Consider the following 114,621-nt stretch of genomic DNA (forward strand, 5'->3'; position numbering starts at 1 on the left):
GCGGGTGGCGTTGGCCACCCGCCCCTCGCGTCGGGGCGGAGCGTTGCGGAGCGGACCGCGTCAGCGCAGGAAGGGGTCGACGGCGACGGCGACGAAGAGCACCGAGACATAGGTGATCGACCAGTGGAACAGCCGCATCTCCTTGAGCTTCCCGCCGGTGACCTCCGCCTTGGCGCGGCCCTGGAGCGCGTGGGCCTCCCACAGCCACCAGCCGCCCGCGGCCAGCGCGACCGCGGTGTAGAACCAGCCGGTGTAGCCCAGCGGCGTCAGCAGCAGCGACACCGCGACCATGACCCAGCTGTAGACCACGATCTGCCGGGCGACGACCTTGTTGGAGGCCAGCACCGGCAGCATCGGCACGCCCGCCCGCGCGTAGTCGTCCTTGACCTTCATCGACAGCGGCCAGTAGTGCGGCGGCGTCCAGAAGAAGATGACGAGGAAGAGGACGACCGGCGCCCAGGAGAGGGAGTCGGTGACCGCGGACCAGCCGATCAGCACCGGCATGCAGCCGGCGATGCCGCCCCAGACGATGTTCTGTGCGGTGCGGCGCTTGAGGATCATCGTGTAGACGACGACGTAGAAGAAGAGCGCGCCCAGCGAGAGCCAGGCGGACAGCCAGTTGACCGTGAGCCCGAACAGCAGGGTGGAGACCGCGGCCAGGGTGAGGCCGAAGGCGAGGCACTCGCGCGGGCTCACCATGCCGGTGACCAGCGGACGCTGCGAGGTGCGGTCCATGAGCGCGTCGATGTCGCGGTCGTACCACATGTTCAGCGCGTTGGCGCCGCCGGCGGAGAGGTACCCGCCGAGGCAGGTCAGCAGCACGAGCGAGAGGTCGGGAACACCCTGCTCGGCCAGGAACATCACCGGAACGGTGGTGATGAGCAGCAGCTCGATGATCCGCGGCTTGGTGAGCGCCACGAAGGCCATGACCCGGGCCCGGACCGGCCGGCGGTTGGGCCTCGGGCTGCTCGTGCTCGCCCCGGACACCGCCGCTGGACGGGATTCAACGGCCGTCACGCACACCCCTGACAGAGACATCCCAGCGAGCCCTCGCCGAATCGGACCTGTCGGAAAGGTCCGGCGAAGGCTCGCGCGTACCACGCCACTCTAGACGTTGCCCAGACCCCACGATTCGCGGGGGTGCTGTCGTGTTGGGCGCACCGGCCGGGGAACCCGGCGGGGGAGGCTTCCGCGCCCCGCGGCAGGCCTCGTGTCCGGACCGGCGGCGGGCCGCCGCGACGGACCGCTCGACCGGCACGGCGAGGGACCCGGCGACGGGCACGACGAGGGACCCGGCGAAGGCCTCGCCGAGGACCCGCGAAGGCCCTCGCGAGGGCCCCGTCGTTCGCCCATGTGAGCGGCTTCGTTCGCAGAAGAAATGCCCATGTGAGCGGGTGTGAACGCAGAAGAATCGGGGCTGTGGCCACACTCTGGTCACAGGGGAGAAGGCCGTGTTTGCACGGGATAGGCTCGACCCGCCGGCGGCTCGGAACCCGTCGGTGGGACCGGTGGGCGCACACCTCACCGGCATTAGACATGTGGAGAGGAGCCCTGACCCAGGGTGAGCAACAAGCCGACCACCACAGCCCTCGAGTGGACAGAGCTGGACCGGCGCGCGGTGGACACCGCGCGCATCCTGGCCGCCGACGCCGTACAGAAGGTCGGCAACGGCCATCCCGGTACGGCCATGAGCCTCGCGCCGGCGGCGTACACGCTGTTCCAGAAGGTCATGCGCCACGACCCCACCGACGCCGACTGGGTGGGCCGTGACCGCTTCGTCCTCTCGGCGGGGCACTCGTCCCTGACCCTCTACACCCAGCTCTACCTGGCCGGCTTCGGCCTGGAGCTGGACGACCTGAAGGCCTTCCGCACCTGGGGCTCCAAGACCCCCGGTCACCCGGAGTACGGCCACACCACCGGCGTGGAGACCACCACCGGCCCGCTGGGCCAGGGCGTGGCGAACGCGGTCGGCATGGCGATGGCCTCCCGCTACGAGCGCGGCCTGTTCGACCCCGAGGCGGCGCCGGGCGAGTCGCCCTTCGACCACTTCGTCTTCTGCGTCGCCGGCGACGGCTGCCTCCAGGAGGGCATCGCCGCCGAGGCCTCCTCCATGGCGGGCCACCAGAAGCTGGGCAACCTGGTCCTGCTGTGGGACGACAACCACATCTCGATCGAGGGCGACACGGAGACCGCGGTCTCCGAGGACGTCTGCAAGCGGTACGAGGCCTACGGCTGGCACGTCCAGCGGGTCGAGCCGCAGGAGAACGGCGACCTGGACCCGGCCGCGATCTACGAGGCCGTCCAGGCCGCGAAGGCCGTGACCGACCGGCCGTCCTTCATCGCGATGCGCTCCATCATCGCCTGGCCCGCCCCGAACGCGCAGAACACCGAGGCCGCGCACGGCTCGGCGCTCGGCGACGACGAGGTCGCGGCGACCAAGCGCGTGCTGGGCTTCGACCCGGAGCAGTCCTTCGAGGTCTCCGACGAGGTCATCGGCCACACCCGCAAGGCCGTGGACCGCGGCCGGGACGCCCGCGCGGAGTGGGACAAGCAGTTCCAGGCGTGGCGCGCGGCCAACCCGGAGCGGGCCGCCGAGTTCGACCGCATCGCCGCGGGCGAGCTGCCGGCCGGCTGGGAGGAGAAGCTCCCGGTCTTCGAGGCGGGCACCTCGGTGGCCACCCGTGCCGCCTCGGGCAAGGTGCTGCAGGCGCTCGGCTCGGTCGTGCCGGAGCTGTGGGGCGGCTCGGCCGACCTCGCCGGCTCCAACAACACCACGATCGACAAGACGAGCTCCTTCCTCCCGAAGGGCAACCCGCTGCCGGAGGCCGACCCGTACGGCCGCACCATCCACTTCGGCATCCGCGAGCACTCCATGGGCGCCGAGATGAACGGCATCGCCCTGCACGGCAACACGCGCGTCTACGGCGGCACCTTCCTGGTGTTCTCCGACTACATGCGCAACGCCGTCCGCCTGTCCGCGCTGATGCACCTGCCGGTGACCTTCGTGTGGACGCACGACTCGATCGGTCTCGGCGAGGACGGCCCGACCCACCAGCCGGTGGAGCACCTGGCCTCGCTGCGCGCCATCCCGGGCCTGAACATCGTCCGTCCGGCCGACGCCAACGAGACGGCGCTCGCCTGGCGCGAGATCCAGCGCCGCTGGACCAAGGAGTTCGGCAAGGGCGCCCCGCACGGTCTGGCGCTCACCCGCCAGGGCGTGCCGGTCTACGAGGCGAACGAGGACACCGCCCGCGGCGGCTACGTGCTGAAGGACGCCGAGGGTGGCGAGCCCCAGGTCGTCCTGATCGCCACCGGCTCCGAGGTGCACCTGGCCGTCGAGGCCCGCGAGCAGCTGCAGGCGGAGGGCGTCCCGACCCGGGTCGTCTCCATGCCGTCCGTGGAGTGGTTCGACGAGCAGGACCAGGCGTACCGGGACAGCGTGCTGCCCCCGTCCGTGAAGGCGCGGGTCGCGGTCGAGGCCGGTGTCGGTCTGACCTGGCACCGCTTCGTGGGCGACGCCGGCCGGATCGTCTCGCTGGAGCACTTCGGCGCCTCCGCCGACGCGAAGGTGCTGTTCCGCGAGTACGGCTTCACGGCCGAGAACATCGCCGCCCAGGCCCGGGAATCCCTCGCCGCCGCCCAGCGCTGACGCTGGTACCGATCAAGTAGGAGATGCAAAACTCATGACAGACGCACTCAAGCGCCTCTCCGACGAGGGTGTGGCGATCTGGCTGGACGACCTGTCCCGCAAGCTGATCTCCTCCGGGGCCCTGCAGGAGCTGATCGACGACCAGCACGTGGTCGGTGTCACCACCAACCCGTCGATCTTCCAGAAGGCGATCTCCGAGGGTGACGGCTACGACACCCAGCTCACCGACCTCGCCGCCCGCAAGGTGACGGTCGAGGAGGCGATCCGGATGATCACGACGGCGGACGTCCGCGACGCCGCCGACGTGCTGCGCCCGGTCTTCGACGCCACCGACGGCCGTGACGGCCGGGTGTCGATCGAGGTCGACCCCCGTCTGGCGCACGACGAGCGGGCCACGGTCGCCGAGGCCAAGCAGCTGGCCTGGCTGGTGGACCGCCCGAACACGCTGATCAAGATCCCGGCGACCCTGGCGGGCCTGCCCGCGATCACCGACGTCATCGGTCTGGGCATCAGCGTCAACGTCACGCTGATCTTCTCCCTCGAGCGCTACCGCCAGGTGATGGACGCCTACCTGGCCGGTCTGGAGAAGGCCAAGGAGCGCGGCCTGGACCTGTCGAAGATCCACTCCGTGGCCTCCTTCTTCGTCTCCCGGGTCGACACCGAGATCGACAAGCGGATCGACGCCCTGGGCACCGACGACGCCAAGGCGGCGCGCGGCAAGGCCGCCCTCGCCAACGCCCGTCTCGCCTACCAGGCGTACGAGGAGGTCTTCTCCTCCGAGCGCTGGAACGCCCTGGAGCGCGCCGGCGCCAACCGCCAGCGCCCGCTGTGGGCCTCCACCGGCGTCAAGGACAAGGCGTACAAGGACACCCTGTACGTCGACGACCTGGTCGCGCCGAACACGGTGAACACCATGCCGGGCGGCACCCTCGAGGCCGTGGGCGACCACGGTCAGATCACCGGCGACACGGTCACCGGCACCTACGAGCAGGCTCGTGCCGACCTGGACGCCGTCGAGGCCCTGGGCATCTCGTACGACGAGGTCGTCGAGCTGCTGGAGAAGGAAGGCGTCGAGAAGTTCGAGGCCGCCTGGAACGACCTGCTGGACTCGACCAAGGCCGAGCTCGAGCGGCTCGCCCCCTCGGAGGCCTAGACCTTGTCACCCTCTCCTGTCACCGGAGCGAACCCGCTCCGTGACGCCCTGGACCGACGGCTCCCGCGTATCGCGGGGCCGTCGGGCCTGGTGATCTTCGGCGTCACGGGCGACCTGTCCCGCAAGAAGCTGATGCCGGCGGTGTACGACCTCGCGAACCGTGGTCTGCTGCCGCCGGGTTTCTCCCTGGTGGGCTTCGCCCGCCGTGAGTGGGCGGACGAGGACTTCGCCCAGGTGGTCCACGACGCCGTCAAGGAGCACTCCCGCACGCCGTTCCGCGAGGAGGTCTGGCAGCAGCTGGCCCAGGGCATGCGGTTCGTCCAGGGCTCCTTCGACGACGACGCGTCCTTCGAGTCGCTGCGCGACACCATCGACGAGCTGAACCGCGCCCAGGGCACCGGCGGAAACTTCGCCTTCTACCTGTCCGTCCCGCCCGGCTCCTTCCCGGTGGTCATCCAGCAGCTGAAGAAGCACGGCCTGGCCGACCAGACGGACGGCGCCTGGCGCCGCGCGGTGATCGAGAAGCCGTTCGGCCACGACCTGAAGTCGGCCGAGGAGCTCAACTCCCTGGTCCACGAGGTGTTCCAGCCGGAGCAGGTCTTCCGGATCGACCACTACCTCGGCAAGGAGACCGTCCAGAACATCCTGGCGCTCCGCTTCGCCAACCAGATGTTCGAGCCGCTGTGGAACCGGTCCTACGTGGACCACGTGCAGATCACCATGGCCGAGGACATCGGCATCGGCGGCAGGGCCGGTTACTACGACGGCATCGGCGCGGCCCGTGACGTCATCCAGAACCACCTGCTGCAGCTGCTCGCCCTGACCGCGATGGAGGAGCCCGCCTCCTTCGACGCGGACGCCCTGGCCGCCGAGAAGACCAAGGTCCTCGGCGCGGTGCGGCTCCCCTCCGACCTGGGCGCCTCCACGGTGCGCGCCCAGTACACGGCGGGCTGGCAGGGCGGCGCGAAGGCCGTCGGCTACCTGGAGGAGGAGGGCATCGACCAGTCCTCCCGGACCGACACCTACGCGGCGATCAAGCTGGAGATCGACAACCGCCGCTGGGCGGGCGTCCCCTTCTACCTGCGTGCCGGCAAGCGGCTGGGCCGCCGGGTCACCGAGATCGCGGTGGTCTTCCAGCGCGCCCCGCACTCCCCGTTCGGCCACACGGCCACCGAGGAGCTCGGGCAGAACGCCATGGTGATCCGGGTGCAGCCCGACGAGGGCATGACGGTCCGGTTCGGCTCCAAGGTACCGGGCACCTCGATGGAGATCCGGGACGTCTCGATGGACTTCGCCTACGGCGAGTCGTTCACCGAGTCCAGCCCCGAGGCCTACGAGCGGCTCATCCTCGACGTCCTGCTGGGCGACGCCAACCTCTTCCCCCGCACGGAGGAGGTGGAGCTCTCCTGGAAGATCCTCGACCCGATCGAGCAGTTCTGGGACGCCGAGGGATCCCCCGCCCAATATCCGGCCGGAACCTGGGGACCCGCAGAAGCGGACGAGATGCTCGCACGAGACGGACGGAGCTGGCGCCGGCCATGAAGATCGACCTCACCGACACCACGGCCAGCAAGATCAACAAGGCGCTGGTCCAGGGCCGCCGCGCACTGGGCGCCCCTGCCGTCGGCATGGTGCTCACCCTGGTCGTCGTCACCGACGAGGAGAACGCCTACGACGCCATGAAGGCGGCGTCGGAGGCCTCGCACGAGCACCCCGCGCGGCTGATCGTGGTCATCAAGCGGCACGCCCGCTCCCCGCGCGACCGCACCCAGTCCCGCCTCGACGCCGAGGTGCGGGTGGGCGCGGACGCCGGGGCCGGCGAGACGGTGGTGCTGCGGCTCTACGGCGAGGTGGTCAACCACGCCCAGTCCGTGGTGCTGCCGCTGCTGCTGCCGGACGCCCCCGTGGTGGTCTGGTGGCCGGTGAACGCGCCGCTGGACCCGGCGAAGGACCCGCTGGGCGCACTGGCCCAGCGCCGGGTGACGGACACCTACGCGGCGGAGGACCCGGTCGGCGAGCTGCGCGCGCTGTCCGACGCCTACACCCCCGGCGACACCGACCTGTCGTGGACCCGGATCACCCCGTGGCGGTCGATGCTGGCCGCCGCGCTCGACCAGGTCTCCTGCCAGGTCAAGGCCGTCGAGGTCGAGGGCGAGGAGTTCAACCCGAGCTGCGAGCTGCTGGCGATGTGGCTGGCCGAACGTCTCGACGTGCCGGTGCGCCGCCTGCGTTCCGCCGGGCCCGGGCTGACCGGCGTCCGGATGGACACCAGCTGCGGCCGGATCACCCTGGACCGCGCCGACGGCACCCTGGCCACCCTCGGCATCGAGGGCCAGCCGGACCGCCAGGTGGCGCTCAAGCGGCGCGAGACCTCGGAGCTGATCGCCGAGGAACTGCGGCGGCTGGACCCCGACGAGACGTACGCCGCCACTCTGCAGTACGGGGTGGACCGGCTCTACGCCGGGGCGGACGCCGCCGAGGTCTTCGGCGGGAAGGGCGCGGAGGGCGTCCCGGCGGAGGGCGTCCCGGCGCAGAACGCCTCCGGGGACGGCGACGCCGAGGCGGTGTCGGTGCCCGAGGAGGACGTCGTGAAGGGTCCCGCCAAGCGGACCGCCAAGCGCGGTCCCGCCGTGAAGCGGGCGGCGGCCAAGTGAGCGGGGGCGAGGCGCGGCTGCTGGTCCACCGCGACAAGGACCTGATGGCGCGGGCCGCCGCGGCGCGGTTCATCACCGCCGTGGTCGACGCCCAGGCCGAACGGGGGCACGCCTCGGTGGTGCTGACCGGCGGCCGCAACGGCAACGGGCTGCTGGCCGCGCTGGCCGCGTCGCCGGCGCGGGACGCCGTGGACTGGGCCCGCCTGGACCTGTGGTGGGGCGACGAGCGGTACCTGCCGGCCGGGGACCCGGAGCGCAACGTCACGCAGGCCCGTGAGGCGCTGCTGGACGCGGTTCCGGTGGACCCGGCGCGGGTGCACGCGATGCCGGCCTCCGACGGTCCGCACGGCGACGACGTCGAGGCCGCGGCCGCCGCCTACGCGCAGGAACTGGCGCTGGCCGCCGGGGACGGCGCGGCGGTGCCGGAGTTCGACGTGCTGATGCTGGGCGTCGGGCCCGACACCCATGTCGCCTCCCTCTTCCCGGGGCTGCCCGGGGTGCGGGAGGCCGAGCGCACGGTGGTCGCCGTGCGGGAGGCGCCGAAGCCGCCGCCGGTGCGGGTGTCGCTCACGCTGCCGGCGATCCGGGCGGCGCGTCAGGTGTGGCTGCTCGCGGCCGGCGAGGACAAGGCGGAGGCCGCGTCCACGGTTCTGCGCGGCGGGGTCGACCCTGCCGAAGCGCCCGCGGCGGGCGTGCACGGGAGTGAGGCCACGGTGTGGCTCCTCGACGCGGCGGCCGCGTCCAAGCTGTAGCCCTGGCCGAAGCCCCCGGTACCGTTTCTCGGCACCGGGGGCTTCGCTGTGCCCGCGCCCCGCTGCGGACCGGGTCACGTGCGTCCGCACCGCCTGCGCCCGCCCTCCCCCAAGCTCTCGGCTTCGCTCGAGCAGGGGGTACCCCCATCGCCCCCTGGGCGGCCCAGCCGCCCGCAGGGGGGCGAGGCTCCTGCGGCGAGGCCGGTTCACCCTGCGGGAATCGTGCCGCTGGGCGATGGGCGAGGGTGGGCGCAGGCCCCCGCGTACGCGCGGGACGGTTCACTGCGTGGAGTCAGGCAGGTCCCGCGCAGCGGAACCGGCGGTGTGAGGCGCGGGTCAGCGGCCGCGCAGCTCGCGGTACGTGGCGACCAGCGCCTTGGTGGAGCCGTCCAGCCCCGGCACGTCCGCCCCCTCCGTGAGCGCCGGCTCCACCCGCTTGGCGAGGACCTTGCCCAGCTCGACGCCCCACTGGTCGAAGGAGTCGATGTCCCACACCGCGCCCTGGACGAACACCTTGTGCTCGTAGAGCGCGACCAACTGCCCCAGCACGGACGGCGTGAGCGACTCCGCCAGGATCGTGGTCGTCGGGTGGTCGCCCAGGAACACGCGGTGCGGCACCAGTTCCTCGGCGACGCCCTCCGCCCGGACCTCCTCCGGCGTCTTGCCGAAGGCCAGCGCCTGCGTCTGCGCGAAGAAGTTCGCCATCAACAGGTCGTGCTGCGCCTCGAGTTCGGGGCTGAGCCCTTCCACCGGGCGGGCGAAGCCGATGAAGTCGGCGGGGATCAGCTTGGTGCCCTGGTGGATCAACTGGTAGTACGCATGCTGCCCGTTGGTGCCGGGCGTGCCCCAGACCACCGGCCCGGTCTGCCACTCCACCGGACGCCCGTCGCGGGCCACGTACTTGCCGTTGGACTCCATGTCCAGCTGCTGCAGGTAGGCCGTGAACTTCGACAGGTAGTGGCTGTAGGGCAGGACCGCGTGCGACTGGGCGTCGTGGAAGTTGTTGTACCAGATGCCCAGCAGGCCGAGCAGCAGCGGCGCGTTCTCCTCCGGCGGGGCGGTGCGGAAGTGCTCGTCGACCAGGTGGAAGCCCTCGAGCATCTCGCGGAAGCGGTCCGGGCCGATGGCGATCATCAGCGAGAGGCCGATCGCCGAGTCGTAGGAGTAGCGGCCGCCGACCCAGTCCCAGAACGCGAACATGTTCTCGGTGTCGATGCCGAACTCGGACACCTTGCCGGCGTTGGTGGACAGCGCCACGAAGTGCTTGGCCACCGCCTCCTGGCCGGCGCCGAGCCGCTCAAGCAGCCAGGTCCGCGCGGAGGTGGCGTTGGTGACCGTCTCGATGGTGGTGAAGGTCTTGGAGGCGACGATGAACAGCGTCTCCTCGGCGTCCAGGTCCTGCAGCGCCTCGTGCAGGTCGGCGCCGTCGACGTTGGAGACGAACCGGAAGGTGAGGGAGCGGTCGGTGTACGAGCGCAGCGCCTCGTAGGCCATCGCCGGGCCCAGGTCGGAGCCGCCGATGCCGATGTTCACCACGTTGCGGATGCGCCGGCCGGTGTGGCCGGTCCAGCCGCCGGAGCGGACCCGGTCGGCGAAGCCGGCCATCTTCTCCAGGACGGTGTGCACCTCCGGGACGACGTCGGCGCCGTCCACCTCGACGGAGGCGTCGCGGGGGGCGCGCAGCGCGGTGTGCAGGACCGCCCGCTCCTCGGTGATGTTGATCTTCTCGCCGCGGAACATGGCGTCCCGCAGCCCGAAGACGTCACGGGCGGCGGCGAGGTCGCGCAGCAGGCGCAGCGTCTCGTCGGTGATCAGGTGCTTGGAGTAGTCGATGTGCAGGTCGCCCACCCGCAGGGTGTACGCCGGCCCGCGGCCGGGCTCCGCGTCGAACAGTTCGCGCAGCCGCACCTCGCCGAGCGCCTCGCGGTGCTTGGCCAGAGCGTTCCACTCCGGCAGCCGGTTGAGCCTCGGACGGCTCTCTGCGTTCATCGACTCTGCCCTCTTTCGTGCCTGCAATGCCTGCAAGGTGTGCGGGCCGCGTACCCGTGCAGCGGCCTCTGCCAACCTAGTTGATCAGTCCCGACATGGCGCGTTTGTCCACAGGCCGAAATCACCGACGGCCGTGCCGGCGGACCGCCACTCCCGGGCCCGCGCGGGCACGACGCAACGGCCGGACGCCCGTTCGGCGTCCGGCCGTTGACGGCGGATCAGATCTCGCCGCGCAGCTTGGCCAGCGCCTCGGCGAGGATCGCCTCGCCGTCGGCGTCGCTGCGCCGCTCCCGCACGTAGGCGAGATGGGTCTTGTACGGCTCGGTGCGGGGCGGGTCCGGCGGGTTGTCCCGGTCCTGGCCCGCCGGGAAGCCGCAGCGCGGGCAGTCCCAGTTGTCGGGGACCTGCGCGTCACTCGCGAAACTCGGCTGGGTCTCGTGCCCGTTGGAGCACCAGAAGGAGACGCGCAGCCGCGGCGCGGACTCGCCGCGCTCGGCCTCGCCCATCGGCCCCGCCCCGACCCGACTTCCTCGGATCGCGTTGCCACTTGCCACGGTCGTAACTCCCTGCGTGATGGTGCCGCGAAGCTTCTCGGCGCAGCGCTTCGCCGCGAGCGCCCTCAGTAGGCCCGGTCAGTCTACGTAAGGCCCAACGCGCGTCCAGTGGCGGGAGTTGCGGGCCCCCGAACGGACGCAGGCCCCATGATAGGCGGCCTCCGGGGAGGCGCACCCGTCATAGGGCCTTGCGCGGGGAGTGGATCGGGATCGCGGGCCGCCGCCCTTCGCCTTTCGGCCGACGACGGTCGATCGGCGTCGGTTTCCGGTCAGCCGCCGACCGAGGGCGACTTCGTGATGATGGCGAGGACCACGATGCAGACGAACCACAGCAGGCCGACGACCACGGTGATGCGGTCCAGGTTGCGCTCGGCGACGGACGAACCGCCGACCGAGGACTGCATACCGCCACCGAACATGTCGGACAGGCCGCCGCCCTTGCCCTTGTGCATCAGCACCAGCAGCATCATCAGCAAGCTGAAGACGATCAGGGCGATCTGGAACCCCATAACCACGGCTGGACCAACTTCCTCGGAATCGGATGGACGACGCGCGGCCCGGCGCCCCTGACGACCTCGCCCGCCGCACGCGGCACGCTGGTCAGGACACCGGACCCCGCAAGGGTACGACGGATCCTCCCCGCCGCCTACTCGCTACCGGCGGGCATCACCCACCGGTCACGGTCGGTCACTGGTCGCGGAACCGGACGATCTTCACGAACTCGTCCACGTCCAGCGAGGCGCCGCCGATGAGCGCGCCGTCGATGTCCGGCTTGGACATGATCTCGGCGACGTTGCCGGACTTCACCGAGCCGCCGTACTGGATGCGGATCTTGTCGGCGACGTCCTGGGAGTACAGCTCGGCGAGCTTGACGCGGATCGCACCGCAGACCTCCTGGGCGTCGTCGGCGCCGCAGACCTGGCCGGTGCCGATGGCCCAGACCGGCTCGTAGGCGACCACGACGGTCTCGGCCTGCTCGGCCGGGACGTCCTTGAGGCCGCCCTCGACCTGCGCCAGCGTGTGCTCGACGTGGCGGCCGGCCTGGCGGACCTCGAGCTCCTCGCCCACGCACAGGATCGGCGTGAGCTCGTGCTTGAAGGCGGCCTTGACCTTGGCGTTGACGAGTCCGTCGGTCTCGGCGTGGTACTGGCGGCGCTCGGAGTGGCCGACGGCCACGAAGGAGCACTTCAGCTTGGCCAGCATCGCGCCGGAGATCTCGCCGGTGTAGGCGCCGGAGTCGTGCGCGGAGATGTCCTGGGCGCCGTACTTGACCTTGAGCTTGTCGCCGTCGACCAGCGTCTGCACGGACCGCAGGTCCGTGAACGGCGGCAGCACGGCGACCTCGACGGCCTCGTAGTCCTTCTCCGCCAGGGCGAAGGCGAGCTTCTGGACGTGGGCGATGGCCTCGAGGTGGTTGAGGTTCATCTTCCAGTTGCCCGCCATCAGCGGCGTACGGGTGGTCATCGGGTCAGTCCTCCAGTGCGGCGAGGCCGGGGAGCGTCTTGCCCTCGAGGTATTCGAGGGAGGCGCCGCCGCCGGTCGAGATGTGGCCGAAAGCGTTCTCGTCGAAGCCAAGCGTACGGACCGCGGCGGCGGAGTCTCCGCCGCCCACCACGGTGAAGCCCTTGGACTCGGTGAGGGCCTGCGCGACGGCGCGGGTGCCCTGGGCGAAGTCGGGGTGTTCGAAGACGCCCATGGGGCCGTTCCAGAACACGGTGGCGGCGTCGGCGAGCTTCTCGGCGTAGAGCTCGCCGCTGCGCGGGCCGATGTCCATGCCCGCCTGGTCGGCCGGCATGGCGTCGGCGTCGACGGTGTCGGGGTTCGCCGGGGCCTTGGTCTTGAGGTCCGGGAACTGCGGGGTGACGAGGGCGTCGACCGGCAGGACGATCTCCACGCCGCTCTTCTCGGCGCGCTCCATGTACTCGGTGACGGTGCCGAGCTGGTCCTCCTGCAGGAGGGAGGTGCCGACCTCGTAGCCCTTGGCCTTGAGGAAGGTGAAGGCCATGCCGCCGCCGATCAGGATGCGGTCGGCCTTGCCCAGCAGCCGGTCGATCACGGCGAGCTTGTCGGAGACCTTGGCGCCGCCGAGGACGACCGCGTAGGGGCGGGCGACGTCGTCGGTGAGCCGCTTGAGGACCTTGACCTCGGCGGCGATCAGGTAGCCGGCGTAGTGCGGCAGGCGGGCCGGCAGGTCGTACACCGACGCGTGCTTGCGGTGCACCGCGCCGAAGCCGTCGCCGACGTAGACGTCCGCGAGGGCGGCGAGGCTGTCGGCGAACGCGCCGCGCTCGGCGTCGTCCTTGGAGGTCTCGCCCGCGTTGAAGCGCAGGTTCTCGATCACGGCGACCTGCCCCGCCTCGAGCCCGTTCACGGTCTCCTGGGCGGAGGGGCCGACGGTGTCCTCGGCGAAGGCCACCGGGGCGCCGAGCAGTTCGCCCAGGCGGTCGGCGGCGGGGCGCAGGGTGAAGGCGGGGTCCGGGGCGCCCTTGGGGCGGCCCAGGTGCGAGGCGACGACCACCTTGGCGCCGGCCTCGGCGAGCGCCTTCACGGTCGGCAGGACGGCCCGGATGCGCCCGTCGTCGGTGATCCGGCCCTCCGCCAGCGGCACGTTGAGGTCGGCGCGGACGAACACGCGCCTGCCGTCCACTCCTTCGGCGAGCAGTTCGTCGATCGTCTTCATACAGGGACTCCTCGGTGACTGAGCTGAATCGACTGAGCTGATTCAGACATGGAGCAGGGCCCGGACGGCGCCTCGCTGCGCCGTCCAAGCCCTGTCTTCACATCGGTGGAACTGTACGTTGTGGCTCGAGGCTCAGAGCTGGTTGCCCACGAAGACCGTCAGGTCGACGAGGCGGTGGGAGTAGCCCCACTCGTTGTCGTACCAGCCGATGACCTTCACGGACTTGCCTTCCTGGACCATCGTCAGGGAGGAGTCGAAGGTGCAGGACGCCGGCTGGGACACGATGTCGGAGGAGACGATCGGGTCCTCGGTGTAGACCAGGATGCCCTTCAGGGGGCCCTCGGCGGCCTTCTGGAAGACCGCGTTGACCTCTTCCTTGGTGGTCTCGCGGGAGAGCTCCACGACCAGGTCGGTGACCGAGCCGGTGGGAACCGGGACGCGCATGGCCATGCCGTCCAGCTTGCCCTTGAGCTGCGGGAGGACCAGGGCGGTCGCCTTCGCCGCGCCCGTGGTCGTCGGAATGATGTTGACCGCCGCGGCCCGGGCCCGGCGCAGGTCCGAGTGCGGGAAGTCCAGGATGCGCTGGTCGTTGGTGTACGCGTGCACCGTCGTCATCAGGCCCTTGACGATGCCGAAGTTCTCGTCCAGGACCTTCGCCATCGGCGCCACACAGTTGGTGGTGCAGGAGGCGTTGGAGATGACGTGGTGGTTCTCCGGGTCGTACTGGTTCTCGTTGACGCCCATCACCACGGTGAGGTCCTCGCCCTTGGCGGGCGCGGAGATCAGCACCTTCTTGGCGCCGCCGGCGAGGTGCTGGGCCGCGGCCTCGCGCTTGGTGAAGATGCCGGTCGACTCGATGACGATGTCGACGCCGAGCTCGCCCCAGGGGATGTCCGCCGGGTTGCGCTCGGAGAGCACCTTGACGGTCTTGCCGCCGACGGTGATCGAGTCCTCGGTGTGGGTGACCTCCTCGGCCAGGCGGCCCAGGACGGTGTCGTACTTCAGCAGGTGTGCGGTGGTCGCGGTGTCACCAAGGTCGTTGACAGCCACGACTTCGACATCCGCACCCTGGTCGAGCAGAGCCCGGAAGTAGTTGCGACCGATGCGGCCGAAGCCGTTGATGCCTACGCGGATCGTCACGAACCCATCTCCTTGTTGTTGCCGGTACGGCAAAGCCGCCGCCCGGCGAGCTGCATGAGTTGTCCCCGACCGCCTCCGACCCTACCGCTCGTGGGGCCCGGAAGTGACATTGAGATGACCCATACCCGGCAGGCCCCTCCTTACCCGCCGGTAGCCGGACGGAACACGCTCTTCCGTGCACCCACGCGCACACATGACGACGGGGGCGCGGTCCGATTCCGCGCCCCCGTACAGCCCTTTGAATATGCGTCAACCGGCGAGGTTGTCCGCCAGTTCCTCGGACAGACCGGCCTCCGTGCCAGGGATTCCGAGGTCCGAGGCGCGCTTGTCCGCCATGGCGAGCAGGCGCCGGATCCGGCCGGCCACCGCGTCCTTGGTGAGCGGCGGGTCGGCGAGCGCGCCCAGCTCCTCCAGGGAGGCCTGCTTGTGGTCCATCCGCAGCCGCCCGGCCGCCGCGAGATGCTCGGGAACCTCGTCGCCCAGGATCTCCAGCGCGCGCTGCACGCGGGCGCCGGCGGCCACCGCGGCGCGGGCCGAGCGGCGCAGGTTGGCGTCGTCGAAGTTGGCCAGCCGGTTGGCCGTGGCCCGGACCTCGCGGCGCATCCGCCGCTCCTCCCAGGCGAGCACCGACTCGTGCGCCCCGAGCCGCGTCAACAGCGCGCCGATGGCGTCACCGTCACGGACGACGACGCGGTCCACGCCGCGCACCTCGCGCGCCTTGGCGGCGATGGACAGCCGCCGGGCCGCGCCGACCAGGGCGAGGGCCGCCTCGGGGCCGGGGCAGGTCACCTCCAGCGAGGAGGAGCGGCCGGGCTCGGTCAGCGAACCGTGGGCCAGGAAGGCCCCGCGCCAGGCGGCCTCGGCGTCGCAGGTGGCGCCGGAGACGACCTGCGGCGGCAGGCCGCGGATCGGGCGGCCGCGGCCGTCGACCAGGCCGGTCTGCCGCGCCAGCTGGTCACCGCCCGCGACCACCCGCACCACGAACCGGGAACCGCGGCGCAGGCCGCCGGGCGCCATGACGATCAGCTCGGAGCTGTGGCCGAAGATCTCCAGGATGTCGCGCTTGAGGCGCCGGGCCGCCATGGCGGTGTCCAGCTCGGCCTCGATCACGATCCGCCCGCTGACCAGGTGGAGGCCGCCGGCGAAGCGCAGCAGGGCGGAGACCTCCGCCTTTCTGCAGCACGTCCTGGTGACGGGAAGCCGTGAGATCTCGTCCTTCACAGCCGGCGTCATCGCCATGGGCCGATCCTTCCATGCATCCGAAAAATACGGTCGTACGCGGCTGCCAGCAGCTCCGGATCATGCCGGGGGGTTCCGTCGGTCCGGGCCACGGGGGCCAGCTCGACCGCCGCGCCGACCCGCTTGGCGGCCGCGGCGAGCGCTTCGCGGTCCGGTACGGCGGCCTCGTCGGCCAGCACCACGTCCAGGGCGAGTTTAGGGGCGTGTCGTGCCAAAACCTCCACATGACGCTGCGGGGAGAAGCCCTCGGTTTCTCCGGGCTGCGGCGCGAGGTTCAGCGAGAGCACCCTGCGCGCGCGGGTCCGGGTGAGCGCGTCGAGCAGTTCGGGCACCAGCAGGTGCGGCATCACGGAGGAGAACCAGGACCCTGGTCCGAGGACCACCCAGTCGGCGTCCAGCACCGCCTCGACGGCCTCCGGGACGGCCGGCGGGTCGTGCGGCACCAGGTGGACGGACTGCACCTCACCGGGGGTGAGGGCCACCGTGGCCTGGCCGCGGACGGTGTCCACGTCCTCCGGGCGGGCCGGGTCGTGGCCCTTCACCAGGGCCTGCAGCTCCAGCGGAACCGCGGACATCGGCAGCACCCGGCCGTCCGCGCCGAGCAGCCGGCCCACCAGGTCCAGCGCCTGCACGTGGTCGCCCAGCTGTTCCCACAGGGCCACGATCAGCAGGTTGCCGACGGCGTGGCCGTGCAGGTCGCCCTCGGTCTGGAAGCGGTGCTGGATGACGCGGGCCCAGGTCTGGCCCCAGTCGTCGTCGCCGCAGAGCGCGGCCAGCGCCTTGCGCAGGTCGCCGGGCGGCAGCACGCCCAGTTCCTGGCGCAGGCGGCCGCTGGAGCCGCCGTCGTCGGCGACGGTGACCACGGCGGTGAGGTCGCCGGTGATCCGGCGCAGTGCCGCCAGCGAGGCGGACAGGCCCATGCCGCCGCCCAGGGCGACGACCTTGGGCGGGGCGCCCCTGCGTCGGGGGCGGGCCCCCCGGGCCTCCGTGGCGGCGCGGCCGGCCGTCCTGCCCTCCTTGCGGAAGGCGGGGACGGCACTGCGCCGCAGGCTGGTCAGCCGCGGGGTGTGGCGTCTCATTCGCGTCCCATGTCCCGGTGGACGACCACCGTCTCGACACCGTCGGCGACCAGGCGCTTGGCGAGCTTCTCGGACATGGCGACCGAGCGGTGCTTGCCGCCGGTGCAGCCGACCGCGACGGTCACGTAGCGCTTGCCCTCGCGGCGGTAACCGGCCGCGATCATGTGCAGCAGCTCGGTGTACCGGTCGAGGAACTCCTTGGCGCCGGGCTGGGAGAAGACATAGCCGGCCACCTCCTCGTTGAGACCGGTGAACGGACGCAGCTCGGGCACCCAGTGCGGGTTCGGCAGGAAGCGCATGTCGACCACGAGGTCGGCGTCGACGGGCAGACCGTACTTGAAGCCGAACGACATGACGGTGGCCCGCAGCTCCGGCTCCTCCTCGCCGGCGAACTGGGCGTCCATCTTGGCGCGCAGCTGGTGCACGTTGAGGCCGGAGGTGTCGATCACCAGGTCGGCGTCGCCGCGCAGCTCGCGCAGGAGTTCGCGCTCGGCGGCGATGCCGTCGACGATGCGGCCGTCGCCCTGCAGCGGGTGCGGGCGGCGCACCGACTCGAAGCGGCGCACCAGCGCGTCGTCGGAGGACTCCAGGAACACGAAACGCCGCTTGACCTGGCGGGCGTCGAGCTCGGCGAGGGACTCGCGGAGGTTGTCGAAGAAGCGGCGGCCGCGGACGTCGACGACCACGGCGATGCGGGCGACGTTGCCCTGGCTGCGGGCGCCGAGCTCCACCATGGTGGGGATCAGGGCGGGCGGCAGGTTGTCGACGACGAACCAGCCGAGGTCCTCCAGGCACTTGGCCGCGGTGGAGCGGCCGGCCCCGGACATGCCGGAGATGATCACCAGTTCGGGGGTGGCCGTGTCGGCCGCCGCCGGGGTGCTCTCGGGTCCCGTCGTCACCTGTGCCGCTCCGTCGTCCGTACCGGCCGGTCGCCCCGGCTGTTGCTGCGTCATGCGTGCTGCCCCCGTCTCTCGTCCTTGCCGTCCGGCGACCCCTCGGGGCCACCGTCGCGCGCCTTCCCGGCCGCGTCCTCGCTCACGCCTTGATCACCGCCGACCGGGTGGTCACCACGGTCGTCGTCGTGCTTGTCGACGGGGTGGCCCGCCGGCGGTTCGTGCCGCGGGTCCGCACCGGCGGGCGCCGCCGGTTCGAGCCGCGGGGTTCCGCCGCCGGGCGCCGTCGGTTCGTGCTCCTGGGGTCCGCCGCCGGGCGCAGTCGGCTTGTGCTCCGGGGCCCTGCCGGCGGGCGCCGTCGGTTCGTGCTCCGGGAGTTGCGTCACCTCGGGCGCGGAGCGCGGCGCCGGGGTGGGGCGGGGCGCGGGCGGCGGCGGGGCGTCGTCCAGGATCTCACCGGTGGCCGTGTTGACGGCGGGACCGCCCGGCACCGCGGCGGCCAGCGCCGCGGCCACCGTCTCCGCCGTCTTGCGGCCTATCCCCGGCACCTCCTGGATCTGCTCGATCGTCGCGGCGCGCAGCCGCTTGACCGACCCGAAGTGCTTGAGCAGCGCCTGCTTGCGCGTCTCGCCGAGGCCCGTCACCGTGTCCAGCGGCCCGGACCGCAGGCGCTTGGCCCGCTTGCCGCGCTGATAGGTGATGGCGAACCGGTGCGCCTCGTCCCGCACCCGCTGCAGCAGGTACAGGCCCTCGCTGGAGCGCGGGAGGACCAGCGGGTCCTCCTCGTCGGGGAGCCACACCTCCTCCAGCCGCTTGGCGAGCCCGCAGACGGCCACGTCGTCGATGCCCAGCTCGTCCAGCGCCCGCCGCGCCGCCGCGACCTGCGGACGCCCGCCGTCGACCACCACCAGCTGCGGCGGGTACGCGAAGCGCCGCGGTCGGCCGTCCTCCTCGGCCACCGAGGCGGTGACCTCGCCGCCGACCGAGCCCTCGGCCCACTCGCCGGTGCGCTCCTTCTCGGCCAGGTAGCGCCGGAACCGGCGGAAGATCACCTCGTGCATGGAGCGGACGTCGTCCTGCCCCTCGAAGCCCTTGATCTCGAAGCGCCGGTACTCGCTCTTGCGCTGCAGGCCGTCCTCGAAGACGACCATGGACGCGACCACGTCCTCGCCCTGCAGGTGGGAGATGTCGTAGCACTCGATGCGCAGCGGCGCGCTCTCCAGTCCGAGCGCCTCGGCGATCTCCTCCAGGGCCCGGGAGCGGGTGGTCAGGTCGGAGGCGCGCTTGGTCTTGTGCAGCGCGAGCGCCTGCTGGGCGTTGCGCGTCACCGTCTCCATCAGCGCCTTCTTGTCGCCCCGCTGCGGAACCCGCAGCGAGGTGTGGGAGCCGCGGCGCTCGGCCAGCCAGTCCTGCACCGGCTCCAGCGGCTCGGGCAGGGCGGTGACCAGCACCTCCCGGGGGACGGCGTCACCGGCCTCCTCGCCGTACAGCTGCTGGAGGGCGTGCTCGACGAGGTCGCCGGTGGTGACGGCCTCCACCTTGTCGGTGACCCAGCCGCGCTGGCCGCGGATCCGGCCGCCACGGACGTGGAAGATCTGGACGGCGGCCTCCAGCTCGTCCTCGGCGACGGCCACCAGGTCGGCGTCGGTGGCGTCGGCGAGCACCACCGCGCTCTTCTCCATGGCCTTGCGCAGCGCGCCGATGTCGTCGCGCAGCCGGGCGGCGCGCTCGTACTCCATGTCCTCGGCGGCGATCGTCATCTGCTGTTCGAGGCGGCGGACGTAGGTGCCGGTGCGGCCGCCCATGAAGTCGCAGAACTCCTCGGCGAGGTCCCGGTGGTCCTCGGGGGAGATCCGGCCGACGCAGGGCGCCGAGCACTTGTCGATGTAGCCGAGCAGGCAGGGCCGCCCTGTGCGGGCGGCGTTCTTGTAGACGCCGGCGGAGCAGGTGCGGACCGGGAAGACGCGCAGCAGCAGGTCCACGGTGTCGCGGATCGCCCAGGCGTGGCCGTACGGGCCGAAGTAGCGCACGCCCTTCTTCTTGGCGCCGCGCATGACCTGGACGCGCGGGATCTCCTCGTTCATCGTCACCGCGAGGTAGGGGTAGCTCTTGTCGTCGCGGTACTTGACGTTGAAGCGGGGGTCGAACTCCTTGATCCAGGTGTACTCCAGCTGGAGCGCCTCGACCTCGGTGGAGACCACCGTCCATTCCACGGACGCGGCCGTGGTGACCATGGACCGGGTCCGGGGGTGCAGGTTGGCGAGGTCCTGGAAGTAGCTGGACAGCCGCTGGCGCAGACTCTTCGCCTTGCCGACGTAGATCACCCGGCGGTGCTCGTCGCGGAAGCGGTACACCCCGGGGGTGTCCGGAATCTCCCCCGGCCGGGGGCGGTAGCTGGAGGGGTCGGCCATGCCCCCAACCCTACTGGGGGGCAGTGTCAGGACGCCTGGGCCGTGACGATCTTGCCGTTCTCGACCTTCACGGGCACTTCGGTGAGCGGAACCGTCGCCGGCGGGTTGACCACCTGACCGTTTTCGGCGTCGAACTGGCTGCCGTGGCAGCCGCAGGTGATCGTGGTGCCGTCCAGCTTGGTCATCACGCAGCCGGCGTGGGTGCAGACGGTGCTCCATGCCTTGAGCGCGCCGTCGTCGCCGCGGCTGACCACGACCTTCTGCTTCGCGAAGAGCTTGGTGCCTCCCTTGGGGACGTCGCTGTCCGCGCCGAGCTCGACGCCGGGCTCCACGGTGCCGCCGGAGGAGTCGTTGCCGTTGCCCGCGCCGCCGCAGGCCACCAGGCCCAGGCCGGCGACGGGGGTGAGCGCGGCGCCGCGCAGGACGGTACGTCGGCGGATGTCGTCGCTGCCGGACATGCGGGGGCTCCCCTGGTCTGCGTGGAGTTCGAACAGGCCAGACGATACCGGGGGCCCCGTGGTGTGCGAGCGTGGGGCCGTGCCCCGTCGGCCCCCGCCGACGGGTGGCGTGTCGTGCCCCGTCCCGTCCCCTCCGAAGAAGGAGCCGCCCGTGTTCGTCGTCGCCGGTGAGGCCCTGATCGACCTGGTGCCCCAGGAGCGGGGCCCGCTCTCCTTGCTGCGCCCGGCGCCCGGCGGCGGCCCGTACAACACCGCGGTGGCCCTGGGGCGGCTGGGCGCCGAGGTGGCGTTCTGCTCGCGCGTCTCCACGGACGGCTACGGGGAGGCGCTGCTGGACGGGCTGCGGGCGTCGGGAGTGGACACCGGGCCGGTGCAGCGGGGGCCGGAGCCGACCACGCTGGCGGCGGCCCTGCTGGACGACTCCGGGTCCGCCTCGTACTCCTTCTACGTCGAGGGCACCGCGGACCGGTTGTTCCAGGCGCCCGGGCGGCTGCCGGAGGGAACCCGGGCGGTGTCCTTCGGGACCTGTTCGCTGGTGCTGGAGCCGGGGGCGACCGCCTACGAGCGGCTGCTGCGGACCTCGGCGGCCGAGGGCCTGTTCACCGTGCTCGACCCGAACATCCGGGCCGGGCTGATCCCCTCCCCCGCCGCGTACCGGGAACGGTTCCGTTCCTGGCTCCCGGCGGTCACGCTGCTGAAGCTGTCCGAGGAGGACGCCGGCTGGCTGGGCGGCACGCCGCGCGAGTGGGCGGCGGCGGGCCCGCGGGCCGTGGTCCTCACCCGTGGCGCGGCGGGGCTGACGGTGGTCACGGCGGCCGGGCAGGAGGTGTCGGCCCCCGCGCCGCGGGTCGCGGTGGCCGACACCATCGGCGCGGGCGACACCGTCACGGCGGCCCTGCTGCACGGACTGGCGCTGCGGGACGCGCTCTCCCCCGCCGCCCTCGCCGCCCTCACCCCTGACGACTGGCACGGCCTCCTGGCCCTCGCCGCCCGGGCCGCCGCCCTGACCTGCACCCGCCCGGGGGCCCAGCCGCCGACGGCCGCCGAGCTGGGCCTGTGAGGACGGCTCGCTCAGGGCTGCCCGCTCAGGCCAGGCTCTCGGCCGGCTTGGTCATCGGCCCGCCCGCGTCACCGGTGTTGAGCGTTCCGGCGGGCTCGACCAGCAGGATCGCGGTCTCCTCGTGGGCCACGGGGCAGTGCTCCACACCGCGTGGGACGACGAACAGCTCCCCGGGTCCCAGCACCACGTCGCCGTCGCGGAGCTGGATCGTGAGCCGTCCCGCGACGACCAGGAACAGCTCGTCGGTGTCCTCATGGGTGTGCCGGACGAACTCCCCTTTCAGCTTGGCGACCTTGACCTCGTAGTCGTTGAGCACGGCGATGCGCTTCTGCGACCACAGCTCGCCGAACTGCGACAGTTTCTCGGCGATGTTCACGGCGACGGGTGCGGGTGCGGTTGCCGTGGGCGCAGGTGCGGCGAGCTCGGTGGTGGTGGGCGCGGGACTCGTGGGCGCGGGGCTGATGGGCGCGGGGCTGGTGGGCTCGGGCATCCGGAAACCTCTCGGGCTGTGCGGACTCTGCGGGCCGGTGGAGCCGGAGCGGCCCTCGTCGGCCGCTCCGTCCGGTGTTCCGAGCCTGCCGCTTCCGCACGGCTCGGGTCTTGTACGTTCCTGGCACGACCGCGGCCCCCGCTCCGGGTGGGAGCGGGGGCCGCGGTCGTACGAGGGACGCGGGGACCGTCAGCGCTTGCGCGCGGCGGCCTTCTTGCGCGGCTTGGCCGCCGGGCTCGCGTCGCTGACGCGGTCGCCGAGGATCTCGCGCAGGAACTTGCCGGTGTGGCTGGCCGGGATCGCGGCCACCTCCTCCGGCGTGCCCTCGGCGACCACCATGCCGCCTCCTGCGCCGCCCTCGGGACCCATGTCGACGACCCAGTCGGCCGTCTTGATGACGTCGAGGTTGTGCTCGATGACGATGACCGTGTTGCCCTTCTCCACCAGGCCGGAGAGCACCTTCAGCAGCTTGCTGATGTCCTCGAAGTGCAGACCGGTGGTCGGCTCGTCGAGCACGTAGACGGTGCGCCCGTTGGAGCGGCGCTGCAGCTCGGTGGCGAGCTTGACGCGCTGCGCCTCGCCGCCGGAGAGCGTGGTCGCCGACTGGCCGAGGCGGACGTAGCCGAGCCCGACCTCGTTGAGGGTGCGCAGGTGGCGGGAGATGCCGGGGATGGCCTCGAAGAAGTCCAGCGCCTCGTCGATCGGCATGTTCAGGACCTCGGCGATGTTCTTCCCCTTGTAGTGCACCTCGAGGGTCTCCCGGTTGTACCGGGCCCCGTGGCACACCTCGCACGGGACGTACACGTCCGGGAGGAAGTTCATCTCGATCTTGATCGTGCCGTCGCCGGAGCAGTTCTCGCAGCGGCCGCCCTTGACGTTGAAGGAGAAGCGGCCGGGCAGGTAGCCGCGGACCTTCGCCTCGGTGGTCTCGGCGAACAGCTTGCGGACGTGGTCGAAGACGCCGGTGTAGGTGGCCGGGTTGGACCGCGGGGTGCGGCCGATCGGCGACTGGTCGACGTGCACGACCTTGTCGAGCAGGTCGTCGCCCTCGACCCGGGTGTGGCGGCCCGGCACCCGGCGGGCGCCGTTGAGCTCGCGCGCCAGGTGGGTGTAGAGGATGTCGTTGACCAGCGTCGACTTGCCGGAGCCGGAGACGCCGGTGACGGCGGTGAGGACGCCCAGCGGGAAGGAGACGTCGACGTCCTTCAGGTTGTTCTCGCGCGCCCCGCGCACGGTCAGCCGCCGCGAGGGGTCGAGCGGGCGCCGCACGTCCGGCACCGGGATCGCCTTCTTGCCCGACAGGTACAGGCCCGTCTCCGACTTGGCGTTGGCCAGCAGCTCCTCCAGCGAGCCGCTGTGCACCACCGAGCCGCCGTGCTCGCCTGCGCCGGGGCCGACGTCGACGATCCAGTCGGCCGCCTTCATGGTGTCCTCGTCGTGCTCCACGACGATCAGCGTGTTGCCCATGTCGCGCAGCCGCACCAGGGTCTCGATCAGCCGGTGGTTGTCCCGCTGGTGGAGACCGATGGACGGCTCGTCGAGCACGTACAGCACGCCGACCAGGCCGGAGCCGATCTGGGTGGCCAGGCGGATGCGCTGGGCCTCGCCTCCGGAGAGCGTGCCGGCGGCGCGGTTGAGCGAGAGGTAGTCCAGGCCGACGTCGACCAGGAAGCGCAGCCGCTCGTTGACCTCCTTGAGGACCCGCTCGGCGATCTTCTTCTCGCGGGCGGTCAGCTTGAGCTGCGCCAGGAAGTCGGCGCACTCGCTGATCGACAAGGAGGAAATGTCCGCGATCGACTTCCCGTGCACGGTGACCGCCAGGACGATCGGCTTGAGCCGGGCGCCCTCACAGGTCGAGCAGGGCACCTCGCGCATGTAGCCCTCGAAGCGCTCACGGCTGTTGTCCGTCTCGGCGTCCTCGTGACGGCGCTTGACGAACGGGACGGCGCCCTCGAACGGCGTGGTGTACCGGCGCTCGCGGCCGTACCGGTTGCGGTAGCGGACGTCGATCTGCGTCTTGTGACCGTGCAGCAGCGCCTTCTTGGCGCGGGCCGGCAGCCCGGCGAAGGGGATGTCGGTGCGGAAGCCCAGGGCGTCGGCGAGCGCGTCGACCAGGCGGCCGAAGTACTCCTTGGCGTGGCCCGCGGACCACGGGTGGATGGCGCCCTCCTCGAGCGTCTTCTCCGGGTCCGGGACGATCAGCTCGGGGTCGACCTCCATGCGCGTGCCGATGCCGGAGCAGTCGGGGCAGGCGCCGAAGGGCGAGTTGAAGGAGAAGGAGCGCGGCTCCAGCTCCTCGAAGGAGAGGTCGTCGTACGGGCAGTACAGGTGCTCCGAGAACATCCGCTCGCGCTCGGGGTCGTCGGCGTCGAGGTCGACGAAGTCGAGCACGACCATGCCGCCGGAGAGGCCGAGCGCGGTCTCCACCGAGTCGGTGAGGCGGCGCTTGGCCGAGCCCTTCACCGTCAGGCGGTCCACGACCACCTCGATGGTGTGCTTCTCCTGCTTCTTCAGCTTCGGCGGCTCGGAGAGCTGGATCGTCTCGCCGTCCACCCGGGCCCGGCTGTAGCCCTTGGTCTGCAGGTCCGCGAAGAGGTCGACGAACTCGCCCTTGCGCTCGCGCACCAGCGGGGAGAGCACCTGGAACCGGCTGCCCTCGGGCAGCTCCAGGACCTTGTCCACGATGGCCTGCGGCGACTGGCGGGAGATGGGGCGGGAGCACTCCGGGCAGTGCGGCTTGCCGATCCGCGCGAAGAGCAGTCGGAGGTAGTCGTAGACCTCCGTGATGGTGCCGACCGTCGAGCGCGGGTTGCGCGAGGTCGACTTCTGGTCGATGGACACCGCCGGGGAGAGACCCTCGATGAAGTCCACGTCCGGCTTGTCCATCTGGCCGAGGAACTGCCGGGCGTACGAGGACAGCGACTCCACGTAACGCCGCTGGCCCTCGGCGAAGATCGTGTCGAACGCGAGGGACGACTTGCCCGAACCCGACAGACCCGAGAAGACGATGAGCGAGTCGCGCGGCAGGTCGAGCGAGACGTTCTTCAGGTTGTGCTCGCGCGCGCCACGGACGATGAGACGGTCGGCCACGCCGGTTCCGCACCTTTCTTGGGGGGAGGTGACAGGGGCACACCCCCGTCCTTCTTCAGCGTAGGGGGGCCCACTGACAACACCGGTGGCTTCACCGGTTTCCGCCCTCTTCAACACATCGGACGCTTCCGGCCTTCCCGGTGTGGGCCACCGAGCTTATAGCACGCACATTCGAATCCAGGGCGTCCCCGTCACGCGTCACCCGATCGTGTTCCCCGGTCCCGCTATAGGCTGCGAAGCATGACGTACACGGGAGCGGTGAAGGTCGGCGGCCCGGCCGATGTGCACGAGCTGCGGGACCTGATGATCACCAAGATCGCGGTCGGCCCGATGGACAACAACGCGTATGTGCTGCGCTGCCGCGCCACTGACGAGCAGCTGCTCGTCGACGCGGCGAACGACGCGCACACCCTGCTCGGCAGCATCGGCGACGACTCGATCACCTCGGTCGTCACCACCCACCGGCATCCCGACCACTGGCAGGCGCTCGCCGAGGTGGTGGCCGCCACCGGCGCCCGCACCTACGCCGGGCGGGAGGACGCCGAGGGCATCCCGGTCCCCACCGACGTCCTGCTCGACGACGGCGACCACATCAGCGTCGGTCACGTCCGGCTCACCGCCCGCCACCTGGTCGGCCACACCCCGGGCTCCGTCGCGCTGGTCTACGACGACCCGCACGGGCACCCGCACGTCTTCACCGGCGACTGCCTCTTCCCGGGCGGCCTGGGCAACACCCGCAAGGACCCGGAGGCCTTCGCGGCCCTCTACCGGGACGTGACGACCAAGCTGTTCGACGTCCTGCCGGACGAGACCTGGGTCTACCCGGGCCACGGCGACGACACCAGCCTGGGCGCCGAGCGCCCGCACCTGGAGGAGTGGCGCGCCCGGGGCTGGTGACGGCGGGGGCGTGACGCGTCAGGCGGCGGCGAGGCCCTCGCCGGCCAGCGCGGCGATCCGTTCCACGGCGAACACGTACCCCTGGAGCCCGCAGCCCGCGATCACGCCGTCCGCGCGCTGCGAGACGTAGGAGTGGTGCCGGAACTCCTCACGGCGGTGGATGTTGGAGATGTGGACCTCCACCACCGGAAGCCCGTCGCAGGTGTTGAGCGCGTCCAGCAGGGCGACGGAGGTGTGCGAGTAGGCGGCGGGGTTGATCACGATGCCGCAGTGGCTGAGCCGGGCCTCGTGGATCCAGTCGATCAGTTCGCCCTCGTGGTTGGACTGCCGCAGGTCGACGCTCCCGCCGTGGGCGGCCGCCGCCTTCGCGCACATCGCCTCCACGTCGGCGAGGGTGCCGGCGCCGTAGATGTCGACCTGGCGCTGCCCGAGCAGGTTCAGGTTGGGCCCGTTGAGGATCATGATCGGGGCGTCGGCGAGGGTGCGGGCCATGGAGAACCTCCGGTGCGGTGACTCGTGCGGTCGGCTCCGAAGGGTCTATCACGGCCGGTTCAGGGGATGACGGACAGTTCCAGGTAGGCGGCGAGGATGGCCAGGTGCAGGCCCGCCTGGAGCGGGGTGGCCCGTCCGGGGACGATCGTCAGGGTGCCCACCACCACGGTCAGCACGAGCAGCACCATGTGGGTGGCGCCCAGCCCGAGCAGCAGCGGGCCGTCCAGCCAGATCGAGGCGACGGCGACGGCCGGGATGGTCAGGCCGATGCTGGCCATGGCGGAGCCGATGGCGAGGTTGAGGCTGGTCTGCACGCGGTCCTTGCGGGCGGCGTGCACCGCGGCGATCGTCTCGGGCAGCAGCACCAGCAGGGCGATGACGACACCGACGACCGCGTGCGGCATCCCGGCGGCCGCGATGCCGCTCTCGATGGCGGGCGACACGCCCTTGGCGAGGCCGACCACGCCGCCCAGGGCCAGGAGCAGCAGGGCGAGGCTGACCAGCGCCCTGCGGTTCGACGGCACCTGGGCGTGGTCCTCCTCGGAGATGACACCGCCCTCCCGGGTGACCGGCAGGAAGTAGTCCCGGTGCCGGCGCGTCTGGGTGGCGACGTACAGGCCGTAGAGGACGAGCGCCGCCACCGCGGCGAAGACCAGCTGGGCTCCGCTGAACTCGGGGCCGGGAGCGCTCGCGGTGAAGTTGGGCAGCACCAGGCTGAGCGTGGCCAGCGTGGCGACGGTGGCGAGGGCGGCGCCCGTCCCCTCGGAGTTGAAGATGGCGGTGCGGTGTCTCAGCGAGGCGACCAGCAGGCAGAGGCCGGTGATGCCGTTGAGGGTGATCATCACGGCGGCGAAGACGGTGTCCCGGGCGAGGGTGGTGCTCTGCTCGCCCCCTCCCGCCATCAGCATGACGATCAGCCCGACCTCGATGACGGTGACCGCCACCGCGAGGATCAGTGAGCCGAACGGCTCGCCCACCCGGTGGGCGATCACCTCGGCGTGGTGCACCGCGGCGAGGACGGCGGCGGCCAGGGCCGCCGTCATCAGCACGATCACCCCTGGTGGCACGCTGCGGCCCCAGGTGAAGGCCAGGACGACCACTGCGAGAGCTGGTGCCGCCACCGCCCAGAGCGACATGGGGGGTCGCTTCCGGGCAGACAGGGCCTTCATACGCCGATCCTCTCAGTCGATGACTTCGGTCGCACGGCGGCGGAGCCCCGGGGGCGCCCCGCGTGGGCTCCGCCGCCGTGTCGTCGCGCCTCCGGTCAGGCGTCGGTCCTGTCGCTCTCCGCGGCCTTGGCCCTCGCCTCGGCCTCCCGGGTCTTCCGGTTGGCCATCAGGCTGGTGATCGTGGTGACCACCAGGACGGTGCAGATGACGCCCAGGGAGACCGGGATGGAGATCTCGGGGACGTGCACCCCGGACTCGTGCAGGGCGTGCAGCACCAGCTTCACGCCGATGAAGCCGAGGATCACGGAGAGGCCGTACGACAGGTGGACCAGCTTCTCGAGCAGGCCGCCGATCAGGAAGTACAGCTGCCGCAGACCCATCAGGGCGAAGGCGTTGGCGGTGAAGACGATGTACGGGTCCTGGGTCAGGCCGAAGATCGCGGGGATGGAGTCCAGGGCGAACAGCACGTCGGTGGTGCCGATGGCGAGGACGACGACCATCATCGGCGTCATCACGCGCTTGCCGTTCTCCCGGATCCACAGCTTGGTGCCGTGGTAGCGGTCGGCGACGCCGAAGCGGCGCTCGGCCGCCTTGAGCAGGCGGTTCTCCTCGTACTCCTCCTCGCTGTTCCCGGACCTGGCCTCCTGGATGAGCTTCCAGGCGGTGTAGATCAGGAACGCGCCGAAGATGTAGAAGACCCACGAGAAGCTGGCGATGATCGCCGCGCCCGCCGCGATGAACACGGCCCGCAGCACCAGGGCGATCAGCACGCCGATCAGCAGCACCCGCTGCTGCAGGTGCGACGGCACCGCGAACTTCGCCATGATCAGGACGAACACGAACAGGTTGTCGACGCTCAGCGACTTCTCGGTCACGAAGCCCGCGAAGAACTCTCCGGCGGGCGCGCCGCCGGCGAAGACGAGCAGGCCGAGGCCGAAGAGACAGGCGAGGCCGATCCATACCGCCGTCCAGATGCCGGCCTCCTTGACCGACACGTCGTGCGGCTTGCGGCCGATGAAGAAGTCGGCGCCGATCAGCAGGGCCAGGACGGCCACCGTGGCGACCCACAGGGTCAAGGAAACTTCCACCGATACCTCCGGTCACAGAGAGAAACCGGAGGTCTCTTCCACCCGCGGTCAAGACCGCGGGCCGACGCCCCGGGCCCGGGGCTTCTGGCCCGGGCCGTATTGACGGGAACGCCGCATCAGACAGGGAGTACTCCCCTCCGTCTGTTCGAAGGTACACCAATCACCAAGGGAGGGTAAAGAGCTCCTTTACCTTTCCTTGGCGCGATGTCGACCACGGAGAGTCACTCGCGGCGGGCGGCGGCGACCCGGGCCAGCACCCCTTCCAGGGTGGCACCGTTCCGGGGAGGCAGCGACGGCTCGTACGTCCAGGCGTGGCAGACCCAGGGGTCGGCCAGGTGATCCTCGGGCACCGGGGTCAGGCGCAGGAGCGACCGCCACAGCGGGTCGAGGAGGGCGCCGAAATCGGCGGCGTCCTCGCGGTCCGCCACCATCAGCAGGTGGACCCCGGCCCGCGGTCCCTCGTCGGCCAGATAGCGCAGGCCGGTGACGGCCCGGTCGTCGAAGGCGTGCGGGAAGTCGTGCACGATCAGCAGCCGCTGGGACAGGTCGGTGCCGGGCGGCAGCGACTCGGCGGCGCCGGCCCGCACGGCCATCTGCACCAGGTCGACGTGACCGGCCAGACGGGCGAGCAGGCCCGAGACGGCGGCGGGGCCGGCGGACGGGGGCTCGGCGAGCACGCCGGCTCGCGCCAGCGGGGTCAGCGCCCGGGCGCCCGTCCCGGCGGCGTCGATCACGTGGACGGTGAACCCGCCGGGCGGGTGGGCGGCCAGCAGCCGGGTGGCGAGCGCGACGGCCATGTCGAGGGCGAGCCGGCGCAGCTCCTCGGGCGTGACCAGGAGACCGTTCGCCCCGCCGCCGGCGCCGCTGTCGATCCACAGGCCGCGTTCCAGCGGCAGCCGGAGCAGCAGGGGGATGCGCAGGGCGCCGCTCTCCGGGAGGCTCACGTCGCCCAGGCGCAGGGCAAGCGGCTGCTCCTGCGGCGCCCGGTAGGACTGCCACGCCGAGCTCTCCCAGCGGGCGTACGCCGGGGGCAGGGCGGGCTCGACCACCGCGGACTCGGCCCTCAGCTGGGCGAGCTGCTGGTCGAGGACCTGCTGGGCCCGGCCCACCAGGTCCTCGCGGCGGGCCTTGGCCTCCCGGCGGGCGCGGTCGACCGTCCCGTCGGCGCGGGCGCGGTAGTCGCCCAGCACGCCGTCGATCTCCTGGTCCCGCCGGTTGTCGGCGAACTCGACCGCGCTGCGGAAGGCGGCGACGGCCCGGGCCAGGTCCTCGAACATGCCCCAGACCTGGTTGTAGAGCCGCTCCTCCATCGACCATCCGGCGGCGTCCCCCGCCACGGGGGCGGGGTGCTGCTCGGCCCCGGGTTCGGCGCGGCCGTGGGTCCCGGCCTGGCCCTGGGCGGACGGGGTCTGCCCTCGTCGCGGGTGGCGGTAGTCGACCCGCGACGCGCCCTCGGGGGCGGGAACGGAGGTTCCGGCGTCGCCGGGGCGGGCGGACGCCGTGCCGGCGGGCGGTGTTCCCGTGCCCGCGGGCGGTGTCCTGAAGGTCTCGGCGGGATCGCCGAGGGACGGCAGGCCCGTGACCCCGGAGGCGGCCGCCGAGACGGCTCCCCCGGCGGTGTGCGCGCCGCCCGGCGCGGCCTGGACACCTTCGGCGGCGGGCGTGCCCGGAGCGGCCGTGCCGCCGGGAAGACCCTGTGCGGTCGCGCCGGCGGAGGCGGGTGTGCCCGCGGCGGGTGTCCCGGCGGCGGACGGCACCCCGGAAGCGGGCGTCCCCACGGTGGGCGGACCCGCGGCGGCGGAGGAACCCGCGGTGGCGGAGGAACCCGTGCCCGTGGTGGAAGGCGACGGCAGCACCCGGCCGCCGTCCTGCGCCAGGGGGGTGACGGCGGCGGCGAGCCGCTGGGCCTCGGCGGAGGGCAGGCCGTGGTCGGCGAGCAGGGCCGCGAGCCCGGCCGCGTATCCCTGCCCGACGGCGCGGACCTTCCACACCCCCTGCCTGCGGTACAGCTCCAGTGCGACGACCGCGCACTCGCTGTCAAGCCCGGTGATGGTGTAGCCGACCAGCGGCGGCCCCGAGGAGCCGCCCGCGACGACGGCGGTGAAGGGCGCGGGCCCGCCCCCGAAGCGCTCCCCGGGTGGCAGGGCCAGGACGATCCCCACCCGGTGCACGGTCTCCGGCAGCGCGCCCGGTTCGAGAGTCACCCGGTGCTCCTCCCCGGCGGCCCGCTCGGGGAGCGCGACGCCGGGCGGCCCGGCGGGCCCTCCCGGCAGGAGCACGCCCTCGACGCCCGCGAGGCGGCCCTGCTCGTCCGTGAGGACCGCCCCGACCGTCACCGGGCGGCCGGCCGAGACCCGGACCTCCGGTCGGGCTTCGGTGAGCGGATGGTTCTGGCCCCGCACCAGCTCGGCCGTCATCGCCGTCTTTCCCCTCCGTGCGCCCGCCGGTTGTACGGCGGGCCCGCCTCCTACGTCAGAGCTGCCGGGAGATGTCCGGCAGCAGGTCCTGGAACGTGCGGCCGTTGGACGGCGCGCCGATGGCCGTCATCGTCCAGCCCGGCCCGCTGCGGTGGACCTTCGCCATGATCTGCGCGGTGTACGCCCCGCCGCCGGCCAGCGTGTAGCGGGCCAGCTCGCGGCCGTTGGTCTCGTCGACCAGGCGGCAGAAGGCGTTGGCGACCTCCTCGAAGGTCTGCCCGGTGAAGGAGTTCACCGTGAACACGATCTTGTCCACGTGCACCGGCACCCGCTGGAGGTCGACCAGGATCGCCTCGTCGTCCCCTCCGGTGCCGGCGCCGCCGACCAGGTTGTCGCCGGTGTGCCGCACCGAGCCGTCGTCGCTGACGAGGTGACGGAAGAAGACCACGTCCACCAGCTGTCCTCCGGCGAACAGCAGCGCGGAGGCGTCCAGGTCGATCTCCCGGACGCGGCGGCCGAACAGACCGCGGCGCGGGGCGGACTGCCAGCCCAGCCCCATGCGGACCGCGGTGAGACTACCGCCGTCGTCCTTCTGCAGACTGATCGCCTGGCCCTTGGTCATGTTGACGGTCACGCGCGGTCCCCTCTCGGACATGAAGTCCCCGTGAATCCCCTCGCCCGCGGCCCCCCGCGAGCCCTTCGACCCTATGGGTGCGCGCCGCCACAGCGCCCGTCCCTTGCGGGATTTGTGTCGGTCCTGCAACACAGCGCCGCGGCACCGTGCTGCGGGACGGCGCAGCGGCGCCGGCCCTGCCCCGGGGGCGGGGCCGGCCCCGGCGCCACGGCGGACCGCTCGGGCCCAACCGCTGGGGCCCGAGCGCTCAGGCCACCCCCGCTTCCTTCATCTGCCGCAGCTCCCTCTTCATCTCGGAGACCTCGTCCCGCAGCCGGGCGGCGACCTCGAACTGGAGGTCGGCGGCGGCGGCGCGCATCCGCTGGGTCATCTCCTCGATCTGCTGGGCGAGTTCGGCGGCCGGGCGGTCCGTCACCGCGCCGTCGGCCTTGGCCCCCTTGCCCTTGCCCTTGCGGGCCGCCTTGGACGAGGCGGCGGGGACGGGGGCCGTGCCGGCGGCCTTGCCGCCGCCCTGCCGGTAGCCGGAGCCGAGCAGCTGCTCGGTGTCGACCTCCTCGCGGGCGATCTGCGACACGATGTCGTTGATCTTCTTGCGCAGCGGCTGCGGGTCGACGCCGTTCGCCTTGTTGTAGGCGACCTGCTTCTCCCGGCGCCGGTTCGTCTCGTCGATCGCCTTGGCCATGGCCGGGGTGATCCTGTCGGCGTACATGTGCACCTGGCCGGAGACGTTGCGCGCCGCGCGGCCGATGGTCTGGATCAGCGAGGTGCCGGAGCGCAGGAAGCCCTCCTTGTCGGCGTCCAGGATGGCCACCAGGGACACCTCGGGCAGGTCGAGGCCCTCACGGAGCAGGTTGATGCCGACGAGGACGTCGTACTCGCCGGCGCGCAGCTCGCGCAGCAGCTCGATGCGGCGCAGGGTGTCCACGTCGCTGTGCAGGTAGCGGACCTGGATGCCCAGCTCCAGGAAGTAGTCGGTGAGGTCCTCGGCCATCTTCTTGGTGAGGGTGGTGACCAGGACCCGTTCGTCGCGCTCGACGCGCTCGCGGATCTCGTGCACCAGGTCGTCGATCTGGCCCTCGGTGGGCTTGACCACGACCTCCGGGTCGACCAGGCCGGTCGGGCGGATGATCTGCTCGACCTGGCCGTCCGAGCGGGAGAGCTCGTAGGCGCCGGGGGTCGCCGACAGGTAGACCGCCTGCCCGACGCGCTCCTGGAACTCCTCCCACTTCAGCGGCCGGTTGTCCATCGCGGACGGCAGCCGGAAGCCGTGGTCGACCAGGGTCCGCTTACGGGAGGCGTCACCCTCGAACATGGCGCCGATCTGCGGGACCGTCACGTGGGACTCGTCGATGACCAGGAGGAAGTCCTCCGGGAAGTAGTCCAGCAGGGTGTTCGGCGGCGTGCCGGGGCTGCGGCCGTCGAAGTGCATCGAGTAGTTCTCCACGCCGGAGCAGGTGCCGATCTGGCGGAGCATCTCGAGGTCGTAGGTGGTGCGCATGCGCAGCCGCTGGGCCTCCAGCAGCTTGCCCTGCTTCTCCAGCTCGGCGAGGCGCTGCTCCAGCTCCGCCTCGATGTCGCGCACCGAACGCTCCAGCCGCTCGGGGCCGGCCACGTAGTGCGAGGCGGGGAAGACGTAGAGCTGGCGCTCGTCGCTGATGATCTCGCCGGTGAGCGGGTGGAGGGTGGTCAGCGACTCGATCTCGTCGCCGAACATCTCGATGCGGACGGCGAGCTCCTCGTACACCGGGAAGATCTCGATGGTGTCGCCGCGCACCCGGAAGGTGCCGCGGGTGAACGCCACGTCGTTGCGGGTGTACTGGATGTCCACGAACCGGCGCAGCAGGTCGTCCCGGTCGATCTCCTCGCCGACCTTGAGGGACACCATCCGGTCCACGTACTCCTGGGGCGTGCCCAGGCCGTAGATGCAGGAGACGGAGGCGACCACGACGACGTCCCGGCGGGTGAGCAGGGAGTTGGTCGCGGAGTGGCGCAGCCGCTCGACCTCCTCGTTGATCGAGGAGTCCTTTTCGATGTAGGTGTCCGACTGCGGGACGTACGCCTCGGGCTGGTAGTAGTCGTAGTACGACACGAAGTACTCGACGGCGTTGTTCGGCAGCAGTTCGCGGAACTCGTTCGCCAGCTGGGCGGCGAGGGTCTTGTTGGGCGCCATCACCAGCGTCGGCCGCTGGAGCTGCTCGATCATCCAGGCGGTGGTGGCGGACTTGCCGGTGCCGGTCGCGCCGAGCAGGACGACGTCCTTCTCGCCGCCCTTGATGCGCCGGGACAGGTCGGCGATCGCGGTGGGCTGGTCACCGCTCGGCTGGTAGGGGCTGACGACCTCGAAAGGCGCCACCGTGCGTTCGATGTGGGAAACGGGCCGCATGCCTCCACGTTACGACCCGGCGCCGACAACGTCCCCGGGCCGCGGTCGCGCGGGGCCGTGCGGCACCCTCGGACGGCTCGTGCGGGGGCCCGTGCCGGACGGCTCGCGTCAGCCGTACCAGGCGGCGCTGCGGTCCTCCTCGCGGCTGCCCGCCAGGGACCCGCGGCGGTCGCCGCGCGGCTCCGGCCGGAGGCCGGGACGGGAGGCCTGGCCGGACGGGCGGGAGGCGGGCACCGAGCCGGGGACGGGGCCGTACAGGTCCCCGTCGGCGCGCTGCGGGGCGGGGCGGCTCATCACCATCTGCGGGTCGAACATCACCACGATCCCGGCCAGCAGCAGGAAGGCCAGCGGGCCCGCCAGCACGGGGCCGAGCAGCACCTCGGCCGAGGTGCCGGCGACCGCGCCCGTGGGGCCGTCGTGCAGGTGGACGCTGGCGGCGGCCATCCCGGTGTAGTGCATGCCGGTGACCGCGAGCCCCATGACCAGGCTGGCTCCCACGCTCCACAGCAGGCCGCGCACCTGGCTCGCCGCCCACAGGGCGGTGGTGGCGGCGACCACCCCGATGAGGGCGGAGAGGGCGACGGTGGCGGTGTCGTAGCGCAGTTCGCCGCCGAAGCGCATTCCGGCCATGCCGAGGTAGTGCATGGAGGCGATGCCCAGGCCGGTGAGGGTGCCGCCGGTGAACAGAGCCGTTCCGGTGGCGTTCCAGTAGCCCACCAGGAAGGTGCCGATGCCGACCATGACGATGGCCACCGCGAGGCTGGCGAAGGTGGTCGGCAGGTCGTAGTTGACCACCGTCCCGTCGATCGCGAACCCGGTCATCGCGATGAAGTGCATCGTCCAGATGCCCGAGCCTATGGCGGCGGACCCGAGGGCCAGCCAGGCCGTCCTGCGGCGGCCGACCAGCAGCGCCCGGGTGGTGCAGCGCAATCCGAGGGCGCCACCGAGGCAGGCCATCACGAAGGCCGCCACCGGCGTGATGAGCCCGTGACTGAAACCGTCGACCGTGCCGTGCATGCGCGGTTTCCCTTCCGCCCCGTGTCGTCCGTGTGGATGCTTCGCGTCCGTCCTGTCCGGTACCCGCCCAAGCGGCCGGGTACCGGTGGGGAGAGTATGACTCTCACCTGATGGGACCAACGATTCTGCGTCAAAGAATCACATCGTCGACCCACTTGTGAGGGTGCCCACGGGCCGAATTGGGCATCAGGGGCCGCTCCACGCCCGATCCGGCATCCCGGCCTCGCGCACTGTCTGCTGTCACTCTGGAACCGTCCGTGACAGTCGACGCGAGGAGAACGCATGCACGCGCGCGCAGTCGCCGCGACCGCCTCGGCGCTTCTGGGCCTGGTCGCCCTTCTGCTCCCTATCTCCGGCGCCCGCGCCGACCACGAGAGCGGACACCCCGCGGTCATCGCCCATCGGGGCGCGTCCGCCATGGCGCCCGAGAATACGCTGCTCGCCGTGGACCGGGCGCGCCGGCTGGGTTTCACCTGGGTGGAGAACGACGTCCAGCGCACCAAGGACGGCGTTCTGGTGGTGCTCCACGACGTGGGGCTGGCCCGCACGACCGACGTGGAGCGGGTCTTCCCCGGCCGCGCCCCGTGGCGGGTGCGCGACTTCACGTCGGCGGAGATCGCCCGGCTGGACGCGGGCAGCTGGTTCGGGCGCCGGTTCAAGGGAGCGCGCGTGCCGACGCTGCGGCAGTACCTGGCCCGCGTGGACCGCAACCGGCAGAGCCTGCTGCTGGAGCTCAAGAACCCGACGCTCTACCCGGGCATCGCCCGGCAGGTGCTGGCCGAGCTGCGCCGCTCCGGGTGGCTGGACCGCGCCCACCTGAAGCGGCTGGTGGTCCAGAGCTTCGACGCGCCGGCCATCCGCACGGTGCACCGGCTGCGTCCGGCCGTGCGCACGGCCGTGCTGGGCGCGCCGTCGGTGGACCGGCTGCGGGAGTACGCGCGGTTCGCGGACCAGATCAACCCGCAGCACCTGAAGCTCACGGTGGGCTACGTGGCCGCGGTGCAGCGGCTGCGCGGGCCGCACGGACGGCCGGTGGAGGTCTGCGCGTGGACCGTGGACCGGCCGGTGGACACGCTGATCGCGGCGACCTACGGGGTCGACTGCCTGATCACCAACCGGCCCGACGTGGTGCGGCGGGCGCTGTCGGTGTTCTGACGGGTTCGGCGGGCGGCGCCCCGTTGTCGGTGGCGGGTCGTACGGTGGGCGCATGAACAGCTCGGAGCAGGGCGGGGCCGGCGACGGCCGGTGGGCCGCCCACGAGGTCGTGGAGGGGCCGCTGGGGCCGGTGCTCCTCCTCGTCACGCCGCGGGGGCTGGCCGGCGTGGTGTTCCACGCCCGGCCCGAGGTGTGCGAGCGGTTCCTCGCCAGGGCCGCCGCCCTGCTGGGCGTGCGGCCCGCGCGGGATCCCGGTGCGCCGTTGCTCGCGGAGGCGATACGCCAGCTCGAGGAGTACCTGTCCGGCGCCCGGCGGGAGTTCTCCCTCCCGCTGGACTGGTCGCTGCTGCCCGGCGAGGCGGGGTTCAACGGCCGGGTGCTGCGGGAGCTGGCGGCGTCGGTGCCGTTCGGGTCGGTGGTCGGGTACGGGGAGCTGGCCCGCCGGGTCGGGCGGCCCGGCGGGGCGCAGGCGGTGGGGGCGGCGATGGGTTCCAACCCGCTGCCGGTCGTGGTGCCGTGCCACCGGGTCGTGGAGAGCGACGGCGGGGTCGGCGGGTTCTCCGGCGGCCTGGAGACCAAGCGCCGCCTCCTCGCCCTGGAGGGCGTGCTCCCCGAACCGCTCTTCTGACCCGCCCGCACACCGCCGGACCCGCCTGCCGCACACCGCCCGCCGGGCCCGCCGCCCGCGACCGGCCGGGCCGCCCGACCCACCGGTCCGCGCGGCCGGCGTCAGGGACGGCGGCCCCGGACGGAGACGAGGGGGGTGGCGGCGAGGTCCATGCCGCCGGCGGCGACGTTCGCGAGGTGACGGTCGATCTCCTCGTCCGTGGTGACGCCCGCCGCGGTGAGCGTCGCCCGGTGCTGCGCGACGGTGGCCGTCTCCAGCCGTCCGCACGCCTCGGAGGCGAGCGGGACGTACACGTCGGCCTCCACCCGCCGCAGCCCCGCCTCGCGCAGCAGTCGCGGCAGGCGGCGGCCGTGCGCGAGGTCCACCCCCTGCCGGGCGAGCAGGTGCCGCAGCCCGAGGCGCAGCCGGTTGCCCAGCTGCTGCTCGGCGCCGGACTCCTCGGGGCACAGCAGCGGCTGCAACTCCAGGTCGGCCTCCTCCACCAACAGCCGTCCGCCCGGCCGCAGGGCCCGGATCATCGTCCGCAGCGCGCGGTCCGGGTCCGGCGTCCCGGCCAGCGTCAGCCGCGCGTGCACCAGGTCGAAGCCCTCGCCGGGCGGCTCGTCACGGCCCAGGCGGTGCACGCGGCTCTCCACCGGCCGGGCGGCGGCCTCGGCCCGGGAGGCGTCGGTGTCGGTGAGGACGACCTTTCCGGTCGGACCGGCCCTCTTGGCCAGCCAGGCCGCCACGGTCGCCCCGCCGGCGCCGACCTCCCAGCAGCGCCAGCCGGGACCCACGCCCAGCTCCTCCAGGTGGCGGCAGGTCACGGGGTCGAAGAGGGCGGCGACCGCCTCCTGGCGGGCGGCGGTCACCTCCCGCAGGCGGCTGTCGTGCGGTTCGGGGGTCCGGTCCGTCCGGTCGTCGGTCTGGAAACCGTCGAGTGTCGTCATGCCGGAATCATCCCAGTTCGCCCGGTTCGGTCAGCCGTTCCACGCCGGGTGGCGCGGGTCGTCGGCCCGTACCAGGACGTCGGCCGCCTGCGCGGGCCCCGTCTCGCGGTCGTAGCGCTCGTACGCCGGGAGGGTCCAGAGCTCCTCCTCGCCGGTCCGGCGGCGCAGCGCGCCGGCGGAGAGCGCCAGGTGGACGGTGAGGTCGAAGGGGAACCCCTCCTTGAGCAGGAAGGGGCCGTGCAGCAGGAGCGGCGAGCCGGGCGGCAGGGCGACGGCGGGGCTGCGGGTGGCCCGGTCGGTGACGGGGTCCCACAGGTCGGGCAGCACGCGCCCCTCGCCGCCGGGGTACAGGGGCCCGAGGACCTCGCGCCAGAGGGCGCCGGTGTCGAACCAGCCGTCGTAGTAGGAGTCCACGTCCCGGTGGCCGTACTCGTAGCGCAGCGAGGCGGGCCGCAGGAACCCTTCGGCGCCGACCACCACGGCGGCGCGGCCGCGGGGGCGCAGCGCCTGGGCGACGCGGGCGGCGAGTTGGCCGGGGCGGGCGGCCGGCGCCCCGTCGAACGCCACCCGGGGCCAGGGCGAGCCGTCGGCGGGCCGCAGGTCGAGGAGGCGGTCCGCGAGGCGGTCGGCGAGGCGTTCCCAGGTGATCGCTTCGAGTCGCACTCCCCCACCGTAACGGGGCGGGCGGACGCCCCCCGTGCCCGGTGCGGTCAGGCCACGCGGGCGACGGCCGCGTAGCCGGGGACGACGATGTCCTCCTGCCCGGGGACCGGCTCGCCGAGCTCGGGGTGCCAGACCTCGGGGGTCACCACGCCCGGCTCGACGAGTTCCAGGCCGTCGAAGAAGCGGGTGAACTCCTCGCGGCTGCGCAGCGCCAGCTTCATGGCGCTGCTGCGGTACATCTCGTCCGCCTGGGCGGCCGCCTCCGGGTCGGCGTCGGCGGTGGCGTGCGAGATCACCAGGTAGCTGCCCGGAGCGAGGGCCGCGACCAGCCTCTCGACCAGTTCGTAGGCGCCGTCCTCGTCCTTGACGAAGTGCAGGAGGGCGATCAGCGAGACGGCGACCGGCCGACCGAGGTCCAGGACCTTGCCGGCCCGCTCCAGGATGAGGTCGGTCCGCAGGGCGTCGGCCTGCACGTAGTCGATGGCGCCCTCGGGGGTGCCGCGCAGCAGGGCCTCGGCGTGGGCGAGCACGATCGGGTCGTTGTCGCAGTAGACGACCCGGCACTCGGGGGCGACGCCCTGCACGATCTGGTGCAGGTTGGGCTCGGTGGGGATGCCGGTGCCGACGTCGAGGAACTGGCGGACGCCCTGCTGCGCCAGCCAGCGGGCGGAGCGCTGCATGAAGGCCCGGTTGACCTTGGCCATCACCGGGACGTTGGGCTCGACGGCCAGCAGCCGACGGCCCATGGCCTCGTCCACGGGGTAGTTGTCCTTGCCTCCGAGGAACCAGTCGTACATCCGCGCGGGATGCGGCCGGGTGGTGTCGATCCCCGCGGCGTCGCCGCCGGTCCCCTGTCCGGACATCGTCGACTCCTGTTCGGTACTGCAATGTTGAGCAACAGCAGAAGCAAGTAAACGCAAATATAAGCAAGTTGAGCGCAGGCACCTACACCGGCTCGTCGATCGCCGCCCGGCAGCGGCGTCTTGACGGCGCGCCGGTCGTCAGGAGAGGAGGAAGTCGGCCTCACCCGCCTTGGCGCCCTCGATGAAGGCGGTCATCTCGGCGCTGGTGTATATCAGCGCGGGGCCCTCCGGGTCGGTCGACTGCCGCAGCGCGACCCGGCCGTCGGCGAGCTTCATCGCCTCCAGACAGTTGCCGCCGTTGGGGCCGCTCCAGGGCTTGCGCCAGCCCTCGCTCCCCAGCAGGCCGGCCGGCATCCCGTTGTAGATGGGTGTCATTCAAACTCCTCGCGGAGATCGCGGAGGATCTCCTTGGTGCGTTGTGCGGTGGCGGCTGCCGCCGCCATGCGGTCCATGACCTGCAGATGGGCCGACACCTCGGCACGTGCGTCCAGGTAGACGGCCCCGGTCAGGTACTCGCTGTAGACCATGTCCGGGAGCTCCGGCACGGCGAACCGGAACAGCACGAACGGGCCGTACGTCCCGGCGTGCGGGCCGGCCGAGAACTCGGCGACCTGCAACGTCACATGGGGGAGATCGGCGGCCTCCAGCAGCGCGCCGATCTGGGCGCGCATCACCTCGGGCCCGCCGACCGGGCGGCGCAGCGCCGTCTCGTCCATCACCACCCAGAACCGGGGGGCGTCGGGGCGGGTGAGCAGCCGCTGGCGGCGCATCCGCAGCGCCACCAGCCGCTCGGTCTGCTCCGGGTCCTCCCGGCCGGTGGCCCCGGCCCGGATCACGCCCCGCGCGTAGTCCTCGGTCTGCAGCAGGCCCGGCACGAAGTGCGGTTCGTAGCCGCGTATCAGCGAGGCCGCGCCCTCGAGGCTGACGTAGAGGGAGAACCAGCCCGGCAGGATGTCGTGGTAACGCTGCCACCAGCCGGGCTTGTTGGCGTCCTCGGCGAGCCGGACGAAGGCCTGCGCCTCCTCGTCGTCCACCCCGTACGCCTTGAGCAGCAGGTGGACGTAGGGGATCTTGAGCGCGACCTCGGCGGTCTCCATGCGCCGGACCGTCGCCGGGGCGACGTGCAGGAGGCGGGCCGCCTCCTCGCGCTTCATCCCGGCGCTCTCCCGCAGATCGAGCAGGCGACGGCCGAGCACCACCTGCCCGACGGTGGGCGCGGATCTCGGCTCGCTCATTTCTGGCCTCCTGGCGGCGGGGTCACCGGACCGGCTGCCACGCGATACCCCCGTTTGTCTCGCACGTCTGTCCGACACGTTCTGGTGAAACCGCTGTTGGGGACGGTGGGGAGGTTCGCCCGCGGCATCGGAGAGCAGTGTGCCATGGCCGACTCAGAGAGTCTCCAGGCACTCTGCAACTTTCAGAGTGGCTCTTGCCAAGTGTTCTTGACGCCGCGATAGTGGCATGCGTGATTCCGCCCGCGCCCTTAAGTGCCGCCTCCGCCGAGGGGAAGCCGTCTCCGGCGGCCGGACCCACCGCCGAGCGGAGGTTCCGGTTCCATCTCCCCGCGCATCCCTCCACGCCGGCCCGGGCTCGCCGCCTGGCCCGCGTCGGGCTGGCCGACTGGCGGATCTCGGGGGACGCCTACGACACCGCGCTGCTGGTGATCTCCGAGCTGGTGACCAACGCGGTGGTGCACACCGGGGGTCAGGGCGTGGTCTGCGAGGTGCGGCCGGTCCCCGGCGCGCTGCGGATCACGGTGCGCGACCAGGGGTGCGCCGCCGAGGAGATCCAGGTGCGGCCCCCGGACCCGGAGCGGGAACACGGGCGGGGCCTGCTGCTGGTGGACGCGCTGTGCCGCGCCTGGGGCGCCCAGCGGCACGACGCGGGAATGCTGGTGTGGGCGGAGGTGGCCCACCTGGACCTCGGCTGGGGCGCGCCGCCCGAACCGGAGGACGACGCCGACGGCGAGTGCGAGAACGAGAGCCGGGCCGCTGTCCTGCCCGGGACGGACGGGACGGGGACGGGGGCCGAATGGGTGTGAGCGCGGGATTCGCCGGAGGCCGGAGCATGACCATGGACACACTGGTACGCATGACTCGCCGAACGGGCGGTCCGGCGGCGGCCCGGCGTCTGGCCGTGCCGGAACGCATGAGCCTGCCGCTGGGCTGCGACGCCGTCGTGGTCCCGGCGGACCTGGCGGCCCGCGCCCTGCCCCACCTGCCCCGGGTGGGCTGTGTGTTCGCCGACGGCACACAGTGGTGGTGGATCGTGCCCGCCGACTCCGACTACGCCATGACCTGGCCGGAGCCGGTCCGGTACGTGCCCGGGGCGGTGCTGCCGGAGGTGCCCCGCACCCTGCCCGAACTGCTCCACGCCCCCGACGGGACCGTGCCGTACACCCCGCCCATCCCGCTGTACCTGGCGCTGTGCCAGGTGACGGGCGCGGCCCCGGCCTGGTCGACGCCGGTCACCGCCTGACCGCGCCGACGGCCGGGACCGCCGGGGCGCGCCCCGGCGTCTCCTCCCCCTCCTCCTGCCGCCCCAGGGCGGTCAGGTCGAGGAGGCCGGTCAGCGACCCGACGCCTGCCAGGGCGTCCTCGAAGGCCGAGTAGGTGTGGAAGACGCGGTCCCGGTCCCGCAGGAAGCAGCTGATCCCCGGCCGGTCGACCGGTCGTCCCGCGCGCACCACGGTGGCGTCGAAGTCCGCGTCGAAGGGGCTGCCCGCGGAGGAGTACCAGGGCACCGCCCAGCCCATCCGTGCCTTGAACGGCAGGATCCGCCGGAACGGCGCGCGCGACACCACGGCGAAGGTGGTGTGCCGCGTCCACAGGTGGGTCAGCGGCCCGATCTGGTCGAGGAGGGCGGCGCTCCCGGGACGGTCGGCCCCGTCGTCCTCCCCCTCCGGCGGGAGCGCGAAGTGGTGCACGATCAGCTGGTGACGGCCCTCGAAGAGGTCGCGCAGGGTGGCCCTGCCGTCCCCGCCGCCGAAGACGTACTCGTCGCCGGCCTCCACCATCGGCAGCTGCCGCCGCCGGGCGTTCAGGGCGCGCCGGGCCCTGTCCAGTTCCTCCTCCTGGGCACGCAGCGCCTCGCGCGCGGCACGCCACTCCTCCCGCGTGACGATCTGCGGAAGACTCACGTCCCCTCCTCGGAGCCGGTGGATGCGTCGACAGCAGTGCTGACCGGGCGTCACCGGAGAACTCATCGCTCCGTGCGGAGTTTTTTCCGCGCCCCGCTCAGGGTGCCCGGAGCAGGGCCGTGCGGGGACGGGGGCGGGGCGCTGCCGCGAGCTCCTCGAGCAGCTGGGCCAGCCGGCGGGTGTGGCGTGCGGTGAGGCGCCCGGTGTCGTCGAGCTGGACCGCACAGGCGGTGACCGTGTCCACCAGTTCCTCCAGCAGCACCGCGGTGCGGCCGGCTCCGGCGGCGCCGCGGATGTGGGCGGGCAGCGGGAGTTCGGCGGCCGCCAGCGCCGCGGCGGCGCGGGCCCGTGCCAGCGTGCGGTAGGCCTCCCGGCGCAGCGTCCGGCCCTGTGCCCGGTGGTCGCCGGTGCGCGGCGCGTCGCTCTCGCCGAGGACGTGGGCGAGGTAGGCGTCCGCCGCCCGCGCGGCGTCCGCGAGCTGCGCGCCGACCCGGCCGCCGGCCCGGCCGGGCACCGGAAGGTGTCCCACCAGCAGCACGATGCCGCAGGCCAGCAGCGTCTCCCCGATGCGCGCCGCCGCGGCCTGCGGTTCCCCTCCGGCGACCATCAGGGCGAGCACCAGGACGGTCACCACCGCGGTCTGCGCCGCGAAGTGGCGGGTGGCGAGGGGGATGAGGGAGCCGGCGGCCACCACCAGGGCCACCTCTCCGGCGGGACGGGGCAGCAGTGCCACCGCCCCGGCGAACAGCGCGGCGCCCAGCACGGTGCCGGCCGCCCGGCACAGCACCCGGGAGACCAGCGGCCCCAGGTCGGGCTTGACCAGGAACACGGCGGTGGCGGGCAGCCAGTACCAGTGGGTGTGGTGCAGGGCCTGGGCGACGGCGGCGCCCGCGCCGAAGCAGAGGGCGACCCGCAGCCCGTACTCCCGGCCGCCCGGGCCCAGCGCGGTGCGCACGGCGGCGCCGGGACCGCGCCGCAGGGTGTGCGGGCGGCCCGTGTCGTCGCCCCGGTCGAAGGTGAGCGCGGCCTGCAGCAGCGCCTCGTCGAGCCGGCGCAGCGCCGCGCTGGCGCGTTCGGGCGCGGGCAGCGGGCCCGGGCGGTCCGCCTCGCCGACGGCGGCGGCCAGCCTGCGCAGCGACTCCACCGCGCGGTGGGGCACCGTCTCACCGGCCCAGGCGAGCGCGGTGGCGGCCTCGGCGAGCGGCAGCACGGCGGCGAACCGGGCGTGCAGCCGCCTCTCGGCGGCGGTGCTCGCGTGGCCGCGCCACCAGGGGCCGGCGAGGGCGTCCTGCGCCTGGTCGAGGGCGGCCGTCAGCGCGGCGCGCCGGGCGGTGGCATGCGGGGTCCCGGCGGCCTCCAGCAGCGCGGCCACCGCCCGGTACGCCTGCGCGACGGCGGCGCGTTCGACGGCGGCGGCCCGCCGCTCGCGGGTGACGGCGCGCAGTCCGGCCGGGCGGGCCGCCGCCTGCCGGAGCGCGATCAGCCAGAGCGCGCCGAGCAGGAAGCACACGGCCCGCTGCCAGGCCGGGGCGGGCAGCGGCGCGCCCGCCCCGACCGCGCACATCACGAGGAACTGGGTGCCGGCCGCGGAGGCCACCGGCCCGACCGCGCTGACCGCCCCGGCCACGAGTGCGGCCGCCGCGAGGACCAGGGTGAGCGCGAGGGCGGCGAAGGAGTCCCCCGCCACCGTGCCGAACGCCAGCCCCGCCGCACCGCACACCGCGGGCGTGCCCAGCCGGTGGACCGCGGCGCGGCGGCCGCCGGGGCGGTCGTTGATGCCGGCGAACATGGCGCCCAGCGCCGCCGTCACGCCCGCGGACGGCCACCCGGCGAGCAGCGCCGCCGCCAGCAGCGGGCCGGCCGCGCAGGCCCCCCGGACCACGGCGCCCCACGGCACCGGTTCGCTCCGCGCGCTCAGCGCGTGCGCCAGCCACGGCGGCAGAGGGGTGCGGGTGCGAGCGGTCACGGAGACTCCCGTCGGTGCGGTGGGCGTCTTCGGGCGTCGTCGGCCGAGCGGGACCCGTCCACCGTACCGAGGCTCCGCGAACAGGCGCGAACAGCGGTGTTGCGGACGCGTGACACCTTGATCGGCACCCGGAGGCGGCCGAAACCCGGATGCGGGCGCGGCACCGCTTCCCGCATGATCGGGCGGGCTCCGCGACGGGGTCCGCCCGACCGAGACCACCGGAGACCGCATGATCGAGCGCGTCGTGACCGCCCGGGGCCTGTTCGCCCCTCCCGCCTACTCGCACGTCTCGGTCGTGGAGGCCGGCGCCCGGCTCGCCCTGCTCGCCGGGACGGTGCCGCTGGACGCGGACGGCGAGCTCGTCGGGGAGGGCGACCCGCCGGCCCAGGCCCGGCAGGTGATCGCCAACCTGCGGCGGCAGTTGGCGGCGGTGGGCAGCACCCTGGCGGACGTGGTGCGGACCGAGGTCCACGTGGTGAGCGACGAGCCGTCCGTCCTCGCCCGGGTCTGGGAGGTGGTCACCGCCTCGGGGCTGGCCGCCGGCCCGCACTCCTCCACCCTGATCGGCGTGGCCTGCCTGGGCTACCCCGGGCAGCTGGTGGAGATCACCGCGACCGCCGTGGCGCCCGAGGTGGTGCTCCGGCGGGCCGAGGAGGCCGACGCGGGTCCGGCGGCCGAGGTGTACCTGCGGTCCTACGACGCCGCGCTGCCGACGGTGCGGCGGGCGCACACCGACGACGAGGTGCGTGGGTGGTTCGCGCACGTGGTGGTGCCGTCGCTGGAGACGTACGTGGCGGTCGTCGACGGGGAGACCGCCGGGGTGATGGTCCTGGAGGGCGCCGGCGCGGACGCCGAACTGGCCCAGCTGTACCTGGCTCCCGAGTGGCGGGGCAGGGGGCTCGGCGACCGCTTCGTGGCGCTCGCCAAGGAACTGCGGCCCGAGGGCCTGCGGCTGTGGACGTTCCAGGTGAACGAGCGGGCCGCCCGGTTCTACGAGCGGCACGGCTTCGTCGCCGTCGAGCGGACGGACGGCGCGGCGAACGAGGAGCGCGAACCGGACGTCCGCTACGCCTGGCGCCCCTGAGCGTCCCGGGCTTCGCCCTCCGTCCCGGGGCGGAGCCCCGCCTCGCCTGCCGCGGCGGTCAGAACCTCGCGGAGCATCGCCGGGGTGAGCTTCCCGGTGAACACGTTGCGCTGGCTGACGTGGAAACAGCCGAACACCTGGAGCGGGGCGGCCCCGGGCACCGTCGGCTCCAGCCGCACCCGCTGCCCGTGCGAGAACACCGGGCGCGGCCGCGGCACCGTCCAGCCGGCCGCCGCCAAGGCGGGCAGCGCCGCCTGCCAGCCGAACGCGCCGAGCACCACCACCGCGCGCACGGTCGGCCGCAGCAGGGTGAGCTCCTGGACCAGCCAGGTGCGGCAGGTGTCCCGCTCCAGCCGGGTCGGTTTGTTCTCCGGCGGGGCGCAGTGCACCGGCGCGGTCACCCGCACCCCGTACAGCTCCAGCCCGTCGCCCTGGTGGGTGGAGACCGGCTGCGAGGCCAGCCCCACCTCGTGCAGCGCGGCGTACAGCACGTCACCGGAGCGGTCCCCCGTGAACATCCGGCCGGTGCGGTTGCCGCCGTGCGCGGCGGGGGCCAGCCCGATCACGGCGAGCCGGGCGTCCGGGGGTCCGAAGCCCGGCACCGGACGCCCCCAGTAGTCCTGGTCCGCGAACGCCGCCCGCTTGACCCGGGCGACCTCCTCCCGCCAGGCGACCAGCCGCGGGCAGGCCCGGCACGCGCTGATCCGCCGGTCCAGCGCGGCGAGGTCGTCGTCCATGTCGTCCCAGCGTAGGCGAGCGGGCGGTCAGGCGATCGTCGCGCCCACCGCCAGGAACAGGCAGATCAGCACGAACAGCAGTCCCAGCAACGGCAGCACGAACCGGATGTAGCGGTTGTAGCCGACCTTCGCCAGGGCGCAGCCGCCCATGATCACCGCACTCGTCGGCACCCACAGGTTCATGATCCCGCTGGACGCCTGCCACGCGGTGACGGCCACCGCCCGCGGGACACCGGCGAAGTCGGCCAGCGGCGCGATGATCGGCATGGCCAGCGTGGCGTGCCCTGATGTGGAGGGGATCAGGAACGCCAGCGGCAGGTTCACCACGAACACCAGGATCGCGAAGATCCCCGACGAGGTCCCCTTCACCACCCCTTCCACCCCGTGCAGCACGGTGTCGGTGATCATCGAGTTGTTCATGATCACGGTGACCCCGCGGGCCAGCACCACCACGAGGGCGGGCGCGATGAAGTCCGCCGCGCCCCGCACCACCGTCTCGCTGACCCGCTGCTCCCCCATCCTGGCGATCACGCCCACCAGCACCGCGGCCACCAGGAACATCGCGGCCAGCTGCGGGAAGTACCAGCCGAGTTCGAAGCCGTAGGGTTCGGCGTCGGCGTCGCCGGTCAGCGCCGCGGACCACGGCACCACCGCGAAGATCATGAAGGCGAAGACCAGCACCATGGTGGTCAGCACGGCCCGCTCCACACCGGTCAGCGGCGGCACCTCGCGCCGCGACTCGGCGGCCGGCTCCCGGTCACCGGAGCGGAACCCGGACAGCGAGCGCGCCGGGTCGCGCCGCACCCGGCGAGCGTAGAGCAGCACGTGGGTGACGGTCACCGCGGTGAGCGTCAGCCACATCACGAACCGCAGCACGATCCCGTCGCCCAGCGAGATGTCCGCCGCCGAGGACGCCACCCCGGTCGCGAACGGGTTCACCGTCGACGTCAGCACGCCGACGCCCGCGCCGAGGACGGTCACCCCGAGCGCGGTCATCCGGTCGTAGCCCAGCGCCAGCATCAGCGGCACGACCAGGCCGTAGAAGCCGAGCGTCTCCTCCGCGAACCCGGACACCGTGCCCAGCACTGCGAAGACCAGCATGATCGCCACGATCAGCAGCGCACTGCGGTCCCGCAGCCGGTGGGCCAGCCGCTCGATGCCGTGGTTGAGGGCCCCGGTCGCGAACACCATGGTGATGAACGCGCCGATCGCCAGGACGTAGAGGAACACGCCGGCCGCGCCGTACAGCTCGCCCGTCAGGTCCGGGGCGACCGTGCCGTCCTCGCCGCGGATGCCGTACAGGCCGTTGACCGGCGCGAGGAACAGGTCGTTCAGCCGGTCGAGGAAGCTGAGCTCCGCGTCGACGCGGTGGTAGGTGCCCTGCACCGGCGCGCCGTCGCGGTCGCGGTCGTAGGCGCCGGAGGGGATCAGGAAAGCCAGCAGCCAGACCGCCAGGGTGACCAGCACGAGCACGGTCAGCGCGCTCGGGAAGACGAAGCCCCGGCGCCCGGGCCGTCGGCCGGCGGCCGCGTCCGGCGGTTCGGCACTGCTCATGGCCCGGCTGCTCCCCTCTGGCGTCGCCCGCGTCCACCCAGCGTGGGACGGCCGCCCTCGCGTCGCACGCCGGGTGGGCCGATCAGCGGGCGGCGCCGGACCACCCCGCCGGGCGGGCCGCGCGCAGTAGAGTCGACGGCATGAGTGAGAGCGTGCGGGTGGACGTCTGGATCTGGTCCGTGCGGCTGGTCAAGACCCGCTCCCTGGCGGCCGCGGCCTGCCGGGGCGGGCACGTCCGGGTGAACGGCGAGCGGGTCAAGCCCGCCCATGCGCTGAAGACCGGCGACGAGGTCCGGATCCGGCAGGAGGGCCGGGAGCGGGTCGCCGTGGTCAAGGAGCTGATCCGCAAGCGGGTCGGCGCGCCCGTCGCCGCCGACTGCTACGTGGACAACAGCCCGCCGCCCCCGCCGCGTGAGGCGGTGGCCCCGGCCGGGATCCGTGACCGCGGCGCGGGCCGGCCCACCAAGCGGGACCGCCGCGAGATGGACCGGCTGCGCGGGCTCGAGGCCTCCCGCCGGGCGGCGGCCGCCGCCGAACCACGCGGCTGACGGGGCGGGTCGGGACCGGTCCGTCGGCGGGGTCGTCCGTCGTCCCGGGGACCGCCGGGTCGTCCGTCAGGGAGAGTGATGCAGCATGCGCCGTTCGGGAGACGAACCGAGGCACGCCCGCAGCGCCCTGCGACTGCGTCTGTGGCTGAGCCTGTGGGGCGTGGCCGCCTCGGTGTTCGGCATCACGGTGTTCGCCCTCACCGGTCACCCCCGCTGGGCGCTGGTGTGCGGGGCGGCCCTGCTGGTGGTCCTGTTCGACCTGGCGGTCGTGGTCCGCCACATCCGTCAGGGCCCGCACTACCAGCCGGGGCCGGACATCCCGCCGTACCACCACCCGGAGTGACGCGTCCGCGGGGGACGCCGCGCGCAGTGACGCGTCCGCGGGGACGCCGCGCTGAGTGACGCCGCGCGGCCGGTCAGCTTTCGGGGCCGGCGGGCGGGTCGAAGCGGGCCGCGCGCACGAAGTCGGGCCGCGGGTCCAGGGCCGCGGCCAGCCGGAAGTGCCGCCGGGCCTGGTCGTCCCGGCCCTGCCGCTCGTAGGTCCGCGCCAGCGCGAAGTGCGCGTAGGCGTTGTCCGGCTCCCGCTCCAGCACGACGGTGAACTCCAGCTCGGCCGGTCGCAGCTGCGCGGCGGCGAAGAACGCCCGGGCCCGCAGCAACCGGGCCGCGGTGTTCTCCGGGTGCGCGGCGATCACCGCGTCGAGCAGCTTCACCGCGCCGCGCGGATCGCGGGCGGCCAGCAGTTGCTCGGCGGCCCGGAAGTCGATGACATGCGTCTCCGGGGTGTTCCCGGACGCGCCTCTGGTGTCGGGCACGTCTGCCCTCCTTCTCTCGGTGAGCAGCCTTCCCTCGGTGAACGCCTTCAACGCCCGGAGGACCTCGGCTGTTCCCTCCGACCCCGGCCCCGCGCCGTGACCGTCACGCCGGGCGGGCGCGGCGTCGCAGTTCCTGCCAGACCTCGGCGACCCGGCGCTCCAGCTCCGGCAGGGGGACGTCGTTGTCGATCACGATGTCCGCGATCTCCAGCCGCTGCTCGCGGGTCGCCTGCGCGGCCATCCGGGCGCGGGCGTCCTCCTCGCTCATACCGCGCAGCCCGGTCAGCCGCTCCAGCTGGGTCGCGGGGGCGGCGTCCACCACCACGACCAGGTCGTACAGCGGCGCCAGCCCGTTCTCGGTCAGCAGCGGCACGTCGTGCACCACGACGGCGTCGGCCGGGGCCGCCGCCTCCAGTTCGCGGCTCCGCTCGCCCACCAGCGGGTGGACGATCGAGTTGAGGACGCCCCGCTTCTCCGGGTCGGCGAAGACGATCGCGCCGAGCCGAGGACGGTCCAGACTCCCGTCGGCGGCCAGCACCTCGGGGCCGAAGGCCTCCACCACGGCGGCCAGCCCCGGCGTGCCCGGCTCGACGACCTCCCGGGCGATGCGGTCCGCGTCGATCAGCACCGCCCCGTGCGCCACGAGCAGCCGGGACACCTCGCTCTTGCCGGCGCCGATTCCGCCGGTCAGCCCCACATTCAGCATGGGCGGCAGCCTAGTGCGCGGCGCCGGTCGGGCGAACAGGGGCCCGGCCGGGCGGCGCGGGTCAGCCCTCGCCGCCCTCGCGCTCGGCCAGGAACCGCTCGAACTCCCGCCCGAGCTCCTCCGCGGACGGCAGGTCGGCCGGGTCGGCGAGCAGGTTGCCGCGGGTCTCCGCGCCCGCCGCCGCGTCGTACTGGTGCTCGAGCCCCTGGACCAGGGCGACCAGTTCCTCGTCGCCCTCGCGGATCTGCCGCTCGATCTCGGTCTGGGTGCGCTGCGCGTCGCTGCGCAGCGAGTGCGCGACGGCGGGCAGGACCAGGCCGGTGGCGGAGGTGATCGCCTCCAGCGCGGTGAGGGCGGCGTCCGGGTAACGGGAGCGGGCGATGTAGTGCGGGACGTGGGCGGCGACGCCCAGCGTGTCGTGCCCGGCCTGGGTCAGCCGGTACTCGACCAGCGCCTCGGCGCTGCCCGGCACCTGGGCCTCCTCGAACGGGCTCCGCTGCCCGGGCACCAGGTCGGAGCGGTTGCCGTGCGGCGTGAGGCCGACCGGGCGGGTGTGCGGGACGCCCATGGGAATGCCGTGGAAGTTGACGCTGAGCCGCACCTGGAGACGCTCGACGATGTCACGGACGGCCGCGGCGAACCGCTCCCACTCGACGTCCGGCTCCGGGCCGGACAGCAGCAGGAAGGGCGCCCCGGTGGCGTCCTGGAGGATCCGCAGCTCCAGCTTCGGCTCCTCGAAGCCGGACCAGTGGTCCCGGTCGAAGGTCAGCAGCGGGCGGCGGGCGCGGTAGTCCACGAGCCGGTCGTGGTCGAACTTGGCGACGAGCTGGTGGGGCAGCGAGTCGAGCAGGCGGTCGACGATCAGGTCGCCGGCGTCACCCGCGTCGATGTATCCGTCGAAGTGGTAGAGCATGACCAGCCCGGCCGACTCCTGCGCGAGCGCCATCTCGGCCACGGCCAGACCACTCGGCTCCCATGCGTACAAACCCTGCGGATCAAGCACTGTGGGTCCTCCCGTCGTTCCTTGATCACAGAACGTGCCCGGAGGCGCGGACATTCCCGCACCCCCGGAGCGAGGACCCGCCGAACGGGCGAACTCGTCACGAAGCCAGCACGCGCCGGTGGAGTGCGGTGACGACCTTGCGGGCCGACGAGATGGCTCCGTGCTGCCAGGCGTCGAGGTGGCTGAGGTGGTCGCCGGCGAAGTAGACGTTGCCCTGCGCCTGGTTGAGCGGGGCGAACGCCGGCGCGTCCGGGCCGCCCGGCATCGAGTGCCAGGCGCCCTCGATGTGCGGGATCAGCTTCCACTGGTGGGAGAAGGACGAGGCCAGCTCGGTGCGGTACTTCTCCCCGTGGATCTTCACCCCCTGGGCGAGCGCCCGCTCCAGACGCCGGGCGGGGGTGAGGGCCGAGTAGGCGTCCGCGTTGGCGCCGGTGTTGTAGTAACCGATGACCAGGCCCCGCTCGCCCAGGTGTCCGTAGGACGGGTACCAGATGTGGCTGAGGTCGAGGTCCGTCTCGGTGATGCCGCCGAAGATCTTGAAGTCCTTCTCCCACCAGCGGCTGCGGTACTCCAGTCCGATCTTCGCCGCCGAGGACGCCTTCACCGCCTGCAGGGCGCTCTGCACGGGGGTGCCGAGGTTGTGCGGGGTCCGCGCGAGGATCCAGGGGGCGAGGGTGGCGATGCAGTAGTCCGCCTTGACCACCTCGGCGCGGCCGGCGCGGGTGTAGGTGACCTCCACCCCCTCGGAGGTGTTGTGGACGCCGGTCACGACGGCGCCGGTGCGGATCCGTTCGTGCCCGACGGCCCGTGCGAAGGCCCTGGGTATCGCGTCCATCCCGCCGACGGGCTGGAACATCAGCATGGCCTGGTCGTAGCCGAACTCGAAGGAGAAGTAGCGGCCGACGTTCGAGGCGAGGACGTCCGTGAGGGCCGGCACGTCGCCGAGGACCTCGCCGGGCTGTCCGGCCGCCCCGGGGTCGACGCTCATGCCGCGGTGCTCGGTGCCGGTGTACCGGTAGTCGCCGCCGAGGGCGCCGTGGCTGCGAAGGAAGCCGAGCAGCCGCTCCTTGTCGTCGGCGGTCAGCTCCCCGTCCAGCGCTCCTGCGTTGGTCGCCTTGGCCAGCAGTTCGGAGGTGTAGCCGTAGACGTCGGCCTTGGCGGTGCGGTAGCGGACCGGGCCGGTCATGCCGTTGCGTTCGTTGTAGATCAGGGCGCTGGCGTTGCTGTTGGTGAAGACCTCGATCTCCACGCCGAGCTCGCGGCAGTAGTCGAGGGTGTTCATCCACTGGGCGAGCCGGCCGGGACCCGCGTTCATGTACTGGCCCTTGCCGAAGCGCGCGGTCTGGGTGACGCCGTCGAGGTCGGTGACGCTGTCGCCGCCGCGGATGGTGAGGTTGCGTCCGCCGACCCGGTCGCGGGCCTCCAGCACGACGCAGTCGTACCCGGCCTTGCCGAGTTCGTAGGCCGAGGTGAGACCGGCGATGCCGCCGCCGACGACCACCACCCTGGCGGGTTTGCCGGAGCGGCCCTGCAGGGTGAAGTCGCCCTTGCTGGGAGCCCGGAAGGGCGCTTCCTTCTCGGCGGCGTAGGCCGCGGTGGGGGCGAGGCCGAGCGCGCCCATGGTCGCGAACATCGCCCCGGCGCCACCGGTGACGCCCACGGCTCTCAGGAAGCTGCGGCGGCTGGTGCCGGTACCCTGCTGGACGTGTGCCATGGCGGGACCCCTCTCGGTAGTGATCTTGAGCAACCGAGAAGGATCCTCACAGTGGCGTGTTACGCGCCCGGGGATTCAGGTGTATCGCACACGTTTCTGGGCGTTACAAGTACATGCCAAAGACGGCCTCGGCGGTCGGCCGCCGGTGGACCGCCGCACGCCCTCGGGGCCCCGGGGCAACGGGAAAGGCCCCGCCCACTCCCTCTCGGGAGCGCGCGGGGCCTTCCTCAGGCTCGCGTCAGTTCACGCGGAACGCGTTCAGCTCTGGCCGCCGGCCAGCTTCTCGCGCAGCGCGGCCAGCGCCTCGTCCGAAGCCAGCGCACCGGAGGTGTCGCCGCCCTCGGAGGAGTACGAACCGCCGCCACCACCGGTCGCGGCCGGAGCGGCGTCGCCACCCTCGGCAGCGGCCTGCTCGTCCGCCTCGCGGGACTTGATGACCTGGGCCTGGTGCTGCTCGAAGCGGGTCTGCGCCTCGGCGTACTGGCGCTCCCACTCCTCGCGCTGCTTCTCGTAGCCCTCGAGCCAGTCGTTGGTCTCGGGGTCGAAGCCCTCGGGGTAGATGTAGTTGCCCTGGTCGTCGTAGGACGCGGCCATGCCGTACAGGGTCGGGTCGAACTCGACCGCCGACGGGTCGGCGCCGAAGGCCTCGTTGGCCTGCTTCAGCGAGAGGCTGATGCGACGACGCTCGAGGTCGATGTCGATGACCTTGACGAAGATCTCGTCGTTGACCTGGACGACCTGCTCCGGGATCTCCACGTGGCGCTCGGCCAGCTCGGAGATGTGGACCAGACCCTCGATGCCCTCGTCCACGCGGACGAACGCACCGAACGGAACCAGCTTGGTGACCTTACCCGGGACGACCTGACCGATCTGGTGGGTCCGGGCGAACTGCTGCCACGGGTCCTCCTGCGTCGCCTTCAGCGACAGGGAGACACGCTCGCGGTCCATGTCGACGTCGAGGACCTCGACGGTGACCTCCTGGCCGACCTCGACAACCTCGGAGGGGTGGTCGATGTGCTTCCAGGACAGCTCGGAGACGTGGACCAGACCGTCGACGCCACCCAGGTCCACGAAGGCGCCGAAGTTGACGATCGAGGAGACCACGCCGGAGCGGACCTGACCCTTCTGGAGGGTCGTGAGGAAGGTCTGGCGGACCTCGGACTGGGTCTGCTCGAGCCAGGCACGGCGGGACAGGACCACGTTGTTGCGGTTCTTGTCCAGCTCGATGATCTTGGCCTCGAGCTCCTTGCCCACGTAGGGCTGGAGGTCGCGGACGCGGCGCATCTCGACCAGGGAGGCCGGGAGGAAGCCACGGAGACCGATGTCGAGGATGAGACCACCCTTGACGACCTCGATGACGGTACCGGTGACGATCCCGTCCTCTTCCTTGATCTTCTCGATGGTGCCCCAGGCGCGCTCGTACTGGGCGCGCTTCTTCGAGAGGATCAGGCGGCCTTCCTTGTCCTCCTTCTGAAGGACCAGGGCCTCGATCTCGTCGCCGACCTTGACGACCTCGTTCGGGTCGACGTCGTGCTTGATCGAGAGCTCGCGGCTCGGGATGACACCTTCGGTCTTGTAACCGATGTCGAGCAGGACCTCGTCCCGGTCGACCTTCACGATGACGCCGTCGACGATGTCGCCGTCGTTGAAGTACTTGATCGTTTCGTCGATCGCGGCGAGGAAGGCTTCCTCGTTACCGATGTCGTTGACCGCTACCTGCGGCGTGGTGGCGGTGGTCTCGGTGCTGCTCGTCATGTGGGAAAGGGCTCCGGTACGGACATTGAAGTCGTAGGTACTGCTTACGCCGGGAGCCCGTTTCGCTCTGCAGAAGCCGGACAGCCAAGTAAGCGCCACTTTTTCAAGCAGCGCCTCGAGAACCGAGGGGACATACAACAGATGCGAGCGCGACCTGCTACGTCTGAGGTGCGCAGGCCCGCAGCGCAACTTGTAGCATACGGGGGCAGCCGGGCAGGGTCAATGCGCGAAGCGCGCACCGCGGGCGAAATGCCACAATCCCGGCAGAAATTCCGTCGTGCGAGGTCGCCGCCGCGAGCGCGCGACACCCACCGGCAGGCGTCTGTGAAGGACTCCTGCGGCCGGCGCGGACATCGCGCGGACGGTTCGAACATTAGCGGTGAGGAGCCGGTCATCCAAGAGTCCAGCGGTTTTCAGGTGACCGGGGCGGCCGGACCTCCGGGCGGGGCGGCGGGGTCGGCGGCCGCCGCCGGGAGCCACGGTGCACGGAACGTCGGGGTCGCCGAGGACGCCGAGGCCACACGGCGGGACACCTCGGCCGCCGAGAGCGCCCGAGCCAGCCGCGGCTGGTGGGACCGCAACGCCGACGAGTACCAGAGCGAGCACGGCGCCTTCCTGGGCGACGACCGCTTCGTCTGGGGCCCGGAAGGGCTCGACGAGGAGGACGCCCGCCTGCTCGGCCCCGCGGAGGCGCTGACCGGACGCGACGTCCTGGAGATCGGCGCCGGCGCCGCCCAGTGCTCACGCTGGCTGGCCGCGCAGGGCGCCCGGCCCGTCGCCCTGGACCTCTCGCACCGCCAGCTCCAGCACGCCCTGCGGATCGGCTCGGCGTTCCCGCTGGTGGAGGCGGACGCCTCGGTCCTGCCCTTCGCCGACGGCTCCTTCGACCTGGCCTGCTCGGCCTACGGCGCGATCCCGTTCGTCGCCGACCCCGGCCTGGTGCTGCGCGAGGTGCGGCGGGTGCTGCGGCCCGGCGGGCGGTTCGTCTTCTCGGTCACCCACCCGATCCGCTGGGCCTTCCCGGACGAGCCCGGGCCGGAGGGGCTGAGTGTGGCCTCCTCCTACTTCGACCGCACCCCTTATGTGGAGCAGGACGAGCGGGGGCGGGCCGTCTACGTGGAGCACCACCGCACGCTCGGCGACCGGGTGCGCGACGTGGTGCGCGCCGGGTTCCGGCTGACCGACCTGGTCGAGCCGGAGTGGCCGGTGTGGAACGACGCGGACTGGGGCGGCTGGTCTCCGCTGCGCGGGGCTCTCATCCCGGGCACCGCCGTGTTCGTCTGCGACCGGGACTGACCTGACGTCCGGCCGCCCGGCCGGGCCCCGTCCGCGGCCCCGTCCGCGGCCCCGCCCCTGCTCCTGCGCCTGGGGGTGAGGGTGCGGCGACCCCTGGGAGACTGGGCGGGTGATGCGAGACGCCGCCCGTGACCTGCCCGTCCGATCCGCACTGCCGTTGCTCGCGGGGGCGCTGGAGGGCCACGGCGCGGCCGTCCTCTGCGCGCCGCCGGGAACCGGCAAGACCACGCTCGTCCCGCTGGCCCTGGCCGGGCTGACCGACGGGCAGGGCCTGGCCGGCGGGGCGGGCCTGGCCGGCGGGGCGGGCGGCAAGGTGGTGGTGGCCGAGCCACGCCGGATCGCCGCCCGGGCCGCGGCCCGCCGGATGGCCTGGCTGCTGGGCGAGGACGTCGGCGGGACGGTCGGCTACACGGTCCGCGGCGACCGCTCCGTCTCCTCCCGCACCCGGGTCGAGGTGGTCACCACCGGCGTCCTGCTGCAGCGGCTGCAGCGCGACCAGGAACTCGCCGGGGTGGACACCGTCGTCCTGGACGAGTGCCACGAGCGTCATCTGGACGCCGACACCGCGGCGGCCTTCCTGCTGGACGTCCGGGAGAACCTGCGCCCCGAGCTGCGGCTGGTCGCCGCCTCCGCCACCACCGACGCCGAGGGCTGGGCGCGCCTCCTCGGCGACGCCCCCGTGGTGGAGGCGCACGGCACCGCCCACCCGGTCGACACGGTGTGGGCGCCGCCGGGGACGGTGCGCCCGCCGCACGGCACCCGCGTCGACCCCGCCCTGCTGTCCCACGTCGCCCAGGTGGTCCGCCGCGCGCTGACCGAGCGGGACGGCGACGTCCTCTGCTTCCTCCCCGGCGTCGGTGAGATCGCCCGGGTCGCCGGCGCCCTGGACGGCCTGCCCGCCGACGGCGTGGACGTGCTCCAGGTGCACGGCCGGGCGCCCGCCGCGGTGCAGGACGCCGTGCTCTCCCCCGCCGGGCGCCGCCGGGTGGTGCTCGCCACGTCGGTGGCGGAGTCCTCGCTCACCGTCCCGGGCGTCCGCGTCGTGGTCGACTCGGGTCTGGCCCGCGAGCCGCGCGTCGACCATGCCCGGGGCCTGGGGTCGCTGGCCACCGTGCGCGCCTCCCGGGCGGCCGGGCGGCAGCGGGCGGGCCGCGCGGGGCGTGAGGCGCCGGGCACGGTGTACCGCTGCTGGAGCGAGGCGGAGGACGTCCGGCTCCCCTCCTTCCCGGCGCCGGAGATCCAGGTCGCCGACCTCACGGCGTTCGCCCTGCAGGCCGCCTGCTGGGGCGCCCCCGACGCCGCCGGGCTGGCCCTGCTCGACCCTCCCCCGGCCGGGGCGATGGCCGCCGCGCGGTCGGTGCTGACCGCGGTCGGCGCGATCGGCGACGACGGCCGGGCCACCGGGCGGGGCGTCCGGCTGGCCCGGCTCGGCCTGCACCCCCGGCTGGGCCGGGCCCTGCTGGACGCCGCGCCGCTGGTCGGCGCCCGGGCGGCGGCCGAGGTGGTGGCGCTGCTCAGCGAGGAGGTGCCGCGTTCCTACGGCGACGACCTGGCCGCGGCCCTGCGCTCGGCCCGCCGGGGCGGCGACGCGTACGGAGGGCGCTGGCGTGCGGAGGCCCGGCGGCTGCGGTCCCTGGCCGGGGAGGGGGCGGCGGGTGCGGGGGCGGCTTCAGGTCCCGGGGCCTCCTCGGCCGCGGGGCCCGCGGCGCGTTCCGGGGACGGGACCGGGCGGTCGTGGGGGGACGACGCGGTGGCCGGGGTGGTGGCGGCGCTGGCGTTCCCGGAGCGGGTGGGCCGGGTGGAGGGCGGGTCCTGCCTGATGGCCGGCGGTACGCGGGCCCGGCTCCCGGAGGGCTCGCCGCTGCGGGACGGGTCCTGGCTGGCCGTGGCGGTGGCCGACCGCCCGGTGGGGAAGGGCCACGCCCGCATCCGGCTGGCCGCGGTGGTCGACGAGGACACCGCCCGCCGCGCGGCGGCGCCGCTGTACGCGGAGGGCGAGGAGGTCCGCTGGGCCGAGGGCGACGTGGTGGCCCGCCGGGTGGAGCGGCTCGGCGCCGTCGAGCTGGTGGTCCGGCCGCTGCGGGACGCCGCCCCGGAGCGGATCCGCACGGCGCTGCTGGACGGGCTGCGCGCGGAGGGTCTCGGCCTGCTGCGCTGGTCGCAGGACGCCCGGGTGCTGCGGCAGCGGCTGGCGTTCCTGCGCGGACGCCTGGGCGACCCCTGGCCCGACGTGTCGGACGAGGCCCTGCTGGAGCGGGCCGACGAGTGGCTGGAGCCGGAGCTGGGGCGGGCCCGGCGCCGCGCCGACCTGTCCCGGATCGAGGCGGGGCAGGGACTCTCCCGGCTGCTGCCGTGGGCGTCGGGCGAGGCGGCGCGGCTGGACGAGCTGGCGCCGGAGCGGCTGGAGGTGCCGTCGGGCTCCCGCGTCCGCGTCGACTACGGCGATCCGCGGCAGCCGGTGCTGGCGGTGAAGCTGCAGGAGATGTTCGGCCTCGCCACGTCCCCGACGGTGGCGGGGACGCCGGTCCTGGTGCACCTGCTGTCGCCGGCCGGGCGGCCCGCGGCGGTCACGGCGGACCTGGCGTCGTTCTGGCGTGACGGGTACCGGGGTGTGCGGGCGGAGCTGCGCGGGCGCTACCCGAAGCATCCGTGGCCCGAGGATCCGTCCTCGGCGACCCCCACCCGGTACACCAACGCCCGCCTCCGCCGCTGAGCCCGCGGGGCGGGAGCCCGGGATACCGCCCCGGGAGCGGAACGGGATGCCGCCCCGGGGAACGGAAGACGCCGGGGTCGCCCGATGGGGCGGCCCCGGCGTCGGTGCCTGAGGGGTGGGACGGTCAGGCCGTGCCGGCGGCCTCACCGGCGGTGGCCTCCCCGGCGGCGTCCACCGTGAGCTCCACCGTCTCCTTGCCGCCGCCCGGCGTCTCGACGAGCAGCAGGTAGGTGCCGGCCGTGTCGCCCGCGAACAGCGTCGGCAGCTCCAGCACGCCGTCGGCGTCGGTGGTGAGCGCCAGCGTGCGCACCGCCTTGCCGTCAGCGTCCTCGAAGTAGGGGCCCTTGTCGTTCTGGGTGAGGTCGTCCGCCGCCTTCACCAGCGTGACGGTGGCCCCGACCTTCGCGGCGGGAGCGCCGTTGCGGGTGGCGGAGAAGGTGAGCGCCGCCTCGTCGAACTTCCCGCCCACCGCGCACACCAGCGGCTCGCCCTCGACCAGGGCGATCTTGTCCGCCGTGCGGACGGTGACCGCCGCCTCCCACTCGACGGCCGTGACGTCACGGCCGACGACGGTGGCGCGGACCGTGAACGCTCCGGTGCGCTCACCGGCCACCAGCGCGGGCGCGGTCGCCACGCCGCGGCTGTCGGTCTGCACGGTGGCGACGTCCTCGCCGCCCGTGAAGACGGTGTCGGTGTCGCCGACGATGGTGAACCTGATCCGCACCGTGCCGACGCCGACGCCCGCGGAGGTCTCCGCCCGGGCCGCGACGCCCTCGCCGAAGGTGGTCCCCGCCATCGTGCTGAGGGAGGCGCCGGTGGCGTGCTCCAGGTGGTGCACCCTGTCGGTGGGCGTCGCCGGCTCGCCCGGGGCGGGCGGCGTGGTCGGCGGAGGGGTGGGAGGCGTGGTGGAGCCGCCGCCGGGCGTGCCGCTTCCGTTGCCACCGCCGCTGCCGCCACCGACGTTCGTGCCGCCGCCCGGGCCCGAGGAGGGCGGCGCGGACGGCGAGTTCGGGGTGACGAAGAGCGGGTCGTCGTTGCGGTGGACCGGCACGCTGCCCGTGCCGTCGGGGATCTCCTGGACGCCGTCGCGGAAGGTCTCCATCCACCGCAGCACGGTGTTCAGGTAGTCGCGCGAGTTGTTGTAGCTGAGGATCGCCCGCTCGAGGTCCGCCTTGTCGGAGAGGTCCCACTCGTAGCGGCACAGGTAGTACCCGGCCGCCAGCGCCGCGTCGTAGACGTTGTTGGGGTCCTTCTTCCCGTCCTCGTTGCCGTCCTTGCCGGCCCAGGCCCAGGTCGAGGGGATGAACTGCATGGGGCCGACGGCATGGTCGTACTTCGTGTCGTTGTCGAAGGCGCCGTTGTCGGTGTCGCTGATGTGCGCGAAGCCCTTGCCGTTGAGCGGCGGGCCGATGATCAGCTTGTCCGGGGGGGTGGTGCCCGTACTGTCGACCTTGCCGCCGCGGGCCTGGCCGGATTCCACCTGGCCGATGGCGGCGAGGAGTTCCCAGGGCAGGTTGCAGCCGGACCTGGTCTGACGCAGCGTCGCCTCGGCCTTCTTGTAGGCGTCGAGGACGGTCGCCGGAATGGCGGACTCGGCCTTGCCGCCGGCGGGGGACTTCAGCTGCGGGAGATCCGTGTAGTACGAGTCGTCGCCCGGAAGCTCGGCGGGGTCCGGTATCGGCTGGGAGTCGCCGGTCTCGGATCTGGGCCGCTCGGCCACCCCCGGCGCCTGCGAAGCCGTCAGCGCCGCGACCGCGACCGCGGCCACCGCCGTGGTAGCCGCTCCCCTGCGCAGATGCCTGCCGATATGCGCCGCCATCGAGCGTTCCCCTCCCTGGACGACCGACTTCTTGCTCTCCCGGCCCGCCGTGCGGACAGGGATTCGATACCGCAATCAGGTGACCCTACGACAACTTGAGTCGCCCGCCTACCCGTTGGTGTCCGATTTCAGACGATTGGAAGGGACATCTGCAGGGCCGTGCGTACGGAATTCGGACGTCGGCCGCTCCGGGAACCGCTGGGCGACCGCCGACGTCCCTTCTCACCGCGGGCGCGGTCCCCTCCGCGCCGCCGCACCGTCGCGTCGCGGAGCCGTCGCGCGCACCGTCGTGCCGCGCCGCCTCCGCCGTGCCCTCCGGGACCGGGAGCCGTTCTTGCCGTTCACCCTCAGCCACGCCGTGGCCGTCCTGCCCGCGATGCGCGCCGACGGCACCGGGCGGGCCGCCCTCCTGGTGCCCTCCGTCATGGTGGCCGGGTCGTTCGCCCCCGACATGACGTACTACGCGGCGAGCGCGCTGCCCGACGCCATGGTCTTCGGCGACGTCACCCACTCGTTCGCGGGAGTCCTCACGGTCGACGCGGCCATCGCCTGGCTGCTGGTGGGGGCGTGGCTGCTGCTGCGGGAACCGCTGGTGGCGCTGCTGCCGCGACGGGTACGCGGGCGGGCCGCGGTGCTGACGCGCTGCGGGACACCGCGGGCGAGGCTCCGGCCGCGCCCGGCGGCCGCCTGGTACCTGTCGGCGGTGCTGGGGGCGCTCACCCACGTGGTGTGGGACGCGTTCACGCACCTGGACCAGTGGGGGATGCGGGTCTTCCCCGTGCTGGGCGAGGAGATCGCGGGCTCGCCGCTGTACTGGTACATGCAGTACGGGGGGTCGGCGGTGGCCGCGGTGGTCATCGTGTGGTTCCTGGTCCGCGCGCTGCGGCGCTCCGTGCCCCACGGCGGCGGCCATGGCTCGGGCGAGGGCTTCGTCGACGGCGGGGCGGGGCTGCCGGAGCTGTCCCGGCGGGACCGGTGGGCGGCCGGGGCGCTGCTCGCGCTGTGCGCGGGGTTCGCGGCGACGACGCGGGTGATGCGCTGGTGGGCCTACTGGGGGCACGTCGCCCGGCCCTGGGAGATCATCCCGACGCTCTGCTTCGGTGCGGGCGCCGGGCTCGCCGTCGGGCTGGTGCTGTACGGGACGGCCGTCAGGGTGTGGCGGCGCCCGCCCCGGGGTCCGCGTGCGGCGGCCGGGGGGACGGAGGCGCGGGAAGCGACGGGAAGCCGCGCAGCGGCACCACGGTGACCGCGATCCGGCGGGAGGCGCCCGGGCGGACGATGCGGATCACCAGCCCCCAGGTCCGGCGGGCCACCGCCTGGGCGGGGCCCACGGCCAGGGACAGGACGACCACCGGCTGACGGCCGGCCACCGCCTCCCAGAGGTCACGGGCCTGCCTGCGCGCCCCCGTCGTCCACCCGAGGTGACGACGGACGGTGCTCGCGGCGGGGGCGACGGGGCGCACCGGCGGGCGCAGCGCGGATATGACCGCTTCCGCTCCCGCCGTGGGCCGGCCGAGCATGCGTATACCCATGCCCCGCATCCTTCTCCGGCCCCCGCAGCACGTCGCCCCCACGGGGTCCGCCCGAGTGACACGCCGCCTGCCGCCGGGCCGCTCCCGGTCAGGTCCGCGCGGCGCACAACCGCACGACCGGGGACCGCACGGTGCGCCGCCCGGCTCAGCTCCGCACGGTCGCACGACCGCGCGGCGTGCGGTCGGCCGCACGGCGGGAAGGGGCCGCCTCGTGCGGTGTCGGCCCGCGCCCCGGTGACGCCCCGGGACCACGGAACCGCACGCAAACGGGCCCGCACGGCTCGGTCGCACGACGCATCGCACCCACAGATCCGTCAGGTCCGCGCGGCGCGGGACCGCACCGGCAGGCCACTCGGCGCGAGACCCCACCGGCAGGTCCGCACACCGGCCGGGTCGCGCACCGGCGGGCCACCCGCACACGGTGGGCGCCCCGCCGGTGACCGTCCCGGGGCCGCTGCCCCGGGGGCCGGTCAGTGCGCCGCGGACTCCCAGTCGGGGCCGACGCCGACGGACACGTCCAGCGGCGCCCGCAGCGTGACCGCCCCGGCCATCTCGCGGCGGACCAGCTCCTCCACCGCCTCCCGCTCGCCGGGGGCGATCTCCAGCACGATTTCGTCGTGCACCTGGAGCAGGAGCCGCGAGGTCAGGCCGGCCTCCCGCAGCGCCGCGTCCACCTTCAGCATGGCGATCTTCACGATGTCCGCCGCCGTGCCCTGGATCGGCGCGTTGAGCGCCATCCGCTCCGCCGCCTCCCGGCGCTGCCGGTTGTCGCTGTTGAGGTCGGGAAGGTAGCGGCGACGCCCGAGGATCGTCTCGGTGTAGCCCGTCGCCCGGGCCTCCTCGACCACCCGGTGCAGGTAGTCCCGCACGCCGCCGAACCGCTCGAAGTACGTGTCCATCAGGGCCCGCGCCTCACCGGCCTCGATGTTCAGCTGCTGCGACAGACCGAACGCGGACAGTCCGTAGGCCAGGCCGTAGGACATCGCCTTGATCTTCCGCCGCATCTCGGGGTCGACCTGCGAGCGGTCCACCGCGAACACCTGGGAGGCGACCGTGTTGTGCAGGTCCTCGCCGGAGGCGAACGCCTCGAGCAGGCCCTCGTCCTCCGACAGGTGCGCCATCACCCGCAGTTCGATCTGGCTGTAGTCCGCCGTCATCAGCGACTCGTAGCCCGCGCCGACCACGAACCCGCGGCGGATGGCCCGCCCCTCGTCCGTGCGGACCGGGATGTTCTGCAGGTTGGGGTCGGTCGAGGAGAGCCGGCCGGTGGCCGCCACCGTCTGGTTGAAGGTGGTGTGGATGCGGCCGTCCGCGGAGATCGTCTTGATCAGGCCCTCGACCGTGGTGCGCAGCTTCGCCTGTTCGCGATGGCGCAGCATGATCACCGGGAGCTCGTTCTCGGTCTGCGCCGCCAGCCAGGCCAGCGCGTCCGCGTCCGTGGTGTAGCCGGTCTTGGTCTTCTTGGTCTTCGGCAGGCCCAGCTCGCCGAAGAGGACCTCCTGCAGCTGCTTCGGGGAGCCGAGGTTGAACTCGTGGCCGGCGGCCTCGTGGGCCTCCCGCACGGCCTGCTGGACCGCGCCGGCGAACATCTGCTCCATGTTCCGCAGGTGCTCGCGGTCGGCGGCGATGCCGTGCCGCTCCATGCGCGCCAGCAGCGCCGAGGTCGGCAGCTCCATGTCGCGCAGCAGCCCGGCGGCGCCCACGTCCTCCAGCTTGCCCTCGAAGGCGACCGCGAGGTCCAGCACCGCCAGCGCCTGCACCATCAGCGCCTCGGCCTCGGCGTCGTCGTCCGCGCCGAAGGCGAGCTGCCCGCCGGCCGCCGCGGCCGGGGCGAGCTCGCGGCCCAGGTACTCCAGCGACAGCGCGTCCAGGTCGAAGGAGCGGCGGCCCGGCTTCACCAGGTAGGCCGCGAGCGCGGTGTCCATGCTCACGCCCGCGACCGTCCAGCCGTGCTCGCCGAACAGCCGCATCGCGTGCTTGACGTTGTGGAAGACCTTGGGCCGCGCCTCGTCCGCGAGCCAGGCCGCCCAGGCCTTCTCGTCGGCCTCGTCCAGCTGCGACGGGTCGAACCAGGCCGCCTCGCCGCCCGAGGCGGCCAGCGCCACCTCGGCCACCGAACCCGCGCCCAGCGCCCACGCGCCGACCGCGGCCACGCCCAGCGGACCGTCCTGCCCGTGCTCCGCCAGCCACGGCGCCAGCTCGCCGGTGGACAGCACGGAGCCGTCCAGCTCGACGCCGCTCTGCGCGGCGGGCGAGGGGCCCTCCTCCTCCTCGGCGCCGGGGTCGACCGCGAACAGCCGCTCCCGCAGCGAGGGGTTCCTGATCTCCAGGGTGTCGAGGATCATCGCGACCGCCTTGCGGTCGTAGGCGGCGCGCTCCAGCGCGGGGACGCCCGCCGGCAGCTCGACGTCCCGGACCATCTCGGTCAGCCGGCGGTTCAGCTTCACCGACTCCAGGTGGTCGCGGAAGTTCTGCCCGGCCTTCCCCTTGACCTCCTCGGCCCGCTCGACCAGCTCCGCGAACGAACCGAACTGGTTGATCCACTTCGCGGCCGTCTTCTCGCCCACGCCCGGGATGCCCGGCAGGTTGTCCGACGGGTCGCCGCGCAGCGCCGCGAAGTCCGGGTACTGGGCGGGCGTCAGACCGTACTTCTCGAACACCTTCTCCGGCGTGAACCGGGTCAGCTCCGAGACGCCCTTGGTCGGGTACAGCACCGTGGTGTGCTCGGAGACCAGCTGGAACGAGTCGCGGTCGCCCGTGACGATCAGGACTTCGAAGCCCTCCGCCTCGGCCTGCGTCGCCAGCGTCGCGATGATGTCGTCCGCCTCGAAGCCGTCCACCGCGAACCGCCGCACGGCCATCGCGTCCAGCAGCTCGCCGATCAGCTCCACCTGGCCCCGGAACTCGTCCGGCGTCTTCGCCCGGTTCGCCTTGTACTCGGTGAACTCCTCGGCCCGCCACGTCTTGCGGGACACGTCGAACGCCACGGCGAAGTGCGTCGGCGCCTCGTCACGCAGCGTGTTCGCCAGCATCGACGCGAAGCCGTAGATCGCGTTGGTCGGCTGCCCCTGCGCCGTCGTGAAGTTCTCCACGGGCAACGCGAAGAACGCGCGGTACGCGAGGGAGTGCCCGTCCATGAGCATCAGCCGCGGACGCTCACCGGCGGGGTTCGTGTCGGTCTTCTTCGATGCTGTATCCACCACACCCCGATCCTGCCACGCCCCGCCGACAGCCGCGCCCACCTGCGGCAGACCGCGGCGCCTCCTCCACCGCCGCTCGAGCGCCCGTCACTCCTGACGGTGACGCCCAAGGCGGCTTGGCGGGCGTTGTCCACAGGTCTCGCGGAGGCTTGTCCACAGCCCTCCCGCGCCGTGGCGGCCCCGTGCAAGGATCTTGGAGACAGCCGGACCGCAGCCGGAGAGACCCCCGCACCACCGGTGCAGAAGAGGTGAGCGCCATGGCGAGCAAGCCCCCCGCCGCCGATCCCGCGCAGGACGCCCCCCGCGTCACCGACCCCAAGCACGCCGCGGCCGGGCTGCCCGCCCTCGGCCACACCCTGCGCATCGCCCAGCAGCAGATGGGCGTCCGCCGCACCGCCCTGACCCTGCTGCGGGTGAACCAGAAGGACGGCTTCGACTGCCCGGGCTGCGCATGGCCGGAGGGCGACAAGCGGCACGCCGCCGAGTTCTGCGAGAACGGCGCCAAGGCCGTCGCCGAGGAGGCCACCCTCCGCCGCGTCACCCCCGGGTTCTTCGCCGCCCACTCCGTCGCCGACCTCGCCGGCCGCAGCGGCTACTGGCTGGGCCAGCAGGGCCGCCTCACCCACCCCGTGTACCTCGCCGAGGGCGCCACCCACTACGAGCCCATCGGCTGGGACGAGGCGTTCGACGTGATCGCCGAGGAGATCCACGCCCTGGACTCCCCCGACCAGGCCGTCTTCTACACCTCGGGGCGCACCAGCAACGAAGCGGCCTTCCTCTACCAGCTGTTCGCCCGCGAGCTCGGCACCAACAACCTGCCGGACTGCTCCAACATGTGCCACGAGTCCTCCGGCTCCGCCCTGACGGAGACCATCGGCATCGGCAAGGGCAGCGTCAGCCTCGAGGACCTCCACCAGGCGGACCTGATCATCGTCGCCGGGCAGAACCCCGGCACCAACCACCCGCGCATGCTCACCGCCCTGGAGAAGGCCAAGGCCGCCGGCGCGAGGATCATCAGCGTCAACCCGCTGCCCGAGGCGGGGCTCGAGCGGTTCAAGAACCCGCAGACGCCCAAGGGCCTCACCACCGGCACCGCCCTCACCGACCTGTTCCTCCAGATCCGCATCGGCGGCGACCAGGCCCTCTTCCGCCTCCTCAACAAGCTCGTCCTGGAGACCGAGGGCGCCGTCGACGAGGACTTCGTCCGCGAACACACCCACGGCTACGAGGAGTTCGAGAAGGCGGCCCGATCCGCCGACTGGGAGGAGACCCTCGCCGCCACCGGTCTGACCCGCGAGGAGATCCAGCGCGCCCTGGACATGGTCCTCGCCTCCGAGCGCACCGTCGTCTGCTGGGCCATGGGCCTGACCCAGCACAAGCACTCGGTGCCCACCATCCGCGAGGTCGTCAACCTCCTGCTGCTGCGCGGCGCGATCGGCCGGCCGGGTGCCGGCGTCTGCCCCGTGCGCGGGCACTCCAACGTCCAGGGCGACCGCACCATGGGCATCTTCGAGCGTCCCGCCCCCGCCTTCCTCGACGCCCTGGAGCGCGAGTTCGGCTTCGCCCCGCCCCGCCACCACGGCCTCGACGTCGTCAACGCCATCCGCGCCCTGCGCGACGGGGCCGCCAAGGTCTTCTTCGCCATGGGCGGCAACTTCGTCGCCGCCACCCCCGACACCGACGTCACCGAGAGCGCGGTACGGCGCGCCCGCCTCACCGTCCACGTCTCCACCAAGCTGAACCGCTCGCACGCCGTCACCGGCGCCCGCGCCCTGATCCTGCCCACCCTCGGTCGCACCGAGCGCGACCTTCAGGCGAGCGGCGAACAGTTCGTCACCGTCGAGGACTCCATGGGCATGGTGCACGCCTCCCGCGGCCGCCTCGCGCCGGCGAGCCCCCACCTGCTCTCCGAGCCCGCCATCGTCTGCCGCCTCGCCCGCCGCGTCCTGGGCGCCGCAAGCAGCACCCCCTGGGAGGAGTTCGAGAAGGACTACGCCGCCGTCCGCGACCGCGTCGCGCGCGTGGTGCCCGGCTTCGAGGACTTCAACGCCCGCGTCGCGCGCCCCGGCGGCTTCACCCTCCCGCACGCCCCGCGCGACGAGCGCCGCTTCCCCACCGCCACCGGCAAGGCCAACTTCACCGCCGCGCCCGTCGAGTTCCCGCAGATCCCCGAAGGGCGGCTGCTGCTGCAGACCCTGCGCTCCCACGACCAGTACAACACCACGATCTACGGCCTCGACGACCGCTACCGCGGCATCCACGGCGGCCGCCGCGTCGTCCTGGTGCACCCGGAGGACGCCGCCGAGCTCGGCGTCGCCGACGGCTCCTACGTCGACCTGGTCTCCGAGTGGAGCGACGGCGTGGAGCGCCGGGCTCCCGGGTTCCGGCTCGTGCACTACCCCACGGCGCGGCGCTGCGCCGCCGCCTACTATCCGGAGACAAATGTCCTCGTACCGCTGGATTCCACCGCGGATGTCAGCAATACCCCGGCCAGCAAGTCCGTGGTGATCCGTCTGGAACAATCCCGAACCGACTGAGCGTTTGCTCAGGCGCAGCCGTTCCGGCGTCGCCACCCGAGGCGCCGGTCCCCGGCGGCACCACCGCACCAGGTCTCCCCGAACGAATTGGAGCCGGCCCCATGGGCGAGCAGAACACCGTGAAGTTTCCGCAGGAAGTCCTCGACGAGTACGCCAGCCTCGGCGTCGACCTGCCCGCCCTCTTCTCCGCCGGGGCCCTCGGCAACCGCATGGGCATCGACATCCTGGAGGCCTCCGCCGAGCGCGTCGTGGGCACCATGCCGGTCGAGGGCAACACGCAGCCCTACGGCCTGCTGCACGGCGGGGCCTCCGCGGTCCTCGCGGAGACCCTGGGCTCGGTCGGCTCGATGCTGCACGGCGGCCCTGCCAAGATCGCGGTCGGCGTGGATCTCAACTGCACGCACCACCGCGGCCTCCAGTCCGGTTCCGTCACCGGCGTCGCCACCCCCGTGCACCGCGGCCGCTCCACGGCCACCTACGAGATCGTGATCAGCGACGAGCAGGACCGCCGGGTCTGCAGCGCCCGCCTCACCTGTCTCCTGCGCGACGCCTGACGCCGCAACCCCTCCCAAACCCCTCCCCCGCACGACCCGAAGGCGCCCGGCCGTATACGGCCGGGCGCCTTCGCGGTTTCCGAAAGTAACGCAGTGTAACTTTCGCAAAAAGAATGCATGGCGCATTCATCTATCTCGGGTTCTCGGGGCGACAACGATGTCAGGTAATGAGTCAAAACGAAAAGACACCTGAACACCGAACGGCTCCTGTCTGCGATTTCTCAACATGTGGACCGGCTGAATCCGCCGGAATTAACCTCTTCCACCCACTCCTTACCGCTCTGCATTACCTCGTGTCATAACAAGAGCGTCACAGCATTGGTCAGGCACTCCTCCCTATAACCACCTCCCGCCTAGAGTCACCGCCAGTCACCGCGCCGTGGGAACAGCAAATCCGCCCAGCGCCTCGACTCGGCCGCGCTCCGGACCGGAACGGCCGTGCCAGGGAAAGGACACAACGTGCGTCAACGTCTCCTCGCACTGACCGCCGCGCTGGCGGCGGGAGCACTCACCCTCACCGCCTGCGGATCGCGCGACGAAGGCGGCAAGGGCGGCGACTCCGGCGGCGACGTCAAGGTCGTCATCGGCCTCGACGCCCCGCTCAGCGGCGACCTCTCCGCGCTGGGCCTCGGCATGAAGAACTCCGCCGACCTCGCCGCGAAGATCGCCAACAAGAAGAAGTTCGTCGAAGGCGTCACCTTCGAGGTCCAGCCCCTCGACGACCAGGCCCAGCCCGGCGTCGGTGCGCAGAACGCGCAGAAGTTCATCAGCGACAAGACCGTGGTCGGCGTCGTCGGCCCGCTGAACTCCAGCGTCTCGCAGCAGATGCAGAAGCCGTTCAACGACGCCGGCCTGACCCAGGTCTCCCCGGCCAACACCGGCACCGAGCTCACCCAGGGCGACGGCTGGAAGACCGGCGACTCGGTCCGCCCGTTCAAGACCTTCTTCCGCACCGCCACCACCGACGAGGTCCAGGGCGCGTTCGCCGCCGAGTACCTCTACAACGAGGCGGGCATCAAGAAGGCGTACCTGATCGACGACCAGAAGACCTACGGCGCCGGTCTCGCCGCCTCCTTCAAGGCGAACTACACCAAGCTCGGCGGCAAGATCGTCGGCTCGGACCACATCAACCCCGACGACCGCGACTTCAACGCCGTCGTCACCAAGATCAAGAAGACCGGCGCCGACGCCCTCTACTACGGCGGCGAGTACCCGGCCGCCGCTCCCCTGAGCCAGGCGCTCAAGGACAGCGGCCAGGACATCCCGCTCATGGGCGGCGACGGCATCTACTCCGGCGAGTACCCGAAGCTGAACAAGAAGGCCGAGGGCGACCTCGCCACCTCCGTCGGCGAGCCCGTCGAGAAGCTCGACTCCGCCAAGGAGTTCCTCGCCAACTACGAGGCCGAGGGCTACGAGGACGCGTACGAGGCCTACGGCGGCCTCACCTACGACGCCACCTGGTCCATCATCGAGGCCGTCAAGCTGGCCGTCGAGGGCAACGACGGCAAGCTCCCCGACGACAGCCGCAAGGCCGTCCTGGACGCGATGAGCAAGATCAAGTTCGACGGCGTCACCGGCCCGATCTCCTTCGACGAGTTCGGTGACACCACCAACAAGACGATGACCGCCTACAAGGTCAAGAGCGGGGCCTGGGCCTCCGAGTTCAGCGGCGCTCCCGAGCTCGGCTGACCCACCGCAGGCCATCAGGCCGGCACCACGCATTGACCTAGGCCGCGCGGGCGCGCCCACCAGCGCTCCCGCGCGGCGCCATATCCGAACCACCCAACGGAGGCCCTGCGGTGCACGAACTGCCGCAACAGCTGGCCAATGGACTCATCCTCGGCGCGATGTACGGACTCATCGCGATCGGCTACACGATGGTCTATGGCATCGTCCAGCTCATCAACTTCGCCCACGGCGAGATATTCATGGTCGGAGGCTTCGGGGCGCTCACCGTCTACACGGCCCTGCCCAGCAGCCTCGGCCTGATCACCGCCATCCCCCTGATGATCCTCGGCGGCGTGATCGTGTCGGTCCTCGTCGCCGTGGCGGCGGAACGGTTCGCCTACCGCCCCCTGCGCACCGCACCCCGACTGGCCCCCCTCATCACCGCCATCGGCCTCTCCATCGCGCTCCAGCAGCTCGTCTGGATGGGATACCCCGACGCCAAGAAGGACGTGCCCTTCCCCCGCTTCGAAGGCGACGCCCTCAGCATCCTCGGCGCCCACATCCAGCGCGGTGACCTGTTCGTCCTGATCGCCGCACCGCTGTGCATGATCGCCCTCGGGTTCTTCGTCAACAAGACGCGCACCGGCCGCGGCATGCAGGCCACCAGCCAGGACCCCGACACCGCGAAGCTGATGGGCATCAACACCGACCGCATCATCGTCATGGCCTTCGCCATCGGTGCCGCGTTCGCCGCCGTCGCCGCCGTCGCCTACGGGCTCAAGAACGGCCAGATCGGCTTCCGCATGGGCTTCCTCATGGGCCTCAAGGCGTTCACCGCCGCCGTCCTCGGCGGCATCGGCAACATCTACGGCGCCATGCTCGGAGGCGTCGTCCTCGGCGTCGCCGAGTCCCTCGCCACCGGCTACATCAGCGAGATCCCCGGCATGGAACTCTTCGGAGGCGGCGGCTGGAAGGACGTGTGGGCCTTCGCCCTCCTCATCATCGTCCTCCTGGTCCGGCCCCAAGGCCTGCTCGGCGAACGCGTCGCGGACAGGGCGTGATATCGATGAACAGCAACGACACCAGCCCGCTCATCCCGCTGCCGGCCTCCACGGCACGCGTCGTCACCCTCGCCGGCGCCGTCCTGGCCCTCGCCGGCACCTTCCTGCCCTGGACCTGGACCAGCGCCTTCCCCGGCGACCTCACCGTCACCGGCTACCCCGGCGGCCTCCAGGTCCTGACCCTCGTCGGCGCCGTCCTCACCCTGCTGTTCACCCTCTCCGGATACCGCATCCGGGGCCTCGCCTGGCTCACCCCCGGCGGCACCAACAGCCCCGTCCGCCTCGCCGCGCTCAGCGTGTTCGGCGTGACCGGCTACGCGATCGGCGCCATCAGCTACGAACTCGGCGGCATCGTCAACCTCGAGCCCGGCGGCTGGGTCGCCGGCGCAGGCGCCCTCCTCGCCGTCATCGGCGCCCTCGCCCTCCCCGCCGACCAGCCCCACGACGACGACACCGACGCCTGGGGCAGGTTCCGCAACGCGTTCTCCGCGCCCGACCCGGCCCGCGCCAAGGACCTCCCCGCCTGGGCCGAGATCCTCGTCATCACCGCCGCCTTCGGCATCGGCCTGTGGATCTTCGCCTACGGCATCGCCACCGAGTACTCCGAACTCTTCATCGGGTTCGTCGTCCTCGCCGCGTTCGGCTTCGCCGCCGTCCTGCGCGCCGGACTCCTCAAGCGGCTCTCGGCACTCACCGCCAAGCACCGCACCGTCACGCTCACCGCGGCCTTCGCCGCCGCCATCTGCTTCCCCTTCACCCAGACCAACGACCAGTTCGCGCTCATCGGCGCCAACATCCTGATCTTCGCCACGGTCGCCCTGGGCCTCAACGTCGTCGTCGGCCTCGCCGGCCTCCTCGACCTCGGCTACGTCGCCTTCCTCGGCGTCGGCGCCTACGCCGCCGCCCTGGTCTCCGGCTCCCCGCAGTCGACCATCGGCGTCCACTTCCCCTTCTGGGCCGCCGCCCTCACCGGCGTCGCCGCGTCCCTGATCTTCGGCGTCCTCATCGGCGCTCCCACCCTGCGGCTGCGCGGCGACTACCTCGCCATCGTCACCCTCGGCTTCGGTGAGATCTTCCGCATCACCGTCAACAGCCTCAACGGCACCAGCGGACCCGACGTCACCAACGGCTCCAACGGCATCCCCAACATCCCCGACCTCGAGCTCTTCGGGTTCAACTTCGGGCTGCCGCACGACGTCCTCGGCTTCCAGCTGACCCGCCCCGGCAACTACTACCTGCTGATGCTCCTCTTCACGGCGATCGTCGTGATGGTCTTCCGCCGCTCCGCGGAATCCCGCATCGGCCGCGCCTGGGTCGCCATCCGCGAGGACGAGACCGCCGCCACCGCCATGGGCATCAACGGCTTCCGGCTCAAGCTGCTCGCCTTCGCCCTCGGCGCCGGCCTCGCCGGCCTCGCCGGCTCGGTCCAGGCCCACGTCTCCTACAGCATCACGCCCGAGCAGTACCAGTTCGCCGGCTCCGTGCCGCCCAACTCGGCCTTCCTGCTCGCCGCCGTCATCCTCGGCGGCATGGGCACCATCAGCGGCCCCCTCATCGGCGCCGCCCTGCTCTACCTCATCCCGGCCAAACTCCAGTTCATGGCGGAGTGGCAGCTGCTCCTCTTCGGCATCGCGCTCATGCTCCTCATGCGCTTCCGCCCCGAAGGCCTGGTCGCCGACCGCCGCAAGCAGCTGGAGTTCCACGAGACCGGACAGACCGACGTACCGGACGACGCGACGCTTCCCGAGGGCGCCACCGGCGTCGCCAAGGCAGGGGCGTGACCGCCATGACCACCACCAGCACCACCACCGCAGCGACCACCACCAAGGTCCTCGACGTCACCGGCGTCACCATGAAGTTCGGCGGCCTCACCGCCGTGCGCGACGTCAACCTCACCGTCAACAGCGGTGAGATCGTCGGACTCATCGGACCCAACGGCGCGGGCAAGACCACCTTCTTCAACTGCCTGACCGGCCTCTACGTCCCCACCAGCGGCACGGTCAGGTACAAGGACACCGTCCTCCCGCCGAAGCCCCACCTGGTCACCAAGGCCGGCATCGCCCGGACCTTCCAGAACATCCGGCTCTTCGCCAACATGACCGTCCTGGAGAACGTCCTCGTCGGCCGCCACACGAGGACCAAGGAAGGCCTCTGGTCGGCCCTCCTGCGCCTTCCCGGCTTCAAGCGGGCCGAGGAGGAGTCCCGCGAGAAGGCCATGGAACTCCTCGAGTTCGTCGGCCTTGACCACAAGGCCGACCACCTCGCCCGCAACCTCCCCTACGGCGAGCAGCGCAAGCTCGAGATCGCCCGCGCCCTCGCCAGCGAGCCCGGCCTCCTCCTCCTCGACGAGCCCACCGCCGGCATGAACCCCGCCGAGACCCGGGCCACCGAGGATCTCGTCTTCGCCATCCGCGACCGGGGCATCGCCATCGTCGTGATCGAGCACGACATCCGGTTCATCATGAACCTGTGCGACCGCGTCGCCGTGCTCGTCCAGGGCGAGAAGATCGTCGAAGGCCCCGCCGAAGTCGTCCAGCGCGACGAACGCGTCATCGCGGCCTACCTCGGCGAACCCTACGAAGACACCACCGCCGCCGACAGCGCCGCACCCGCCCCCGCACCCGAGGCCCCCCAGGCCGACGGCACGGACCGGGGCGACGCCGGAACCGGCAAGGAGAACGACCGATGACCGCACTCCTCGAGGTCGAGGACCTCCGCGTCGCCTACGGCAAGATCGAAGCCGTCAAGGGCATCAGCTTCAAGGTCGACGCCGGCCAGGTCGTCACCCTCATCGGCACCAACGGCGCCGGCAAGACCACCACCCTGCGCACCCTGTCGGGACTCCTCAAGCCCAGCTGCGGCAGCATCCGCTTCGAGGGCAAGGACCTCAGCAAGGTCCCCGCGCACAAGGTCGTCAGCCTCGGCCTCGCCCACTCGCCCGAAGGGCGCCACATCTTCCCCCGCATGTCCATCGAGGACAACCTGCGGCTCGGCGCCTACCTCCGCGACGACAAGGCCGGCATCGCCAAGGACATCCAGCGCGCCTACGACCTCTTCCCCATCCTCGGGGAACGCCGCAGGCAGGCCGCCGGAACCCTCTCCGGCGGCGAGCAGCAGATGCTCGCCATGGGCCGCGCCCTGATGTCGCAGCCCAAGCTGCTCATGCTCGACGAGCCCTCCATGGGCCTCTCGCCGATCATGATGCAGAAGATCATGGCGACCATCACCGAGCTCAAGTCCCAGGGCACCACCATCCTGCTCGTCGAGCAGAACGCCCAGGCGGCGCTCTCCCTGGCCGACCAGGGCTACGTGATGGAGGTCGGCAAGATCACCCTCACCGGCAGCGGCCGGGAACTCCTCCACGACGAGTCCGTCCGCAAGGCCTACCTCGGCGAGGACTGACCCTCCACGTCACGCGACGAGGCCCGTACCCCTGGACGTTCAGGGGTACGGGCCTCGCCCTTTGCTGCTCACGCGCCGCGCGTTCTCGGTCTCAGCCGCGGCCGGCCTTCTTCTCCTCGGAGTCCGCGATGACGGCCTCCGCGACCTGCTGCATCGACATCCGGCGGTCCATCGACGTCTTCTGGATCCACCGGAACGCGGCCGGCTCGCTCAGCCCGTACTCCGTCTGCAGGATCGACTTCGCCCGGTCCACCAGCTTGCGGGTCTCCAGCCGCTGGGAGAGATCGGCGATCTCCTTCTCCAGCTCCTTCATCTCCGTGAAGCGGGACACCGCCATCTCGATCGCCGGCACCACGTCACTCTTCGAGAACGGCTTCACCAGGTACGCCATCGCACCGGCGTCCCGCGCCCGCTCCACCAGCTCGCGCTGGGAGAACGCGGTCAGCATCAGCACGGGGGCGATCGACTCCTCGGCGATCTTCTCCGCGGCGGAGATGCCGTCCAGCTTGGGCATCTTCACGTCCAGGATCACCAGGTCCGGCCGGTGCTCCCGCGCCAGCTCCACGGCCCGCTCGCCGTCCCCGGCCTCACCGACGACCGTGTAGCCCTCCTCCTCCAGCATCTCCTTGAGATCCAGCCGGATCAGGGCCTCGTCCTCGGCGATCACCACACGGGTGGTCTGCGGGGGCACGTGGGACTTGTCGTCGTCTTCAACGGGCTGCGGGGACTCGGGGGCGGTCACGCTGGCTCCTCGGCGCTCAGGGCAGGGTACTGCTGCCGTGCAGCCTACCTAGGTGCGGGTTCGCTACGTGAGTCGGTACACTCCTAGCGGTCGACCTGCCGGGTTGGCGGAATGGCAGACGCTGATGTCTCAAACACATCTGCCCGAAAGGGCGTGCGGGTTCGAATCCCGCACCCGGCACCAACAGGGCGGGCGTTTCACTTTCGAGTGAACGTCCGCTTTCTGCTGCTCGGCGTGGCCGTCGGTGACGGACAGTGCGGGCATGGAACAGCACTGCTCTTCGATTCGGTCCGAGGCCGTCGCACTGATGCGCCAGGGCGTCCCGAACCGCGTCGTCGCCGAACGCTTGGGCGTGCCTCGTGGCACCGTCGGCTGGTGGCGCAGCGAGGACCGAAGGGCTCTCGGCGAGGTCTACCACCGTCCCCTCATGGACTGCCCGCGCTGCACGGGCAGGAGCTTCGACGAAGTCGCCTACGCCTACCTGCTCGGGCTCTACCTGGGCGACGGACACATCGTCTCCAAGGACAAACAGCACCACCTGTCGATCTACTGCGACGAGAGGCAGACCGGGATCATCGCCGCGGCCGAGGACGCGATGCGGAAGGTGATACCGGAGCCGCGTACCGGGCGCCGCCGGAAGACCGGCTGCGTCGAGGTGAAGTCCTACACGCGGCACTGGGTGTGCATGTTCCCGCAGCACGGGCCCGGCAAGAAGCACGACCGCACGATCGCCCTGGAACCCTGGCAACAGGCAGTGGTGGACGCCCGTCCCTGGGAGTTCGTCCGCGGGCTGATCCACTCGGACGGGTGCCGCATCACCAACTGGACCACCCGCGACGTCGGCGGGGAGCGAAAGCGGTACGAGTACACCCGGTACCTGTTCGCCAACAAGTCCGACGACATCCGGCGGCTGTTCACCGACACCCTGGACAGGGTGGGGGTCCGCTGGACCGTGCTGGCCAGGGCCGGGCTGCCCTTCAACGTCTCCGTCGCCCGCAAGGCGTCCGTCGCGCTGATGGACGCCCACGTCGGCCCCAAGTACTGACCCCCGGGCGGTCAGTCCACCCCGATGTGGTGGACACGCACCAGGTTGGTGGTGCCGGAGACCCCGGGCGGGGATCCCGCCGTGATGACCACGGTGTCGCCCTTGGCGCAGCGCCCGTACTTCAGCAGCAGCTCGTCGACCTGGTCGACCATCGCGTCGGTGGAGTCGACGTGCGGTCCGAGGAACGTCTCCACGCCCCAGGTGAGGCTGAGCTGGGAGCGGGTGGCGGGCTCGGGGGTGAAGGCGAGGACCGGGATCGGGGACCGGTAGCGGGCGAGCCGGCGCACGGTGTCGCCGGACTGGGTGAAGGCGACGAGGAACTTGGCGCCGAGGAAGTCGCCCATGTCCGCCGCGGCGCGGGCCACCGCCCCGCCCTGGGTGCGCGGTTTGTTCCGCTCGGTCAGCGGGGGCAGCCCCTTGGCGAGGATGTCCTCCTCTGCCGCCTCGACGATGCGCGCCATGGTGCGCACCGTCTCCACGGGGTACTTGCCGACGCTGGTCTCGCCGCTCAGCATGACCGCGTCCGTGCCGTCGATGACGGCGTTGGCGACGTCGGAGGCCTCGGCGCGGGTGGGGCGGGAGTTGTCGACCATCGAGTCGAGCATCTGGGTGGCGACGATGACGGGCTTGGCGTTGCGCTTGGCGAGCTTGATGGCCCGCTTCTGCACGATCGGCACCTGTTCCAGGGGCAGTTCGACGCCCAGGTCGCCGCGGGCGACCATGATGCCGTCGAAGGCGGCGACGATCTCCTCGATGTTCTCGACCGCCTGGGGCTTCTCGATCTTGGCGATGACGGGGAGCCGGCGGCCTTCCTCCTCCATGATGCGGTGGACGTCCTTGACGTCGAGCGCGCTGCGGACGAAGGAGAGGGCGATGACGTCGAAGCCGGTGCGCAGCGCCCAGCGCAGGTCGGCCTCGTCCTTGTCGGAGAGGGCGGGGACGGAGACGGCGACGCCGGGGAGGTTGAGGCCCTTGTGGTCGGAGACCATGCCTCCGTCGACGACGACGGTGTGGATGAGGGGGCCTTCGATGCGGCGGACCTCGAGGGTGACCTTGCCGTCGTCGACGAGGACGCGTTCGCCGACGGCGACGTCGTTGGCGAGGCCGTGGTAGGTGGTGCCGCAGCGGTGGCGGTCGCCCTCGGCGCCGGGTTCGACGCTGATGGTGAAGGCGTCGCCGCGCTCGAGCAGCACGGGGCCTTCGCGGAAGCTGCCGAGGCGGATCTTGGGGCCCTGGAGGTCGGCGAGGGTGCCGACACTGCGGCCGGTGTCGTCGGCGGCCTGGCGCACGCGCCGGTAGCGCTCCTCGTGTTCGGCGTAGCTGCCGTGGCTGAGGTTGAAGCGGGCCACGTCCATGCCGGCGTCGACGAGTGCCTTGACGCGGTCGTAGGCGTGGGTGGCGGGCCCCAGGGTGCAGACGATTTTTGCTCGGCGCATGGTTCGACCCTAGGGCTTACCGGCGGGTAGGCCGTTCGTGTTGGCGTTCTGTTCAACAACCTGCACGGCAACTGTGGTTGAGGTGAATGAGGGTTCGATATCGGGACCGGTTCAGAGAGTCGGCGGGGCCATGGTGAAACGGGCGTTGACGTTCGCGCGGACGTGCTGGCGGCGGGGTTCGAGGGCGAGGGCGGGCTCCTCGGCGGCTCCGCGGGGAGCTCCGGGAGCGGCGGCCGGTGCGCCGAAGCCGGGCCGGCCGCCGCGCGGGGCGGTGCCGGTGTCGGCGCCGATGTCGGCGATGTCGATGACGCCGGTGAGGGTGGTGCCGAGCGCCTCGGCGTATTCGCGGGCGCGGACGACGGCTTGACGGACGGCCTCCTGGCGGGCACGGCGGTGGGCGGGCGAGTCGGGGCGCAGGGACCAGTGGGGGCCGTGGACGCTGGTGTGGTCGAGGTCGGCGAGGCGGGTGGTGAGTTCGCCGAGGACGGTGAAGTCGGTGATCTCGGCGGTGAGGGTGACGCGGCCGTTGTAGGCGCGGATGCGTTCGCCGCGGCCGCGCTGGGCGGTCTCGGGGGTGATGGAGAGGGTGCCGGTCTCGGTGTGGGCGACGGCGTCGCCGTAGGTCTTGAGGAGTTCGAGGGCGGCGTTGTTGCGCCGGGTGAGGTTGCCGACGGCGTCGCGGCGGTCGGTGCCGCGGGCGGTGACGGTGAGGGTGATGCGGGCGACCTCGGGGTCGACCTCGAGGTGGGCCTCGCCGCGGACGGCGACGCGGGGGTGTTCGGCGGTGGGGCCGGTGACGGGGAGGGGCGTCGCTTCGGTGGCGGGTTCGGCGCTCATGGGCGTCACGGTGTCAGGCGCGGGTGCCGGTTGCCGGGTTTTGGCTGGTCGCTTACCGGATCGCAACCTGGCGGATCTGTCGGCGACGGGGGCGCGTGGTGAAGAATCTACGCGCGTTGGCATTGAGCGTTGGGCTTGTTGTCCGGAAGTGTTGTCGGGAAGGTGCGGGAGCATGGCGTTGGATCGCCGGAAGTTTCTGAAGAAGTCCGCTGTGACGGGTGCGGGTGTGGCGCTGGCGGGAGGTGTGATGGGGGCTCCGGCCGCTCAGGCGGCACCGGTGGCGGCCGTCGACGCCCAGGGTCGTCCGGGGAAGCGTTTCTCCCTGACGGTGATGGGCTCCACCGACCTGCACGGCAACGTCTTCAACTGGGACTACTACAAGGACGCCCAGTACAAGGACGCGGCGGGCAACGCGCTGGGTCTGGCGCGCATCTCCTCGCTGGTGAAGGAGGTGCGCGAGGAGAAGGGCGCCGGGCGGACGATGCTGATCGACGCCGGTGACACCATCCAGGGCACCCCGCTGACGTACTACTACGCCAAGGTGGACCCGATCACCGCCGCGGGCGGTCCGGTGCACCCGATGGCGCGGGCGATGAACAAGATCGGCTACGACGCGGTCGCGCTGGGCAACCACGAGTTCAACTACGGCATCGAGCTGCTGCGGAAGTTCGAGTCGCAGTGCGACTTCCCGCTGCTGGGCGCCAACGCGGTGGACGCGACGACGCTGAAGCCGGCGTTCCCCCCGTACTTCCTCAAGTCCTTCCACGTCCCCGGTTCGGCGCGTCCGGTGAAGGTGGCGGTCCTGGGTCTGACGAACCCGGGCATCGCGATCTGGGACAAGGCGTACGTGCAGGGCAAGCTGAAGTTCCCGGGTCTGGAGGAGCAGGCCGCGCTGTGGGTGCCGAAGCTGCGGGCGATGGGCGCGGACGTCGTGATCGTCTCGGCGCACTCGGGCACCTCGGGCACGTCCTCGTGGAGCGACCAGCTTCCCTACGTGGAGAACTCCGCGGCGAACGTGGCGCGGCTGGTTCCGGGCATCGACGCGATCCTGGTGGGTCACGCCCACAAGGAGATCGCCGAGCTGCGGGTGGTGAACGAGGAGTCGGGCAAGGAGGTCGTGCTGTCCGAGCCGCTGATGTGGGGTGAGCGGCTGTCGCTCTTCGACATCGAGCTGGTCTTCGACAAGGGCCGCTGGTCGGTCGAGTCGGTGAAGGCGTCGCTGCGCGACTCCAAGAACGCGGTCGAGGACCCGCAGATCGTGGCGCTGCTGCAGGAGCAGCACGACGCGGTCGTGGAGTACGTCAACCAGGTGGTCGGCACGGCCACGGTGACGCTGACGACGGTGGAGGCGCGGTACAAGGACGAGCCGATCATCGACCTGATCGCGAAGGTGCAGGAGGACGTGGTGAAGGCCGCGCTGGCCGGCACCGAGTACGCCTCGCTGCCGGTGGTGGCGCAGGCGTCGCCGTTCTCGCGGACGTCGGAGATCCCGGCGGGCGAGGTGACGATCCGGGACCTGTCGAGCCTGTACGTGTACGACAACACGCTGGTGGCGAAGGTCCTGACGGGCGCGCAGCTGAAGGACTACCTGGAGTTCTCGGCGCTGTACTACGCGCAGGTCGCCCCGGGCGCGCCGGTGGACGTGAACACCTTGACGAACGCGGGGAACCGTCCGGACTACGCGTACGACTACGTGTCGGGCGTGAGCTACGACATCGACATCGCGCAGCCGGCGGGTTCGCGGATCAAGAACCTGACGTTCGAGGGCGCGGCGGTGCCGGCCGACAAGAAGTTCGTGATGGCGGTGAACAACTACCGGGCGAACGGCGGCAGCGCGTATCCGCACGTGGCGTCGGCGCCCGAGGTGTGGGCGGAGTCGACGGAGATCCGGACGCGGATCGCGGAGTGGGTGACGGCGAAGGGTGTGCTGGACCCGAAGGACTTCGCGTCGGTGGACTGGCGTCTGACGCGGGACGGCGTCCCGGTCTTCTAGGTCCAGTGGTGCGGGGCCGGGCTGCGGTCCGGTCGGCGGCGTCGGCGGGTTCCCCGCCGGCGCCGTCGGCGTTTCCTGACTCTCCCCCCGTGCTCCGCCGTACTCCTCCGTGCTGCTCCGGGCGGGGTGGTCAGCACAGGCCGAAGGTGGTGAAGGCGGTGCGCCGGGGCAGCCGGTAGACCTCCTTGCCGGTAAGGGTGTTGAGGATGGTGGCGCTGCGCCAGGCGACGAGGCCGAGGTCGGGTGCGCCGACGCCGTGGGTGTGGAGTTCGGCGTTCTGGACGTAGACGTGGCCGGTGATGCTGTCGTCGAGGCGCAGCCGGTAGTGCTCGTCGATCTGGGGGCGGCCGGCGTTGTCGCGGCGCAGGTGGGGGGCGAGGCCGGTGAGGAGGGGGTCCAGGGGGCGCTGGCGGTAGCCGGTGGCGAGGACGACGGCGTCGGTCTCCAGGGTGGCGCGGGTGTGCTGCTGGGTGTGTTCGAGGCCGAGGCGGACGGTTCCCTCGGTGGTGCGTTGCGCGGTGTGGACGTGGACGGCGGGGGTGAGGTGGGTGTCGGGGCGGCCGCCGTCGAGGGTGCGGCGGTAGAGCTCGTCGTGGATGGCGGCGATGGTGTCGGTGTCGATGCCCTTGTGGAGCTGCCACTGGCCGGCGACGAGCTGGTCGCGGACGGGTTCGTCGAGCTGGTGGAAGTAGCGGGTGTAGTCCGGGGTGAAGTGTTCGAGCCCGAGCTTGGAGTACTCCATGGGGGCGAAGGCGGGGCTGCGGCCGAGCCAGTGGATGTTCTCCAGGCCGGCGGGGCGGTGGCGGAGCAGGTCGAGGAAGACCTCGGCTCCGGACTGTCCGGTGCCGATGACGGTGACGTGCCGGGCGGCGAGCAGGGTGTCGCGGTGGTGGAGGTAGTCGCCGGAGTGGACGACGGGGGTGCGCGCGTCGTCGGTGAGGGCCCGCAGGGGTTCGGGGACGTGGGGTTCGGTGCCGATGCCGAGGGCGATGTGGCGGGCCGGGGTGCGGTGGCGGCTGTGGGGCCGGCCGTCGGGGTCGAGGCGGGTGTGGTCGACCTCGAAGAGGGCGCGGCGGGGGTTCCAGCGGATGGTGTCGACCCGGTGGCGGAAGTGGAGGCCGGGGAGGCGTTCGCTGACCCACCGGCAGTAGGCGTCGTACTCGGCGCGGTGGATGTGCCAGCGTTCGGCGAAGTAGAAGGGGTAGAGCCGGTCCTTGGCCCTGAGGTGGTTGAGGAAGCTCCAGGGGCTGGCGGGGTCGACGAGGGTGACCAGGTCGGCGAGGAAGGGGACCTGGAGCGTGGTGCCCTCGATGAGGAGGCCGGCGTGCCAGTCGAAGCCGGGGCGGCGTTCGTAGAAGGCGGTGTCGAGCTGTTCGAGGGGCTGGGCGAGGGCGGCGAGGGAGAGGTTGGCGGGGCCGATGCCGATGCCGACCAGGTCGCGCGGTGAGGTTCTCCCCCAGACTTCGTCCGGGGGCACCCCCACCTGCTCGGGAGCGGCCGGGAGCTCGCGGGCGGTGTCGTCCGGTGCGGGGTGTGTCATGGGTGGTCGTCCTCCGTGGGGGTCCGGAGTGCTAACGACCACGGGGGTGCGGGGACGCGGGCGGCCGGTCCGCGTCCCCTGTCCTTCTCCGTCCGGTCCGGTCAGCTCGCCTCGCGGACCCGCAGGGCGCGGGCGAGGTCGTCGAGCTGGTCGGTGAGCTTGCGGCGCAGCGCGGGGGTGACGTCGTCGCCGTCGAGGGTGTCCTGGCCGCGGCGCAGGGTGTCCTGGTCGACGGCGTGGGCGGGGAAGGCCCAGTGGCCGGCGGCCTCGGCGATGGCGGGTCCCCTGCGGTGGGCGACGGCCGGGGCGTCGGTGAAGAAGCGGGTGACGTACTCGGTGGTGAGGTCTGCCTGTTCGGGCTGCCAGAAGCCCTTGGCGGTGGCGGTGAACAGGTAGTTGGAGAGGTCGTCGTCGCGGAACATGGCGTCCCAGGCGCGCTTCTTGGCCTCGGCGTCGGGGAGGGCGGCGCGGCAGCGGGCGGCGCCTTCCTGGCCGGTGGCGCTGGGGTCGCGTTCGAGTTCGGCGGCGATGGCGTTCTCGTCGGCGGCGCCGAGGACGGCGAGGCGGGCGAGGATGCGCCAGCGCAGTTCGGGGTCGAGTTCGGGGCCGCCGGGGACGGTGTCGTCGGCGAGCCAGGCGGTGAGGGTGTCGGCGCGCAGGGCGCTGTCGATGCGGTGGCGGACGGCGGTGAGGCGCAGGCCGGGCTGGGAGCCGTCCTCGGTGCGGCGCAGGAGGTCGCGGCAGAGTTCGCCGATGAGGGCGAGGGCCTCGGGGCGGCGGCCGGGTTCGAGGTAGCGGTCGGCGATCTGGCCGCGGGCGAAGGTGAGGACGCCCTGCACGATGGCGAGGTCGCTCTCCTCGGGGAGGTGGGCGCTCGCGGTCCGCAGGTAGTCGAGGGGGGCGAGTTCGCCGTCGCGGGCCATGTCGCGCAGGGTGTTCCACAGGACGGCGCGGGTGAGGCCGTCGGGGACCTGGGAGAGTCCGCCGAGGACGGTCTCCAGGGAGTCGGCGTCGAGGCGGATCTTGGCGTAGGTCTGGTCGTGGTCGTTGGGGGCGACGAGGGCGGGGCGGACGCCGGTGTGGGTCTCGGGCCCGCCGGGGACGTCGGTCTCGTGGCGTTCGCGCAGGACCAGGGTGCGGTCGGTGCCGAGGACGCGGTCGTAGACGGCGACGGTGATGCGGTGGGGGCGGCTGCCCTGGTGGCCGAGGGCGAGGCTCCAGTGGCCGGGCTCGGTGTCGACGGTGGCGGTGAGGGTGTCGACGCCGCTGGTGCGCAGCCAGGCGTCGGCCCAGGCGTGGACGTCGCGGTCGGTGTGGGCGGCCAGGGAGTCGAGGAAGTCGGCGAGGCTGGCGTTGGAGAACTTGTGGCGGGCGAAGTGGGTGTTGATGCCGGCCAGGAAGTCCTTCTCGCCGAGCCAGGTGACGAGCTGGCGCAGGGCGCTGGCGCCCTTGGCGTAGGAGATGCCGTCGAAGTTGAGGAGCGCGGCTGCGGTGTCGGGGACGTCGTCGGGGGCGACGGGGTGGGTGGAGGGCCGCTGGTCGGCGTCGTATCCCCAGCTCTTGCGGGTGACGGCGAACTCGGTCCAGGTGTCGGTGTACCGGGTGGCCTCGACGAGGGTCTGGTAGCCCATGTACTCGGCGAAGGACTCGTTGAGCCAGATGTCGTCCCACCAGCGCAGGGTGACGAGGTCGCCGAACCACATGTGGGCCATCTCGTGGGCGATGACCATGGCGCGGGTCTGGCGTTCGGTGTCGGTGACGGCGGAGCGGTAGACGAACTCGTCGCGGAAGGTGACGAGGCCGGGGTTCTCCATGGCGCCGGCGTTGAACTCGGGGACGAACGCCTGGTCGTAGGAGTCGAAGGGGTACGGCTCGTCGAACTTGGCGTGGTAGCGGTCGAAGCAGCGGGTGGTGATCTCGAGGATCTCGTCGGCGTCGGTCTCGAGGTGGGGTGCGAGGCTGGCGCGGCAGTGGATGCCGAAGGGCAGTCCGCGGTGCTGGGTGCGGATGGAGTGCCAGGGGCCCGCGGCGACGGCCAGCAGGTAGGTGGAGATGGCGGGGGTGGTGGCCGCGGTCCAGGTGCCGTCGCCGTCGTGGGTGGTGCGGCTGTTGGCGAGGACGGTCCAGTCTTCGGGCGCCTTGACGGTGACGTCGAAGGTGGCCTTGAGGTCGGGCTGGTCGAAGGCGGCGTAGACGCGCTGGACGTCGTCGAGGAAGAGCTGGGTGTAGACGTACGTCTCACCGTCGGTGGGGTCGGTGAAGCGGTGCATGCCTTCGCCGGTGCGGGAGTAGCGCATGGCGGCGTCGACGACGAGTTCGTGCTCGCCGGCCGTGAGGGTGAGCGGGAGCCGGTTGTCCTCGAGGGCGGCCGGGTCGATCGGGTGTCCGTCGAGCGTGGCGGTGCGCAGTTCGGCGGGCTTGAGTTCGACGAAGGTGTCCGCGTCGGCGCGGGCGGTGAACCGGACGGTGGTCCGGGAGTCGAAGGTGTCCTCGCCGGTGGTGAGGTCGAGATCCACGGTGTAGTGCTGGACCGTGAGGAGGTCTGCTCGGGTCTGCGCTTCGTCGCGCGTCAGTACGGACATGGGCACATGCTGCCTGATGCGGGGCTCCGTGCGCAGGGGGGTTACCCGCTCGTTGCCCCGGGCGGGCGGGGCGTGGCGGGGCGCACGGGGGCGACGGCGAGGTCAGGCCGGGGTGCCGTCGCCGGTGTCGTCGGTCTGCTCGGCGATGCGCTCGTGGTGGCGGATGACCTCCGCGATGACGAAGTTGAGCAGCTTCTCCGCGAAGGCGGGGTCGAGTTTGGCGCTCTCGGCGAGCCGCCGCAGGCGGGCGATCTGCTCGGACTCGCGGTTCGGGTCGGCGGGCGGCAGCTGGTGCTTGGCCTTGAGGAAGCCGACCTGCTGGGTGCACTTGAACCGTTCTGCGAGCATGTGGACGACGGCGGCGTCGATGTTGTCGATGCTGTCGCGCAGGCGGCCGAGCTCCTCGCGGACGGCGGGGTCGACGGGGGCGTTGTTGCTGGTCGTCATGGTCGATCACTGTAGGCGGCGGCGTTCCCCCGGGGCGAACGCGGGGCGGCGGGTCTCACGGTGTGGGCCGTCGCGGTGACGCCCCGCTCCCGGTCAGCCCTCCTCCGGGTCCCAGCCGTACCGCTCGAGCCGCAGGCGCAGCACGGCGGCGCGGTCCCGTCGTGCGCGGTTCGGCGGGCGTGCGGCGCCGTTCTCCACCGCGTGCCGGTCCGCCCTGAGGAACGCCGCAGCGACCCGTCCGGCGTTCTCCTCGCAGAGCCCCTCCGCCGGCACCGCGAGCAGCGGCAGCCGGTCCTGCGCGTCGACCCCGGTGGGGAACGCCTTCCGCAGCAGGGCGACGACGGCGGCGAGGTGCGGCTCCAGCGGCTGGGGCTCCTCCACGGCTGCCGCGGCTCAGGCCTGGGCGACGGGTGTGCCGGGCGCGGCGGTGGTGTGGGTGGCCGCCGAGGACTGCAGCGTGGTGAGGCGCTGGATCATGAGCCCGGCGAGGACGGCGGCGGCGAACATGAGCACCTGGGCCACGACGAGGACGGCGAGCGAGCCGGGGGCCATCTGGCCGAACACGGCGAGGAACAGCGCGTGGCCGATCCACGCGGCCCACCAGTTGTTCACCAGGGCGCTGTCCCGCTTGTTCGTCCACGTCGCGGAGGTCGCCCTGCCGATGTCGAGCAGGAACCGGCGCGGCACGAACAGGTTGGCCACCGGCACGAACCACGCGCCGACCGTCCAGCCGGCACCGGGCAGCGGCGCGTCCGGGGACACCTGCTCCGCGATGCGGCGGGACCGCACGAGCCAGGTGAGGAAGAGGACCGTCGCCAGGAGCATCAGGCTGCCCATGACCATGGAGGCCTGCGCCGCCGCGAGGTCGTTCGCGGGAGTGGGGTCCAGGTAGCTCTCCCGCAGGGCCGTCGCGCGGAACAGGTCGGCCACGGCTGCCGCCGCGATCGCCACCTGGGCGGAACGGGCAAGGAGCCAGGGGGCCTTGTGCGGGGTGCTCGTCATCGTGCGGCCTGTTCTGCGAGGTCTTCTGCGGCCGCGGCGGACGCCGGGGCGACGTGATCATAGGGCTTGGCTGCCGCCAACGCCTCGCGGATACCGGCGGAACCGCGGCCCTGCCGATCCCGGTGGGCTCGGCAGGTCTCCAGGGAGGCCCCGGTCCCCGGCCGTCCGGCAGATTTGAATGCGTTCAATTCTCGTGCCATGGTGGCAACACGTCACCGCGGCAGACGAATTGCTCGGCGACGCGGCACGCACACGAGGGGAAGTCATGCGAAGCGGACCGGTGCGGATACATGGGGCGCGGCGGGGCGGGGGCGCGGCGGCGGGCATCGTCCTGGTGCTGCTGGCCACGGGGTGCCTGTGGCAGGAGCAGAGACTCGCCCGGGCCGACGTGGTGGGGACGTGGACCGGAGGCAGCGCCGGGACCCTGCACCTCAGGGACGACGGCACCGCGGTCGCGACTCGACTCGCCGAGTACGACGCCGACGGCGACAAGGTGTCGGAGTGCGACGGCACCGGCACGTGGTCGCTGTATCCCGGTGACGAGGCGGCCGAGCTGGTGACGGTCACCGTCTGCGAGGGCAACCCGTGGAACTTCGGCGGCTCGGAGGAGGAACCGGAGATGCGGCGCAGCGTGGGTGACCCCGAGTACGGGAACTTCCAGACCCTCAGCCGCGAGCGGTAGCCACCCGGTGGTTCCCGCCTTCGGCGACGATCCGTATGCCCGTCACCGGTTCGAGAAGCGGCTGACGCGGACACCCGCTCCGCATGGGCCAGGCGCCGCCTCGGGCCAGGCGCTCCGGCCCGGTCTCCGCCCGGGCCGGTCACAGCCCCGGCAGCGGTTCCTGGTCGACGTCGTGGGACCGGTGCTCGAACCTCCGGTCGGGGTCGCACTCCGGTCCGAAGCCCCTGCGGCGGGACTCCGCGTCCCGGAGTTCGGATCCGCACAGGCGGCACCACACGCGGCGCGGGAGGCCCGGCGGCGGGTCGGTGAGTGCTTCCTGCTGGTGGGTCATGGGTCCAGTGTGGGGGCAGGCGGCCGCCTCGGGGCAACCCTGGGGACCTCCGCCCGTCCCGGCGGGGCCGAGCACGTCAGACGACCGAGGCCCTGAACGGGGCCGTCGGGATGATCCGCGCCTCGTCGAGGAGCCGCTCCAGCGCCTCGTGGCCGTGCCGTCGGCGGTACTCGATCTCGGCGCGGGTCACCGGCAGCACCCAGAGGATGCGGGCGTGGCCGCCGCCGGGGAGCGGGCAGTGTTCGAGGGCGGGTCCGTGGAGGTAGGGCAGGCTGATCAGCAGGTGGTCGCAGGTCGAGCCGGGGACCCACGGTTCGCCGAGGGGCATGCTGTGCGCCAGGTCGAGCCGGTGCCCTCCGCAGTGGTAGTACGCGAGCATCGCCATCAGGTCGACGAACCGCTGGTCGCGGACGTGCGCGGTCATGACGAACTCGAGTCCGCGGCCGTTCCTCTCCATCGCGGACCAGCAGCCCGCCGTGACGTAGGCCCAGGCGTCGCCGCGGGGGCCGGGCCCCACGACGAGGACGCGCAGTTCGGGCAGCACCTCACGCCGCCCGGGCCCCAGGTCGTAGGTGACGGCCTCCACGGAGTGGCCCGTGAAGAACGCCCTGACATGCGACTCGACGGCGTCGACGGCCGGTTCCCTCGTCCCGCTCACCACGTGATCATGTCAGAGCGCCGAGCCCCGGCGTGGCACGGCCCGTGCCCCGGGGCCCGTGCCACCACCGGCCCATGCCACCACGGTCCGGCCACGCCGGCCACGCGCCGGTCAGTGCTCGCAGAGGGAGAACTCCCGCTCGTAGACCTCCTGGTTGTGCTCGTCGACGAAGAACTTGCGCTCCTTCATGAGCTCCTCGCGGTAGCTCTTGGCCTCCTCCAGCGTCATGGTCGACGTGTCGGCCCACGGCTGCTGCGGCGGCACGTCGGAGGTGGAGACGATGCGCTCCGACGGGTCCACGAGGAAGAAGGCGAGGATCTTGCGGTGCCCGGCCCGGGTGGGGTCCGCGAGGCGGAACGGGGCCACGCGGTGCTGGAGGACGTTCGGGAACGCCAGGCAGCGGCCGGCCGGGGTGCCCGCCGAGCCCAGTTCCTGGTTCAGCGGGCCCTCGTTCTCCAGGCCGTAGACCGCGCGCACGCCTTCGTCGTCGTTCTGCTCGTACTCGGGTTCGTCGACCGCCGTGCGGAAGCCGAGGCGGCTCTCGGTGATGTTCTCGTTGTCCCAGTAGTAGAGACAGGTCGAGACGATGCGCTCGTTGAGCATGCCCTCGACGTGCCAGGACCCGCCGGCGTACTCGGGCTTCTCCGGCGTGAGGTGGATGGTGGCGAGCTTGACGATGACCTGCAGGTCACGGCCGCACAGGTCGACGCGGTCGCTCTCGTCGGGCGCGGCGGGCGGAGCGAACTCCGGCGGGTCCGGGATGACCGGGGTGCGGTTCTCGTGCCACGCGTCGTACGCCTCCGACCATGCCTTCAGCGCCTCCTGGTCCTCGTTGCCGGGCCAGACCGGCTCGCCGTTGCCGTCCTCGTCCCGGTACCAGGACCAGGGGTCGGCCTCGATGCGCGGGGGCCGCGGGTGGCGCAGGCCGGTGAGGACCCGCTCGAACAGGGGGCGCACCCGGGCGAACAACTCGGGCAGCACGTCGGCGAGTTCGCGGTGCCTCTCCGGGTGGACGTTGTTGACGTAGGAGCGGAAGGTGACGTCCCCGTCGTCGCCGACCGCGACGTCCGTGGGGAGCCACTGGAAGCGGTCGGAGAACTCGTATCCCGGGCGGGTCGAGCCGTAGTAGCTGGAGGACGGGCGGTTCCGGGGCTTCTCCCAGGCGCGCTCGGGGCCGCCGCTGACGTCGCGCACGAGGCAGAAGAGGGAGGGGTGGACGAGGTCGAGCACCTGGCCGTCGGAGCCCGGGTGCCAGTCCTTGTCCTCCTCGGGGACCTCCTCCAGGACGCGGACCGCCTCGCGCAGCCTGTCCCTGAGCTCGTCCTCGACGAGGCTGTCCGACTTCCAGACCCCGTCCACGGCGGACACCTCGATGCCGGTCCGTCCGTCGCGGAGCTCGGCGTAGTGGGCGAGCTCGGCGAGGACGTACCGTATCCGGGCTTCGGTCAGGCCCTGATCAACCGCTTCCCGCGTCCATCGGGCGGTCACCTCCGCGTCGTCCTTCTTGACGTACCACTCGGGCTTCTCCCTGATGTGTGCGCTGCACCGCATCATCTGGATCTCCCCGAGGGTTCGGGGCTCCTGGGCGTGCGCGGACGCGGAGAAGGGCAGCGGGAAGGCAGACAGCTCGGTCAATTTCGTTCGTTCCTCACGGTGTTGGCGCGACGGCCCGAACACTACTTCGGACGACCGACAGAGCGACGCCGGAACGCTGTCCTTGCTCCGGGCGCGAGGTGCGGTCAGCGCACGATGCCCTGGGCGCGGGCGGCGCGGAGCCAGGTGGGGAACTCGCCGAGGAGGCGCTCGTAGAGGGCGTCGTCGGAGACCTTGAGCGGGTCCTGTCCGGCGTGGAAGAAGCCGGCGTTGTCGACCACGCGCTTGCCGGGGACGTCGAGTTCGTCGAGCTTGCGCAGGAAGTCGAACTGCTTGCTGTGCGGGTCGCCGAAGCCCACGAACTGCCAGAAGATCGGCAGCCGGGCCGCCTTGCAGACGTAGCGTTCGGCGGCGGGGCGGCTGATCGGGCCGCCGTCGGTCTGGAAGATCACCAGGGCGGGTGCGGTGGCGCCGCTGTCGAGGTGGTGGTCGATGACGGCGTCCATCGCGAGGTGGTAGCTGGTCTTCCCCATGTGGCCGAGCCCGGCGAGGATGCGCTCGATCGCGCCCTGGTGGCGGGCGAGTTCGATGTCGGTGACCGCGTCGACCTCGGTGGAGAAGAAGACGGTGGGGACGATGCCGTCGTCGTCGAAGTGGGCGGCGAGGGACAGCACGCGGTCGGCGAGGGCCTGGACGCTGCCGTTGTTGTAGTAGGGCTTCATGGAGCCGCTGTGGTCGATCACCAGGTACACGGCGGCGCGTTCGCCCTCCAGGCCGTGGCGGGCGACGGTGCGGCCGGCGGTCCTGTACAGGTTGACCAGCGCGGGCGCGGTCTGCTCGACCTTGGTCAGGCGAATGGCGGGCATGCCGCTGCTCCCCTCCCCCGGCGTCCCGTTCGGCCCGGGGCGCTCCTGGGCAGGAGGGTACGGGACGGCCCCGTGGGCGCCTCGGGGGACGGCGCCGACGTACCGTACGGCGCCCGGCGGATCGTGGCGCGCGGCCGGCACGCCGTCGCTGATCCCCGGGTGGGTGAGCCACCGCCCGTCCAGGGACACGACTCCGCCCCACTCCCCGGGCGGGGAGCGGGGCGGAACGTTGCCGGAACCGCCGACCCGGGCCGGCGGGCCGGGTCGGCAGCGGTCCGGGCCGGTGGGCCGGGGTCGGAGGGACCCCGGGCCGGTGGAGGAGCCGGGTCAGGCGACCAGGGCGCGGTCGTCCGGGAGGATCGGCGCCGGCAGCGTGCTGGTGCCGGTCAGGTGACGGTCGACGCCGCGGGCCGCGCTGCGGCCCTCGGCGATGGCCCACACGATGAGGGACTGGCCGCGGCCCGCGTCGCCGGCGACGAAGACGCCGGGGACGTTGGTCTGGAAGTTCTTGTCGCGGGCGATGTTGCCCCGCGCGTCGAGCTCCAGGCCGAGCTGGTCGACCAGGCCGTTCTCACGGTCGGTGCCGGTGAAGCCCATGGCGAGGGTGACCAGCTGGGCGGGGATCTTCCGCTCGGAGCCGGGCTTCGGGGTGAGCTTGCCGTCGACGAAGGAGACCTCGGTGAGGTGCAGCCACTGGACGTTGCCGTCCTCGTCGCCCTCGAAGTGGGTGGTGGAGACGGAGTAGACCCGCTCGCCGCCCTCCTCGTGCGCGGAGGTCACCTTGTAGAGCATCGGGAAGGTCGGCCACGGCTGGCTGACCGCGTCCCGGTCGTCGTTCGGGCGGGGCATGATCTCCAGCTGGGTGACGGAGGCCGCGCCCTGGCGGTGGGCGGTGCCGACGCAGTCCGCGCCGGTGTCGCCGCCGCCGATGACGACGACGTGCTTGCCCGCGGCGGTGATCGGCGGGGCCACGTAGTCGCCCTCCTGCACCTTGTTGGCGAGCGGCAGGTACTCCATCGCCTGGTGGATGCCCTTGAGCTCGCGCCCGGGCACCGGCAGGTCGCGGGCCGTGGTGGCGCCGACGGCCAGCACGACGGCGTCGTAGCGCTTGCGCAGCGACTCGGCCTCGATGTCGCGGCCGATCTCCACGCCGGTGCGGAACTTGGTGCCCTCCGCGCGCATCTGCTCGATGCGGCGGTTGATGTGCCGCTTCTCCATCTTGAACTCGGGGATGCCGTAGCGGAGGAGACCTCCGATGCGGTCCGCGCGCTCGTAGACGGCCACGGTGTGGCCGGCGCGGGTGAGCTGCTGGGCGGCGGCGAGGCCGGCCGGGCCGGAGCCGATGACGGCGACGGTCTTGCCCGACAGGCGCTCGGGGATCTGCGGGACGACGTCGCCGTTGTCCCACGCCTGGTCGATGATCGAGACCTCGACGTTCTTGATGGTCACCGGCGGCTGGCTGATGCCGAGCACGCACGCCGACTCGCAGGGCGCCGGGCACAGCCGCCCGGTGAACTCCGGGAAGTTGTTGGTGGCGTGCAGTCGCTCGGAGGCGTTCTGCCAGTCCTCGCGGTAGGCGTAGTCGTTCCACTCAGGGATCAGGTTCCCGAGCGGACAGCCGCTGTGGCAGAACGGGATGCCGCAGTCCATGCAGCGGCTGGCCTGCTTGCTGACGATCGGCAGCAGGGAGCCGGGGACGTAGACCTCGTTCCAGTCCTTCAGCCGCTCGTCGACCGGTCGGGTCCGGGCGACCTCACGGCCGTGGTTGAGAAAGCCCTTGGGATCAGCCATTGGTCGCCGCCTCCATCATCTTCTCGGTGATCGCGGACTCGTCGAGTCCGGCTCGCTCGGCGGCGTCCTTGGCGGCGAGCACTGCCTTGTAGGCACTGGGGATGATCTTGCTGAATCGCCGGCCGGTGTTGTCCCAGTCGGCCAGGAGCTTCTCGGCGACGGTGGAGCCGGTCTCCTCCTGGTGGCGGCGCACGACGTCGTGCAGCCAGGCGAGGTCGGTGGCGTCGAGGGCCTCGACGGCTCCGTGGTTGCCGGCGTTGACGTACCCGAGCTCGAGGTCGAGGACGTAGGCGGTGCCGCCGGACATGCCGGCCGCGAAGTTGCGTCCGGTGGGGCCGAGGACGACCGCCTGGCCGCCGGTCATGTATTCGCAGCCGTGGTCGCCCACGCCTTCGGAGACGACCAGGGCGCCGGAGTTGCGGACGCAGAACCGCTCGCCGGTGGCGCCGCGCAGGAACAGCTCGCCGCCGGTGGCGCCGTAGGCGACGGTGTTGCCGGCGATGACCGATCCCTCGGCGAGGTGGTTGGCGCCGCGGTCCGGGCGGACGACGATGCGGCCGCCGGAGAGGCCCTTGCCGACGTAGTCGTTGGCGTCGCCCTCCAGGCGCAGCGTGATGCCGCGCGGGACGAAGGCGCCGAAGGACTGGCCGGCGGAGCCGGTGAAGGTGACGTCGATGGTGTCGTCGGGCAGACCCGCGCCGCCGAACTTCTTGGTCACCTCGTGGCCGAGCATGGTGCCGACGGTCCGGTTGATGTTGCGGACCGGGACCTGGGCGCGGACCGGGCGGACGTCGCCCGCGTCGTTGACGGCGAGGGCGTCGGCGGCGAGCTTGATGAGCTCGTTGTCGAGCGCCTTCTCCAGGCCGTGGTCCTGGGCGACGACCTGGTGGCGGGCGGCGCCCTCGGGCAGCGCGGGCACGTGGAAGAGGGGCGCGAGGTCCAAGCCCTGGGCCTTCCAGTGGTCGACGGCGCGGGTGACGTCGAGGAGCTCGGCGTGGCCGACGGCCTCGTCGATGGAACGGAAGCCGAGCTCGGCGAGCAGCTCGCGGACCTCTTCGGCGATGAAGGTGAAGAAGTTGACGATGTGCTCGGCCTTGCCGGTGAACCGCTCGCGCAGGACGGGGTTCTGGGTGGCGATGCCGACCGGACAGGTGTCGAGGTGGCAGACGCGCATCATGACGCAGCCGGAGACGACCAGCGGCGCGGTGGCGAAGCCGAACTCCTCGGCGCCGAGCAGCGCGGCGATGACGACGTCGCGGCCGGTCTTCAGCTGGCCGTCGGTCTGCACGACGATGCGGTCGCGCAGGCCGTTGAGCAGCAGGGTCTGCTGGGTCTCGGCGAGGCCGAGCTCCCAGGGGCCGCCCGCGTGCTTCAGCGAGGTGAGCGGGGAGGCGCCGGTGCCGCCGTCGTGGCCGGAGATCAGCACGACGTCGGCGTGGGCCTTGGAGACGCCCGCCGCGACCGTGCCGACGCCGACCTCGGAGACCAGCTTCACGTGGATGCGGGCCTTCGGGTTGGCGTTCTTCAGGTCGTGGATGAGCTGGGCGAGGTCCTCGATGGAGTAGATGTCGTGGTGCGGCGGCGGGGAGATGAGCCCCACGCCCGGCGTCGAGTGCCGGGTCTTCGCGACCCACGGGTAGACCTTGTGTCCGGGCAGCTGACCGCCCTCGCCGGGCTTGGCGCCCTGGGCCATCTTGATCTGGATGTCGTCGGCGTTGACGAGGTACTCGCTGGTGACGCCGAAGCGGCCGGAGGCGACCTGCTTGATCGCGGAGCGGCGCGCCGGGTCGTACAGGCGGTCCGGGTCCTCGCCGCCCTCACCGGTGTTGGACTTGGCGCCCAGCTGGTTCATGGCGATGGCGAGGGTCTCGTGCGCCTCCTTGGAGATGGAGCCGTACGACATGGCGCCGGTGGAGAAGCGCTTGACGATCTCGGAGACCGGCTCGACCTCGTCCACGGAGATGGACGCGCGGTCGCTCTTGAAGCCGAACAGCCCCCGCAGCGTCATCAGGCGCTCGGACTGCTCGTTCACCCGGTCGGTGTACTTCTTGAAGACGTCGTAGCGGCCGGTCTTCGTCGAGTGCTGGAGACGGAAGACGGTCTCCGGGTCGAACAGGTGCGGCTCGCCCTCGCGGCGCCACTGGTACTCGCCGCCGATCTCGAGGGTGCGGTGCGCGGGCGCGATGCCGGTGACCGGGTAGGCCTTGGCGTGGCGGGCGGCGACCTCCTGGGCGACGACGTCGAGGCCGACGCCGCCGATCTTGGTGGCGGTGCCGTCGAAGTAGCGGTGGACGAACTCCTCGTCGAGGCCGACCGCCTCGAAGACCTGCGCGCCGCGGTAGGAGGCGACGGTGGAGATGCCCATCTTGGACATGACCTTCAGGACGCCCTTGCCGAGGGCGTAGATCAGGTTGCGGATGGCCTGCTCGGCCTCGATGCCGGGGAGGAACGTTCCGGCCCGGACCAGGTCCTCGACGGACTCCATGGCCAGGTACGGGTTGACCGCGGCGGCGCCGTAGCCGATGAGCAGGGCGACGTGGTGGACCTCGCGGACGTCGCCGGCCTCGACCAGCAGGCCCACCTGGGTGCGCTGCTTGGTGCGGATGAGGTGGTGGTGGACGGCCGCGGTGAGCAGCAGCGAGGGGATCGGCGCCTGCTCGGCGTCGGAGTGCCGGTCGGAGAGCACGATGAGGCGGGCGCCGCCGGCGATGGCGGCGTCGGCCTCGGCGCAGATCTCGTCGAGGCGGGCGGCGAGGGCCGCGCCGCCGCCGGCGACCCGGTAGAGGCCGGAGAGGGTGGCCGCCGTCATGCCGGGCATGTCGCCGTCGGCGTTGATGTGGATGAGCTTGGCCAGCTCGTCGTTGTCGATGACCGGGAACGGCAGGACGACGCTGCGGCAGGACTCCTCGGTGGGCTCCAGCAGGTTGCCCTGCGGGCCGAGCGGGGAGCGCAGCGAGGTGACGAGCTCCTCGCGGATGGCGTCCAGCGGCGGGTTGGTGACCTGCGCGAACAGCTGCGTGAAGTAGTCGAAGAGCAGGCGCGGGCGCTGCGAGAGGGCGGCGATGGGCGTGTCGGTGCCCATGGAGCCGATGGGCTCGGCGCCGGCCTTCGCCATCGGGGCGATGATGACGCGCAGCTCTTCCTCGGTGTAGCCGAAGGTCTGCTGGCGGCGGGTGACCGAGGCGTGGGTGTGCACGATGTGCTCGCGCTCGGGGAGGTCCTCGAGCTCGATCTCGGCGGCTTCCAGCCACTCCTGGTAGGGGTGCTCGGTGGCGAGGGCGTGCTTGATCTCGTCGTCCTCGATGACGCGGCCCTGGGCCGTGTCGACCAGGAACATCCGGCCGGGCTGCAGGCGGCCCTTGCGGACGACCTTCTCCGGGGCGATGTCGAGGACGCCGACCTCGGAGCCGAGGACGACCAGGCCGTCGTCGGTGATCCAGTAGCGGCCGGGGCGCAGGCCGTTGCGGTCGAGGACCGCGCCGACCTGGGTGCCGTCGGTGAAGGTGACGCAGGCCGGGCCGTCCCAGGGCTCCATCATGGCCGCGTGGTACTGGTAGAACGCGCGGCGGGCCGGGTCCATGGTGGGGTGGTTCTCCCACGCCTCCGGGATCATCATCAGCACGCTGTGCGGCAGCGAGCGGCCGCCGAGGTGCAGGAGTTCCAGGACCTCGTCGAAGGAGGCGGAGTCGGAGGCGTCGGGGGTGCAGACCGGGAAGACCCGCTCCAGCTTCTCCTCCCCGAACAGCTCGCTGACCAGCTGCGACTCGCGGGCCTTCATCCAGTTCCGGTTGCCCTTGACGGTGTTGATCTCGCCGTTGTGGGCGATGAACCGGTAGGGGTGTGCGAGCGGCCAGCTCGGGAACGTGTTGGTCGAGAACCGGGAGTGCACCAGGGCGATCGCCGAGGCGAAGCGGCGGTCGGAGAGGTCCGGGAAGAAGGGCTCGAGCTGGCCGGTGGTCAGCATGCCCTTGTAGACGATGGTGCGCGCGGACAGCGAGGGGAAGTAGACGCCCAGCTCGCGCTCGGCGCGCTTGCGCAGCAGGAACGCCTTGCGGTCCAGCTCGATGCCGGCCGTGGCTCCGTCGGTCACGAACACCTGCCGGAAGGCGGGCATCGTGGAGCGGGCGGTCGCGCCGAGCAGGTCGGGGGCGACGGGGACCTCGCGCCAGCCGAGAACGGTGAGGTTCTCCTCGGCGGCGATCGCGTCGATGCGGGCGGCCGCCTCGTCGGCGCCGTCCTGCGGGAGGAAGGCGATGCCGACGGCGTAGCGGCCGGCCTCGGGGAGCTCGAACCCGGCGACCTCGCGGAGGAAGGCGTCGGGGACCTGGGAGAGGATGCCGGCGCCGTCGCCGGAGTCGGGCTCGGAGCCGGTGGCGCCGCGGTGCTCGAGGTTGCGGAGCACGGTGAGTGCCTGGTCGACCAGCGTGTGGCTCGCCTCGCCGGTCAGGTTGGCCACGAAACCGACGCCGCAGGCGTCGTGCTCGTCGCGCGGGTCGTAGAGGCCCTGGGCAGCAGGGCGAGCATCCATGTACGACCAGTTGCGGTCGTTCGTGGAGTGCTGGGACGGCTGGCGCGGCGTACGCATCGGCTCTCCCGTCGTCGTCATGTGGCTGAAAAGGTCCTCCCAGGCTCTGCGGCTCTGGGGGCACTGGTGCCGAGGGACGACGTTGGCCCTCTGCTGTGTGGCAAAGATTCTTCTGCGCGTTACATAGTGAAACGGAATCCCGGAAGTTGGATACCGCGTTCCACCATGCGGACGCATGGCGGGAGCCGTGACCGCCGGTCCGCCGGGTGACGGCGGGCATGCGGGGAGACGTGTCAGGGAGGGTGCCCTGACGATTCCTGGGTACAGGCTTCGTCGCCCGTCTTCGGAGAGGCGCGCCGCTGGCGTCCTTGCCCGGCGCGTTCCGGCTCATGCCCGGTGGCTTCGTATGCGAAACCACGGGTGGCCGCTTGCGTGCAGCCCCTCACACATGTGAGCGGCCTTCATGATACGACCCCTGTCCAGTCACGTCGCGGGGACGAATGTCACACCGCCGAAACGGTGTTGACCTGCGACGGACCCTTGCGCGGAGGGTCGCGGGGTGCGCACGGTCCCGCGCCCTCCTCCGCCGCACCTCCGTGGCGGGCCGTGGTCCGGTGGGCCCGCACGGCGGGGGCGGGGCGATCACGGGGTGGTGCCGGGGCGCGATCACACGGCGGGCGTGCGGTGCCGGTGGTGCGTGCGAGGGCCCGCCCGGTCGCCGGACGGGCCGTTACGCGTGGGTTACGCGGGGCGGGCGTGGCCCATGGGCCACGTGAGGCCGGCGGGACCGGCTGGTCGCCCGAGGCCCGCGGGGCCGGTGGGTCAGCCGACGGCGGTGCCGATGAGGGTGCCCAGCAGGTAGGTGAGGCCGGCCGCCGCGCCGCCGAGCACCAGCTGCCGCAGTCCGCTGAACCACCAGGTGCGGGCGGTCACCCTGGCGACCACCGCGCCGCACAGGAAGAGCCCGACGAGCGCGAGCACCACGGCGGGCCACAGCGCGGTGGCGCCGAGCAGGAACGGCAGCACCGGCAGCAGCGCGCCCAGCGCGAAGGAACCGAACGAGGAGACCGCGGCGACCGTCGGGGAGGGCAGGTCGCCCGGGTCGACGCCCAGTTCCTCGCGGACGTGTATCTCCAGCGCCTGCTCCGGGTCGCGGGAGAGCTGGCGGGCGACCTCGCGGGCCGTTGCGGCGTCCACGCCACGCGCCTCGTACAGGGCGGCGAGCTCCGCCTCCTCGGCCTGCGGGTGACGGGCCAGCTGGCGTCGCTCGACGTCGAGTTCGGCCTCCACCAGCTCCCGCTGGGAGGCGACCGAGGTGTACTCGCCCGCCGCCATGGAGAACGCTCCGGCGGCCAGCCCCGCGAGCCCGGCGAGCACCACGGTTCCGCTGGAGGCGGCGCCGCCCGCGACACCGGTCATCAGGGCCAGGTTGGACACCAGGCCGTCCATGGCGCCGAAGACGGCCGGGCGCAGCCAGCCGCCGTTGACGTCACGGTGGGTGTGGTTGTCGCGGTGCGCCTCATGCAGGGGCGCCCGCATCTCGAGAACAGCCATGTCTCCCGCTCAAGGTCGTGCCGGGTGCGCGGACGACGTCGTGCCACGCGGCCAGTTTGGACTGGATCTACTTTTCGATGTTCCCCAAGCTACGCCCTTCAGTCATGGCCCGCCAGCAAGGAAAGGCTGCCCTCACCTGCACTTTTGGCCATCCCGCTCATCCGAAGCGAAGTCCGCACAGATGTCGTCCGGGTGACGTCGGCGTGTCCGAGGGTCGGTCGGGGCGGCGGCGTGGCACAGATCGTCACAAGGGCACAAGGGACCTGCTCCCCGCTAGGAGGCGCGCATGGCGGCCGTCGTCACACCGGACCTGCGGGAGCGGGCGCGCGGAGCGCTGCTGGGCCTGGCCGTGGGGGACGCGCTCGGCGCCCCCGCGGAGAACATGCGTCCCTCGGAGATCCGCGCCCGCTGGGGCCGCATCACGGGGTACGTCCAGGAGGAGCCGGCGGGCACCGACGACACCGAGTACGCCATCTTCTGCGGGCTGCTGCTGGCCCGGCACGGCTTCGCGCTGACCGCCGCGGACGTGGAGGCGGCCTGGCACGAGTGGATCGCCGACCGCGACGAGGGGCCGTTCAGGGGCGCCGGGTTCAGTGAACGCGGGACGCTGGAGAACCTGCGCCGGGGCCTGGCCGCGCCGGTCTCCGCCCAGCACCGGCACGCCTGGAGCGACGGGCTGGCCATGCGGGCCGCCCCGTTCGGCGTGTTCGCGGCGGGCCGCCCCGCGGAGGCGGCGCGGCTGGTGGCCGTGGACGGCTCGGTCAGCCACGACGGCGAGGGCATCTACGGCGGGCAGGCGGTGGCTGCCGGGGTGGCCGCCGCGATGACCGGGGCGCCCGCGGTGGCGGTGGTGGCCTCGGCCCTCGCGGTGATCCCGGACGACTCGTGGACGGCCCGCTCGCTGCGCCGCGCGGTCGCGGTCGCCCACCGCGGGGAGCGGGCGGTGCGGTCCGCGGTGGTGGTGGCGGGCTACCCGTGGACCGACCTGGCCCCGGAGGCCGTGGCCCTCGCCTTCGGCGCGTACGCGGCCGCGGAGGGCGACTTCCGCCAGGCGGTGCTGACCGCGGTGAACATGGGCCGTGACGCCGACACCACGGCCGCGGTCGCCGGGGCGCTGGCCGGCGCGACCTCCGGGGTGGCCGCCATCCCCGAGGAGTGGGCGGCCCCCATCGGCCCGGTCCGCGGGAGCTGCCTGCCGGCCATGGCGGGCCGGCACGTCCTGGACATCGCCGACCTCCTCACCTCCGCCAGGGAGCACGCATGACTCCCCCGTCCGACCCCGGCCCGGACCTCACGGTGTCCGCCACCACCCCGGGCGACCTCGCGGGCAGCCTCACGCCCTCCGCCCCGGACGCCTTCACGGGCGACCTCACGCCCGCCACCCCCGGCCCGGCGGATCCAGGCCCGCTCACGCACACAGGTCCCGTGTCCACCGACCTCGCCTCTCCCGCCCTGTCCACTCCTGACCGGCTCGTCCCGTCCGACCCCGGACCCGGCGACGCCCCGCGCCCCGGCGCGGTGGCCGACGGTGCGGGCGGCGGCGCCCACCGCGGCGGCGTGAACCCCGCACGCCCCGCGGCACGCGCTCGCCGCGCCGCGGCGCAGGACCCGGGCACCGTCCGGCGACGCGAAGGACGGACGCGGACGGGCTCCGGGAGGCCCGGGGAGCGGCGGGTGGCCGGGATGCTGCTGGGGCTCGCCGCGGGCGACGCCGCCGGATGGCCCGCCGCCCGGCACCGCGCGGCGCGGATGCCGGAGTGGACCCGCCGGCTCACCCGGGAGCTGGACACGTTCGCCGAGCAGAACGCCACCACCACCCTCCCCGTGCCCATCGCCCTCAACCAGCCGCCCGACCCGCTGCGGCTGGGCCCCTCCGACGACGCCGAATGGGCGGCCTGGACCGCGCAGGCGCTGCTGCGCGCGGGCGACGACGCCCTCCTCGCCGACCTGGAGCGCGACCGCCGGATCCGGGCCGCCGTCGACCTGGCGTGGAGCGCGGTGGCCGACGAGGTCGCCGAGGCGGAGCGCGCGGCGCCCGAGGCGGAGTCCGCCGCGATCCCGCTGCGCGCCCGGATCTCGGTGCGCGCCGGACTCGGCAACCTGGCCACCGGCCTGCGCCCGCCCGCCACCGGCCACGACAATCCGCACTACTTCGACGACGCGGCCTGTGTACGCGCGTGCGTCCTGGCTGTCGCTCATCCGGGTGATCCTCACCGCGCGGCGGAGCTCGCCGAGTTCGACGCCCGCTACTCCCAGGACGGCGACGGCGTGCACGGCGCCCGCGCGATGGCCGCCGCCGTCTCGCTCGCCCTGGCGGGCGCCGACGTGGACGCCTGCGTGGCCGCCGCGCTGGCCGAGCTGCCCGACGCGTCGGAGGCCGGACGCAACGCCCGGCACGCCCTGCACCTGGCCCGGGAGAGCGCCCCGGAGGGCGCGTTCGCGCTGGTGCCGCTGCTGGAGCACCAGATCGTGGACCACGTGTACAGCTACGGGATCGCCGCCGCGGAGACCGTGCCGGTGGCGCTCGCCCTGGCGCTGGCGTCCGGCGGGCGGTTCGCCGAGGCGGTGCCGGCGGCGGCCTGCCTGTCCCGGGTGGCCGACTCCACGCCCGCCCTCACGGGCGCGCTCACCGGAGCCCTGGGCGGCCTCGGGGCGGTGCCGGACCCCTGGCGCCAGGCCTGCCGCTCGCTCTCCGGCTGCGTCCTGCCCCGCCTCGCCGGCACCGATCTGGTGGAACTCGCCGAACGCCTGGAAGCGGGGCGACCGGTCACCGGCGGAGGATGATTCCGGCATGACGCGCATCACGCCCGAAAGGCCGCTCCACGGACCACTCGACGACTCGGACGTCACCACCGCGACGGCCACCCCGCGGGCGGCGGACGCACCCGCCGCCACGACCGCCGCCAAGCCCGCTCCCGGGACCGGGACCAGGGCCGGGGCCCCCGCCCGGACCCTGGACGAGCGGATCGCCGGCGCCCTCACCGGCGCGGCCGTCGGCGACGCGCTGGGGGGTCCGGTCGAGGGGTACTCCCCCGAGCAGATCCTGGAACGCCACGGCGGCCGCGTGCGGGGCGTCGTGGGCCCCTGGAACGGCGACGCGTGGCGCACCGCGCGCCCCGTCGCGCCGTACCACAAGGGCGACGGGCACGTCACCGACGACACCTTGATGACGCACGCCCTGATCCGCGTCTACGAGCGGGTCCGCGACCACCTCGACGCCTACGCGGTCGCCGAGCACCTGGTCCCGGACCTGATGGGCGAGCTGCGCTGGATCCCCGAACTGGAGGCCGAGGCGCTGCCGTTGCAGCGGATCTTCCTGGCCGAGAAGTGGCTGGTGGCGCGGATCCACTACGGGCACGTCGACCCGCGCGAGGCCGGCTGCGGGAACATCGTCAACTGCGGCGCCGCGATGTACATGGCGCCGGTCGGCCTGGTGAACGCGGGCTCTCCGGAGGCGGCCTACGCCGAGGCACTGGACGTGGCGGGCGCCCACCAGTCCTCCTACGGGCGGGAGGCGGCGGGCGTGTTCGCGGCGGCCGTGGCCGCGGCCTGCGCACCGGGCGCGACCCCGGAGTCGGTGGTCGCCGCCTGCCTGTCGCTGGCCAAGGACGGCACCCGCGCCGCGATCGAGGCGGTCTGCGGGACGGCCGCCCGGTACGGCGAGTTCGAGGCCGCGCTCGGCCCGCTGCGCGAGGCGGTCGCCCCGTTCGACACCGTCGGTCCCGACTACCGGGCGCCGTCCCTGGGGGCCCGCCGCCCGTCCCGGCTGCACTCGATCGAGGAGCTGCCGGTGGCGCTCGGCATGCTGCTGGTGGCCGGCGGCGACTACGAGCGGGCGGTGCTCGGCGCGGTCAACTACGGCCGGGACTGCGACTCGATCGCCACCATGGCGGGCGCCCTGGCCGGCGCGCTCGGCTCCCCCGCGCCCGCCGGCTGGGCCGCTCAGGTCGCCGAGGCGAGCCGCCTCGACCTGGACGCCCCCGCCCGCTCCCTGGCCGCCGTGGCCCGGGAGGTCTTCGCTCGGGACGTCGCCCGCCGCCGCGCCCACGAGGCCGCGTTCACCGCGATCGGAGGCGCCGCGTGCTCCGGTTGACCTGGGTGCAGCCCGAGGACCTGCTCGGCCACGAGCTGCGGCAGGCCGCGCAGGACGGCCGTTCCCCCGCGACCGTCGCCGCGGTCGCCGCGCGCTGGCGCGCGGCCGGCGGCCCCGAGGCCCCCGACCGGGCCGGCTCCTCCGCCGAGCCCGTCTCGCGCTACCTGCGCACCCTCGCCGAGGACCTGCTCGACGAACTGGCCGAACTGCCCTCGCCCATGGCGGAGGCGGAGCCCACCGACCTGGAGCGGATCAAGGCGCTCTGCCCCGACTGGCCGGCCGCCCCGGCCGCCGGCCCACCGCCCTCCGCGGCCCGGCTGGAGGCCGCCTGGCTGGGGCGCGCGGCGGGCTGCCTGCTGGGCAAGCCGGTGGAGAAGCTGCCGCTGGAGGGCATCCGGGCGCTGGCCCGGGCCACCGGCGACTGGCCGCTCACCACCTTCTTCACCGCCCGCGGCCTGCCCGCCGATCTGGCGGCCGCCCACCCCTGGAACCGCCGTTCGGCCGGCACCTCGCTGGCCGAGAACATCGACGGCATGCCGGAGGACGACGACCTCAACTTCCCACTGCTCGGCCTGCTCCTGCTGCGCCGTCACGGCCGCTCCTTCACCACCGCGGACGTGGCCCGTCTGTGGCTGGACGAGCTGCCGGCGGGCCGCCTGTTCACCGCGGAGCGGGTCGCCTACCGCAACCTGCTGTCCGGCGTGGAGCCGCCGCACACCGCGCGCCACCGCAACCCGTTCCGCGAGTGGATCGGCGCGCTGATCCGGGCCGACGTGCACGGCTGGACCAACCCCGGCGACCCTGGCGCCGCGGCCGAGCAGGCGCACCGCGACGCCGTCCTCAGCCACACCGGGAGCGGTGTGCACGCCGCCATGTTCGCCGCCGCCGTGATCGCGGCCGCGGCGGGCGGCGGGGTGGACGTGCACGGCTGTCTGCGGGCCGGGCTGGCCGTCGTCCCGCCAGGCTCCCGGCTCGCCCGGGCGGTCCGGCACGCCGTCCGGCTGGCCGGCGAACACGCGGGCGGCGCGGCCGGGTTCGAGGCGGTGGTGGACGCGCTGCACACCGAGCACGCGCGCTACCACTGGGTGCACGCGGTGCCCAACACCGCCCTGATCGCCGCCGCCCTCACCCACGCGGACGGGGACTTCGCCGGCTCGGTCTGCCGGGCGGTGTCCGGCGGCTGGGACACCGACTCCAACGGCGCCACCGCCGGCTGTGTGGCGGCGCTGCTGGCCGGCTCCCCCGGGGCGCTGCCCGAGCGGTGGACGGCGCCGCTGAAGAACCGGCTCGCCACCTCCGTGGCCGGGTTCGACGGCGTCGGCTTCGACGCCCTCGGCCGCACCACCGCCCACCTCTGCGCGCCGGGCCCGCGACCGGAGCGGGCGCCGGCCGCCCGGACCGTCCTGGAGGGCGCTCCCTCATGAGCACCGTCGGCGACATCGTCGTACTCGGCAGCGCCAACATGGACCTCGTCGCCTGCGTGGCCAAGGCGCCGCAGCGCGGGGAGACCGTCACCGGCCGCGAGTTCCGCACCGCGCCCGGCGGCAAGGGCGCCAACCAGGCGGTGGCCGCGGCCCGTGCGGGCGCCCGCGTCTCGATGATCGGCGCGGTCGGCAACGACACGTTCGGCCTGCGGCTGCGCTCCGCGCTGGAGGCCTCCGGGGTGGTCACCGACCGGCTGCGCACCGCGGAGGGCCCTTCCGGCACCGCCCACATCGTGGTGGACGACGAGGGGGGCAACGCCATCGTGGTCGTCCCGGGCGCCAACGCGGGCGTGACCTCGCTGACTCCGCGCGACGAGGAGGCGGTGCGGGGCGCCGGTCTGCTGCTGCTCCAGCTGGAGACTCCCCTGGAGGCCGTCGTCGCCGGGGCCCGGCTGGCCCGCGCGCACGGCGTGCGGACCGTCCTGACGCCGGCGCCGGTCCGCCCCCTGCCCTCCGAACTCCTCGACTGCGTGGACCTGTTGCTGCCCAACGAACACGAGGCCGCCGCCCTGGCCCAGGTGGCCGACCCGCGGGAGGCGGCGCTCGCGCTGCTGGAGCGGGTGCCGGAGGTGGTGGTGACGCTCGGGGAGGCGGGCAGCCTCTGGGCGGCGCGGGGCGCGGAGCCGGTGGCGGTCCCCTCGCCCCGGGTGCGGGCGGTGGACACCACCGGGGCGGGCGACACCTTCGCCGGTGCGCTGGCCGTCGCCCTCACCGAGAAGCGCCCGATGCCCGAGGCCCTGCGCTGGGCGGCCGCCGCGGCCTCCCTGTCGGTGCAGCGGCCGGGGGCGTCGGCGTCGATGCCCTACCGCTCCGAGATCGAGGCACGGTACACCTCATGAACCAGCCCCTGTCCGACGTCGCCCCCGCTCCCGCCGCCGGGCCCGCGCCGCTGTCCGGGCTGCGGGTCCTGGACCTGGCCACGCTGTTCGCCGGGCCGCTCGCGGCCACCATGCTGGGCGACTTCGGCGCCGACGTGGTCAAGGTGGAGCACCCGACGAAGCCCGACCCCTCGCGCGGTCACGGCCCCGCCAAGGACGGCGTCGGGCTGTGGTGGAAGCTGCTGGGCCGCAACAAGCGGAACATCACCCTGGACCTGTCCGCGCCGCTCGGCCGCGACACGCTGCTGCGGCTGGTCCGGGAGGCCGACGTCGTGGTGGAGAACTTCCGCCCGGGAACGCTGGAGCGGTGGGGTCTGGGCTGGGAGGAGCTGTCCGCGGTCAACCCGCGTCTGGTGCTGGCCCGGGTCACCGGCTTCGGCCAGTTCGGCCCCTACGCCCGCCGCCCCGGCTTCGGCACGCTGGCCGAGGCGATGAGCGGTTTCGCCGCCGTCACCGGCGAGCCGGACGCGCCGCCCACCCTGCCCCCCTTCGGCCTGGCCGACTCCATCGCCGCGCTGGCCACCGCCTTCGCCGTGACGACCGCGCTGGCCGCCCGGGACCGCACCGGCGGCGGGCAGGTCGTCGACATGGCGATCATCGAGCCCATCCTCACGGTGCTGGGGCCGCAGCCGCTCTGGTTCGACCAGTTGGGCCACGTCCAGCCGCGCACCGGCAACCGGTCCCAGAACAACGCGCCGCGCAACACCTACCGGACCGCCGACGGCACCTGGGTGGCCGTCTCCACCTCGGCGCAGTCGGTCGCCGAACGGGTGATGCGGCTGGTCGGGCGGCCGGAGCTGGTCGACGAGCCGTGGTTCGCCACCGGCTCCGGGCGCGCCGCCCACTGCGAGGTGCTGGACGAGGCGGTCGGCGCCTGGATCGCCCGGCGCGGACGGTCGGAGGTGCTGGACGCCTTCGAGAAGGCGGAGGCCGCGGTGGCTCCCGTCCAGGACGTGCGGGACGTGATGGAGGACCCGCAGTACCGGGCGCTGGGCACCATCACCACCGTGGACGACCCCGAGCTCGGGCAGCTGCGGATGCAGAACGTGCTGTTCCGGCTCTCCGCGACCCCCGGGGCGATCCGCTGGGCGGGGCGGCCGCACGGGGCGGACACCGAGGCCGTGCTCACCGAGGCGGGGCTCACCGCCCAGGAGATCGCGGCGCTGCGACGGGAGGGGATCGTATGAGCGGGGAGGTGCCGGCGCCGCCGCTGACCTTGCTGTACGTGCCCGGGGACCGGCCCGAGGTGGTGGCCAAGGCGCTGCGGGCGGGCGCGGACGTGGTGCTCGTCGACCTGGAGGACGCGGTCGCGCCCGCCCGCAAGGAGTACGCGCGGGACGCGACGGCGGAGCTGCTGGCCGAGCGGCCGCCGGTTCCGGTGCACGTCCGGGTGAACTGTCCGTCCTCGCCGGAGGGGCGTGCCGATCTGAAGACGCTGCTGCCCTGCCAGGGGCTCGGCGGGGTGCGGCTGCCGAAGGTGACCTCGCCGGACACGGTGGTCCGGGTGGCGGGGCAGGCGAGCGCGCTGGACCGGACGGGGCTGCCGCTGTTCCCGCTGCTGGAGAGCGCGCTGGGCGTCGAGGAGGCGTTCCGCATCGCCCGCGCCGATCCGTCGGTGGGCGGCGTCTCCCTCGGCGAGGCCGACCTGCGCGCGGACCTCGGGGTGCGGGAGGACGCGGGGCTCGACTGGTGCCGCTCCCGGGTGGTGGTGGCCGCCCGGGCGGCGGGGCTGCGGCCTCCGGCGCAGTCCGTCCACCCGGACGTGCGGGACCTGGAAGGGCTGCGGGCGGGCTGCGCGCGGGGGCGGGCGCTGGGGTTCCTGGGGCGGGCGGCGATCCACCCGCGGCAGCTGCCGGTGATCGCGCGGGCGTACCTTCCGACCGCGCGGGAGGTCGAGGAGGCGGAGGAGATCGTCGAGGCGGCCCGTCGGGCCGGGCCCGGTGCTCAGGCGCTCCCCGACGGCCGGTTCGTGGACGCCGCCGTCCTCGCCGCCGCCCACCGCACCCTCGCCCTGGCCGCGCGTCACTGACCCGCGGCCAGGGCTCAGGTGGTGCGTGACGGGGCGGCGCGCATGCCGTCGAGCAGGGTCGCGAGGTAGCGGCGGCCGGTGTCGATCCGGTCGCCGGCGGTGCCGCCGTGGACGGCCACGGCGTGGGCGATGCCGCACATGAGCGGGACCAGGTCGGCGGCGGCCAGGCCGGGGCGGACCGCTCCGGCGTCGCGGGCCCGCTCCAGGAGCGTGGTGCCGGAGCTCGCGAGCGACGTCTTGAGCCGCGTCGTGCGCGGCAGCGCGTCCTCGGCCGCGGCGGCGACCGGGGGCAGGGCCGCGTCGGTGAGCTGAGCCTCGACGACGCGGGACAGGAAGCCCGTGAGCGCCCGCCAGGGGTCGGGGTCGGCCACGGCCTGCTCGCCGTGTGCGGCCAGGTCCTCCAGGCAGGGGGTGGCGACGGTCTCCAGCAGCGCCTCGGGCGTGGCGAAATGCCGGTAGACGGTGGCGACCCCCACGCCGGCCCGGCGGGCGACGTCGTTGAGCTGCAGTGCGGCGCCCTGGTCGACCAGGTCGCGGGCGACCGCGACGATCCGCTCCCAGTTACGGGCAGCGTCCTTGCGCAGCGGTGGGGACGTCATGGGGCAGCGGGATCCTGGTTGCTCGTCACGGGGGCAGGGGCTGGGGCTCGTGGGCCATGATAGGCGGCGCCCTCAGGGCCTCGGGTCCGCCCACCGCGGGCGGTCACGCCCCCGTTCCGGCCACCGCGGCCGTGTGGGTCTCGCTGAGCCGGCGCACGGCCTCGGCGATGCGGGGGTCGGTCGCCGCACGGAACGGTGCGACGGGGTGCGCCCGGGGGCCGATGACCAGACCGGTACGGCCGGTCAGCGTGGGGTCGGTGGCGGCGACGATCGAGGACCTGGCCGCGGCGGACGCCGTACCGGCCGTGGAGCGCCGGAACCGGCGTCGCACCAGCGGCCACAGCAGCCGCAGCGGCGGGGAGACGACCGCCGGGACCAGCGTGCCGTCGGTCATGGCGGTCGCCGCGCCTCCGGGATCGGCGGCGAAGACCGAGACGCCCGTGCCGTCCAGCCGCTTCGCCAGGTCGAGCGTGTAGGCGAGGTTCGCGAGCTTGGCGCGCCCGTACCGGTGGAAGCCGTAGTAGCCGCCCGGCGGCTCGACGGCGTCGAACACGCGCTTGGCGACACCGACCGCGCCGGAGGTGACGTTCACGATCCGGCTCGGGGCTCCGGCGGTGAGCGTGGGCAGCAGCAGTTCGGTGAGCAGGTACGGCGAGAGGTGATTGACGACGAACGACGCCTCCAGGCCGTCCACCTGCCGCCGCTCGGCGAACATCGCGCCGACGTTGTTGACCAGTACCGTGAGCGGTTCCCCCGATGCCGCGTGCCCGGCGGCGAGGGTGCCGGCCAGTTCGCGGACCTGGTCGAGCGAGGCGAGGTCGGCGGCCAGGAACCGGGCCGGACGCGCCGGGTACGCCGCGTTGATCCGTTCGACCGCCCCGGCCCCGCGGCCGGCGTCCCGCCCGACCACGGTGACCGCGAACCCCGCCTCGGCCAGCCCCAGCGCGGTCTCCAGACCGATGCCTCCCGTGCCGGCCGTGACCACGGCTGTCTTCGACATGCGTCCCCTCCACCACCCGGAAAAACGGATGCTCCATCCGTTTGAGCGAAGACTAGCACGCGCGGATGACCCATCCGTTTCGGTGGGAACGGCCTGGAGAGGGCAGGAAACGACGACGCCGCGCCCCCGGGGATCGGGGGCGCGGCGCCGGTGTCGTCGGGGCGGGGTGGTTACCTGCCCTTGGCCTCGGTCGGGTCCGCGGCGGCCTTGGACGCCTCGGTGGCGCCGCCGGCGGACGCGTCGGCGGTCTCGGCCTCGTCCTCCGCCGTGGCGGAGCTGTCGCCGTCGGCCTCGCCGGAACCGGCCGGGGAAGCGGCGTCGGAGTCGGCTCCGTCCTTCGCCTTCCCGTCCGCACCGGTGCCGTCCGTCGCCCCGGGCTCCACGACCGCCTCGCGGCCCGGCCGCTTCCGCGCGGAGAGGACCAGGTACAGGACCGCCAGCAGGAAGACCGCCAGCGCGGTCCAGTTGTTCAGGCGCAGGCCCAGGACGTGGTGCGCCTCGTCGACCCGCATGTACTCGATCCAGAACCGGCCCACGCAGTACGCGGCGACGTAGAGCGCGAACGCGCGCCCGTGACCGAGCGTGAAGCGGCGGTCCGCCCAGATGACCAGCAGCGCGACGCCGATGCACCACAGCGACTCGTACAGGAAGGTCGGGTGGTAGTAGCCCGGTACCCGGCCGTCGAGCGAGGAGGTGATGTGGACCGCCCACGGGAGGTCCGTCTCCCGCCCGTACAGCTCCTGGTTGAACCAGTTGCCCCAGCGGCCGATGGCCTGGGCGAGGGCGATGCCCGGCGCCACCGCGTCGGCGTACGCCGGCAGCGGGATGCCGCGCTGCCGCGCGCCGATCCAGGCGCCGACCGCGCCGAACGCGATCGCGCCCCAGATGCCGAGGCCGCCCTCCCACACCTTGAAGGCGTCCACCCAGTCACGGCCCTCGCCGAAGTACAGCTGGTAGTCCGTGATCACGTGGTAGAGACGGCCGCCGACCAGGCCGAACGGCACGGCCCACACCGCGACGTCGGCGACCGTGCCCGGCCGTCCGCCACGGGCGACCCAGCGTCGGTTGCCGAGCCAGATGGCGACGAAGACGCCGATGATGATGCAGAACGCGTAGCCGCGCAGCGGGACGGGACCGAGGTACAGCACCCCGCGCGACGGGCTGGGAATGTAGGCAAGTTCCATGGCAGGGACGACGCTACCGTGCCGGGCCGCCGGGAGGGCGGGCGGCCCGGCTACGGCTCCATAACGGGGCGGACCCGGGACGGGTCACTGCGCGGCCTTCGCCTCCACCAGCTGCTTGAACTTGGCCGGCGTCATCGAGCGGTCCTCGTAGATGTTCTTGCCGTTGAGCAGGACCGTCGGCGTGCCGTTGAAGCCGCCCTCACGGAAGGCCTTGTCCGACTCGCGGACCCAGCTGTCGTGGGCGCCCTCGTTCACGCAGGACCGGAAGGCGGCCGTGTCGAGATCGGGGACCTTGTCGGCCAGCTCGATCAGCTTCTTGTTGTCGGCCAGCGCGTCGTCCGTCTCCTCGGGCTGGGCGTCGAAGAGGACGTCGTGGTACTCGGCGAACTTCCCGGCGTCCTGGGAGCAGGCGGCCGCGTTGGCGGCGCGCAGCGAGCCGCTGCCGCCGAGGTTGCCGTCGATCAGGGTGACCAGGTGGTACTCGGCCTTCAGGGAGCCTGCCTCGGTCAGCTCGTGCACCGTGGACCGGTAGGCCGTCTCGAAGGCCTTGCAGGCCGGGCAGCGGAAGTCCTCGTACACGACCATCGTCGACGGGGCGTCGGGGCGGCCGACCGGGATGGCCAGCTTCTCCTTGCCGCCCGCCCCGGAGGGCGCGACCGCGGGGCCCTCGGCGTCGCTGGTGTCGCCCCCGGAGTTGGCGGCGACCACGCCGACGACCGCCGCGAGACCGAGGACGCAGACCACGGCCGCGCCGACGATCATGGCGCGGCGGCGCTTGTCCGCGGCCTTCTGCTTCTCGCGCTCCATCACCAGGCGCTGGCGCGCATTGCGCTTTCCGTCTCGGTTCTTCTCACTCACATGGGGCAGAACGAACCGGGGAGGCGCTGCGCGCCTCCCCGGTCCTATGTCCACCCGTTCGAGTGAGCGGCGTCGCTGCCGCTGACAGCGGGGGCTACGCCCGCCCGCGCACGCCCTCCGCGAGGTCGGCGGCGAGTTCCCGCACGGCCTTCAGCCGGGCGTCGGCGTCGTCGGCGGTGTCGAGCATCCGCTGGACGAACGCGGAGCCGACGATCACGCCGTCGGCGAAGCCCGCCACCTCGGCGGCCTGGGCGCGGTTGGAGACGCCGAGGCCCACGCAGACCGGCAGGTCGGACCTGGCCGCGCGGGTGCGCCGGACCAGGTCCTGGGCCTGCGCGCCGACGGACGCGCGGGTGCCGGTGACGCCCATCAGCGAGGCCGCGTAGACGAAGCCGCTGCCGGCCGCGGTGATCTCCTTCAGCCGCGCGTCCTTGCTGGACGGGGCGACGACGAAGACGGTGGCCAGGTCGTGCTTCTCCGCGTGCTCGCGCCACAGCGCGGACTCCTGCACCGGCAGGTCGGGCAGGATGCAGCCCGCGCCGCCGGCCTCGGCGAGCTCGGCGGTGAACCGCTCGACGCCGTAGCGGTCGATCGGGTTCCAGTAGGTCATCACCAGCACCGGCTTCCCGGTGGCCTGGTGCGCCTCGCGGACGGTGCGCATCACGCCGGCGATCTTCACGCCGCCGCGCAGCGCGATGTCGTCGGCGGTCTGGATGACCGGGCCGTCCAGGACCGGGTCGCTGTGCGGCAGGCCCACCTCGACGACGTCGGCGCCGCCCTCGAAGACGGCCTTGATCGCGTCGATGCCGCCGTCCACGGTCGGGAAGCCGGCCGGGAGGTAGGCGATGAGCGCGGAGCGGCCCTCGGCCTTCGCGGCGGCGAGGGTGTCGCTCAGCAGCTGTCGGTTGCCGGTCACTTGGCGTCCCCCTCGATCTCCGCGCCGTCGCCGGCCTCGTCCGCGGCGACCTCCGCGTCGGTGTCGTACAGCCCGAAGTAGCGGGCGGCGGTGTCCATGTCCTTGTCGCCGCGGCCGGACAGGTTGACCACGATCAGGCCGTCGGGGCCCAGCTCGCGGCCGACCTCGAGCGCGCCGGCCAGGGCGTGCGCCGACTCGATCGCCGGGATGATGCCCTCGGTGCGCGACAGCAGGCGCAGCGCCTGCATGGCGGCGTCGTCGGTGACCGCCCGGTACTCGCCGCGGCCGCTGTCCTTGAGGTACGCGTGCTCGGGACCGATGCCCGGGTAGTCCAGACCGGCGGAGATGGAGTACGGCTCGGTGATCTGCCCCTCCTCGTCCTGCAGGACGTAGGAGCGGGAGCCGTGCAGCACTCCGGGCTCGCCGGCGGTGAGGGTGGCGGCGTGCTCGCCGGTCTCCAGGCCGTGGCCGGCCGGCTCGCAGCCGACCAGGCGGACGCCATCGTCGGGGATGAAGGCGTGGAAGAGGCCGATGGCGTTGGAGCCGCCGCCGACGCAGGCGACGGCGGCGTCGGGCAGGCGCCCGGCGGTCTCCAGCAGCTGCCGCCTGGCCTCGACGCCGATGACGCGGTGGAAGTCGCGAACCATCGCCGGGAAGGGGTGGGGGCCCGCGACCGTGCCGAACAGGTAGTGCGTGCGGTCGACGTTGGCGACCCAGTCGCGGAACGCCTCGTTGATGGCGTCCTTGAGGGTGCGGCTGCCGGACTTCACGGCGACCACCTCGGCGCCCAGCATCCGCATCCGGGCGACGTTGAGCGCCTGGCGCTGCGTGTCGATCTCGCCCATGTAGATGGTGCAGTCGAGGCCGAACAGGGCGCAGGCGGTCGCGGTGGCGACGCCGTGCTGGCCGGCGCCGGTCTCGGCGATGACCCGGGGCTTGCCCATGCGCCGGGTCAGCAGGGCCTGGCCCAGCACGTTGTTGATCTTGTGCGAGCCGGTGTGGTTGAGGTCCTCGCGCTTGAGGAAGATCCGCGCGCCGCCCGCGTGCTCGGCGAAGCGGGGCACCTCGGTCAGCGCGCTGGGACGGCCGGTGTAGTGGGCCAGCAGGTCGTCGAGCTCGCGGGCGAACTCGGGGTCGGCCTTGGCCTTGTCGTACTCGACGGCGACCTCGTCGACGGCGGCGACCAGCGCCTCCGGGATGAACTTGCCGCCGAAGTCGCCGAAGTAGCCGGCGGCGGTGGGAACGGTGCCCTCGGGATCGGGCACGAAGAACTGACTGGACATGCGAAGGATTACCTCACAGGTGATCACGGATGATGCCGGACGGACGTCGGGGCCTTCCCCCGCGCCATCGCATCCCGTTCACCTGTCCGGGTTCGTCCCCGATGACGTACCGGACCCGCCGGCCGTGGACGCGCCGGGCCGGTGCCCTGCAGCCGCGCGGCTTGCAGCCGCGGGCCAGCCGCGCGAAGCGCCCCTCGCCCGGGCTGGCCGGGCAGCAGGAGCACGACGCCGTGCAGCACGCGGCCGGGCCCGGCTCCGGGGCGCGGGCCTGACGGCACGCGCCCTCGGACGCACGGTCCTCGGTCGACGGCTGCACGGCGGTGGTCATGCGGGGCTCCCTCAGGCGCGCCCGTGCCGGATGGCCGGGTGCTCGCCCGCCGCCACCAGGTCCGCGACCGCGGTTCTGGGGTCCTTGCCGATCACCAGCGACTCGCCGACCAGTACGGCGTCGGCGCCGGCGTTGGCGTAGGCGATCAGGTCGTGCGGCCCGCGGACGCCGGACTCGGCGACCTTCACGATGTGCGGCGGGATCTCCGGCAGTACCCGCTCGATGGTGGAGCGGTCCACCTCGAGGGTCTTGAGGTTGCGGGCGTTGACGCCGACGACCTTGGCGCCGGCGTCCAGCGCGCGCTCGACCTCGTCCTCGTCGTGCGCCTCGACCAGCGCGGTGAGCCCGATGGACTCGGCCCGCTCGATCAGCGACTCCAGGGCGTCCTGCTCCAGGGCGGCGACGATCAGCAGCGCCAGGTCGGCGCCGTAGGCCCGCGCCTCCCAGAGCTGGTAGGAGGAGACGATGAAGTCCTTGCGGAGCACGGGGATGTCCACCCGGGCCCGGACCGCCTCGAGGTCGGCCAGCGATCCGCCGAACCGGTGCTTCTCGGTCAGCACCGAGATGACCGCGGCGCCGCCCGCCTCGTAGTCGGCGGCGAGCGCGGCCGGGTCGGCGATGGCGGCCAGCGCGCCCTTGGAGGGGCTGGACCGCTTGACCTCGCAGATGACCTTGACGCCGTCGCCGCGCAGCGCGGCGGCGCCGTCCTTGGCGGTGGGGGCCTTGGCCGCGCGCTCCTTGAGCTCGTCGAGGCCGACGCGCGCCTGCCGCTCCGCGAGGTCGGCCCGCACGCCCTCGATGATCTCGTCGAGCACACTCACGCGAGCGGCCCCCTTCCGTGACGGTGGTCGGTTCCGTTCGATACCGATGGTCACTTGCGATGGTATCCGCCAGGCGCCCCGCGTCCCGCATCAGGCGGCGGCCGGTCCCACTACCTGGACGTTTCCCGCCCAGGGGCATCAGGTGTGCGGACCCACCCTCATGGGTGCAGCCATCCGCCGAACGGCAGATTGCGCACGAGGGTGAACACGGCGAGCACGGTCCCGAGGGCCCACAGGTGCGCCGGCCGCGCCGTGACCCGTGTCGGCAGCCCCCTGGCGGTGCGCGCCGCCCACACGCTCCAGGCCACCGCGAACAGCAGGTAGCCGACGACGGCCGGGGCGTTGGCGTGCAGCGCCGCGACCAGGTCGCCGTGGGCGAAGGCGTGGGCGCTGCGCAGGCCGCCGCAGCCGGGGCAGTACACGCCGGTGAGGGCGAGCAGCGGACAGGCCGGGTAGTGCCCGGGCCGGTTCGGGTCCACGGCCCGCACGTACGCGAAGGCCCCGACGACCACGCCGAGCACGGCCACCGGAGGGGCCGTCCGCCGCCACAGGGGCCCGGAGGGCGTGGCGGGCCCCCGCACAGCTCCCGTCCCGGGGACTCCCCCCGCCGCGTCCCCGGCGGTCCCGGCGGGCGCGGGGTGCGCGGGCGCCGCGTCCGCGGCCGTCGGCGTGTCGCCGGGTCCGGCGACGACCGGCGGCGTGGCGGCGACCAGCGGCGGGGCGGTGGGCGGCTTCGTGGCAGGCGGCGGCGCGGCGGCTGCCGGCGACTCCTTGGCGGCCGGCTGGGCGGCGACCGGCGGCACGGCGGCGGGCGACTCCGCGGCAGGCGACTTCGTGGCGGACGGCGGCGCGGCGGCGGACGGCGGCGGCGCGGTGGGCGGCTTCGTGGCGGGGGCCGCCCCCGGCGCGGGCGGCGGGTCGCCGGACGGCTGCTGGGCGAGGGGGCGCGGGGTGCCGGTGGTCACCCGGGCATTGTGCCCCGCACCGGCGCGCCGCGCGGCGCGGGAACGCGTCAGGGGCGGTCCGGAGGTCCGGACCGCCCCTGATCGGCGGTGTCGCGACGTCGACGGGGCGCTGCCTCGCCCGGCGCGGCTC

Annotated in this window: 96 protein-coding genes, 1 tRNA gene and 1 pseudogene (1 of these 98 only partly in view); 36 read left to right on the plus strand and 62 right to left on the minus strand. The window is 72.8% G+C overall.

The genetic code is table 11. The features are described from left to right. Positions 1-60: 60 nt before the first annotated feature. Positions 61-1,023, minus strand: a complete 963-nt coding sequence (locus tag ACFRAV_RS07125) for a heme o synthase (protein ID WP_351118228.1) — start codon at positions 1,021-1,023, stop codon at positions 61-63. A 538-nt stretch (positions 1,024-1,561) separates the two neighbouring features. Between ACFRAV_RS07125 and tkt the strand changes: the two genes are divergently transcribed. Genes tkt through pgl form a run of 5 tightly spaced genes read left to right on the plus strand, consistent with a single transcriptional unit; the run spans position 1,562 to position 8,208 of the window. Beyond that, the gene (tkt, locus tag ACFRAV_RS07130) at positions 1,562-3,649 is read left to right on the plus strand and encodes a transketolase (RefSeq protein WP_382552337.1); all 2,088 of its coding nucleotides are present in this window, start codon (positions 1,562-1,564) and stop codon (positions 3,647-3,649) included. A gap of 34 nt (positions 3,650-3,683) precedes the next feature. After that, positions 3,684-4,802 (plus strand): transaldolase, encoded by a 1,119-nt coding sequence (gene tal / locus ACFRAV_RS07135; protein ID WP_382552338.1) that lies wholly within the window; start codon positions 3,684-3,686, stop codon positions 4,800-4,802. Between the two features lie 3 nt (positions 4,803-4,805). Further along, positions 4,806-6,344, plus strand: a complete 1,539-nt coding sequence (gene zwf / locus ACFRAV_RS07140; protein ID WP_382552340.1) for a glucose-6-phosphate dehydrogenase — start codon at positions 4,806-4,808, stop codon at positions 6,342-6,344. Further along, positions 6,341-7,456: a glucose-6-phosphate dehydrogenase assembly protein OpcA gene (gene opcA / locus ACFRAV_RS07145; RefSeq protein ID WP_382552341.1), complete on the plus strand. Its 1,116-nt coding sequence runs from the start codon at positions 6,341-6,343 to the stop codon at positions 7,454-7,456. The genes zwf and opcA overlap by 4 nt, the downstream gene beginning before the upstream one ends. Next, entirely contained in the window at positions 7,453-8,208 is a 756-nt protein-coding gene (gene pgl / locus ACFRAV_RS07150; protein ID WP_382552343.1) for a 6-phosphogluconolactonase, read from the plus strand. Before opcA ends, pgl begins: the two co-directional genes overlap by 4 nt. A gap of 336 nt (positions 8,209-8,544) precedes the next feature. Here pgl and pgi read toward each other — a convergent pair whose 3' ends face one another. From pgi to ACFRAV_RS07205, 11 genes are all read right to left on the minus strand, one after another. Next, positions 8,545-10,197, minus strand: coding sequence for a glucose-6-phosphate isomerase (gene pgi, locus ACFRAV_RS07155; RefSeq protein WP_382552344.1), 1,653 nt, complete (start codon positions 10,195-10,197; stop codon positions 8,545-8,547). 218 nt (positions 10,198-10,415) lie between these two features. After that, a complete protein-coding gene (locus ACFRAV_RS07160) occupies positions 10,416-10,751 on the minus strand; it encodes an RNA polymerase-binding protein RbpA (RefSeq protein WP_128377828.1) in 336 nt (111 codons plus the stop codon). Between the two features lie 269 nt (positions 10,752-11,020). Continuing rightward, complete coding sequence (gene secG / locus ACFRAV_RS07165) at positions 11,021-11,260, minus strand: preprotein translocase subunit SecG (protein ID WP_351118229.1); 240 nt, start codon at positions 11,258-11,260, stop codon at positions 11,021-11,023. Positions 11,261-11,438: 178 nt separating this feature from the next. Then, on the minus strand, positions 11,439-12,215 hold the full coding sequence (gene tpiA / locus ACFRAV_RS07170) for a triose-phosphate isomerase (protein WP_382552346.1): 777 nt from the start codon (positions 12,213-12,215) through the stop codon (positions 11,439-11,441). Between the two features lie 4 nt (positions 12,216-12,219). Then, positions 12,220-13,431, minus strand: a complete 1,212-nt coding sequence (locus ACFRAV_RS07175) for a phosphoglycerate kinase (protein ID WP_382552348.1) — start codon at positions 13,429-13,431, stop codon at positions 12,220-12,222. A 132-nt stretch (positions 13,432-13,563) separates the two neighbouring features. Continuing rightward, positions 13,564-14,571, minus strand: a complete 1,008-nt coding sequence (gene gap, locus ACFRAV_RS07180) for a type I glyceraldehyde-3-phosphate dehydrogenase (protein ID WP_351118218.1) — start codon at positions 14,569-14,571, stop codon at positions 13,564-13,566. A 249-nt stretch (positions 14,572-14,820) separates the two neighbouring features. After that, complete coding sequence (whiA, locus tag ACFRAV_RS07185; RefSeq protein ID WP_351118219.1) at positions 14,821-15,810, minus strand: DNA-binding protein WhiA; 990 nt, start codon at positions 15,808-15,810, stop codon at positions 14,821-14,823. Further along, entirely contained in the window at positions 15,801-16,889 is a 1,089-nt protein-coding gene (gene yvcK, locus ACFRAV_RS07190) for a uridine diphosphate-N-acetylglucosamine-binding protein YvcK (protein ID WP_351118220.1), read from the minus strand. The genes whiA and yvcK overlap by 10 nt, the downstream gene beginning before the upstream one ends. Further along, positions 16,886-17,842: an RNase adapter RapZ gene (gene rapZ / locus ACFRAV_RS07195; protein WP_382552352.1), complete on the minus strand. Its 957-nt coding sequence runs from the start codon at positions 17,840-17,842 to the stop codon at positions 16,886-16,888. The genes yvcK and rapZ overlap by 4 nt, the downstream gene beginning before the upstream one ends. Further along, the gene (gene uvrC, locus ACFRAV_RS07200; protein ID WP_382552354.1) at positions 17,839-20,193 is read right to left on the minus strand and encodes an excinuclease ABC subunit UvrC; all 2,355 of its coding nucleotides are present in this window, start codon (positions 20,191-20,193) and stop codon (positions 17,839-17,841) included. The genes rapZ and uvrC overlap by 4 nt, the downstream gene beginning before the upstream one ends. Positions 20,194-20,219: 26 nt before the next feature. Further along, on the minus strand, positions 20,220-20,651 hold the full coding sequence (locus ACFRAV_RS07205; RefSeq protein WP_382552356.1) for a Rieske (2Fe-2S) protein: 432 nt from the start codon (positions 20,649-20,651) through the stop codon (positions 20,220-20,222). Between the two features lie 151 nt (positions 20,652-20,802). On the opposite strand from ACFRAV_RS07205, the gene ACFRAV_RS07210 reads away from it, so the two are divergent. Then, on the plus strand, positions 20,803-21,711 hold the full coding sequence (locus tag ACFRAV_RS07210; RefSeq protein ID WP_382552358.1) for a carbohydrate kinase: 909 nt from the start codon (positions 20,803-20,805) through the stop codon (positions 21,709-21,711). A 25-nt stretch (positions 21,712-21,736) separates the two neighbouring features. Here ACFRAV_RS07210 and ACFRAV_RS07215 read toward each other — a convergent pair whose 3' ends face one another. Continuing rightward, the gene (locus tag ACFRAV_RS07215) at positions 21,737-22,201 is read right to left on the minus strand and encodes a cupin domain-containing protein (RefSeq protein WP_382552359.1); all 465 of its coding nucleotides are present in this window, start codon (positions 22,199-22,201) and stop codon (positions 21,737-21,739) included. Positions 22,202-22,390: 189 nt separating this feature from the next. Next, a complete protein-coding gene (uvrA, locus tag ACFRAV_RS07220) occupies positions 22,391-25,291 on the minus strand; it encodes an excinuclease ABC subunit UvrA (RefSeq protein WP_382552361.1) in 2,901 nt (966 codons plus the stop codon). Positions 25,292-25,531: 240 nt separating this feature from the next. Here uvrA and ACFRAV_RS07225 point away from each other — a divergent pair, with 240 nt between their 5' ends. Then, entirely contained in the window at positions 25,532-26,188 is a 657-nt protein-coding gene (locus tag ACFRAV_RS07225; protein ID WP_382552363.1) for an MBL fold metallo-hydrolase, read from the plus strand. 18 nt (positions 26,189-26,206) lie between these two features. On the opposite strand, the gene aroQ is transcribed toward ACFRAV_RS07225, so the two are convergent. From aroQ to ACFRAV_RS07260, 7 genes are all read right to left on the minus strand, one after another. Then, positions 26,207-26,680 (minus strand): type II 3-dehydroquinate dehydratase, encoded by a 474-nt coding sequence (gene aroQ / locus ACFRAV_RS07230; RefSeq protein WP_382552364.1) that lies wholly within the window; start codon positions 26,678-26,680, stop codon positions 26,207-26,209. A gap of 59 nt (positions 26,681-26,739) precedes the next feature. Beyond that, on the minus strand, positions 26,740-27,849 hold the full coding sequence (locus tag ACFRAV_RS07235; protein ID WP_382552366.1) for a calcium:proton antiporter: 1,110 nt from the start codon (positions 27,847-27,849) through the stop codon (positions 26,740-26,742). A gap of 95 nt (positions 27,850-27,944) precedes the next feature. Further along, complete coding sequence (locus ACFRAV_RS07240; protein WP_382552368.1) at positions 27,945-28,937, minus strand: TerC family protein; 993 nt, start codon at positions 28,935-28,937, stop codon at positions 27,945-27,947. A gap of 221 nt (positions 28,938-29,158) precedes the next feature. Then, a complete protein-coding gene (locus ACFRAV_RS07245) occupies positions 29,159-31,354 on the minus strand; it encodes a TerD family protein (protein WP_382552370.1) in 2,196 nt (731 codons plus the stop codon). 55 nt (positions 31,355-31,409) lie between these two features. Beyond that, the gene (locus tag ACFRAV_RS07250; protein ID WP_351117732.1) at positions 31,410-31,988 is read right to left on the minus strand and encodes a TerD family protein; all 579 of its coding nucleotides are present in this window, start codon (positions 31,986-31,988) and stop codon (positions 31,410-31,412) included. Positions 31,989-32,235: 247 nt separating this feature from the next. After that, positions 32,236-34,371, minus strand: coding sequence for an excinuclease ABC subunit UvrB (gene uvrB / locus ACFRAV_RS07255; RefSeq protein WP_382552372.1), 2,136 nt, complete (start codon positions 34,369-34,371; stop codon positions 32,236-32,238). Positions 34,372-34,479: 108 nt separating this feature from the next. Continuing rightward, positions 34,480-35,388: an MHYT domain-containing protein gene (locus ACFRAV_RS07260; protein WP_382552374.1), complete on the minus strand. Its 909-nt coding sequence runs from the start codon at positions 35,386-35,388 to the stop codon at positions 34,480-34,482. Positions 35,389-35,670: 282 nt separating this feature from the next. Between ACFRAV_RS07260 and ACFRAV_RS07265 the strand changes: the two genes are divergently transcribed. Together ACFRAV_RS07265 and ACFRAV_RS07270 are read left to right on the plus strand one after the other, a co-directional pair. Continuing rightward, positions 35,671-36,543, plus strand: coding sequence for a glycerophosphodiester phosphodiesterase (locus ACFRAV_RS07265; RefSeq protein ID WP_382552376.1), 873 nt, complete (start codon positions 35,671-35,673; stop codon positions 36,541-36,543). Positions 36,544-36,595: 52 nt separating this feature from the next. Further along, positions 36,596-37,171 carry a methylated-DNA--[protein]-cysteine S-methyltransferase gene (locus ACFRAV_RS07270; RefSeq protein ID WP_382552378.1) on the plus strand — a complete coding sequence of 192 codons (576 nt, stop codon included), beginning with the start codon at positions 36,596-36,598 and terminating at the stop codon, positions 37,169-37,171. A 101-nt stretch (positions 37,172-37,272) separates the two neighbouring features. On the opposite strand, the gene ACFRAV_RS07275 is transcribed toward ACFRAV_RS07270, so the two are convergent. From ACFRAV_RS07275 to ACFRAV_RS07295, 5 genes are all read right to left on the minus strand, one after another. Continuing rightward, positions 37,273-38,100 (minus strand): class I SAM-dependent methyltransferase, encoded by an 828-nt coding sequence (locus ACFRAV_RS07275; protein ID WP_382552380.1) that lies wholly within the window; start codon positions 38,098-38,100, stop codon positions 37,273-37,275. A gap of 30 nt (positions 38,101-38,130) precedes the next feature. Next, entirely contained in the window at positions 38,131-38,763 is a 633-nt protein-coding gene (locus ACFRAV_RS07280; RefSeq protein ID WP_382552381.1) for a uridine kinase, read from the minus strand. A gap of 47 nt (positions 38,764-38,810) precedes the next feature. Beyond that, on the minus strand, positions 38,811-39,626 hold the full coding sequence (locus ACFRAV_RS07285) for an SAM-dependent methyltransferase (protein WP_382552383.1): 816 nt from the start codon (positions 39,624-39,626) through the stop codon (positions 38,811-38,813). A gap of 138 nt (positions 39,627-39,764) precedes the next feature. After that, the gene (locus ACFRAV_RS07290) at positions 39,765-40,001 is read right to left on the minus strand and encodes a DUF397 domain-containing protein (RefSeq protein ID WP_108953941.1); all 237 of its coding nucleotides are present in this window, start codon (positions 39,999-40,001) and stop codon (positions 39,765-39,767) included. Beyond that, entirely contained in the window at positions 39,998-40,861 is an 864-nt protein-coding gene (locus ACFRAV_RS07295) for a helix-turn-helix domain-containing protein (RefSeq protein ID WP_382552384.1), read from the minus strand. The genes ACFRAV_RS07290 and ACFRAV_RS07295 overlap by 4 nt, the downstream gene beginning before the upstream one ends. A 230-nt stretch (positions 40,862-41,091) precedes the next feature. Here ACFRAV_RS07295 and ACFRAV_RS07300 point away from each other — a divergent pair, with 230 nt between their 5' ends. Both ACFRAV_RS07300 and ACFRAV_RS07305 read left to right on the plus strand, forming a co-directional pair. Continuing rightward, complete coding sequence (locus ACFRAV_RS07300; RefSeq protein WP_382552386.1) at positions 41,092-41,667, plus strand: ATP-binding protein; 576 nt, start codon at positions 41,092-41,094, stop codon at positions 41,665-41,667. Further along, positions 41,658-42,104, plus strand: coding sequence for a hypothetical protein (locus ACFRAV_RS07305; protein WP_382552387.1), 447 nt, complete (start codon positions 41,658-41,660; stop codon positions 42,102-42,104). Before ACFRAV_RS07300 ends, ACFRAV_RS07305 begins: the two co-directional genes overlap by 10 nt. Here ACFRAV_RS07305 and ACFRAV_RS07310 read toward each other — a convergent pair. Together ACFRAV_RS07310 and ACFRAV_RS07315 are read right to left on the minus strand one after the other, a co-directional pair. After that, complete coding sequence (locus ACFRAV_RS07310) at positions 42,094-42,765, minus strand: DUF899 family protein (RefSeq protein WP_382552388.1); 672 nt, start codon at positions 42,763-42,765, stop codon at positions 42,094-42,096. The genes ACFRAV_RS07305 and ACFRAV_RS07310 overlap by 11 nt on opposite strands. A 97-nt stretch (positions 42,766-42,862) precedes the next feature. Beyond that, positions 42,863-44,731, minus strand: coding sequence for an FUSC family protein (locus ACFRAV_RS07315; RefSeq protein ID WP_382552389.1), 1,869 nt, complete (start codon positions 44,729-44,731; stop codon positions 42,863-42,865). A 229-nt stretch (positions 44,732-44,960) separates the two neighbouring features. Between ACFRAV_RS07315 and ACFRAV_RS07320 the strand changes: the two are divergent. Beyond that, a pseudogene (locus tag ACFRAV_RS07320) lies at positions 44,961-45,293 on the plus strand (RidA family protein); the annotation flags it as partial. 57 nt (positions 45,294-45,350) lie between these two features. Then, entirely contained in the window at positions 45,351-45,815 is a 465-nt protein-coding gene (locus tag ACFRAV_RS07325; RefSeq protein WP_382552519.1) for a GNAT family N-acetyltransferase, read from the plus strand. Here the strand turns inward: ACFRAV_RS07325 and ACFRAV_RS07330 are convergent. Beyond that, positions 45,797-46,552, minus strand: a complete 756-nt coding sequence (locus tag ACFRAV_RS07330) for a uracil-DNA glycosylase (protein WP_382552390.1) — start codon at positions 46,550-46,552, stop codon at positions 45,797-45,799. The two genes, ACFRAV_RS07325 and ACFRAV_RS07330, sit on opposite strands and share 19 nt — an antisense overlap. A gap of 27 nt (positions 46,553-46,579) precedes the next feature. Further along, complete coding sequence (locus ACFRAV_RS07335; RefSeq protein WP_382552392.1) at positions 46,580-48,106, minus strand: YfcC family protein; 1,527 nt, start codon at positions 48,104-48,106, stop codon at positions 46,580-46,582. Between the two features lie 17 nt (positions 48,107-48,123). Here ACFRAV_RS07335 and ACFRAV_RS07340 point away from each other — a divergent pair, with 17 nt between their 5' ends. Next, positions 48,124-48,654, plus strand: coding sequence for an RNA-binding S4 domain-containing protein (locus ACFRAV_RS07340; RefSeq protein WP_382552520.1), 531 nt, complete (start codon positions 48,124-48,126; stop codon positions 48,652-48,654). An 85-nt stretch (positions 48,655-48,739) separates the two neighbouring features. Continuing rightward, positions 48,740-48,997: a DUF6343 family protein gene (locus ACFRAV_RS07345; RefSeq protein ID WP_382552394.1), complete on the plus strand. Its 258-nt coding sequence runs from the start codon at positions 48,740-48,742 to the stop codon at positions 48,995-48,997. Positions 48,998-49,070: 73 nt separating this feature from the next. Here the strand turns inward: ACFRAV_RS07345 and ACFRAV_RS07350 are convergent, their stop codons facing one another. From ACFRAV_RS07350 to rpsA, 5 genes are all read right to left on the minus strand, one after another. Next, positions 49,071-49,469: a tetratricopeptide repeat protein gene (locus ACFRAV_RS07350; protein WP_382552396.1), complete on the minus strand. Its 399-nt coding sequence runs from the start codon at positions 49,467-49,469 to the stop codon at positions 49,071-49,073. Between the two features lie 103 nt (positions 49,470-49,572). Next, positions 49,573-50,175, minus strand: coding sequence for a dephospho-CoA kinase (gene coaE, locus ACFRAV_RS07355; protein WP_382552398.1), 603 nt, complete (start codon positions 50,173-50,175; stop codon positions 49,573-49,575). A 61-nt stretch (positions 50,176-50,236) separates the two neighbouring features. After that, a complete protein-coding gene (locus ACFRAV_RS07360; protein ID WP_382552399.1) occupies positions 50,237-51,178 on the minus strand; it encodes a PAC2 family protein in 942 nt (313 codons plus the stop codon). A gap of 97 nt (positions 51,179-51,275) precedes the next feature. Further along, complete coding sequence (locus ACFRAV_RS07365) at positions 51,276-52,892, minus strand: flavin monoamine oxidase family protein (RefSeq protein WP_382552401.1); 1,617 nt, start codon at positions 52,890-52,892, stop codon at positions 51,276-51,278. 258 nt (positions 52,893-53,150) lie between these two features. Then, on the minus strand, positions 53,151-54,647 hold the full coding sequence (gene rpsA, locus ACFRAV_RS07370; protein WP_382552403.1) for a 30S ribosomal protein S1: 1,497 nt from the start codon (positions 54,645-54,647) through the stop codon (positions 53,151-53,153). Between the two features lie 417 nt (positions 54,648-55,064). Between rpsA and ACFRAV_RS07375 the strand changes: the two genes are divergently transcribed. Together ACFRAV_RS07375 and hrpB are read left to right on the plus strand one after the other, a co-directional pair. Beyond that, on the plus strand, positions 55,065-55,943 hold the full coding sequence (locus ACFRAV_RS07375) for a class I SAM-dependent methyltransferase (RefSeq protein ID WP_382552405.1): 879 nt from the start codon (positions 55,065-55,067) through the stop codon (positions 55,941-55,943). Between the two features lie 112 nt (positions 55,944-56,055). Further along, positions 56,056-58,656 carry an ATP-dependent helicase HrpB gene (gene hrpB, locus ACFRAV_RS07380; RefSeq protein WP_382552521.1) on the plus strand — a complete coding sequence of 867 codons (2,601 nt, stop codon included), beginning with the start codon at positions 56,056-56,058 and terminating at the stop codon, positions 58,654-58,656. 124 nt (positions 58,657-58,780) lie between these two features. Here hrpB and ACFRAV_RS07385 read toward each other — a convergent pair whose 3' ends face one another. Continuing rightward, a complete protein-coding gene (locus ACFRAV_RS07385) occupies positions 58,781-60,475 on the minus strand; it encodes a lytic transglycosylase domain-containing protein (protein ID WP_382552407.1) in 1,695 nt (564 codons plus the stop codon). A 334-nt stretch (positions 60,476-60,809) separates the two neighbouring features. Between ACFRAV_RS07385 and ACFRAV_RS07390 the strand changes: the two genes are divergently transcribed. Next, a complete protein-coding gene (locus tag ACFRAV_RS07390; RefSeq protein ID WP_382552409.1) occupies positions 60,810-61,721 on the plus strand; it encodes a DUF4184 family protein in 912 nt (303 codons plus the stop codon). On the opposite strand, the gene ACFRAV_RS07395 is transcribed toward ACFRAV_RS07390, so the two are convergent. Further along, a complete protein-coding gene (locus ACFRAV_RS07395) occupies positions 61,624-62,007 on the minus strand; it encodes a hypothetical protein (protein WP_382552411.1) in 384 nt (127 codons plus the stop codon). The genes ACFRAV_RS07390 and ACFRAV_RS07395 overlap by 98 nt on opposite strands. A gap of 470 nt (positions 62,008-62,477) precedes the next feature. Continuing rightward, a complete protein-coding gene (polA, locus tag ACFRAV_RS07400; RefSeq protein ID WP_382552413.1) occupies positions 62,478-65,210 on the minus strand; it encodes a DNA polymerase I in 2,733 nt (910 codons plus the stop codon). A gap of 254 nt (positions 65,211-65,464) precedes the next feature. Between polA and ACFRAV_RS07405 the strand changes: the two genes are divergently transcribed. The 7 genes from ACFRAV_RS07405 (at position 65,465) to ACFRAV_RS07435 (ending at position 74,429) form a co-directional block, all read left to right on the plus strand. Continuing rightward, on the plus strand, positions 65,465-67,744 hold the full coding sequence (locus ACFRAV_RS07405; protein ID WP_382552415.1) for an FdhF/YdeP family oxidoreductase: 2,280 nt from the start codon (positions 65,465-65,467) through the stop codon (positions 67,742-67,744). A 101-nt stretch (positions 67,745-67,845) separates the two neighbouring features. After that, the gene (locus tag ACFRAV_RS07410; RefSeq protein WP_351117760.1) at positions 67,846-68,298 is read left to right on the plus strand and encodes a hotdog fold thioesterase; all 453 of its coding nucleotides are present in this window, start codon (positions 67,846-67,848) and stop codon (positions 68,296-68,298) included. Positions 68,299-68,757: 459 nt separating this feature from the next. Further along, entirely contained in the window at positions 68,758-69,987 is a 1,230-nt protein-coding gene (locus tag ACFRAV_RS07415) for a branched-chain amino acid ABC transporter substrate-binding protein (RefSeq protein ID WP_382552417.1), read from the plus strand. A 110-nt stretch (positions 69,988-70,097) separates the two neighbouring features. Further along, positions 70,098-71,027: a branched-chain amino acid ABC transporter permease gene (locus ACFRAV_RS07420; RefSeq protein WP_351117762.1), complete on the plus strand. Its 930-nt coding sequence runs from the start codon at positions 70,098-70,100 to the stop codon at positions 71,025-71,027. Positions 71,028-71,032: 5 nt separating this feature from the next. Then, entirely contained in the window at positions 71,033-72,808 is a 1,776-nt protein-coding gene (locus ACFRAV_RS07425) for a branched-chain amino acid ABC transporter permease (protein ID WP_382552420.1), read from the plus strand. Positions 72,809-72,813: 5 nt separating this feature from the next. Continuing rightward, the gene (locus ACFRAV_RS07430) at positions 72,814-73,716 is read left to right on the plus strand and encodes an ABC transporter ATP-binding protein (protein WP_382552522.1); all 903 of its coding nucleotides are present in this window, start codon (positions 72,814-72,816) and stop codon (positions 73,714-73,716) included. Then, entirely contained in the window at positions 73,713-74,429 is a 717-nt protein-coding gene (locus ACFRAV_RS07435) for an ABC transporter ATP-binding protein (protein WP_382552422.1), read from the plus strand. Before ACFRAV_RS07430 ends, ACFRAV_RS07435 begins: the two co-directional genes overlap by 4 nt. Before the next feature lie 91 nt (positions 74,430-74,520). Here ACFRAV_RS07435 and ACFRAV_RS07440 read toward each other — a convergent pair whose 3' ends face one another. Then, entirely contained in the window at positions 74,521-75,171 is a 651-nt protein-coding gene (locus ACFRAV_RS07440) for a response regulator (protein WP_351117766.1), read from the minus strand. Between the two features lie 97 nt (positions 75,172-75,268). Here ACFRAV_RS07440 and ACFRAV_RS07445 point away from each other — a divergent pair. Together ACFRAV_RS07445 and ACFRAV_RS07450 are read left to right on the plus strand one after the other, a co-directional pair. Further along, positions 75,269-75,354, plus strand: a tRNA-Leu gene (locus tag ACFRAV_RS07445). 79 nt (positions 75,355-75,433) lie between these two features. Beyond that, positions 75,434-76,216, plus strand: a complete 783-nt coding sequence (locus ACFRAV_RS07450; protein ID WP_382552424.1) for a helix-turn-helix domain-containing protein — start codon at positions 75,434-75,436, stop codon at positions 76,214-76,216. A gap of 11 nt (positions 76,217-76,227) precedes the next feature. Here the strand turns inward: ACFRAV_RS07450 and pyk are convergent, their stop codons facing one another. Then, a complete protein-coding gene (gene pyk, locus ACFRAV_RS07455; RefSeq protein ID WP_382552426.1) occupies positions 76,228-77,652 on the minus strand; it encodes a pyruvate kinase in 1,425 nt (474 codons plus the stop codon). A gap of 111 nt (positions 77,653-77,763) precedes the next feature. After that, positions 77,764-78,489, minus strand: coding sequence for an SIMPL domain-containing protein (locus tag ACFRAV_RS07460; RefSeq protein WP_382552427.1), 726 nt, complete (start codon positions 78,487-78,489; stop codon positions 77,764-77,766). 172 nt (positions 78,490-78,661) lie between these two features. On the opposite strand from ACFRAV_RS07460, the gene ACFRAV_RS07465 reads away from it, so the two are divergent. Next, entirely contained in the window at positions 78,662-80,482 is a 1,821-nt protein-coding gene (locus ACFRAV_RS07465) for a bifunctional metallophosphatase/5'-nucleotidase (protein WP_382552429.1), read from the plus strand. A 130-nt stretch (positions 80,483-80,612) separates the two neighbouring features. Here the strand turns inward: ACFRAV_RS07465 and ACFRAV_RS07470 are convergent, their stop codons facing one another. The 5 genes from ACFRAV_RS07470 to ACFRAV_RS07490 form a co-directional block, all read right to left on the minus strand. Further along, a complete protein-coding gene (locus ACFRAV_RS07470) occupies positions 80,613-82,022 on the minus strand; it encodes a lysine N(6)-hydroxylase/L-ornithine N(5)-oxygenase family protein (RefSeq protein WP_382552431.1) in 1,410 nt (469 codons plus the stop codon). A gap of 101 nt (positions 82,023-82,123) precedes the next feature. Then, the gene (gene pepN / locus ACFRAV_RS07475; protein WP_382552433.1) at positions 82,124-84,604 is read right to left on the minus strand and encodes an aminopeptidase N; all 2,481 of its coding nucleotides are present in this window, start codon (positions 84,602-84,604) and stop codon (positions 82,124-82,126) included. Positions 84,605-84,706: 102 nt separating this feature from the next. Further along, complete coding sequence (locus ACFRAV_RS07480) at positions 84,707-85,051, minus strand: chorismate mutase (RefSeq protein ID WP_382552434.1); 345 nt, start codon at positions 85,049-85,051, stop codon at positions 84,707-84,709. Positions 85,052-85,144: 93 nt separating this feature from the next. Beyond that, entirely contained in the window at positions 85,145-85,432 is a 288-nt protein-coding gene (locus tag ACFRAV_RS07485; protein WP_382552435.1) for a DUF3349 domain-containing protein, read from the minus strand. A 12-nt stretch (positions 85,433-85,444) separates the two neighbouring features. After that, positions 85,445-86,053 carry a DUF4328 domain-containing protein gene (locus tag ACFRAV_RS07490; RefSeq protein ID WP_382552437.1) on the minus strand — a complete coding sequence of 203 codons (609 nt, stop codon included), beginning with the start codon at positions 86,051-86,053 and terminating at the stop codon, positions 85,445-85,447. A gap of 265 nt (positions 86,054-86,318) precedes the next feature. On the opposite strand from ACFRAV_RS07490, the gene ACFRAV_RS07495 reads away from it, so the two are divergent. Next, the gene (locus ACFRAV_RS07495) at positions 86,319-86,735 is read left to right on the plus strand and encodes a hypothetical protein (RefSeq protein ID WP_382552438.1); all 417 of its coding nucleotides are present in this window, start codon (positions 86,319-86,321) and stop codon (positions 86,733-86,735) included. 139 nt (positions 86,736-86,874) lie between these two features. Here the strand turns inward: ACFRAV_RS07495 and ACFRAV_RS07500 are convergent, their stop codons facing one another. From ACFRAV_RS07500 to ACFRAV_RS07530, 7 genes are all read right to left on the minus strand, one after another. Continuing rightward, positions 86,875-87,066: a DUF6011 domain-containing protein gene (locus tag ACFRAV_RS07500; RefSeq protein WP_382552439.1), complete on the minus strand. Its 192-nt coding sequence runs from the start codon at positions 87,064-87,066 to the stop codon at positions 86,875-86,877. Between the two features lie 76 nt (positions 87,067-87,142). Then, positions 87,143-87,724: a suppressor of fused domain protein gene (locus ACFRAV_RS07505; RefSeq protein ID WP_382552441.1), complete on the minus strand. Its 582-nt coding sequence runs from the start codon at positions 87,722-87,724 to the stop codon at positions 87,143-87,145. 111 nt (positions 87,725-87,835) lie between these two features. Then, positions 87,836-89,401, minus strand: coding sequence for a DUF4246 domain-containing protein (locus ACFRAV_RS07510; RefSeq protein WP_382552442.1), 1,566 nt, complete (start codon positions 89,399-89,401; stop codon positions 87,836-87,838). A 62-nt stretch (positions 89,402-89,463) separates the two neighbouring features. Then, positions 89,464-90,183 carry a vWA domain-containing protein gene (locus ACFRAV_RS07515; protein ID WP_382552444.1) on the minus strand — a complete coding sequence of 240 codons (720 nt, stop codon included), beginning with the start codon at positions 90,181-90,183 and terminating at the stop codon, positions 89,464-89,466. Between the two features lie 327 nt (positions 90,184-90,510). Continuing rightward, positions 90,511-91,974 (minus strand): glutamate synthase subunit beta, encoded by a 1,464-nt coding sequence (locus tag ACFRAV_RS07520; protein WP_382552446.1) that lies wholly within the window; start codon positions 91,972-91,974, stop codon positions 90,511-90,513. Then, positions 91,967-96,502, minus strand: a complete 4,536-nt coding sequence (gene gltB / locus ACFRAV_RS07525; protein WP_382552523.1) for a glutamate synthase large subunit — start codon at positions 96,500-96,502, stop codon at positions 91,967-91,969. Before gltB ends, ACFRAV_RS07520 begins: the two co-directional genes overlap by 8 nt. 819 nt (positions 96,503-97,321) lie before the next feature. Continuing rightward, a complete protein-coding gene (locus ACFRAV_RS07530; protein ID WP_382552448.1) occupies positions 97,322-98,053 on the minus strand; it encodes a VIT1/CCC1 transporter family protein in 732 nt (243 codons plus the stop codon). A gap of 286 nt (positions 98,054-98,339) precedes the next feature. On the opposite strand from ACFRAV_RS07530, the gene ACFRAV_RS07535 reads away from it, so the two are divergent. From ACFRAV_RS07535 to ACFRAV_RS07565, 7 genes are read left to right on the plus strand one after another with little or no spacing between them, the layout of a single operon-like run. Beyond that, a complete protein-coding gene (locus ACFRAV_RS07535; RefSeq protein ID WP_382552450.1) occupies positions 98,340-99,317 on the plus strand; it encodes an ADP-ribosylglycohydrolase family protein in 978 nt (325 codons plus the stop codon). Then, positions 99,314-100,837, plus strand: a complete 1,524-nt coding sequence (locus tag ACFRAV_RS07540) for an ADP-ribosylglycohydrolase family protein (protein WP_382552452.1) — start codon at positions 99,314-99,316, stop codon at positions 100,835-100,837. Before ACFRAV_RS07535 ends, ACFRAV_RS07540 begins: the two co-directional genes overlap by 4 nt. Positions 100,838-100,844: 7 nt before the next feature. Then, the gene (locus ACFRAV_RS07545; protein WP_382552454.1) at positions 100,845-102,146 is read left to right on the plus strand and encodes an ADP-ribosylglycohydrolase family protein; all 1,302 of its coding nucleotides are present in this window, start codon (positions 100,845-100,847) and stop codon (positions 102,144-102,146) included. After that, entirely contained in the window at positions 102,134-103,570 is a 1,437-nt protein-coding gene (locus ACFRAV_RS07550) for an ADP-ribosylglycohydrolase family protein (RefSeq protein WP_382552456.1), read from the plus strand. Before ACFRAV_RS07545 ends, ACFRAV_RS07550 begins: the two co-directional genes overlap by 13 nt. Then, the gene (gene rbsK, locus ACFRAV_RS07555) at positions 103,567-104,469 is read left to right on the plus strand and encodes a ribokinase (protein ID WP_382552458.1); all 903 of its coding nucleotides are present in this window, start codon (positions 103,567-103,569) and stop codon (positions 104,467-104,469) included. Before ACFRAV_RS07550 ends, rbsK begins: the two co-directional genes overlap by 4 nt. Beyond that, a complete protein-coding gene (locus ACFRAV_RS07560; protein WP_382552460.1) occupies positions 104,466-105,695 on the plus strand; it encodes a CaiB/BaiF CoA transferase family protein in 1,230 nt (409 codons plus the stop codon). The genes rbsK and ACFRAV_RS07560 overlap by 4 nt, the downstream gene beginning before the upstream one ends. Next, positions 105,692-106,537 (plus strand): HpcH/HpaI aldolase/citrate lyase family protein, encoded by an 846-nt coding sequence (locus ACFRAV_RS07565; RefSeq protein WP_382552462.1) that lies wholly within the window; start codon positions 105,692-105,694, stop codon positions 106,535-106,537. The genes ACFRAV_RS07560 and ACFRAV_RS07565 overlap by 4 nt, the downstream gene beginning before the upstream one ends. 14 nt (positions 106,538-106,551) lie before the next feature. Here the strand turns inward: ACFRAV_RS07565 and ACFRAV_RS07570 are convergent, their stop codons facing one another. The 9 genes from ACFRAV_RS07570 to ACFRAV_RS07610 all read right to left on the minus strand — a co-directional run. Further along, on the minus strand, positions 106,552-107,136 hold the full coding sequence (locus tag ACFRAV_RS07570; protein WP_382552463.1) for a TetR/AcrR family transcriptional regulator: 585 nt from the start codon (positions 107,134-107,136) through the stop codon (positions 106,552-106,554). Positions 107,137-107,239: 103 nt separating this feature from the next. Then, on the minus strand, positions 107,240-108,136 hold the full coding sequence (locus ACFRAV_RS07575) for an SDR family NAD(P)-dependent oxidoreductase (RefSeq protein WP_382552465.1): 897 nt from the start codon (positions 108,134-108,136) through the stop codon (positions 107,240-107,242). Positions 108,137-108,306: 170 nt separating this feature from the next. Next, complete coding sequence (gene lgt, locus ACFRAV_RS07580) at positions 108,307-109,320, minus strand: prolipoprotein diacylglyceryl transferase (RefSeq protein ID WP_382552466.1); 1,014 nt, start codon at positions 109,318-109,320, stop codon at positions 108,307-108,309. An 84-nt stretch (positions 109,321-109,404) separates the two neighbouring features. Then, positions 109,405-110,178, minus strand: a complete 774-nt coding sequence (locus tag ACFRAV_RS07585; RefSeq protein ID WP_382552468.1) for a DsbA family protein — start codon at positions 110,176-110,178, stop codon at positions 109,405-109,407. Between the two features lie 94 nt (positions 110,179-110,272). Further along, the gene (gene trpA, locus ACFRAV_RS07590; protein WP_382552470.1) at positions 110,273-111,094 is read right to left on the minus strand and encodes a tryptophan synthase subunit alpha; all 822 of its coding nucleotides are present in this window, start codon (positions 111,092-111,094) and stop codon (positions 110,273-110,275) included. Further along, positions 111,091-112,377 (minus strand): tryptophan synthase subunit beta, encoded by a 1,287-nt coding sequence (gene trpB, locus ACFRAV_RS07595; RefSeq protein WP_382552471.1) that lies wholly within the window; start codon positions 112,375-112,377, stop codon positions 111,091-111,093. The genes trpA and trpB overlap by 4 nt, the downstream gene beginning before the upstream one ends. Before the next feature lie 339 nt (positions 112,378-112,716). Continuing rightward, positions 112,717-113,526: an indole-3-glycerol phosphate synthase TrpC gene (gene trpC / locus ACFRAV_RS07600; RefSeq protein ID WP_351114290.1), complete on the minus strand. Its 810-nt coding sequence runs from the start codon at positions 113,524-113,526 to the stop codon at positions 112,717-112,719. A gap of 158 nt (positions 113,527-113,684) precedes the next feature. Continuing rightward, positions 113,685-114,107, minus strand: coding sequence for a DUF2752 domain-containing protein (locus ACFRAV_RS07605; RefSeq protein WP_382552524.1), 423 nt, complete (start codon positions 114,105-114,107; stop codon positions 113,685-113,687). A 512-nt stretch (positions 114,108-114,619) separates the two neighbouring features. Then, a protein-coding gene (locus tag ACFRAV_RS07610; RefSeq protein WP_351114291.1) for an HGxxPAAW family protein crosses the window boundary here: on the minus strand, positions 114,620-114,621 show a 2-nt sliver of it. It continues 229 nt past the right edge of the window; just 2 of its 231 coding nucleotides fall inside the window; its start codon lies off the right edge, out of view — the gene reads right to left on this strand; only part of the stop codon is in view: it crosses the right edge, with 2 bases visible at positions 114,620-114,621.

The sequence above is a fragment of the Streptomyces sp. NPDC056600 genome, from assembly GCF_042792855.1.
Taxonomy (GTDB): domain Bacteria; phylum Actinomycetota; class Actinomycetes; order Streptomycetales; family Streptomycetaceae; genus Streptomyces.

Excerpts from the sequence above, each read along its gene's own strand:
- tal (WP_382552338.1), top strand. The coding sequence starts at position 3,684 with ATGACAGACGCACTCAAGCGCCTCTCCGACGAGGGTGTGGCGATCTGG.
- opcA (WP_382552341.1), top strand. The coding sequence starts at position 6,341 with ATGAAGATCGACCTCACCGACACCACGGCCAGCAAGATCAACAAGGCG.
- pgi (WP_382552344.1), bottom strand. The coding sequence starts at position 10,197 with ATGAACGCAGAGAGCCGTCCGAGGCTCAACCGGCTGCCGGAGTGGAAC.
- secG (WP_351118229.1), bottom strand. The coding sequence starts at position 11,260 with ATGGGGTTCCAGATCGCCCTGATCGTCTTCAGCTTGCTGATGATGCTG.
- tpiA (WP_382552346.1), bottom strand. The coding sequence starts at position 12,215 with ATGACCACCCGTACGCCGCTGATGGCGGGCAACTGGAAGATGAACCTC.
- ACFRAV_RS07175 (WP_382552348.1), bottom strand. The coding sequence starts at position 13,431 with ATGAAGACGATCGACGAACTGCTCGCCGAAGGAGTGGACGGCAGGCGC.
- whiA (WP_351118219.1), bottom strand. The coding sequence starts at position 15,810 with ATGGCGATGACGCCGGCTGTGAAGGACGAGATCTCACGGCTTCCCGTC.
- yvcK (WP_351118220.1), bottom strand. The coding sequence starts at position 16,889 with ATGAGACGCCACACCCCGCGGCTGACCAGCCTGCGGCGCAGTGCCGTC.
- rapZ (WP_382552352.1), bottom strand. The coding sequence starts at position 17,842 with ATGACGCAGCAACAGCCGGGGCGACCGGCCGGTACGGACGACGGAGCG.
- uvrC (WP_382552354.1), bottom strand. The coding sequence starts at position 20,193 with ATGGCCGACCCCTCCAGCTACCGCCCCCGGCCGGGGGAGATTCCGGAC.
- ACFRAV_RS07205 (WP_382552356.1), bottom strand. The coding sequence starts at position 20,651 with ATGTCCGGCAGCGACGACATCCGCCGACGTACCGTCCTGCGCGGCGCC.
- ACFRAV_RS07215 (WP_382552359.1), bottom strand. The coding sequence starts at position 22,201 with ATGCCCGAGCCCACCAGCCCCGCGCCCATCAGCCCCGCGCCCACGAGT.
- ACFRAV_RS07225 (WP_382552363.1), top strand. The coding sequence starts at position 25,532 with ATGACGTACACGGGAGCGGTGAAGGTCGGCGGCCCGGCCGATGTGCAC.
- aroQ (WP_382552364.1), bottom strand. The coding sequence starts at position 26,680 with ATGGCCCGCACCCTCGCCGACGCCCCGATCATGATCCTCAACGGGCCC.
- ACFRAV_RS07235 (WP_382552366.1), bottom strand. The coding sequence starts at position 27,849 with ATGAAGGCCCTGTCTGCCCGGAAGCGACCCCCCATGTCGCTCTGGGCG.
- ACFRAV_RS07245 (WP_382552370.1), bottom strand. The coding sequence starts at position 31,354 with ATGACGGCCGAGCTGGTGCGGGGCCAGAACCATCCGCTCACCGAAGCC.
- uvrB (WP_382552372.1), bottom strand. The coding sequence starts at position 34,371 with ATGCGGCCCGTTTCCCACATCGAACGCACGGTGGCGCCTTTCGAGGTC.
- ACFRAV_RS07260 (WP_382552374.1), bottom strand. The coding sequence starts at position 35,388 with ATGCACGGCACGGTCGACGGTTTCAGTCACGGGCTCATCACGCCGGTG.
- ACFRAV_RS07265 (WP_382552376.1), top strand. The coding sequence starts at position 35,671 with ATGCACGCGCGCGCAGTCGCCGCGACCGCCTCGGCGCTTCTGGGCCTG.
- ACFRAV_RS07270 (WP_382552378.1), top strand. The coding sequence starts at position 36,596 with ATGAACAGCTCGGAGCAGGGCGGGGCCGGCGACGGCCGGTGGGCCGCC.
- ACFRAV_RS07275 (WP_382552380.1), bottom strand. The coding sequence starts at position 38,100 with ATGACGACACTCGACGGTTTCCAGACCGACGACCGGACGGACCGGACC.
- ACFRAV_RS07285 (WP_382552383.1), bottom strand. The coding sequence starts at position 39,626 with ATGTCCGGACAGGGGACCGGCGGCGACGCCGCGGGGATCGACACCACC.
- ACFRAV_RS07290 (WP_108953941.1), bottom strand. The coding sequence starts at position 40,001 with ATGACACCCATCTACAACGGGATGCCGGCCGGCCTGCTGGGGAGCGAG.
- ACFRAV_RS07295 (WP_382552384.1), bottom strand. The coding sequence starts at position 40,861 with ATGAGCGAGCCGAGATCCGCGCCCACCGTCGGGCAGGTGGTGCTCGGC.
- ACFRAV_RS07305 (WP_382552387.1), top strand. The coding sequence starts at position 41,658 with ATGGGTGTGAGCGCGGGATTCGCCGGAGGCCGGAGCATGACCATGGAC.
- ACFRAV_RS07330 (WP_382552390.1), bottom strand. The coding sequence starts at position 46,552 with ATGGACGACGACCTCGCCGCGCTGGACCGGCGGATCAGCGCGTGCCGG.
- ACFRAV_RS07335 (WP_382552392.1), bottom strand. The coding sequence starts at position 48,106 with ATGAGCAGTGCCGAACCGCCGGACGCGGCCGCCGGCCGACGGCCCGGG.
- ACFRAV_RS07345 (WP_382552394.1), top strand. The coding sequence starts at position 48,740 with ATGCGCCGTTCGGGAGACGAACCGAGGCACGCCCGCAGCGCCCTGCGA.
- coaE (WP_382552398.1), bottom strand. The coding sequence starts at position 50,175 with ATGCTGAATGTGGGGCTGACCGGCGGAATCGGCGCCGGCAAGAGCGAG.
- ACFRAV_RS07365 (WP_382552401.1), bottom strand. The coding sequence starts at position 52,892 with ATGGCACACGTCCAGCAGGGTACCGGCACCAGCCGCCGCAGCTTCCTG.
- rpsA (WP_382552403.1), bottom strand. The coding sequence starts at position 54,647 with ATGACGAGCAGCACCGAGACCACCGCCACCACGCCGCAGGTAGCGGTC.
- hrpB (WP_382552521.1), top strand. The coding sequence starts at position 56,056 with ATGCGAGACGCCGCCCGTGACCTGCCCGTCCGATCCGCACTGCCGTTG.
- ACFRAV_RS07385 (WP_382552407.1), bottom strand. The coding sequence starts at position 60,475 with ATGGCGGCGCATATCGGCAGGCATCTGCGCAGGGGAGCGGCTACCACG.
- ACFRAV_RS07395 (WP_382552411.1), bottom strand. The coding sequence starts at position 62,007 with ATGGGTATACGCATGCTCGGCCGGCCCACGGCGGGAGCGGAAGCGGTC.
- ACFRAV_RS07405 (WP_382552415.1), top strand. The coding sequence starts at position 65,465 with ATGGCGAGCAAGCCCCCCGCCGCCGATCCCGCGCAGGACGCCCCCCGC.
- ACFRAV_RS07410 (WP_351117760.1), top strand. The coding sequence starts at position 67,846 with ATGGGCGAGCAGAACACCGTGAAGTTTCCGCAGGAAGTCCTCGACGAG.
- ACFRAV_RS07425 (WP_382552420.1), top strand. The coding sequence starts at position 71,033 with ATGAACAGCAACGACACCAGCCCGCTCATCCCGCTGCCGGCCTCCACG.
- ACFRAV_RS07430 (WP_382552522.1), top strand. The coding sequence starts at position 72,814 with ATGACCACCACCAGCACCACCACCGCAGCGACCACCACCAAGGTCCTC.
- ACFRAV_RS07435 (WP_382552422.1), top strand. The coding sequence starts at position 73,713 with ATGACCGCACTCCTCGAGGTCGAGGACCTCCGCGTCGCCTACGGCAAG.
- ACFRAV_RS07450 (WP_382552424.1), top strand. The coding sequence starts at position 75,434 with ATGGAACAGCACTGCTCTTCGATTCGGTCCGAGGCCGTCGCACTGATG.
- pyk (WP_382552426.1), bottom strand. The coding sequence starts at position 77,652 with ATGCGCCGAGCAAAAATCGTCTGCACCCTGGGGCCCGCCACCCACGCC.
- ACFRAV_RS07460 (WP_382552427.1), bottom strand. The coding sequence starts at position 78,489 with ATGAGCGCCGAACCCGCCACCGAAGCGACGCCCCTCCCCGTCACCGGC.
- ACFRAV_RS07465 (WP_382552429.1), top strand. The coding sequence starts at position 78,662 with ATGGCGTTGGATCGCCGGAAGTTTCTGAAGAAGTCCGCTGTGACGGGT.
- ACFRAV_RS07470 (WP_382552431.1), bottom strand. The coding sequence starts at position 82,022 with ATGACACACCCCGCACCGGACGACACCGCCCGCGAGCTCCCGGCCGCT.
- pepN (WP_382552433.1), bottom strand. The coding sequence starts at position 84,604 with ATGTCCGTACTGACGCGCGACGAAGCGCAGACCCGAGCAGACCTCCTC.
- ACFRAV_RS07480 (WP_382552434.1), bottom strand. The coding sequence starts at position 85,051 with ATGACGACCAGCAACAACGCCCCCGTCGACCCCGCCGTCCGCGAGGAG.
- ACFRAV_RS07490 (WP_382552437.1), bottom strand. The coding sequence starts at position 86,053 with ATGACGAGCACCCCGCACAAGGCCCCCTGGCTCCTTGCCCGTTCCGCC.
- ACFRAV_RS07495 (WP_382552438.1), top strand. The coding sequence starts at position 86,319 with ATGCGAAGCGGACCGGTGCGGATACATGGGGCGCGGCGGGGCGGGGGC.
- ACFRAV_RS07500 (WP_382552439.1), bottom strand. The coding sequence starts at position 87,066 with ATGACCCACCAGCAGGAAGCACTCACCGACCCGCCGCCGGGCCTCCCG.
- ACFRAV_RS07515 (WP_382552444.1), bottom strand. The coding sequence starts at position 90,183 with ATGCCCGCCATTCGCCTGACCAAGGTCGAGCAGACCGCGCCCGCGCTG.
- ACFRAV_RS07520 (WP_382552446.1), bottom strand. The coding sequence starts at position 91,974 with ATGGCTGATCCCAAGGGCTTTCTCAACCACGGCCGTGAGGTCGCCCGG.
- gltB (WP_382552523.1), bottom strand. The coding sequence starts at position 96,502 with ATGGATGCTCGCCCTGCTGCCCAGGGCCTCTACGACCCGCGCGACGAG.
- ACFRAV_RS07530 (WP_382552448.1), bottom strand. The coding sequence starts at position 98,053 with ATGGCTGTTCTCGAGATGCGGGCGCCCCTGCATGAGGCGCACCGCGAC.
- ACFRAV_RS07535 (WP_382552450.1), top strand. The coding sequence starts at position 98,340 with ATGGCGGCCGTCGTCACACCGGACCTGCGGGAGCGGGCGCGCGGAGCG.
- ACFRAV_RS07540 (WP_382552452.1), top strand. The coding sequence starts at position 99,314 with ATGACTCCCCCGTCCGACCCCGGCCCGGACCTCACGGTGTCCGCCACC.
- ACFRAV_RS07545 (WP_382552454.1), top strand. The coding sequence starts at position 100,845 with ATGACGCGCATCACGCCCGAAAGGCCGCTCCACGGACCACTCGACGAC.
- rbsK (WP_382552458.1), top strand. The coding sequence starts at position 103,567 with ATGAGCACCGTCGGCGACATCGTCGTACTCGGCAGCGCCAACATGGAC.
- ACFRAV_RS07560 (WP_382552460.1), top strand. The coding sequence starts at position 104,466 with ATGAACCAGCCCCTGTCCGACGTCGCCCCCGCTCCCGCCGCCGGGCCC.
- ACFRAV_RS07565 (WP_382552462.1), top strand. The coding sequence starts at position 105,692 with ATGAGCGGGGAGGTGCCGGCGCCGCCGCTGACCTTGCTGTACGTGCCC.
- ACFRAV_RS07570 (WP_382552463.1), bottom strand. The coding sequence starts at position 107,136 with ATGACGTCCCCACCGCTGCGCAAGGACGCTGCCCGTAACTGGGAGCGG.
- ACFRAV_RS07575 (WP_382552465.1), bottom strand. The coding sequence starts at position 108,136 with ATGTCGAAGACAGCCGTGGTCACGGCCGGCACGGGAGGCATCGGTCTG.
- lgt (WP_382552466.1), bottom strand. The coding sequence starts at position 109,320 with ATGGAACTTGCCTACATTCCCAGCCCGTCGCGCGGGGTGCTGTACCTC.
- trpB (WP_382552471.1), bottom strand. The coding sequence starts at position 112,377 with ATGTCCAGTCAGTTCTTCGTGCCCGATCCCGAGGGCACCGTTCCCACC.